Here is a 103,637-nt window from a genome sequence, read left to right on the forward strand (position 1 = left end):
AGCACCTTATATTTTATGGGATATCGTGCCAGATCGAGATGATGTTGAAATTTTCCCTTACATGGCAGGTGGTGGTTGTTCCTTGCCAGGTAGCGGTAAAACATTGATGCCTGGAGAAGGCTATGAAGGAGTAGCAAAGTTTGTCTTAGATTTGATGACATCCTACGGATTAAATGCGTGTCCACCATTGTTAATTGGTGTCGGTGTGGCTACGTCTATTGATACAGCGGCGTTACTTTCAAAAAAAGCGTTAATGAGACCCGTGAGTTCCGTGGCACCTAATGAACGAGCAGCAAAAATGGAACAATTGCTAGAAGATGGGATTAATTCCTTGCATATTGGCCCACAAGGTATGGGTGGAGATAAGTGCTTGCTAGGCGTCAATATTGAGCATGGGGCTCGTCATCCATCGGTTATTTCTGTTGCAGTTAATGTGGGATGTTGGAATCACCGCAGAGGCCATATGGTATTTGATAAAGATGGACAATGTACAATTCTATCGCATAGTGGGGTGACATATTAATGGAAAAGAAAGTATTAACAACGCCGATTCAGCGGAAAGATTTAGAAGGTATTAAAGCAGGGGACATCATTTATTTAACAGGTCATATTACGACCTGTCGTGACGTAGCGCATCGTCGGTTGATTGAATTAGGCCGTGAATTGCCTGTGGATGTACGGGATGGCGCCATCTTGCATGCGGGTCCTATCGTCCGAGATCTGGGAGATGACACATTTGAAATGGTCTCTGTAGGACCTACCACAAGTATGCGTATGGAAAAGTTTGAGTACGATTTTGTGAAAGAGACAGGTGTACGCCTTATTGTTGGTAAAGGCGGTATGGGTCCGAATACAGAGCGTGCTTGTAAAGAGTTTGGAGCCTTGCATCTAGTATTTCCTGCGGGTAATGCTGTACTAGCGGCTACAGAAGTGGAAGAAATTGAAAGCGCTAACTGGCGAGAGCTAGGTATGCCAGAAACGCTTTGGACATGTCGTGTGAAAGAGTTTGGTCCTTTAATTGTATCCATTGATACAGAAGGCAATAACTGGTTTGAACAGAAAAAAGTAGAGTATAATGCGAAAAAAGAAGAAGTATTAGAATCTATCTACCAAGAAGTAAAGTTTATTAAATAATGCAAAGCCTATGTAATTTGTTGCGGAGATTACATAGGCATTTTTATTTTGTGAGCATTCATTGCTTCTACGAGTGTCAAATGCTTTCACGGTACACTGAAACACCTAACCTATGATATAATAAAGAGAATGAAAACATACTGTATTACGTTATTGAGGAGGGCCCATGAGACCATTTGTACATCTGCATAGTCATAGTGAATATAGCCTCATTGATGGCATTAGCCGATTGCCACAAATGGTGAGTCGTGCGAAAGAACTCAATATGCCTGCCCTAGCGTTAACGGACCATGGTAATATGTACGGGGCTATTTATTTTTATAAAGAGGCTATAGCACAAGGTATCAAACCCATCTTAGGATGTGAAGTATATGTGACCGAAGGCAGTCGTTTTGACCGCCCTGAAGGTAAGACCTATGAACGATTAAAGCATTTGATTCTCTTAGCAGAAACCATGGAAGGATACGAAAATATTGTAAAAATCGTGTCTAAATCCTCTACAGAAGGGTTTTATCGTAAGCCTCGTGCAGATAGAGAATTATTGGCAACATATAACAAAGGAATTATTGCCTTAAGTGCTTGTATTGCTGGTGAAATTCCACAATTAATATTACAGGACAATATTGAAGGCGCTCATCGTGCTTTGGAATGGTATCTTGAGACCTATGGAAAGGATAACTTTTTCCTAGAAGTTCAAAATCATGGAGATCCTAAGGAATTGCGGGTCCAAGATGTATTGGTAGAGATGGCGGAGCAGTACGGTGTGGGACTGGTATGTTCTAATGACTTTCACTATGTCTATGCAGACGATGCGGAAGCGCATGATATTAAGGTATGTATCGCTACGGGTGCAAGACGGAATGATGTAGACCGTATGAAGTTTTTCAGTAATGAGTTTTACATGAAAAGCGGTGATGAAATGGAAGAACTCTTTGGGTATATTCCAGAAGCTTTGGATAATACCTTAAAGATTGCGGAACGTTGCCATGTAGAGTTCAATTTTGATGCGCACCATTTGCCAAAATTTGATGTACCAGAAGGGGAAACAGCACATTCTTACTTGCGTAAAGTTTGCGAGTCCTATATTCCTCAATTCTACCCAGAGGTAACACCGGTATTACAAGAGCGACTCGATTATGAGTTAGGTGTTATTAGTCGCATGGGCTTTGAAGATTACTTCCTCATCGTTTGGGATTATGTGAAATATGCTCGTGAACATGGGGTACTAGTAGGACCAGGTCGTGGTAGTGCCGCAGGGTCAGTGGTAGCCTACTTATTGGGAATTACAGGTTTAGATCCTATTAAATACGATTTGCTCTTTGAACGGTTCTTGAATCCGGAGCGGGTAAGCATGCCCGATATCGATATCGACTTCTGTTATGAAACTCGTAATAAGGTCATCGAATATGTAACAGAAAAATATGGACAAGAACGAGTAGCGCAAATTATTACCTTTGGTACCGAAGCGGCTCGTGCTGTTATCCGTGACGTAGGTCGTGTGCTAGATATGCCTTTACCAGAGGTGAATCGATTAGCTAAGATGATTCCTAATGAATTGGGTATTACGTTAAAAAAGGCCTTAGAAGTAAAAGAACTCAAAGACTTGTATGATACAGACGAATCTGTAAAAGAATTATTTGATCTTTGCTTGCGTTTAGAAGGGATCGCGAGAAACTCTTCTACCCATGCGGCGGGGGTCGTAATTTCAGCAGCACCATTAGATGAGTATGTGCCGGTACAAAACTCCAATGAAGATGGTTTTGTCACGCAATATGATAAAGACAATATCGAAGAACTAGGCCTATTGAAGATGGACTTTTTGGGACTTCGCACGTTGACAGTGATGGGTGAGGCACTACGCCTCATTAAGGAAAATCATGGTGTTGAACTAGACTTGGATGCCATCCCGTTAGATGACAAGGCTTCTTGTGAAATCTTATGTAAAGGGGAAACAGCAGGGGTCTTCCAGTTAGAATCGGAAGGGATTACAAAATTAGTAATGGATTTGAAGCCAGAACATTTTGAAGATTTAATTCCTTTAGTGGCCCTCTATCGTCCGGGACCGTTGGGATCGGGCATGGTAGAAGATTTCATCAAGCGTCGTCATAAAGAAAAAGAAGTGACCTATTTGCATCCTATATTAGAGCCTATTTTAGAGGATACATTTGGGGTTATCCTATATCAAGAACAAGTTATGCAGATTGCCTCTGCTATGGGTGGATTCTCCTTGGGGCAAGCGGATTTAATGCGCCGTGCCATGGGTAAGAAAAAGGAATCTGTACTGAAAGCACAACGAGATTCCTTTGTGACTGGTTCTGTGAACAATGGTATCGATGAGACATTGGCTAACGAAGTATTTGATCTCTTGCTATATTTCGCAGGGTATGGTTTCAATAAATCCCACTCTGCCGCTTATGCCTATATTGCGTATCAAACGGCGTATCTGAAAGCCCATTATTTCCCAGAGTTTATGGCAGCTACTATGACAAGCTTCATGGGTAATATGGATAAAATGACGAATTACATCAATGTGTGTAAAGCGAAACAAGTGGCTGTATTAGGACCAGATATTAACCATTCAGAGCGTATGTTTACCGTACAAAATGGACAAATTCGTTTTGGTTTAGGTGGTATCAAACATGTAGGTGATAATGCGATCGAAGAATTACTAGCAGAACGTAAGGCAAATGGGCAATTTACATCCATTGTTGATTTCTGCGAACGTATACCATATCGTGTGGTCAATAAGCGTTTATTGGAAAGTTTAATACGCTGTGGAGCGATGGATTCTTTCAAAGAAAATCGAAATCAGCTGTTACAGATTTATGAACAAGCCCAAGGAATTGGTTCTAAAGGGCAAAAAAATAGTGCTTTAGGGGCGGTGAGTCTCTTTGCGGAGGTAGAGGAAATGGAAACCATCCATGTTCCAGACTTGCCAGACTTGCCTAAAGAACTAAAGCTGAAAGATGAAAAGGAATATACAGGCTTTTATATTACGGGCCATCCTTTAGATGCCTATCGTGATGAATTGGAAGGACTGTTTCAATTAGGGCGATTAGCAGAAAATCCAGAGGATTTTGATGGCAAAACTGTTACGATTGGTGGATTGATTACGGAAAAAGTGGATCGATTAACGAAGGCAAAACAGGAAAAAATGTGCACCTTAACCTTGGAAGATTTCACAGGCACCGTACAAGTAGTAGTATTCCCACAAGGGTATCAAAGAAGTCATATGCTATTGCAACGAGATGGTGTGGTAGCCATCGAGGGACGTATTGATGCAGATGAAAAAGGGGTGCAATGCATTGCTAGTTCCGTACAGTTATTGAAAGTAGAATATGATAAAGTACGACAGATTCGTATTCATATTGATACAGCTCATGATACACCGCAAGTGAGCCAACAATTACAAAAGCTGTTGCAAGAATTACAAGGAGATACACCAGTTACTCTATTCTTGCAACGTCAAAAACGCAGTTTAGCGGTGAACCGTAGTTTTTATTTCACCCCATCGAAAGAATCCATTGGGCGTGTGCAAGCCTTACTAGGGGCCAATGCAGTAGAGTTACTATAAGGAGATAGAAATGAATAAAAAGACAAAGATTGTTTGTACCATGGGACCCAGTACAGATAGTTTAGAAATGGTAGAATCCTTATTGCGAGCAGGTATGAACGTAGCACGTTTTAACTTCTCTCATGGTTCTCATGAAGAGCAAGCAAAACGTATGGAGCTCGTTCGCTTAGCCTCTACTAGAACGGGGATTTCAGTGGCATTAATGCTAGATACAAAGGGACCTGAAATTCGCCTTGGCTTATTCAAAGAAGGCAAAGTGTGTCTAGAAGAAGGACAAGCTTTCACGTTGACGACAAGAGATGTGGAAGGAACGAAGGAGATTTGCTCCGTGAATCATGCGGGATTGCCAGAAGATGTGAAAGAGGCAAAACAAATTCTCTTATCTGATGGATTAGTGACATTGCGTATTGATTCTATCGAAGGCACGGAGATTCATACGACTGTTATGAACACGGGTATGATGAGCAATCGCAAACGAGTGGCTGTACCGGGAGTATCCTTATCCTTGCCGCCAGTGTCGGAACAAGATGAAAAAGATTTGGTATTTGGTTGTGAAATGGGTGTGGACTATGTGGCGGCATCTTTCATGCAACGGGCTAGCGATGTAGTGGCAATTCGTCGTATTTTGGAATCCAAAGGGGCAGATATTCGCATCATTTCCAAAATTGAAAATGAAGAAGGGCTTAATAATTTAGATGATATTTTAGAAGTGTCTGATGGATTGATGGTGGCTCGTGGTGACTTGGGGGTAGAGATTCCAGCCGAAGAAGTACCTGTATTGCAAAAAATGATGATTCAAAAATGTAATGCCGCCTCCAAGCCTGTTATTACAGCGACCCAGATGTTAGAGTCCATGGTAACCAATCCAAGACCTACCAGAGCAGAAGCTAGTGACGTTGCAAATGCCATATTAGATGGTACGGATGCGGTCATGTTATCTGGGGAAACTGCAGGTGGGGACTATCCATTGGAAGCGGTGACCACTATGGCTCGTATTGCTAAAGTAACAGAAACATCTGATTTATATGTAAATAGTAATCATACAGTACCGTTAGAAGAAGCGAAAACGACAGATGCTATTTGTTCTGCTACTGTTGAAGTGGGACGTTCTTTGGGAGCTGGTGCTATCATTACTTGCACTGAATCTGGCATTACAGCCATGAGCATTTCCCGTCATCGTCCAAACTGCCAGATCATTGCAGTTACACCTCATGAAAGTGCCTTACGCCGTATGCAATTATACTGGGGTGTAACAGCTATTCAAGGGCCATCTCACTCCAATTCAGATGAAATGGTACACTGCGCTATGAGTGCCGCTTTAGGAGAGGGATTGATTCAATCTGGTGATTTAGTTGTTGTGACAGCTGGTGTGCCATCTGGCTTATCTGGCACAACGAATATGATTCGTGTTCATGTCACTGGTAATGTATTGATTAAAGGTCGCGGAGTTGGTAAACTATCTGTAACAGGACCAATCCATCACGCTGACTCTACAGAGCCTATGGCAGATGGAAGCATTCTAGTAGTTCGTGATTTAGAACCAGAATATATGGAACTAGCAAAACGAGCTGGTGCTATTATTACAGCAGAAGAAGGATACACATCGACAGCAGCGATTGCAGGTATTCAGTTTGGTATTCCTGTTATTTTAGGTGCTCATGATCAATCGCAATTGACAAATGGTCAAGTGGTAACAGTAGATGGCATTCGTGGTAATGTATATGAAGGTATTGCAAACGCAAGATAGGAGGTAATTATGGAGTATCGTATTCCTACACAAGCAGATACGGTGGTAGTAGAAGAAATTGTAAATCGTAAATTACGCAATTCTATGCTTTGGATGGTATGGGGGTTATTGACTACAGCCATCATTGGATTTATGGCGTTGACGAACTCTAGTTGGTTGCGCTTTGCCCATTCCAACTTTAATATCATTTTGTTAGCCGAAGTGGCGGTGGTGTTCTTATTTTCCTTCCGTCAATACACAGCGTCTAACACATTTTTGAAAGCTATGTTTTTCCTCTATTCCATCATGAATGGATTGACCTTAACCGCCATCGCATTACACTATTCCTTTGAGGTGGTAGTGTATGCGTTAACAGGAGCTGTAGCGGTATTTGGTAGTTTTGCCTTTTTAGGGGTAGTGGTAAAAAAAGATTTATCTGGATTAGGCACATTTTTAATGGGTGCAGTGATTGCGCTACTTATTGCTAGTTTGATTATGATGTTCTTCGGTGCTAGCGACTTTGGATTATTAGTATACAGCTATATAGCCGTAGGGATTTTTTCCTTATTTACCATGTATGATGTATATCGCATTAAACGGACCATAATGGAAGTAGCTTATGAAGATGAAAGTGTTCTGGAACGTGTTGAATTGATTGGGGCTTTAGGTTTATATCTAGATTTCATCAATATTTTCATCAATCTACTTCGCGTTTTCGGTCGTCGGTAACGTATCGTTAATTTGTGAGAGCACATTTATAAAAGGGGGGGAGCTATAAGCTCTCCCTTTTAGTATGCAAATCTTTCGATATATGAGATAATATATAATAGAATAACACAAGTAAGGAGGTTGTATATGGAAGCAAAAGAATGGCAAACCTTCGTCACAGTGGTGGAAGAAGGCAATATTACGAAAGCAGCAGAAAAATTATTTCTTTCACAACCTGCATTAAGCTATCGATTAAAGCAAGTAGAAGATATTTTAGGGCGTCCCTTATTAATTCGTGCTAATGATGGCATTGCGTTAACTGCAGAAGGCGAGTTGTATTACGAGTATTGTCGACGTATGATTCGGTCCCGGGAGGAATTGCGACAAAATATTGGAAAGGTGACAGGAAAAATACAAGGTACCTTAAAAATTGCTGCATCCATTAATTTTGCGGACTATGAGTTGCCTCATTTGCTCAATAATTTCACAAAACAATATCCTAAGATTCGTATTGAAGTGAAGACCGGGTATAGCTCCCATGTGAATAAAATGTTTAATTCTGGAGAGGTGATGATTGCCTTTGCCCGTGGGGAATATAGTCATGTGCCGAATGGGGTGCGTCTTTTTGATGAACCCTATTGTTTAGTCTATAAACATCCTGTGGATTACAAGGAATTACGGGATATTCCGATGATTAACTATCGCACGGATGGATCCATTGCGACAGTGGTAGAAAATTGGAAGAAAGAACATAGCGTGGGAGATGTGAGACCAGCCATGGAACTGGACTCTATGGTGACTTGCCGTCACTTCGTGCGAGAAGGATTAGGTTGGGCTATTTTACCATACTTAGGACTTGGTAGTTGTCGTGAACATGGTATTTATGTGGAACCTTTACGGATGAAAGATGATCGTCCATTGGTACGTTCTACCTATTTGTTCCATGATGAAGTAAGTACAAAGCTCATTGCAGTGAAAACTTTTATTGATTATGTAACAGAGTATTACGAAAATCACCAAATCGTTACATTACCGGGATATACAAGCTAAAGGGGGAGGATCAGCACCTCCCCTTTTTTGTATGTCTCAATATTTTGCAATGGGCAGATTGTTCTAACAGCAAATTTGATTAGTTTAGAATACTATTAACGGACTGTTAATGTATATGAAAGTAGCAATTATCACAGATATATATCATGAAAATAGGAACAATTTAGTAGGAATAATATAAAAACCGCATGATACCTATCTTTATAATGTATTCTCTAAATGCATACATGAAGGCGTTTTGTTGATAATAAAAATTTTATAAGCCTTATAAAGGATTTTTATTTTTATCGCCTGAAATGATTGGATATAATGAGAGTGTAGAAAGACCTAGACATTTGCACGTTCTAGTATTCTAGTAAGTGGTGAACCGCCCTTATATACAATTTATTTATATATATTAAGTTTCACGTTTATAGAAAGTAAGAGTGCAAGCAACATAGGCAATGTATTTATATCTTATGTAGTAAGGAGACACAAGATGAACAAAAAAGTAATCAATGCTTTGATTATGTTGTTAATCCCAATCGTGATCTGGTATAGCCCAGCTCCAGAAGGATTAGCAGATGGTGCTTGGAAACTATTTGGTTTCTATTTAGCAGCTATCGTAGGCTTAATTTTGAAGCCATTTCCAGCTCCTGTAGTAGTATTATCCGCTATCGCAGGTTCTGCATTATTTTTAGGTAACACAAAAGCAGTTCTTTCTGGTTATGCAACAACAACAGCATGGTTGGTATTCTCTGCATTTGCTTTATCTGTAGCATTTGTAAAGACTGGCTTAGGTCGTCGTATTGCGTATCATCTAATCAATGCATTTGGCGGTACAGTACTTCGCTTAGGCTATGTAACAGCATTGCTTGACTTTGTTGTATCCCCTGCAACACCATCTAATACAGCTCGTTGTGGTGGTATCGTATTCCCAATTATGAATGCAGTGGCAAAATCCTTAGGTTCTGAACCAGGTGAAACAGCTAATAAAGCTGGTCGTTTCTTAATGGTTAATACCTACATGGTAACAAAAGTTACATCCTTAATGTTCTTAACAGCGATGGCACCTAACGCATTGGCAGGTGACTTCATGGCTAAAATGTTAGGTGTACATTTAGATTGGGGCTTATGGGCTCTAGCTATGATCGTACCAGGCATTGCTATGTTATTAGTAGTTCCATACATCACGTACTTGTTCAATAAACCAACAATGACAACAGTAGACAATAAAAAAATTGCTGCTGAAGGCTTAGCAGAACTAGGACCTATGTCTGGAGCTGAAAAAACATTGGTTGGTATTTTTATCTTCGCTTTATTAGGTTGGGCATTGCCTTCCATTTTGGCAGCATTCGGCATTAAATTTAAAATTGATGCTACAGCTGTGGCAATTGTATCCATGGTAGCTTCCTTCTGCTTGGGCGCTATTAAATGGGATGATATGGTTGCTAATAAAGGTGGCTGGAACACATTGATGTGGTTCGGTGGTATCATCGGTTTATCTGATGCATTAGCTAAAGCTAAATTCTTCGAATGGTTAGCAGATGTAATGCAAACACATCTTCATTTCGGAGACAATGGATTTGTAGCACTTGTTATTATCGGAATTATTTCCGTAGCAATTCGTTACTTATTCGCATCTGGTTCTGCTTATGTAGTAGCAATGCTTCCAGTATTCTTGGCAGTGGGCCCTGCAGCTGGTGTGAACCCTATGGCATTAGCATTAGTATTGTGCGCATCTAACTCCTATGGTGGTGCATTAACACATTACGGTGGAGCGGCAGCACCTATCGTATTCGGCGCAGGCTATAACGACGTAAAAGATTGGTGGATCACTGGCGGTGTAGTAGCAATCGTTTGCTTAGTGCTTACATTCGTAATTGGTTATCCATGGTGGGGTATGTTAGGTATCCTATAATATAAATTGGATCATGTGAGTCAGGATCTACGGGGGTATTTCCTGTGGACCTGGCTTTTCATGATGTTGTTATGCATAGAAAGGATTAACTATGAAACATCTAGTGAAAGCAGCTATGGCTGGCTTTGATGAAAAAAATGATGTATTGGTGACAGTGGAACCAATTGCATCTGGTATCGAAGTAGAATTAAAATCAAAAGTTGAGCGTGCCTACGGTAAGCATATTCGTGCTTTCATCGAAGCCACTGTAAAAGAAGCAGGGTTCGATGGCGTAAAAGTAATTGCTGATGACAAAGCAGCTTGGGATTATACGATTAAAGCCCGTGTATTGGGTGCATTAGAAAGAGGGAGCGAAGCATAATGAGCCAATTAACTGAATTAGCAAAAAAACGTTTATCTCGTTCCATGATGTTCGTACCTGGTAACACGCCTAAAATGATCAACAGTGCTGATATCCACGGTGCAGACTCCATCATGTTTGACATTGAAGACTCCGTAGCAGTCACTGAAAAAGATACAGCTCGTCTATTGACAGCAGAAGCTTTGAAAACTTTAAAATTCAAAGGTGAAACAGTGGTTCGTATCAACCATCCAACACAAACTCCATATGGTTATGCTGACCTTGATGTCATCGTACCAGCAAAACCTGACTTGATTCGTCTTCCAAAAACTGAAGATGTATCTGAAGTAGAAATTGTTGCTAAGAAAATTGAAGAAGTAGAAAAAGCGAACGGTTGGGAAGAAGGTACTATCAACATTATCGTAGCTATCGAATCTGTAAAAGGTCTATATAATGTACGTGAAATCGCACAAGGCCCTCGTGTAGTAGCAATCGCTCTTGGTGCAGAAGACTACCGTGCTGACCTTCGTACAGGCAAACATAAACCAGCACATGAATTGTTATTTGCTCGTCAAACGATCCTTCATGCAGCTCGTGAAGCAGGTATCCGTGTACTTGACACAGTATTCTCCGATGTAAAAGACCCACAAGGTTTCCGTGAAGAAGTAGAATTCATCAAAGCATTAGGTTACGATGGAAAATCTTGTATTCACCCGAGCCAAATCAAAATTATCCATGAAGTGTTCACGCCAGATGAAAAAGAAATTGCGCATTCTGTAAAAGTGTTGAACTCCTATGCAGAAGCACTTCGCAACAATAAAGGCGTTATCGCTGTAGATGGTAAAATGATCGACGGTCCTATCGTAGTACGTGCACAACGCGTGGTAGATAAAGCCCGTGCAGCAGGTATCAAAGTAGAACTTGAGGAAGGAGCAGAAATCGATGTTAAATAAAATTGGTCGCGATATTCCTATGGAATTAGAATGCCTTCAAGGTCGTCGTGTATATGAAGGTCAATTCGCTATGACAGAAACTGGTACACGTGCAGGTAAACCAGTGAAACTTCACACTCCAGGTGAAAATAAATTACTAGGATCCATCGATGAAGCTATTGAAAAAGTAGGTCTGAAAGATGGTATGTCTATTTCCTTCCATCATCATTTACGTAATGGTGACTATGTAATGAAACTTGTGATGGACCGTGTACAAGCCAAAGGAATCAAAGATATTACAATCCTTAACTCTTCCTTAGCTCCTTGCCATGAGTTCTTAATCGATATGATTAAAGATGGCACAGTAACAGCCATCGAAACATCTGGTCTTCGTGATGCATTGGGGAAATTCTTAAGCTTGAACCCAGGCGTATTGAAACGCCCAGTAGTGATTCGTTCTCATGGTGGACGTGCTCGCGCAGTTTGCACTGGAGAAGCTCACATTGACGTAGCTTTCATGGGCGTACCTGCTTGTGATCGTCGTGGTAATGCTACAGGCCGTAAAGGCAAATCTGCTTGTGGTGCGTTAGGTTATGCTATGGTTGACTCTCACTATGCAGATCAAACTGTATTGTTAACAGATAACTTAATTGACAATGTATACCCAATCTCCATCCCTCAAACAGATGTAGATTATATCGTAGAAGTAGAGGCTATCGGTGACCCAGAAGGTATCGCATCTGGTGCTGTGGGAATCACGAAAAACCCTGTACAAATTAAAATTGCGGAAATGGCAGCAGAATTCCTTGATGAAGCTGGTATTATCCAAGAAGGTTTCTCTTTCCAATTGGGCGCTGGTGGAGCTCCATTAGCAGTAGCTAAATTCATCGGTGAAAAATTAGAGAAAAAAGGCGTTGTTGGTGGATTCGGCGTTGGTGGTGCCACAGGCGTACTAGTAAGCATGCTTGAAAAAGGTCACATTAAAGCGATTTATGATACACAGACATTTGACACAACAGCAGCGGCATCCTTGGATACAAATCCAAATCATATTGAAATGAGTGCATCCATGTACGCAGACCCTACAACAGACTGTATGACAAACTACTTAGATGTAGTATTCTTGGGCGCTACAGAAATCGATACAGATTTCAATGTAAACTGTATGACTGACTCCAATGGTATCTTGATGGGTGCATCCGGTGGTCACTCCGATACAGCAGCAGGCGCAAAAGTAACTGTTATCACTTGCCCATTGATTCGTGGTCGCTTACCAATGATTCGTGAACGTGTGGAAACAGTTATCACTCCAGGTGAAAGTATCGACGTGTTGGTAACAGAACGTGGTATTGCAATCAATCCAAATCGCCAAGATTTGATCGAACGATTCAAAGATTCTAACTTACCAATTTATACAATTGAAGAGTTACAACAAATGGCGTACGACATGGTTGGTAAACCAGAAGGTATTGAAGTATCTCAAGATCCTAAAGATGTAGTAGCTATCATCGAATATCGTGATGGTTCCATCATCGACGTAGTACGTAAACCATTGCTATAAACAGCATAAATAAGTATATGAAAAAGACTAGGCTTTCGGGCTTAGTCTTTTTTAGTGTTGCCTATATATGGTATGATGAAAGCATAGAACATATCAGGTTTTAGAGGTATGGTCATTAAGTAATAGGGGTATTGATTATGAAAAAAGAAAGAAAAGAACTCTTAACGTTATGGATTACGTTGTCGCTGCAATTAGGGACCTATGCGGCACAGGGAATTGTAAGTCACGAGGTCATGGTGGACAATAGTCAAGCTGTTCCCGTTATACAGATTGTAAGTCCGAACCATGGTGTATCGCATAATCGGTATGAGTCCTTTTCTACAGATACGGGGGGCTATCTTTAACAACGCCATTACACCTACAGTTAGTACTCAGATTGGTCCTGTAAATGCAAACCCTAACTTACGAGAGTCTGGCAACCTTATTGTCAACGAAGTAGTAGGGACTTCTACATCCCAGTTAGCAGGAACTTTTGAAGTAGTAGGACAGCCAGCAGATGTGGTCATTGCTAATCCTAACGGGATTTCTATCAAAGGGGTTCATTTTATTAACACCCCAAAAGCTACGCTTACTACAGGTGTCCCACACATGGTAGATGGTCGGTTAGAAAACTTTGTTATTGAGAAAGGAAAGATTGATGTAACAGGGGCTATCAATGCACCTACGGAACATAGTGGAGCTAACTCATATACCCCTATTTCAAAGGTAGATTTATTAGCAAGGACGATACGTATCAATGCAGATGTGGTGGCACAAGATGCGATTCGTGCTGTTACAGGGCGTAATACAGTGAACTATGCAGATGGAACTGTCACAGCTAGGGAATCTGGTGAAAGTACATCTACAGGAGTTGCTTTAGATGTAGGGGCTCTTGGTGGCATGTATGGAAATACCATTTCTTTAATCGGTACAGAATCTGGATTAGGTGTTAATATCAGTGGCTCTATCGATGCCATAGCAGGCACCCTACATATTGACACAGCGGGAAATCTCACCATCGAACAAGGTGGTTCACAGCAAGAGCCTACAAGTGTTCACAGTGCCAAAGAAGTAGTGATTCGTAGCCAAGACTTCCATAATCGTGGCACCATAGTGGGCGATGAAAGTGTGACAATACAAAGTGCTACTTTTACCAATGATGGGAACCTACAAGGAAAACAGATTGAGGCAAATGTTACTAATCTACGTGGACAGGGAGTGATTTCCAGTGCTGAGAATATAACTATCCAAGGTACAGACTCTATTGTGTATCAAGGCGGCATACGCTCTCAGTCTGGGGATATCACTGTACGTGGAAAACAGGTAGAAGTAGATCGAAACCATATACAAGTACTATCAAAAGATAAACTGCATATAGAATCGCAAACACCTACGCCTGAAACGCCTGTAGATATTCCAAAACCAACACTAGAGAACCCTTTACATACACCGACTATACAACCTATTCCCCACATACCTAGCAAGGTTGTCGTAGAGGATACACAAGAAGAGTTACCTATTGTTGTAGATGCGAATAGTCCTAAGAATCGTCAACCGATCCTAGATACGACGAGGAATGGCATAGATATCCTACACATTGCCGGTGTTGATGGAAACGGTGTTTCTCACAATGTATATACACAGTTTAATGTGAAAGAGCGAGGTCTTATTCTCAATAATGCTACGAAATACACAAAGACACAATTAGCTGGCTACATAGATAAAAATATGTTCTTAGCTGGGAATGGTGCTAAGACAATCATTAATGAAGTTACCTCTACGAACCCATCTACGTTGAAGGGATATATAGAAGTGGCAGGGAATCCAGCAGATGTGGTCATCGTAAACCCCAATGGTATGACCGTCAACGGATTCGGTGTAATCAATGGCACTCACATGACCTTGCAAGGGAAAAGTTACATAGATATCGTAGGCAAAGGCTATGGGGGACAACAGATAGATAGCACTTTCATCAGCGACCATCTACGTAACCGTCGCAGTGAACTATGGGATCGTCACCTTCGTATTGACACTGATACCTTAGAGAATACAGGGAATATAGCAGCAGAGACTATGCATATATCTGCCAAAACTATGCACAATGTAGGGTTTGTAGAAAGTAAAGATATGCTCCAATTTGATGGAAACGAGCTTGTACAAGATAAGGGCATTATGAAGGCAAGTCAGACTGTCCACGTCTCAGCGTATCATATCCGAAATATCAATTCCTCTGTGTTAGAAACTGGTGGCAGTTTACATATCACGGGAGATACGTTACAAAATGATGCATCCCATGTAGTCAGTCATGGTACGATGCACGTAACTGTGGGCAACTTAGAAAACATAAACACAGGGGCTATCATTGCAGAAGATACCTTGCAGATACAAGGAGATACGTTTGCCAATACGAAAGGCATTCTCTTTGCAAAAAACGATACAGAGATAGATATGAAAGAGAATGTGACGAACACCAGTGGATTGTGGCATGTGCTAGGTAATTTGCGTGCGCAAGGTCGCCACATTCGGAATATTAATAGCAAAGGTTCTTACTTTGGTTCAGATATCTATGTAAAAGGTAATGCCTATGTGCTAGGAAGAGAGAGCTTTGAAAATAGGTCCTCAGATGTCATTGTCAAAGGTGATCTCACTATCAAAGCCCCTAAGATACAAAACTATAAGGATGTGTTTAAGACGGGGTGGACCATTTGAGAAGAAGATAAGTATGAGGGCATACCGCATCTAGACCAGCCTAACTATTATGAGGCAGATAGAAAATACCATAGAACGATTCATACAGGAACCATAGAAGAGGAAACTGCCACATCTAGAATACTTAGCGATGGCACCATTCATATTACAGGGCAAGATGTGCAAAATACATACAGCCAAATTATGGCGAAGGATGGCTTACAGGTTACGGCAGATTCCATTACCAACACAGGATACCAAGGGACAGTTCATTATGATGATATAGGCCGAGATAGACATTATTGGAAGTATAAACAGAAAAAACGCTGGTGGAAACGTAAAAAGTGGGTCTATGGACATACGGATATTCCCTATGAACATCATACAATCTTTGATGCTGAAAGTAGTCCATCCAGTGAACGTATTGCCGTATTAGGCAGTCACGGAACTACGAGCATCCAGTCTAATGCATTTATCAATACAACACTTGAAGCAGATGGAACAGCCTATGCAGTGCGAGATAAAAAGGTTGAAACTGCAGTGGCACCTACAGATGTTTCTAAGTTAGTAACCCCTGTGTTGGAACCATCAAAACAACTCTATATGACGATGAATCCCCTTGCCGTAGCTAAAGTAGAAGAGAACCCTTTATATACAGATAAAAAAGAGTTTTTGTCTAGTGACTATATGGTCACTAGATTACAAGCCGACCCAGAACGAGTGTACAATCGATTACGCAATGGATATACAGATCAAGAAATAGCGAAAGAAGAACTCCGTCAAAGTGGTCATACCCTTACGAAATATACAGGTCATGATCAGTCTTTACTTTCAGGTATACCTAACAGTATCTTGCAACCTGGAGATTTGCGCAAAGATGGTAGTATCGTCTTAGGTAAAGATGTGCAGGTAATAAGCCAAAAGGTAGATAATACGGGCACTATACAAGCTAAGGATTCTTTGTCCATTGTAGGTAACAATGTTCGAAACCTCAACGGGAGTATCAATGGTAATCTAGTTTCTATACGCACAGATATGTTACAAAATACTTCGGGTCGTATACATGGTAAAGATGGTGTTCACATAGAAGGAAAGGATATCCGTAATGAAACGCAGGTAACGACTAATAATTTATTGGGAAGTCAACAAGATACAGCACATGGCACAGCAAGTATCACTAGTGATGGCGGTATCCATATCCAAGGAGATACCATACACTCTGTAGGGGCTACTATACAGGGAAATAGTACGGTCAATCTAGCAGGGAAAGATATACAGGTCTCTGCTCTTGCCTTACAAAATCGCCATATAGCTAGTGGTGTAACCTTAGAGTCCACTAAGTACCTAGGAAGTACCGTACAAGGACATACGGTACAAGTCCAAGGGGGAGAGATCACCTTACAAGGCTCTCGCATGATGGGACACACTGTGGACCTTAGCGGAAACTCTCTAACCCTTGAGAATGTAACGAATAAAACTTTGTCAGATGTAGCTGTGGGTGCTAGAGGTAGTGACTATTTCAACCGTAAGATGGTCATAGATGAACAGAATCTAGGAGCTACCATTGAAGGCGAGACTGGTGTTAAGGTGCGTATGGATAACAATGTATCTATGAAAGGAAGCACTATACATAGTAAAACGGGTCTTGTAGATGTACAAGCAGGTCGAGTATCTATTGCACATGGTACTGAGCGTCATGAAACACTATCTGAGATACATCAAAAAGATAGAGGGTTCTTGTCATCTACTACAAGGGATATCTATGACCATAAACGTACAGATACAGTCGTAGGTTCTACAATTTCCAGTGGTACTGTTAAGGTAGATGGTAAGCAAGACGTACTAGTTAAAGCCAGCCATATAGTGGGTGATGCAGATGTTACGGTTACGAGTGAAGGCAATTTGACTATTACATCAGCACAGGAAGAATCTGGTGCCACTCATCGTGAGGAAGTACGTAAATCGGGTATCTTTGGTAATGGCGGTCTTAGCCTTACCATTGGTACACAAAAACAAAGAGACACCTATGATGCTAAGAGTAGTATAGCCAAAGGCAGCGTGATTGGAAGCCGCTTTGGTTCTGTCACCTTAGGTGCTACGGGCACTACACAAATAGAAGCTAGTGATGTAGCATCGAAAGGGGATATTCAGGTTCAAGGCTCTGGCGTAATAATTCGCAATGGTTATACCACATCGCATACAGGAGAAACACATAGATTTTCTAAAAGTGGGCTTACTCTCTCTTTGTCGAATCGCTTAGTAGATACTACAACCAATGCAGTGGGTACATTGACGCGAGCAAACTCTGTAAAAGACGAGCGATTGAAAGCTCTATTAGCCTACAAAACCTATGACGATGCTAAGACATCTTTAGAAAAATCTAAACTGAAAGACCAAGCCAAGAGTTTACAACTCAATCTATCTTTAGGCGCAGAACGAAGCGAAGCTTCTACGAATGTAGATAGTAAGATAGCAAAAGGATCGACCGTTGTATCCGATGGACATATTCGTATTGCCACAAAGAAGGATGATATCCGCATAGAAGGAAGCGATGTACAAGGCAAGGACATTACCTTAGAGTCGGCAAATAGTATCTATGTGAAGGGCAAAGAAACAACTTCTAAGATGTCACAGAGTATGAAACAGAAGCAAGGATCTCTAGGTATTTCTTATGACCTTTTACAACATCGCTTCTCCGATATATCCGTCAATGCCAGTGGCAGTAAAGGTAGTATAGCCGGTACAGACATAGTCCATGATCCTACAAAGATAATAGCAACTAACACCCTTGGAGTGACTACAACACAGGATGTACACATCAAAGATGGTGTTCTCAAAGGAGATGCTATTGAGGCAAATGTGGGTAGAAATCTAGAGATTCGCTCTGTACAAGATACACATGACTATACAGACCATACTACATCTGGTGGCATGGGACTTAGCCTATCTAAGAAAGGTGCATTCAAATCGTTACAAAGCTCCTTGCAACGGACGGATATAGATAGCAAATACACCTCTGTGATTCACCAATCTGGACTCTATGCAGGAAGTATAGGATTCAACATATCCGTAGGCAATACGACCACATTAGAAGGGGCCCTGTTATCTAGTCAAACAGATAGGAATACATTAAAAACAAAATATCTAGATATGAAGGATATGGAGAATAGGGCGAAATATAGTGTAACAGGGCATACTTATTTGGGTAAGATAAGTAATAGAATTAATATAGGTAATAAAGCCAATAATAAAATAGATTTTCAATATACTGGCATTCACTTGCCCCCTATAAGTGATAGCATTTCCAATAGAACAAAAACATTTATCGCAAAAGGTAGTATTGTAACAGATGGGATCAATGTATCCTTAAAAAATGAAGATAGCAACATAGAGGATAATATATATCCACTACCTCAGATTTTTATAAAGAACAAAGCTATAGAAAAGTCTGAATATATAGGAAATTTATCAAGTAAAATCTTTACCTTAATTGGTGATATTGCTTATAAAAAACAAAAATCCTTGTTGTCAAAAAAGGTAGAGGCTGAAAAGAGTGGAAATAAATCATTAGTAAATAAGCTGGAACGTAATTATCATAAGTGGGGAGATGGAGGTTTATATAAGGTTATTGCTCATGGTATAGCGAGTGGATTTCTCAGCTCATTGGGCGGATATAATATGCTTCAAGGAGGATTTTATGGCTCTATAAATGAGTATAGTAAAAAACTTCCATCAAATGTATTAAAGGGGCTTTATTCTATATCAAATTTTATAGCAGAAAAGTCGAATAATCCTTATTACTCGTTAAAAACTTATGCAGATAAATTTAACTGGTTAACACATGAAGAGCAACAAGCATTTTTGAGGCAACTTATGGAAGCAGAGAGTGAGAAAAGACGTGCTGAAATAATTGGAATGTATTTTGCTATTAGTAATTATAGGGTACAACATGGTATTGGTACAGAAGATGAGAAAGATGAAATAATAGATGGTTCTGTAGCTGATAGTATATATACATGGACAAATCCTGAATATTTTAAAAAAGGTCTCAACTATACATTAGCGAAAATGACTGAGCGTAGCCTAGAAAGTGTGCAGTTTTCTAATGATGTTAGAAGGGACATCGAAGCCGGTATTCTATACTCGTCAAAAAATTCATATTTAAATGATGGCGATATTTATGCTGATAGAAGAAGTCGAGTAGTAACATCATATGATGGTAATAATTACGTCTATATTAATGGAGAGTTTTTATTTACTAATAGAAACGCCGACTATACTTATGATCAATTTGGAGATTTTTTGGCTGATCATGGATGGAATGTTCAAAGAACAGAGTGGGATGGAGAAACGGTCAACTATGTTACTTATAATGGAAGAGCTTTTGCTGCTAATCGTCAAGCTTCAAGTCCTATTTTAGCCAAAACAATAGAAATTCTTGCAGGGTCAGTAAAAGGGTATGATGATGTTGTAGGCTATGGAGTAGGTCATTCTATAGCTAAAAATGTTTTTGAAATTAATCCTATTTCATCGAATAGTACAGAATACTTAGCTGGTAAAGTTATAGGAAATATAGTTGGGGGAGCACAAGGTGGATTTGAAGTAGCTAGTGGTTTTTATAAATCACATGTAGGATCTATTGGTAATTTAAATTATGGACGAGCAGCATTAGGATATAGTGGTGAAGGTATTATTTCTACTACACACGGGTTACTTTCATTAAAGAAATTTTCTGGAGAGATAAATCATAATCTTAATACATTATTTATAAAGCGGAGTACGAATAGTAAAAATGATGGAATAGACTCATTACAACCTAGTGATTCAAGAGCTCAAGAGTTTGAAAAAGCGATTTCTAAAATGCCAGTAGAAGAAAGAATAGGAACAGTACTTGCTAAGTTAAAAGGAATTGCTTCAGATTATGGATGGGAAAAAGTAGGAAGGTCATTAGATGGTAGAATAGTATATAAAGATAATAATGGGTTTTATTATACAATAGATACAATGCACGGCAGATTTGAAAAGTTTGATAGAAATATGAAACATATTGATGAGGTAAATATCGATTTAATTCCACAAAACAAGCAAAAGAAAAATCGGGTTTTAAGAATTCGATGAGGTATTATAATGAAAAATAAAGATTCCTTTAATCAATGTATTATAAGAAAGAAAGAAATAATAAATCAAGTAGAAAATTACAAGTCGTTTGATTTTTTATATTCAGACTGTAAACTTAAAAATTATATAGTAAATAGTTTTGGTCCAGAACTACTTATACGATATGGGCGCCCAAAATTAACTCTTAATGATTGTGATACATTTGTGACAACTATGAAGGTTAAGGTTTATCCTAAGTCCCCATGTTATGAAATTTATTATGAATATGAGGTGATTTTAAGTAATCGTGAAAAGTATGGTATATTTTTTAATAGCCTTAGTTTATATGCAATAACTATGAAGGATGTTTTTTATGATTATTTAAAGGAAAGACAATATATTGAAGAATTATTGAAATTAAATGGCTATAGTAACATTTCTACTGTTGATATACATCAAAGGATTCCTTTAGTGCCCATGGATGAATCAAGGTCAGGTGAGGAATTTTTAGGATGCCAACACTATTTGGGATATATATTGTGTTACGGTGAGGAACTTGGTGATTCTAGCGGTAAAATTGAAAAGGATATTGATCAATCTTTAACTAATATTGCAGAAGAAATCATACATTTAGTAAATCACAGTAAATTTATAGACGAGGAGTATGTTGTGGATGACTGTATTCCTAGATATATGCATTCTCAAGCAATTGAAGAGTTAGATTCCCTATGTAAAAAATATGGAGGGAGTAGACTACCAGATAAAGAACAAAGTTATGTATGGCATATAGGTACCTATTGTACTAATGAAGGAGATATTCAAGTTGTTTCAGCAACATATATATATGTATCGTTGTATATAAAAACGTTTTATATACAGGTACAACAAACAATAACTGTTAGGGACAATGAATTTAATATAATAACTATTAAAAGGAATGTTTTTGGTGACGATGCAGAGGTGTTATTTGATTTCACTACAAAGCTGTATTATGAAGCTATAGATATATTGGAACGTCTAGGATATGATAGACAACAAGAAATAAATTATAAGGTATATATAGACGTAGTTGGAGAAGAAATGAAAAAAGAGATAGAGCTAGGGGAATTGCTATTTGGTCTCCAACGCAGTGAATATTCTTGTGTTGATACAATAATCAAGTCTAAAGGATAGATATTGATTAGAAGATACTAATTTTACTATTTTTGTTACTGTATAATTAAATGAAAACGTTATAAATCAGGGAAAAGAAACTTTAATTCAACTCCTGAAGAATCTGGTGCCACTCATCGTGAGGAAGTACGTAAATCGGGTATCTTTGGTAATGGCGGTCTTAGCCTTACCATTGGTACACAAAAACAAAGAGACACCTATGATGCTAAGAGTAGTATAGCCAAAGGCAGCGTGATTGGAAGCCGCTTTGGTTCTGTCACCTTAGGTGCTACAGGATCCACACAAGTAGAAGCTAGTGATGTAACATCTAAAGGGGATATTCAGGTCCAAGGGTCTGGCGTGACAATCCGTAATGGGTATACCACATCCCATACAGAAGAAACACATAGATTTTCTAAAAGTGGGCTTACTCTCTCATTGTCGAATCGCTTAGTAGATACCACAACCAATGCAGTGGGTACATTGACGCGAGCAAACTCTGTAAAAGACGAACGATTGAAAGCTCTATTAGCCTACAAAACCTATGACGATGCTAAGACATCTTTAGAAAAATCTAAACTGAAAGATCAAGTCAAGAGTTTACACCTCAATCTATCTTTAGGCACAGAACGAAGCGAAGCTTCTACGAATGTAGATAGTAAGATAGCAAAAGCATCGACGGTTGTGTCAGAGGGGCATGTTCGTGTTACCACTAAGAAGGACGATCTTCGCATAGAAGAAAGTGATGTACAAGGCAAGGACATTACCTTAGATTCTGCGAACAGTATCTATGTGAAGGGCAAAGAAACGACTTCTGAGATGACACAGAGTATGAAACAGAAACAAGGCTCCTTAGGTATTTCCTATGATGTATTACAACACCGATTCTCCGATATATCCGTCAATGCCAGTGGTAGTAAAGGTAGTATAGCAGGCACAGATATAGTTCATGCTCCTACGAAGATAACTGCATCGAATACCCTTGGAGTAAGTACAAAACAGGATTTGAATATTAAAGACGGTGTTTTCAAAGGAGAGGCTATCCAAGCAAATATTGGTGGAAATTTAGAGATTCACTCTGTACAAGATACACATGATTATACAGACCATACTACATCTGGTGGCATGGGGCTTAGCCTATCTAAAAAGGGAGCATTTAAATCGTTACAAAGCTCCTTGCAACGGACGGATATAGATAGCAAATACACCTCTGTGATCCACCAGTCTGGACTTTATGCAGGAAGTACAGGATTCAACATATCCGTAGGCAATACGACCACATTAGAAGGAGCCCTCTTAGCTAGTCGTACAGATACGAATACATTAAAAACAAAATACCTAGTGATGAAAGATATGAAGAATAGGGCGAAATATACCTATGGGTCTAAGGGAGTATCGTATCTATCTGACGTACAATACAGGAAGTCTTTGGAGCACATGAGAGATAGAAAAAATGCTATACTCACAGATAAAAACCTTAGCATTCCAGCTAAGATACAACACTTACAACAGTTGAATCAAGATAAGGAGTATACAAGCCACCTCAAGTATGTTAATAGCTTGTATAATCAAGTAGGCCTATTACCCAATATGTTGCCAGGTGAAAGAAAAGAAGTACACAGTGTGACTAGATCTGCTATTGCACCTGGAACGATTGATGTAGAGAATCCTAGGGTGGATGTAAGTCAAATTAATAGAGATATTAATCACAGCCTTCAAGCATTAGATACTATTTTCAACAAGCAAGACATACAAGAACGACAAGAACTAACTAAATTATTTAACAAATATGCCAATGAAGCGATTCATCATATCTCTGATATGGCAGGTTGGAAGGAAGGCTCATCAGAAAAAGTGGCATTACATGCTATAGTAGGCAATATAAGTGCTAATATAGTGAATGGTAATACACGTGTAGGCACTGCAGCAGGTGGACTATCTGAACTCCTAGCACCAGCTATATTAGAAGCATCTAATGGCGATCCAGCAAAAGCACAATGGCTAGCATATGCCTTGGGATATGCAACAGATAAACTCCTTGGAGGAACGGGAGAGCTAGGTGGGAGTATTAGTCATTATGGAGTTAAGTGGAATTTATTACTAAATGAACATGCAAAGACCATACGACAAGAAAGATATAATGCGTTTATTGAAAAATTTAAAGTTCAATATAGAGAAATGGAAGATGAAGGTAATCCTTATGATGAAGAGACTATTAACCAAGCAGAAAATGACTTGTGGCGTATCCTCTATTGGAATAAAAAGGCGAAAAAATTACCACAAGCAACCGAACTGTTGGGGTTATTTATAGAACCAGAAAATAATCAAGATATTATAGAAAAATCTGAAGAGATTTTACCAGGCTTTCCCTTATATGTTTTAAATGAGAACTCTAAAGTACATCAATATCTTGCAAATAACGATGAACTGAATAAAGAAATAATTTCTAAGACCATATTAAATACTTATATGTATGACTTACCACAATTAACACATGAAGGGACTATTTCTTATTATTGGAAAGGAGTCGATGAAGCTTTAGCGTATGGAACAGCAAGCTATATAGCGACATATCAAATTGAGGGAGACCTGGTTTATGCAAAAATTACTATTATAGATAATTGGGATCATGATAAAAATGAATCTAAAGTTGAATTTTTGGAAGATGCATATATTTTACAACAGTCAAAAAGGAAAAAAATATTTGCCTATAAGACAACGTATGATGTGGCATTTAAAATGGATGAACTTATGTCTATTGGGTGATGAAGAATGAGAAAAGTGTATGTATGGTTTTTAATAATTATGTCTTTAATGGGTACATTTTATCTATATATCAATATTCATCGGTATATGACTACAAAAACTTTTTTTCGATATGAAATAACCTATCTTTATGAATTGAGAGATTACTTTAATAATCTAACTATAGAAAATGATATGTATACGTATATTGTAAAAGGTGATAATTTATATACTTATGGATTATCAGGATATACAAAAATAAAATTGGGATTAGATATACATATTATTAAAATCTTAAATGGTGAATATGAAAAAAATTATATTACTGATGTAGAAGGAAGAGGCTCATTTTATTCGAGTATTGAGGAATTAAGATATGGGTATTTAGATGATATTACTCTTTTAACAAATTTTGAAGATATAGATGATGAAGATATAAATACCTTTTATTTGTTGTATAAAAGAAGACCAGATATTGAAGTCTTTTTATCTTCTATAGAAAAATCTCGTTTTTCCTATAAAGATGGAAAAAAGGTAGCACAAGGTCTCCGAGAACTAAACAATTCCTTAATTAAAGAATATATGAAGAGGAATGAGAAATAAACAATACTTCTAAATAATAGTTAAAACCTAGATGTTATGCAGAAATCTATGAGTATCCTTTAAACAATCTACTACTGAAACGCTAAGTCCTACTACAAACACAACAAAATTAGCTGATAGTTCAGATATTTATCGGAATGGTGAGCAATATAAACCGGGAGTGAAAACAAGACAATTAAAAGAAAACATTGTATATGAGAGTAAAGGGTATTATTACCAAACCGATGAATTAGGACGTATAAAAGCAGCCCAAGGAGACTTACGCTTAGAAGCTGGTAAGAGAAATAACCGAGATTAATTAAAAGCAGGCGGTGATGATCGATTACCAGGTGACGAAGGGGGGCATCTGATAGCTAAAATCTTTGGAGGCTCAGGAGAATTAGATAATCTAGTTGCTATGGAAAAGATTGTAAATAGAAGCGATTATAGAATAATGGAAAATCAATGGAAGAATGCGTTACAAGAGGGGAAGGAGGTAAAGGTAACGATAGATATAGTATATGATGGAGTGAATAAACGACCAACGGGATTTGATGTTATATATAAAGTAGATGACAATCCTGAGGTTATTCAGTTTCTTCCTAATGGAGGATGAATATATGTTTGTAAAAGAAATGAAAGATGAAGTAGCAATTAAGTTGACTGACTTACTAAAAGCTAGATTAAATATTTTGTTACAAGATAATTGGGAAAGTTTAGTTTTTTTTGGACAGTGCTGGAGGTCAAGTTTAGCACCAAGATACATAATTACTTTTGAGGATGGAACATATATCATGGAGGGAGAGCTATTTTGTTTTTCCTCTGAACGTATTGGAGATAGGTCATTTTTTAATATGTTAGTGGATAATTTTCTCAAAGTATATAAGTTTAAGAATAAGGATAATGTGCACACTCTTAATATACTGAATATTGAGATTGGAAAAAATGGAGATTCTAGATATACATATAGCGAAGATTTGTATGGTAACTATGAATATCCACATACACCGTATATTTTATGGTCATATGTAGAGGTAGGAAATACAAAGGGATTTATAAGGGAGGAGGAAATAGAAGCAGAAAAGTATATTGATAAGTGCAGTTTACAACCTAAAAGAATATTACAGCGTAGAACAAAAACTCTTAAAATACCTGATTTGCTAGAGAACTTGCTCTATAAACAAATTATGTATATCAATAGGTATTTGCCTAGTAAAACTAAAAAGCTATACTTTCATTTAGATAGGCTGCATGAAAATTGGAAACTTAGTCTTTACATTAATACTATAGATAATAACTGGACACGAATTAGAAATATACAATCTAATGATAAGATGTGTACATATCAAGAGTTAATTATCTCATTAAAGGGAAGTATTGATGAAATTGATGAGTTGCATCGTATTTGCAGCAAAATGTATACATCTATTGACTACATTTTCGATGTTTCCACCGGTGAACTCTCTTATGTATATGACAATGTCACAGAAGATAATTTTACTGATGAGCTAGCTTTAGTAGAAGCTTGGGAAAAAAGATATTTCTCCCCAGATGGAGAACCTCTGCACACGCATGCAGTAGCATCTCATGAGGGGTGTATCACAGGGACTATGCACATAGATATGTCTCAGTTTATGGAAGAGGAGGAAGAAGAAATGGTTAGTGTAGATCCAGCTATAGAATTTACCGGGGAAGATATTCACGATTTGATTCCACAATATCTTCAAAATAGTTACGATATTTTGTATTCTATCTTGCCAGGTACATATCAGCGGGTATACCTATATGTAGAAAATGATGGAACTGTATGTCGTCAACTAGGGTATATCATTGTCGATGGTGAATACCTTACTTTTGAAGAGATGGTAGATCGGAAGGTGGGTTCTAAGGCGACTTATGATGCTACAATGGAACAACTAGCACTGTGGTCGCATTATATGCGAAATGCATTTATTGCTTGTCATCTTGAACCGTGGACGGTGTTCTCCTATATGATAGATGAAGAACGAAATATTTCTACTAACTTTGGTTACGATGTATTAGCAGAGCAAACCTATGACAATGAACTCTTTGACCTATGGTCTTATGAAAAATTAGGCATTAAGAGTCCTAACTTGCCTGAAGACAAGATAGCAACTATTGTACCAGAAAATGAATATGCAAAATTTTAATAAGAAGGTGTATAGAATTGTACAGGGGAGAATATTTGATTGAACATATTTAGAAAGGTATTACCATGAGAAAAGTCATCTTAGCACTCGCACTTTTGCCTATGGGTGTTGTCAATTATAGTACCTATGCCAATACTATAGATGAGCAAAGTAAACTGCTAGAACAGATGGAGCGTTCTATATCTCATGTGGAACAAAAGGAAACACCAGCTTTCACAGTTCTTACAGAGGGGGTAGTACCTCAAAAGATAGATCAACTATCAAATGATGAACCAGAATTTTTAATTCATCATATTGAACTTTCACAGGTTCCAGCAGAGTTTAGTTTTCTGCAAACTATGGTGGCTAAGAAAGAACATCAATTGTATGGAGTAAGATCAATTAACGCTGTGTTGGATGAACTGAACACAGCCTTACTAGATAGAGGGTATGTCACCTCTAGGGTCTATATGGAGCCTCAAAATATAGGGAATGGTACACTTCGCTTATCCTTGCTGGTAGGAACTGTGGAAGAAATACAATTTAAGGGTGTGGCAGGTAATTATACAAACGCATTAGCCTTTCATAAGGGGCATATCTTAAATATGCGGAAGATAGAACAAACTGTAGATAATTTAAATACAGTGCCCCATCAGAAGGCTAAGGTACAGTTACAACCGGGAAGTAATTTAGGTACATCTATAGTGGTATTTCAGATAGAAAATAAGTCTAAAGTAGAGGTCACCACAGGATTCGATAATTTCGGTAATGAAGGAACAGGGCGCTTTCAAGGAAATGTATCCATCACAGTAGGTAGACCATTAGATCGTAGTGATACTTTGTACTATAGCTTAACTAGATCTAGACACTCAGATAGTATCAATGTAAGCACATCAAATTATGTATCATACCAAATACCTATTGGAAATGATAGCATTACCCTTAGCCATTCCAATTCAGACTATCAACAACGGGTTGCCTATGCCATTAAACCATTTATTTCTAGCGGTAACTTTACTAGTGATGAATTACGATGGAAACATGTATTGCACAGAAACAGTCAACAGATTACAGAATTAGTGCAAGGTCTTACACATAAGACAAGGCATTCTTTTATCAATGGTAGTGAAATTGATGTGCAGCGGAGAAATACCACATCTTGGTCTATAGGAATACATCAAAAACGATATGGCAAGAATGAGAGTTTAGATTGGTTGGTGCAATATGAAAGAGGTGTTCCTTGGTGGGCTAGTCCTGGACCTACCGATTATTTAGGAGAAGCTACCACACAATATCATATATATACGGGGAAAGTGAACTATCAGCGTACATTGACGCTTTGGAATCGGAAAGCTACCTATACAATGGAAGCAAAAGGACAGTATACGAATAGTAAGCTGTACAGTAGTGAGTTCTTTAATATCGGTGGATGGCATAATATACGTGGCTTTACCGGAGATAGAAACCTAGCTGCAGAGCAAGGATTTTATGTACGGAACACCTTAGATGTATCATTAAATCAGAATCATACACTGTACTTAGGTTTAGATTATGGTAAAGTGTACGGCAAATCTACAGAAGATATATTGGGTACAAAGCTATGGGGCGGAGCTGTTGGTATGAAAGGACATTATGGAAGTGCTAATTACAATATATTCTTGTCCACACCATTACAAGTACCAAACGGTTTTACAGTACCACACCGAGTCCTAGGGATACAGATGAGTGTGGCATTGTAAAGAACTAGAATATGGGTTGGATGCTATTTTGACAGTGTGACATATCTTTGAGATGTATTGATTAGCCTTTGTGAATGAAGAGAATATTCTATTGCTAAATAAAATAATAGAGGAACGTTGAGTGTTAGATATCAACGTTCCTCTATTTAGTCTATATTATTTTTTATATAGGTAATAAATGTATGAACAGCTCTACGTTGTAGTGCATTTGCTTGATAATAAAGCTTTGTTTCTCGCAATAGAGGTGTACCATCTTCCCATAGTAATGGTTCAAAGGTAAATTCATCAGAGAACCTGCCCAATCCCGTTTCTGGGAGGACAGACCATCCTAAATTTTTTCTGATGAATTGTCGACATGTAGCCATGGTATCAACTTTTATACTATCGTTGGGAGGGACTTGGTAATGCTGTTTCCACCATTTATCGATGATAGTATATAAATCATGGGCGGTTGCATATCGTATAAATGGCAAAGTCAGGATATCTTCTCTGGGCATAGGTTTAGAAGGTAAAGATGTATTGGTTACTAAACCGATGCGATCTATGTGAATTAATAATGATTCACCGTCAATGGATTGAGGACCGCGAATAATAGCAACCTCTACCTCATTAGACTGAAATAATTGAGCAATTTTAGAACTAATGCCAGTATAAACTTCTAACTTTACCTTTGGATAGGCTCGGGTAAACCCTGATAAAATATCAGGTAACATATAATTGGCATAGATGCTCGAGACACCAAGCCGTAATATCCCTGTTATTTCATCACTATAATTGGATAGAGTGTTTTCAAATTCACGTTTTCTATGTAGCATATCTAAGGCATAGTGATAATATAATTCCCCTGTTTCTGTTAAGGTAACACCACGAGATGTACGTATAAATAAAGGTTTATTGAACTGTTTTTCTAGTTGCTGTAGACGATACGATAACGCAGGCTGAGAGATATATAAACGATTGGCTGCCTTCGTCATATTTCCTTCTTCTGCAATAGCAATGAAAAAATGCCAATCTTTTTCCATAGTTTCCATGGTAGCCCTCCTTTTATAAAAATATTTTATCATATAAGATAAATGTAATCTATTTTATTTATTTCCCTACAACATATATACTTAAACTATAAGGGCCTTCAAGTAAGGTAAAATCGTAGTTAGGCATAAGTAGGAGGACTAAGATGGCAGGAAAAAGTTTAATCTATAAAATATTAGAAACTCATTTAGTAGAGGGAACACTGGTTGCAGGTGAAGATATTGCAATCAGCATTGACCAAACTTTAACACAAGATGCCACAGGGACTATGGCATATTTAGAATTTGAATCTTTAGGGTTAGATAGAGTAAAGACCCTATCTGTATCCTATGTAGATCATAATACATTACAAGATGGATTTGAAAATGCAGATGATCATAAATATTTACAAGATGTAGCAAGTAAATATGGTATTTATTATTCGAAAGCAGGTAATGGGATTTGCCATCAAGTACATTTAGAACGATTCGCTAGGCCAGGTCAAACCTTAGTAGGTGCAGATAGTCATACTCCAACTGCTGGAGGTTTAGGGATGTTTGCTGTCGGTGTTGGGGGTATGGATGTGGCAGCATCTATGGCAGGAAAGCCAATCCATTTAACTTGTCCTAAAGTTACTAATATAAAATTAAATGGGCGTTTACAACCTTGGTGTGCAGCAAAAGATATCGTGCTAAAAGTATTAAGTATTTTAACCACTAAAGGAAATGTTGGAACAGCCATCGAGTATACAGGTGAAGGTGTGGCATCTTTAACAGTACCAGAGAGAGCAACCATCACGAATATGGGTGCAGAAATGGGAATTACTACATCGATTTTCCCAAGTGATGCAAAAACAAAAGAGTTTTTACGCGCTCAAGGTCGTGAAGATGTATGGGTAGAATTACAGACAGATGAAGATGCACAGTATGATGAAGTCATTGAAATTGATCTAAATGCCTTAGTGCCTATGATTGCCTGTCCACATTCTCCAGATAATGTAAAAACAGTAGCAGAATTAAAAGATGTTGTAGTAGACCAAGTATTAGTAGGAAGCTGTACTAATTCTAGCTATCGAGATTTAATGATGGTAGCAGCAATGTTAAAAGGACGTAAAATTCATCCAGATGTGAGTTTTGGGGTAGCTCCTGGATCCAAGCAAGCATTAGCAATGATTACAAAAAATGGAGCCTTAGCAGATATACTTGCTTCTGGAGCACGTTTGTTTGAAAGTGCCTGTGGATTCTGTGTAGGTTGCGGACAAGCGCCACGAACAAAGTCCATTTCTTTGCGTACGAATAACCGTAACTATGAGGGTCGTAGTGGTACCAAAGATGCCTTAGTGCATTTAGTTTCAGTAGAAACAGCGGTAGCCTCTGCTTTAACAGGAACGATTACGGATCCTCGTGAAATAGGCTTAGAAGTACCAACAATTGAGCTTCCTGAGGTGTATGAAATTGATGATTCCTTGATTGTTGCACCAAAATGCGATGTAAACCAATCTATTTTACGAGGTCCTAATATTGGAGAGCCTCCTAGCAATATTGCGTTACCAGAAACAATTTCTGCTAAAGTGACGATTAAAGTAGAAGATAAAATTACAACAGATCATATTATGCCAGCTGGACCATATTTGAAATTTAGATCCAATGTACCTAAATATAGTCAATATGTATTCAGCCCTGTAAAACCAGATTTTGCTGAGCAATGCAAAGAAAATGTTGAGCACGGATACTATAATGTGATTGTAGCTCGTGAAAGTTATGGACAAGGATCTTCTCGTGAACATGCCGCACTTTGCCCAATGTATTTAGGAGTAAAAGCAGTGATTGCAAAATCTATTGAACGGATTCATATGGATAATCTTGTTAACTTTGGTATTTTGCCTTTATTATTTGAAAATGAGGCAGATTATGAGAGTATTCAAGAAGGTGATGAATTATTCTATCATTGTGATGATGCTTCCTTTGCAGCTGGTGTATTTACCGTAGAGAATAAAACAAAATCTACTATGTATAGATTAAGAACACCATTAAATGAACGACAATTAGAAATTGTTCGAGCGGGAGGTAAATTGAACTTCTTGCGTAATGGTGGACAATAATTAGTAATAATCGTTAATAGATGCAGTAGGAGATGGCACAGTGCAGACTGTGTCATCCTCTATATTCGAGGTGTATGATGAAAGATTATATGAAATTACCCGTATTATACATGCGTGGCGGAACTAGTAAAGGAGCTTATTTATATGCTCCAGACTTGCCAACAGATCCAACAGAACGAGATGCAATGATTCTATCCCTCTATGGGAGTCCAGATGTACGTCAAATTGATGGGATTGGAGGAGCAGACCCTTTAACGAGTAAACTGGCTATTGTGGGACCTGCTTCGGTGGAAGGATGCGATGTAGATTATACATTTGCTTACGTAGGTATCGATACGGCAGTTGTCGATTATGAAGGTAATTGTGGTAATATTTCATCTGGAGTTGGTATTTTTGCTATGTTACGTGGTTTGGTAGAACCAGTAGAGCCAATCACTGTAGTTCGCATACATAATACGAATACCCATAAAATCATAGAAGCGCATATACCTGTACAAGATGGATTACCAGTGGTAACAGGAGATTTTGCCATCGATGGAGTTCCTGGTACAGGGGCACAAATTATGCTTTACTTTCAATCTCCTAGTGGGTCTAAAACGGGGAAATTACTGCCAACGGGGAATGTGCGAGATACCATCACTTTGGAAGTGGGTAATGTGCATACAGCGAAGAACAATCATAGGATAGACGTAAGTTTTGTGGACTCTGCCACACCGGGTGTATTTGTGAAAGCAGAAGATTTAGGGTATACAGGGACAGAAATGCCAAGTGACATCGAAGCAGATGCAGAGGGCCTATTAGATATATTAGAGGATATTCGTAGGACTGCCGCTGTCAGAATGGGATTAGCGACATCAAAAGAAAGTGCTAGTCCAGCCATTCCAAAGATATGTATGGTGGGTACTGCTTCTACGTATACCGATATACAGGGCCGCGTGATTGAGGGTGCATCGATAGATATAGTAGCACGTACTAAAGCATTACAAGTGATTCATAAGGCCTATGCAGTCACTGGAGGTATTGCTACCGCAACAGCAGCACTTATTCCAGGGACGATTGTCAATGATGTAGTCAGTGAAGCAGCTAAGCGTACAAAAACAGTAACATTAGGGCATCCAAGTGGGACTTTCACATTTAATATTGATATAGATACAGAGAGTTTATGTGTTACCAAAGCAGGGGTAGCAAGAACTGCTCGCCCTATTATGGACGGTATTTCCTATGTTAAGGTAGGTACATACTAATAGAATATAGTAGAAACGTTATTGTAACAGATATAACCTGATATATGGAGGAAAGCCCATCTATAGTATGGACTTTCCTCTAATTTTATTTTTGTAGTATGGCGGGAATCAAAAAAACATCTATTTTTGTGAATAGATGTATGTACACCTTGTAATGAAGGATAAATTATTTTATTATATAGCTATATATACTCTGTATTTTTAAGGAGAGGTGTTACTTATGAAACAACCATTAATCGGTATCTCAGGTTCTCATATGATTGACCAAGGCGGTCCATTTCCAGGATATAAACGATCCTATGTGAATGATGATTATGTGCAGTCTGTATTGGAAGCAGGTGGCATTCCTGTGATTATTCCATTCCAAGAAGATGAAGCAACATTGAAAGCATTGGTAGAACGATTAGATGGTCTCATTCTTTCTGGTGGTCATGACATTGCCCCACAATTCTATGGGGAAGAACCAGAGCGTGGATTAGGTGCTATTTGGCCAGAACGTGATATCTTTGATATGCGTTTATTAGCTTTCGCAAAAGAATGCAAGCTTCCTATCATGGGGATTTGCCGTGGACATCAAATTATCAATGTAGCGCATAAAGGTTCCTTATATCAAGACTTACCTGCCTTTGCTACAATCAAGCATTCCCAAAATCAAACAGCAGGATTACCTACTCATTCCATGGTGATTGAGAAAGACTCCAAACTATTTGCTATGGTAGGTGCAGAAGAAGTGATGGTTAATTCCCATCATCACCAAATCGTGAAAGAAGTAGGAGAAGGCTTGCGTGTAGTAGGCCGTGCTAAAGATACTGTAGTAGAAGCTATGGAAGGCACAGACTACCCATACCTACGTACGTACCAATTCCATCCGGAAATGATGCGTCATACAGAGTTGAATGCAGCGATTTTCAAAGACTTTGTAGAGGCAGCTAAGAAAGAGGCCTAATATGGAACAAAAAGATAATAAATTTGGCTTTTGGAGTATCGTTCTCCTCGGTATTAACGCTATTGTAGGAACAGGGATTTTCTTATTGCCGAATAAAGCATATGCTCTTATGGGACCAGCGAGTTTAGGGGTGCTGTTATTTGATGCATTCCTTGCCATTTGTATCGCCTTATGCTTTGCTGAAGTAGCGGGATTCTTCACTCGTAATGGAGGACCCTATTTATACGCAAAACATTCTTTAGGTGACTTTTGGGGATTTGAAGTAGGCGTTCTTAAATGGATTGTAGTGCTCATTGCTTGGGCAGTTATGGCAGTAGGATTTGCGACAGCCTTGGGGGCAGCTATTCCGGCGCTATCTGGGGATTTTATGAAAGATGTCATCGCCACGATCATCATCGTCTTATTAACGGTGATTAATATTATTGGCGTTAATATGACTAAAATTCTGAATAACTTGATTACCGTATCTAAATTGGTGCCTTTATTTGCGTTCATTGTCATCGGGTTGTTTGCCATTAATGGTATAAACTTTACACCGTTTGTACCAGATTTCGTGGAACTTTCAGATGGAGGCGTATCGGGAGCATTCGCAGCCACTGCGATATTGCTATTCTTTGCCTATACTGGATTTGAAGCCATTGCGGTAGCCGCAGAAGATATGGAAAATCCTAAAAAGAATTTGCCTCGTGCCATCATTACGGTCATGATCATCGTATCTGTGCTATATATGTTGGTATTGGCAGTATGTATCGGTATTATGGGTGATAGCCTTGCTAATGATAAAGCACCATTGCAAACGGCATTTGGTCAAATTATGGGACCATGGGGCATGTACTTCGTGCTAGCCGGTACGTTGTTATCTATGGGTGGTATTAACATTGCTCAGTCCTTCCTAGGACCTCGTATTGCAACGTCTCTGGCAGAAGATGGTATGTTACCAAGTATCCTAGCCAAACGTACTAGTTGGGGCACGCCAGTTGTAGCATGTATTGTGACAGGTGTATTCAGCTTATTACTAGCATGGAGCGGTAGCTTTGTTCAATTGGCAGCCATCAGCGCCGTATCTCGGTTTACGCAGTATTTACCAACTTGTATTTCTGTCATTATTTTCCGTAAAAAATGGGCTCATAAAGAGCGTCCGTATAAAATTCCGGGAGGTATTATTATTCCTGTGATTGCCATCATTACATCTCTTTGGATGTTGGCACAGGCAAAACCAAATCAATTGATTTGGGGCCTTGGTGGTTGTATTATTATCTTGCCACTGTATTTCTTATATCTAAATAAGAAAAAACGAGGCTTAATCAAAGAAACAGAAGAATTATAATTGGATATGAAAAAAGGGTCCTTCGGGACCCTTTTGTATTACTATATTATTCTCCACCAGAATGGGCTTTATAGAATTCTAAAAACTGTTGTGCCACCATGGACAAAGGTTGTCCTTTGATGGTGATAAACGCTTTATAGAATGTATTTGTTAGCTCTGAAAGTCTAATGCGTGTCATATCTGGATGGGATACGGTTTCCTGTCCGTCCATTGGGATAATCGCTATAGTACGCCCAGATTGAGCCCATTCAATAGCGGAGCTCTTCGTAGTCGTTACAGAAATGACATTAAGAGAAGAGAAGTCGTTGTGGTGAGCTTGCATGAGCATACGTACAGAACCACCAGATAAGCTGAGTGGACATTTGGAAATATCTTTCCAAGAAATACTTTCCAAGTCACGGTCTGTCCAAAATAAATCTTTTCGGAACAGCGCATATAAGTCCTCCGTTTGCGTATAGAGAACATCAAATTTGTTGGTATCTACCATTTGCTCATTGCATAGACCAATTTCAGCGCTACCATTTAATAAGGATTCCGTTACATCTGTCATTAATCCTTCATAAATTTCATAACGCACTACAGGGTATTGGCGGGAAAAGAAATGCAAATATTGCTGAATTAAGGCGGTAGACCTTGAGGCAGAGGAGGCGATACGAAGAGTGCCTTCTACCTCAGAACTAAGACGTTTTACATCAGCGTAGGTAGACTCCTCAATGGAACACAATTGTTGTGCTTTTTCATAAAAGATACGACCTGCTTCAGTGAGGTGAAAGCTAGCTCCACGCTGGCCACGCTTGATAACTAATAGGGGGGTACCAAATTCTGCTTCTAAGTACTTGAGTTGCTTACTTAAAGCTGGTTGTGTAATATGCAGTATCTCTGCTGCTTGCGTCATATTCCCCGTTTGTACTAAGATGATAAAATTATAATAGTAAGATGTATCCATGGTATCCTCCTAAACATACGTAGTCAGATGTCATGTTAGTTCGTTTCTATTCATGGGCGCACATCATCGTACAATAGATCTCTTATTGTTAACCTTTACTATTCTATTGTACTATAAATTTTATAATTCGTCTCCTATATTTGTTAACTAATGCTGTTAATTATGGTTTAGTTTATGATTATAACTCATGGATATAAACCTATATAAAAAGTAGGAATATTGACGTACTATATTGAGAATGATATAATTGGGTCATATTGTTGCCTGTACAGTGCAGGAAATCAAGAAGTAATTGGACTATAGTTAGGTCTGGAAAGGAAGGGGAATTTGTATGGATATGCCATTTTTTACACAATTTCTCATGATTAGCGATCCTATGACGATAGGTATACTCGTGCTATTCGTTATCGCATTAGGATATGTGTATTTTCTTCAGAAAAGAAATATTCATTTCGGTACACTTGTAATGGTTGCTACTGGAGTAGGTGCTGTACTAGGGGTTGCGGTGCAACTGATTGCAGGATTCCCTAACAATCCGATGGATGTGGTATTCATCAAGGAAAGCACGAAGTGGTTCTCTCTTATCGGGGGAGGATTCATTGATTTAATTCGTATGCTCGTTATTCCTGTGGTATTTATTTCCATTGTTCATGTTATCTTACATATGGATACGAATGCGAACTTAAAGCGTCTTGTATCCTCCACAGGTGTGGTAGCCTTAGTCATGGTTGGTATTGCTGCTATCGTAGGCTTAGTGCTAGGTACTGTAACAGGATTAGGAGAAGGTACTTTAGCGGTGGCTGGTGATTCTAAAATGCGTGAAGTAAAACCAGTAGTAGACACATTGCGCGCCTTGATTCCTTCCAATCCTGTGAATGCTATGGCGCAAACGAATGTCATTGCTATCGTAGTATTCGGTGTTATCATCGGCGGTATTGCTAGACTGGTAAAACAACATGGTGCTAGTGATTTAGAAGTGATGACAAAACTATTTGATGAAGCCTATACCGTGATTTTCTGGGTAGCTGATTTCATCATCGGTTTGATGCCATATGGTGTTGTTGCATTGTTGGCTACTACATTAGCGCAAAAAGGCTTTGGCGCTATTGCTGATATGGCCTTGTTTATCATCTTGATCTATGTAGGCGTAGTGATTATGTTACTTGTACAAGCCGTATTATTAACAGTATTCGGTGTGAGCCCTATTATGTACTTCCGTAAAGCAAAAGAGGCATTAATCTTAGCTTTCACATCTCGTTCTAGTATGGGTGTGTTACCATTGACGGTAGAAACATTGACTAAAAAATTAGGTGTTAATCCTGCCACTGCGAATACAGTAGCAAGCTTTGGTACTACAGCAGGTATGCAAGGCTGTGCAGGTATCTTCCCAGCGTTATGTATCATCTATATTGCTCGAGTATCTGGTGTACCATTAGACTTTACAATGTATGTAATGAGCGTTATCGTGATTGCATTAGGCTCCTTAGGGATTGCAGGGGTTCCGGGTACAGCAACTATGGCAGCATCCGTATCCTTATCTGGTACTGGTATGGGAGCATTCTTCGGATCCATTTCTCCAATCTTAGCAGTAGATCCTATCGTTGATATGGGACGTACCATGTTAAACGTAAGTGGTTCTATGACGAATGCTATCGTAGTAGATCGTTTACAAGGTACCTTCGACCAAGAAGCATTTAACGACACAAAAACAATTCGATAAGGTATAAGTAATGTATTAGATGCATCATGTATCTATGATGAAAGTATTAAAAGATATACGGCTGCAACCTACAGATATAGCGTAGGTTGCAGCTTTTTTCTATCATAGAGTTGAAGAAAATAGGCTATTCCTTGAGTGTGCCATGACAGATGTAAAATAAGGACCTCTATCGGGCAATAGAGGTCCTTATTTGTGTGGGGTATATGTTGATATAGGGAAGGGAATATAAAAGAATATAGGTAAGGGTAGTATAAGGGTGTTTAAGGGTATATATAGGAAACCTTACCAGCGATCAACGCCAAGGTGTTTTTCCATGCGGCGCATCATACGTGCGAAGGCATCATCTTCCTCTTTTTTCTGGGATTTTGTCTCTTCTGCTACAGGAATGATATTATCAGACGTGATAATCACTGTATCTCCGAAGGAATGGTATGTATGACCACCTACACGTTTTGTTTGGGAGTAGCTTTCATCATAGGAGTAAGGCTCAACACGGTCTTTGTGGAAAAAATCATCCTTATTATATTCGCGTACACCAGCATTGTAAGTGTCGATAGCAGCACGTTTTTTAGTGATCAACATTTGAATCACTGCATCTGTATCAGCTAGATAATTTTCTAAGTCTGTTGTATAGGCTTTCATATCTTCCGTGGATGCCATTTTAAAAGACATAGGTCTATGATCACTTTGGAAACTAGGGTAGTTAATGGATGAAGCAAAAGCGGAAGAACCGATAGTTATGGCTAGTGTCGTTAATAGTAATGTACGTTTCATAAGTGTCTCCTTCTTAGTATCTAGTTTATAAACGTTAATTAGGTACACCCTATTAGTAGGTTACCATAGAGTGTATTATATGCTGTTTCAAGGCTTTCATAGAGGGAAACTATGAATTAAGCATATAATTAGAAGTATAAGAGTTAAAACTAATGTAGTGTACCCTGTTATCTGTATCTAAAGTATATCCTACGAATATGAAGAGAAGATGATGAATACTACAAGATAGTTATATCGGCTAGGTAGATGGTAGCCATAAGCTTGTATAGGTTAATATGCAAAAAAAGCGACTGTTTTCACAGTCGCTTTAGTATACTTATACTAGCTCTAACCCACTTGGGATAACGTATATGTAATTTGACCCACTTGGGTAGATATCATTACTACTTAGTATATTGTGTATATCAGGCACTTGCCTTTAGAACTACTTAGTTCTTATATAGATTGGTTCGTATCACTTGATACAATGTTATAGTACTTATCTAAGAAACCACTCGGTTTACTGATTAGATAAGAGTTTCTCCGTGTTGAGAGAAGAATGCTTGTGGATGAGCACATACTGGGCAAAGTTTTGGAGCTTCTTCGCCGATGTGGATGTAACCACAGTTAGCACAGATCCAAGCAACTGGTTGTTCACGTTTGAACACTTTACCACCTTCAACAGCAGTTACAAGGTCAAGGTAACGTTCTTCGTGACGAGCTTCGATAACACCAACTTGTTCGAATAAGTAAGCGATTTTAGCAAAACCTTCTTCTTTTGCAACTTTAGCAAATTCTGGGTACATTACAGTGTGTTCGTAGTGTTCGCCAGCGGCAGCGTCTTTTAAGTTGATCGCTACGTCAGCGTTTACATCGCCACCGTGTAATAATTTGAACCATACTTTAGCATGAGCGGATTCGTTGATTGCTGTTTCTTCGAAGTAATCAGCGATTTTGTTCATACCAGCTTTGCGAGCTGCACTTGCATAGTATGTATATTTACGGTTAGCTTGAGATTCACCAGCGAATGCTGCTTGAAGATTTTTTTCTGTTTGAGTACCTTTTAATTCTGGCATTTTCTTTCCTCCATGTACTTTACATAGCTGTAATAAAATAAATACTTATTTGTATAGTGGGCTTGTTCACTTGAGCAAGTCCCTATTGATTTCGTTACTTAACGAATAATCATTGTTGATTACATTATAGACTATGAAAATGAGAAATGCAAGTCTTTTTTTAGAAAATTTTAAAAATTTTTTATAAATGATAAGCTCTCTCAATCGGCTTTGCTGTCGCATTTGTAGCGTGTTAATTCCCCTGTTAAATAGGGGGATTACACAAATTAGAAATTGAGAATAGAACTCAAAAGATAAAAATGTAATGATAATACATAGAAATACCTCTATTTATAGGCTTTGGGCGATATAGTGATATGGTAGGTATTTTTGAGGTCTTATCAAATGATACTCGTCATCAATGTTCATAGTTTGTAAGTATTGCATAGGGAGAAACTTTCAGCAATACCCATAAGGTCCTATAGAGAAATATAAAGTTAGATGATATACTATAGACATAATCATGGAAATAGGAGGTGCCTATGGGATTTGTAAAATACCAAGTAGGTGATGTGGTACAAATGAAGAAACCCCATCCTTGTGGTAGTCAGAATTGGGAGATTAAACGAACTGGCGTTGATTTCGTAACAGTCTGTGAAGGCTGTGGGCATCAAGTGATGATACCACGACCTAAGTTTGAAAAGAATGTAAAAAAGATAGTATCCAGAAAAGAAGCAACAGAAGAATAAGAAGTGATTCGTACATCATGATAGTTTTCTAGGAGAGGGATATCTATGGTTGATTTAACGAAATATGCAGCCAAGGGCGGTTGCGCCTGTAAGATTGGGCCGCACATCTTAGCGGATGTGTTACAGCATATGAAGATGCCCACACATCCAGCTGTATTGACCGATGCATCTGGTATGGAAGATGCGGGGGTGTATCAAATTAATGAAAGTCAAGCCATTGTACAGACGGTGGATTTTTTTACACCTCCAGTGGCAGATCCGAGATTCTTTGGTCGAGTAGCGGCTTGTAATAGTTTGAGTGATGTGTATGCGATGGGTGGCACGCCTATATCAGCATTGAATATTGTAGGCTTTCCTGTGCCTTTAGTGAAAGAAGGTGTCCTTCGTGAGGTCTTAGAAGGTGCCAATGAGGTCTTACTGGAGACGGGAGTAGCTCTTCTTGGTGGTCACAGTATCGAAAATGAAGTGCCTATTTTTGGAATGGCTGTGACCGGTCTCATTAATCCACGTCATATTTGGACGAATGGAGATGCTCAAGTGGGTGATGTCTTAATTCTATCTAAACCGATTGGAACGGGCATTATGAACACGGCTGCAAAAGGTGGCGTATTCCCTGAAGGTGTGCAGGAAGCTGTCTACAGTATGGGAACGATTAATAAAGGAGCTCGAGATGTGGCGGCGCAGTTTATCATTCACGGTTGTACGGATATTACGGGATTCAGCTTGATTGGTCATGTATCTGAAATGGCAAAAGCTAGTGGAACATCTGCGGAACTCTATGCGGAGCAAATTCCTCTCTTTACGGATGTATTAGAGGCTGCTAGTATGGGCTTAGTCCCAGCATCTACGTATGGGAATCGTAAAGCATTAGGTGATCAAGCTGAGTTTGCTGACCATTTAGATCCAGTATGGAGCGATATTTGTTTTGATCCGCAAACATCAGGTGGTTTATTATTTGCTTGTTCTGAAAGTGAAGGAAAGCAGTTACTTTCAGAGTTACAAGCAAAGGGTTTACAGGCCGCGCAGATCGGCCGTGTCATTCAGGAAGGAAGGAAACAAGTCTATGTCAAATAAAGAAGTAACGATAGATATGCGAGGCCAAGTATGTCCAGCGCCTGTGATTGAAGCAAAAAAAGCGATGGATTCTGATGCGAATCTGTATGTAAAAGTCATTGTCGACAATGATGTGAGCCGTGACAATGTGGTGAAACTAGGGGAATACCGTGGCTATGAAAACCATGTATTAGAACAAGAGGGAAATTACATCGTTGTATTGATTCCCCCTACAGCTGTGAAAGCGGAAGTGACTGCGGTTAGTGCTGTAAATATTCAAACTTCGAATGATTTAGAGGACCTGGATTTGGAAGATATTTTTGAAAATGAATTTGCTGCACCCCTAGGAAAGGTTGTAACGAATACAACGATTGCCGGTGGAGAGGCCCCATTTTATATGACAAATGGTACAGGTAGCTTGGAGCGTAGTATTGCAGCTTATGAAAAAACAAAAGCAGAAAAAGCAACAATGGGTGCGCCGATTAGTCAAGATACAGTTCCCCCTGAATTGATGGGAACCGCGGTACCGTCTGTGCCAACTTCTTCTATGGGTGGCAAAGTGCTATTGTTGACAAAAGATTATTTGGGTGAAGGCAGTGAAGAGTTAGGTCGTAATTTGATGAAAACATTCATCTATGTATTGACAGAAACAGATGTGAAACCTAAAGCCATCTATTGCATTAATAGCGCTGTAAAAATGCTGGTAGAAGGGTCGGAACATATTGAAAACTTCAAAGCCTTAGAAGCAGCAGGGGTGACTGTGAGTGGCTGTGGCATTTGTTTAGACTTTTACGAGGTGAAAGACAAAGTGCAAGTAGGCACTATTACGAATCTGTATGCTATTACTGAAAGTATGATGCAAGAGCCCTTTGTTACATTGTAATTAGATGCGTGGTAACATTGGTAGATAGAACTGGAAAGATTGAATGAGGTAGACGCACATGAACGTTTTTGCAGTAGATAGTAAGAAACCTGATACAGCTACAGATAAGGTACCACAAAAAGTACTCGTTCTATTTAGCTCTTACTATTTTGCAGATAAAGCAGATAAAATGTTAGGGCAATATAAAGTGCCTCATCAGTTAATGCCAGTTCCACCAGAGCTATCTAGCGCTTGTGGGCTCTCTATTGGTGTGCAAGAAGAAAACATAGAAGAAGTATTGCGCATCTTTGAGGTAGAAAAAATAACCCCTTCTCATATGTATTATTATGAAAAGGGAAAAGAACCGATAGAATATGTACGTACACCTTGCTAATATAGGTTATAGTAATTAGTTATGGGTTTATTAAAATAGTATAAGCAATATAAAAGCTAGGCATACGGAGAAATGTGTGCCTAGTTTTTTATGCGTAGTTTGTATGTAAACATGTTTATAAGCTTGTATTATTGTTAGGTATATATTGTAAATGAGTTTTGAAGTGAAAAAATTAAAAGAGGCATATACAGTGATATTTTAAGTAAAAGTACACTGTATATGCCTGTATTGTTAGTAGGTTATTATACGTTGAAGCGGAAATGTGTTACATCGCCGTCTTTCATGATATAGTCTTTGCCTTCTAGGCGAACAAGACCTTTTTCTTTGGCTGCATTTTGGCTGCCGCAAGCTTCTAAATCGTCAAAGGATACGATCTCTGCACGAATGAAACCTTTTTCGATGTCAGAGTGGATTTTACCAGCTGCTTGAGGGGCTTTTGTGCCTTCCACGATAGTCCACGCACGAGCTTCCATTTCGCCAGCTGTAAAGTAGTTAATTAAGCCCAATAAGGAGTAACTAGCTTTGATTAATTTTGTTAAGCCGCTTTCTTCTAAACCGAGGTCAGCTAGGAAAGCTGTTGCTTCTTCGTCGGATAATTCAGCAATTTCAGATTCAATGCGAGCAGATACGACAACTACGCCAGAACCTTCTTTAGCAGCATAGTCTTCTACTTGTTTTACAAATTCGTTGCCAGAGTAGTCGGACACTTCATCTTCCCCCACGTTGGCTACGTATAAAGATTTTTTAGCTGTTAATAGTGTTAGGTCTTTTAAGATTTCTAGCTCATCGTCTGTTAAGCCTTGGGCACGAACAGGGATGGCATCGCCTAAAGCAGCAGATACTTTTTCTAAAATAGGCGCTTCCATGCGAGCATCTTTGTCACCAGATTTTGCTAACTTAGCAATACGTTGTAAGCGTTTATCTACGCTTTCAAGGTCAGCTAAACAAAGTTCAGTGTTGATGATTTCAATATCGCGAACAGGATCTACAGAACCAGCCACATGTGTGATGTTAGGGTCATCGAAACAACGAATCACTTGTGCGATGGCATCGACTTGGCGAATGTGGCTTAAGAATTTGTTTCCTAAACCTTCTCCTTTGGATGCACCAGCCACGAGGCCTGCAATATCTACGAAACGCATGGCAGCAGGTAAGATGCGTTTAGAACCGAACATCTCAGCCAACACCGCTAAACGAGCGTCGGGTACGTCTACGACGCCTACATTTGGTTCGATGGTACAGAAAGGGTAGTTTGCCGCTTCTGCGCCAGCCTTTGTAATAGCATTAAACAATGTACTTTTTCCGACGTTTGGAAGGCCTACAATGCCTACTTCTAAATTTGTGCTCATTGGTAACTCCTTTAGTGCTTGCGATACATTATCAAAATAGTATAAACGGTATGTATAATTTGTGATATACTATAAATAAGAGAGCTTCCAACGTGAGTTGGGCTCATCTCTTCCTACTCTGGGAGGAGGTGATACTATGACACCATTTGAAATCGCATCTCTATTGATACAGTTTGGAATGTTAGTTGTAGCAATTTTGACTTACCGTAAAAGTAAGTAAAATGCCTAACGATATAAGGTTTCGCGTACCTTAACACGTTAGGCATTTCGATTTTTGATACGTTTCGAGATGAGCCTAACGCCTAGTACACGTTGTGGGCTCTCTTTTTTACAGTCATAGTATACCATAATTGCATACTAACTGCCAATAGATTTATACAAAAATAGAGGAACGTTGATAGTATTTGACCAACGTTCCTCTATTTTATTTTGGTTAATGTATTACAGCCTCGTGTATCTCATGAACGAAGATACTATTATCAAACGCATATCTTATAGATAATGTGCACGTAATTCTTCAGCAGATTTTGGAGATAACCAAGCTGGTGCGATATCGAATACTGTGAAAGCACCGCGACCACCATGTGCTGCTAAGCGATGTACGCCACGAGCGAAGGCTACTAATACAGCACCAGTAAATTCAGGGTTAGAATCTAATTGTAAACCGAATTCGTAGATGTGTTTTGTACCTGTTGTAGTTTCGCCGCTGCGGATCACAAGACCGCCATGTGGGATGCCTTTGTGGTTAGCATCCAATTCTTCTTGGGATATGAATGTTACAGTTGTCTCATAGCCAACGAAGTAGTTAGGCATTGTTTTAATTTCATTTTCAATGCGAGCTGCGTCAGCGCCTTCTTCCAATACCACATAGCATTCACGAAGGTGAGAAGAAGTAGCTGTCACTTCTGGTGTTTCACCATTGCGGATAGCGGAGATGATTTCTTGTTTAGGCACAGTGTATTGACGAGCATCTGCTACGCCTTCGATGCGACGGATAGCATCGGAATGACCTTGGGATACGCCACGGCCCCAGAATGTGTAGGAATCGCCTTGTGGTAAAATACTTTCAGCGTACACACGTTGCAAGGAGAACATGCCAGGGTCCCAACCACAAGAGATTAATGCTGCTGTGCCAGCTTCTTGGGCTACTTTGCGCACGTTTTCGAAATGTTCAGGGATGCGAGCATGTGTGTCAAAGCTGTCGATCACATTGAAATGAGCTGCAATAGCTGGAGTTTGATCGATTAGGTCTGTAGCACTACCGCCGCATAATACCATTACATCGATTTTGCCTTTGAAAGATTCTACTTCTTCCATTGTGTAGCTAGGAACGCCACTAACAGTTTGCAAACCAGAACGGCGAGAGAATACACCTACCAATTCCATATCTGGTTGCAATGCTACAGCCGCTTCTACACCGCGGCCAAGGTTACCGTATCCAACGATACCAATACGAATGTTGCTCATGTTACTTCCTTTCGTGAAAGTTGATACTTTCATTAATATTAATGCTATACGAACTGTAATGTAAGATTACAGTATATGATGACATAAAATAGGGGGACTATGCTCACTATTTTTCGCATGTATCATTATAGCGGAAAATTCCCATAGAGAAAAGGGGAATATTAAAATTGTAGTGTTTTAATGCGATCCACAGCACGAATTGTGTTTTCTCGGCTGCCAAATGCAGTGAGGCGTAGATAGCCTTCCCCTTCCGGACCAAAACCGGAACCAGGTGTGCTGACGATGTGGACTTTTTCTAACAAGGTATCAAATAAGTCCCAGCTAGTCATGTCTTTTGGTGCTTGAATCCAAATGTATGGAGCATCAACACCACCAAATACAGTTAGACCAATGGCTTCTAAGCCTTCACGGATAATGCGAGCATTTTCCATGTAGTAAGCGATGTGTTCTTTAATTTGTGCACGACCTTCTGGTGTGTAAACAGCAGCAGCACCACGTTGGATGATGTAAGGAACTCCGTTGAATTTTGTCGTTTGACGACGATTCCACATTGGATTCAGAGGAACACGTTTACCTTCGGCGTTTTTAGCAGTGACTTCATGAGGAACGACTGTATAGGCGCAACGAGTACCAGTGAAACCAGCTGTTTTAGAGAAAGAACGGAATTCGATGGCCACTTCACGAGCGCCTTCGATTTCATAAATAGAACGAACTGTATCTGTGGATGTGATGAAAGCTTCATAAGCAGAGTCGAACATCAAGATTGCTTCGTTATCTTTGCACCATTGTACCCATTCTGCTAAGCGGGCACGGCTTAATACGGTGCCAGTTGGGTTGTTAGGGCAGCAAAGGTAGACGATATCTACACGTTCTTTAGGGAATGCAGGAGAAAAGTTGTTCTCTGCATTTGTTGGTAGGTATACTACTTTTTCGTAAATGCCATCGATAGCTTTGCCAGTACGACCGCCCATGACGTTGGAATCTAGATATACTGGATATACAGGATCAGTAATAGCGATGATGTTGTCTTCGGAGAAAATTTCTTGAATGTTACCCACATCAGATTTTGCTCCGTCAGACACGAAGATTTCATCCGGTTGGATTGTAATACCTAATGGTGCATAATCGCCTTCCGCGATGGCATTGCGCAAGAAATCGTAGCCTTGCTCAGGACCGTAGCCACGGAAAGTGTCAGCAGAACCCATTTCATCTACTGCTGCATGCATAGCTTCAATGACAGCTGGTACGAGGGGACGTGTCACATCACCAATGCCAAGGCGAATGATGTCTGCTTCAGGGTGACTTTCTTTGAAAGCTTCTACTTTACGAGCGATATTAGCGAATAAATAAGAACCTTGTAGGTTTTCATAATTTGGATTTACAGTAGCCATAGGAGCTCCTTCTTTTACAAAATAATAAAGATACATGTATATAAAGACATCGAAGCGGTATGTATATTTCAGCATAATAGATATGTGTATATGCCGTGAGTTGGTTATGCAGACACGCAAGACGAGGAACATTTATATATAGATGTAATAATAATTAATGAATATAAAAGGGGGTTGAATAGATCCCTTAAATTATATTTCTATATTCTATAGTATTTATAAAGATATGTCAAAAGCAAAATGGCGGTATAGTGTGCAGTTATACTAGTCAATTTACCTATCGAGGTTTCGGTTGGTGCTATATGTTTTGTGCCAATGGTTGTGTCTAATTACCTGTGTATGTCGTTATCACATAAGAACGAGGCTGTTCATGGAACGCCTCGTCATTTAAAAGGTTTAGTTTTAATTAATGACTTTAGAATGACATGTTCAGTACATTGCGCTGGACTTTACGTAATCGATACATATAGCAGAGAGCAGCCGAAGACGTGCTTGATAATAATCCAATCCAAACGGAGTAAGGCCCGAAGTCTGTGAATAGGTAGCAAAGGTATGCAACGGGTACGGTCACGCCCCAATAGGTGCCGATGGTAATAATAGAAACGCTAGTTACATCACGATAGGCTCGGAGAACCCCTTGTAAAGGTGTGCCTACAGCATCGATAATTGTGAAAAATACGGCGTAAGAAATGAAACTTTCAATAAGTGGAATCATGTGATCTTCCTTGGTATATAGGCTGGCTAAGAAGTCGATATGAGTGAAAGAATAGGTTCCAATGCAAAGTGCTATGAAAGCTGCTACACCACGAGTAATCCATGTGTAAGTAATAGCATTTTGATATCGTTTAGCTCCTAACTCATAGGCGATGACAATGGTGGATGCCATACTTAAACTCAATGGGAAAGAAAATGTTAATCCAAGGAAACTAGACGCTGCTTGATGGGCCGCTATGATTTCTGTGCCGAACTTAGTCATAGCAATCCCAGCAGCACTAAAAATGCTGATTTCTGCAAAGATAGACAAGCCAATAGGAATCCCTAGAGCTAATTGATCTCGAATGAGTATCCAACTAGGACCAGTGAAAGAAGACCAAAATTGATACTGTTTGAAGTGTTTATGGAATGTAATGAGCCCGAGAAAACATAGCATCATATACCAATAGGCGATGGCCGTTGAAATACCGGCACCAAAGCCCCCAAAAGCGGGGATGGGGCCATAACCTTGTATGAATAGTACATTGAAAATAGACTGAAATAACACACTACTGCCAATGATGTATAAAGAGTAGCGAGTATTTCCGTGAGCATCGACGATATATCTGAATCCAGACATGATCATCATAGCTGGAAAGGCGACGCACATGGCGTTCATATATTGGATGCAAACAGATTTTGCCGCCGGTTCTAATCCCAATAGATCTAACAAAGGAGATAAACCAAGTAGGGTGGCAAGTATAAGGACTGTTGCAAATGCAAGCCCTAAATAGATATTTTGCCACATAGTAGCAGCTACCGATTCAGTTTTTTTAGCCCCCAAGGCATGAGAAATAATCGGGGTCACACCAAGGAGAATTCCTGACAGACCAAAAAAAGCGGCGACCCATAAGTTGTACCCCACACCAATAGCTGCTAAATCTATAGTACTGTATTGCCCCGTTAATGTGACTGCTATAAAACTACCAACAATGATAGAAAATTGTGTAGCAATGACGGGGGCAGCTACAAGTAGGAAATGTTTAATCATAGAAACTAAAGACATACTACCTCCCAAACTTACTTATTTTTACAATCTTAATAACATTTAATTTTATCACTAAATATGATACAAGTCTATGGCTTCTAGAGGGGTATTATCTCTTAAAAAGACATGGTGTATAATGGTAACAATTCAGTTATATCAATGGATATGACATAGTATATTGCGAGAAAAACTACTAAAGTATATAATTTTTGCATATATGGGAGACTGCTCTTGCGTGGGTGGTCTCCTTATTTGTTATGGACGCTAAAAAAAAGAACCTGCCCGCCGGCAGGTTCTTTTTAGGATGATGATGTACGCCCATACAAAATCATGACAACTATATCAACACTTTGAGTGCTAATACCATAATGGTAGGTTCACTTGGCCATGATAAGGCGATTATCAATATGTGACGTATCCCATACAACGCATATTGTAATAAAAAAATCCTTTTTCTTGTGTTTGGAGTATCAGAAAAAGGCCTTTGATTCTCCTCCCTATCTCTCGTAGGTCAAGTGGTGAATGATGAATAGGCAGTTCTCCTGACTCAGCTTCAACGCGCCTCCAGCCTTCCCAGTTTCCCAGTGACATAATTGGATTTGCTCTGCTTTACAGTGGCGGGACCGTGCCAGACTTTAACTGGCTTCTCTATTATGCTTTCGCACCTATTCCCGAATGTTTGATTGTATGTGTGTATTGTACCGCTTTGTTTTTTTACTGTCAAGAACAAGATGAATAAGTATGACTATTTTGTAATTAGAGAGGCATAATTGTGACTTTTATTACTAATTGTCATGATTGAGATTGAAGCCCTCCTTTTCTTGCTAAATAGATAGCATTAATTTATAATGAATGAAGATAATACAATATATTGTGTAATATAAAGGATGATGAGATGAAATATACAAGTACGCGCAGTCATGAAACGGTGAGCGAAACTTTTGCGTTGCTCCATGGATTGGCAAGTGATGGCGGTTTATATGTGCCGGCAGAGTTTCCTGAACAATGTTTATCCTATCGCGATGTGGCAGATAAAAGCTATGAAGAAATTGCACTGGTTGTGTTGAGTAAGTTATTTACTACTTTTACAGAAGCAGAATTAGAAACGATGATTCGCAGTGCTTACAATACGGTGAACTTTGATACACCAGATATGGCGCCTATGCATTCCTTGTTAGAGCGAGTGTCTGTGTTGGAGTTGTTCCACGGTCGCACCCAAGCTTTTAAAGATATGGCGTTGTCTTTATTCCCTTATTTGTTGGTAGCAGCGAAAGAAGCGGAACAAGAAACGAAAGAAGTGTTAATCCTGACAGCCACTTCTGGTGACACTGGAAAGGCAGCCTTAGAAGGGTTTAAAGATGTGCCGGGAACGCACATTCAAGTGTTTTTTCCTACAGACGGCGTTAGCCCAATGCAACAAGAGCAAATGCAAAAGCAAGAAGGGGCCAATGTAAATGTAACGGCCATCGAGGGAAACTTCGATGATGCGCAACAATTCTTGAAACGTCTCTTTGTGGATGCTGATGTGGCAAAGGAAGTGGCAGACAAAGGGGTGAAGTTCTCCTCTGCAAATTCCATCAATATCGGTCGTTTAGCACCACAAGTGGTATACTATGTAGCAACCTATGCTGAGTTGGTGAACACTGGGGCTATCCACGAAGATGAAGCGTTCAATGTGGTGGTGCCAACAGGTAACTTTGGCAATATTTTGGCGGCTTACTATGCAAAACGCATGGGTATTCCAGTGGGTAAATTGATTTGTGCATCCAACCAAAACAATGTGCTGGCAGATTTCTTCAGTACTGGTACGTATGATATGAATCGCCCATTCTACACGACCATATCCCCGTCCATGGACATTTTAGAAAGCTCTAATTTTGAACGTTTTATCTATTATGTGAGTGGTGAAAATGCAGAATTGACAGCACAGCGGATGAAAGCGTTGAAAGCAGAGGGTAAATTCTCTGTAACTGCGGAAGAACTACAAGCGGTGCAAAAAGAATTTGCTGGTGCTTATGTAGACGATGAGATGACAAAAGCTGTTATTGAGCAAGTATACAATTCCTATGGATATGTGATGGATCCACACACAGCAGTAGCGATGGGTGCTTACATGAAAGAATTGGAAGACCATCCAGAAGATGGTCATCGTCACACAGTGATTGCCTCCACGGCACATCCGTTCAAATTCCCAACACCAATTTGTGAAGCGCTGGATATCAAAGTAGGGGCGACTCCTTATGAAAGCTTGGACAATATTTCGGCTGTCACAGGCGTGGGTTGTCCAAAACAATTGGCGGAGTTGCAACATAAACCATTGCGTTTTACTAAGGTAATTCCGAAAGAATCTATGAAAGAAGAAATTCTATCCTTTGTGGATACTTTCAGACAGTAGGTGACCTATGGTACAAGCATTTTTCTTTTCCCTCATGTCATCCTTTGCTTTCAGTATCATGAACCTATTTGTGAAACTTTTAGGTGATGGTATGCCAGCGGCAGAGGTGACATTTTTCAGAGGATTGATAGGAACAATTGCCGTACTCATAGTGATGCGACAAAAAAGAATTTCCTTTTCCACAGAACATCGAGGGTTATTAACCTTGCGAGGTATCTTTGGTGGACTAGGAAATTTGAGTAATTTTATTGCCTTGGTCTATATGTCCATGGCAGATGCGTCTATTTTATTTCAGCTATCTGGCATATTTGTGCTGATTTTCAGTAACATTGTATTGAAAGAAAAATTACCCAATGGATCCGCTAAATGGCTGGGGTTGATCTTCTTAGCCGTTGTGTATATGATTCAACCTTGGAATTTATCGGGATTGCATTGGTATTCTTTTATTGCCATTGCAGGAGCAGCCTTATCGGCGGCGGCTTATACGACAATACGGACTATCAGTTTAAAAGGTGGTCATAGTTCCTATGAAATTATGTTTTATTTTTTAGTCACCACCATGCTAGTAGGCGGTATCGTAATGATACCAGATTTTGTGTGGCCTAATGCAACACAATCCCTGTATTTAGGAATTATTGGAGCCATTTCTGTAGTGGCGCAGTTCTTCCTAACAGGTGCATTTGTGGCAACCAATGCGGTGGTAGCACAATTTATGCAATATGTAGGGGTATTCTTTAACTCCTTCTGGGGATTTATCGTCTTCGGAGAAAACCTAGCTTTGGCGACCGTCATAGCAGGTATTGTTATGTTTAGTTCATCAGTGATGTTGGCTCGTTTGAAAGAAGAACAAGCTCACACACGGTAGTCAATCAAGAAAGAGGTATGACGATGAGTGAAAAATTATATCAATTTGGTCTAGTTGGTTTGGCTGTTATGGGGCAAAACTTGGCCCGCAACATTGCCCGTCATGGATTTAGCATTGCAGTGTACAACCGTACACCACAAAAAACAGACGATTTTGTAGCCAACTATAGCCATGAAGGAACAATCGGAGGAGCACATACTCCAGAAGAGTTTGTAGCGATGTTAGAAAAACCTCGTAAAATCATGTTCTTAGTAAAAGCAGGTCAACCTGTAGATGACATGATCGAATCCTTCTTGCCATATTTAGACCAAGGCGATACCTTAATTGATGGTGGTAATTCCCATTACCCAGATACGATCCGTCGTACGAAATATTTAGAATCCAAAGGGTTCCGTTTTTTAGGTGTTGGTGTATCTGGCGGTGAAGAAGGTGCCTTGAATGGTCCAAGCTTGATGCCAGGCGGTAATGAAGCATCTTACAATGAATTAGCGCCAATCTTTACATCCATTGCAGCCCAAGTGGCAGATGGTCCTTGCTGTACATATGTAGGCGATGACGGTGCAGGCCATTATGTAAAAATGGTGCACAATGGTATCGAATACGGCGATATGCAATTAATCTCCGAAGCCTACTTCATGATGAAAGAATTACTTCGCATGAGCGATGATGAAATCGGCGATGTATTTGCAAAATGGAATACAGGACTATTAGATTCCTATCTTATTGAAATCACAGCTAAAATCATGAAAGTAAAAGATACGGATGGAACTCCATTAGTAGAAAAAATCTTGGACAAAGCTGGTCAAAAAGGTACTGGTAAATGGACTAGCCAAGAAGGTTTAGACCTTGGCGTGCCAATTCCAACTATCGCAGAAGCTGTATTTGCTCGTGCTATGTCTGCGTACAAATCTGAACGTGTGTTGGCAGAACCAGTATTAGCAGGTCCAACAGAAGTCTTTGAAGGTGATAAAGAAGCATTAGTAGATTCTATTCATTCTGCCTTATATGCGTCTAAAATCTGTTCCTATGCTCAAGGCTTTGCATTGATTAAAGCAGCAGCAAAAGAATATAACTGGAATATTAACTTCGGTGATATGGCATTATTGTGGCGCGGTGGTTGCATTATCCGTGCTGCTTTCTTAGAAGATATTAAAAAAGCGTTCACTAATAATCCAGATTTGAATAACTTGATGTTGGATCCATTCTTCGCAGAAGCATTGCAAACACACCAAGCAAAATGGCGTGAAGCGATCATTGCTGCGAAACGTTACGGTATCCCAACACCTGCTTTCAGTGCATCCTTAGATTACTTCGACTCTTATCGCCGTGGCGTATTGCCAGCGAACCTAATCCAAGGACAACGTGACTTCTTCGGCGCTCATACATACGAACGTACAGACAAAGAAGGCACATTCCATACAGAGTGGGCGGAAGCGTAGGAAATATATAGCAAACATCCCTAGGTGGAGGTCTAGGGATGTTGACTTTTACAGTACAATGATTTACTATATACATAAGAAGAGCAATTGATGTCTAACAGCGTCAAGCTCATCTCGGCTAACAAGATGAGGCCTAACGTGCAGAGTACTAGGAATACTCTACATATACGTTAGGCCTTTAAACTTATATATTACTTGATCAATGTAATGATCATGACAATACATGTGATTAAAAGTACCACTAAGGTACATGAAGTTAATGCGATCATTAAAGCTTCAAATACAGTCATGGCACTCACCTCCTTTCGAGGGGGATTTAACAAGTAAATCCGAAGTCTACTAAGAGATGAGCCAAACGCATATCGCCCCTAGGGGCAACATCAATTGCTCTACGTTTAGTATAGCACTTTACAACTGGATAATACATAGCGAAACGACTACTTCTTACAGGTAACTGTGAGGGGTAGTCTTTTTTGCATTGTGATAAATTAAATTTTATAGACAATGACAAAATATGTCTTTTTAATAGTGTATATTCTTTATGAACATTGTATTATAACTAGTCAATATTAGGCGGTTTTTGGGTGAAATTAGCCTATAAAAAATGTTTGAAAAAATGAGATAATTGTACATGATAAAAGGAAAAGAGGTAATAGGGTGGATATCAAGAAAGACATCATATTTAGGCAAATTGGAGCTAAGGTTGCCTATTATAGATCGCTTCGTAATCTGACACAAATTCAATTAGCAAATTTAGTAAATATAAGTGAAAGTACATTAAGTCGATTAGAGCGTGGAAAATATAATTCAAACATATCTGTATCTATCTTATTAGATATTTCGAAGGCACTTAAAATAGAAGTGGCGGAACTGTTAACATTCTCAGACCAAGAGAAAAAGCTGTGGTATGAGTAGTTATAAAAAATTCTATTACAAAATTAGGGAGGAATGGATTAAATGAAGAGAAAAATGCTATTTTTATGTGCGATTAGCATTGCAACAGTAACAACAATAGCAAATGCTAGCACGACAGTGAATCAACAAGCGGCAGCAGGGAATATTTTGACAAGTATTATATCTGCATCAGTGAAACAAAATAATACTAATACCTGGCTATCTAGAACTAGTGTGAATGTTGGCTTTCAAAAAAATTGGAAACCATTATATTCCGTAGAGATGATTCACCCATTGACAGAGTATACAAATCATAAAAATAATCTACTGTTTTTACAAACTCGTCTTTCTAATACTGCAGATATTGGTACTACAAGTAATGTAGGTCTTGGTTATCGACATTTAACAAATGGTGGCAGAACAATGTATGGTGTAAATACATTTTACGACTATGGATTCAAAGAGCATCATAAAAGAATTAGTCTAGGTCTTGAAGCGTTACATGGGCAAAGTGAATTACGAGCTAATCTATATAAAGGTCTTTCTGGTGAAAAAGAGGTTGATACTACCGCGCATATATTTGAAAAAGTAGTTAACGGCTATGATGTTGAATATGCTACGACTTTTAAGAATGCAGCTTATACACGTGTATATGCTAATGTTTACAATTGGGACTATAAACACGATGTAGACAAGAGAGGCGTAAAATTAGGAGCTGAAGTCCAATTAACTCCTAGGGTAGCTATTGATATTGGATATAATAAGGCTGAACATAGTTCTGGAGAGCCATATGGGCAAATTATGTACAGATTAGATAATAGTAAAGTTGCATTATGGGATGGAAGCCATAGCAGAGAAAATGAAATAACAGTTCGTAATAAAATGTTAGAGAAAGTAAGACGTAATAACAACATCGTAGTAGAACGATATAGTAAAAATGAAAAAAATGAAAAAGAAGTTAAATCTAAGACAATTAACTACTCTATTCGAATTAATTAAAAGGGGCGTAGACAAATGTTAAAAAAAATACTATTTATTACTGCGGGGATAGCATTATTTAGTAGTACTATAGTCTCTCAAGCTGCATCCATCACAAATGAGACTACGGGTGTTTCTGGAATGATCAATTCTATCGGACTACACAATACTAACGATACAATAGGATGGGTAAACATTCCTGTCAACAAAAGTTTTGAGGAAATTGGTTCCTCCGTAGATGGTGTCATTAATGCAGAAGATTTGCCTGAAGGGCATTATGATTATATTAGATATGGTCATGGACCCATAAAAGTAAAAGGGAAAATTGATGTATTTGATAGTCGTGGTGATATAGCAATACCAGGAACATATTATTCTACGAGTACTCCACTTAAGTTTAAACAGGGAGATTATGGAACTAAAGAAGATTGGTTTATAATTCCAGTTGGAAAACTTACTAGTGATTGGGGATCAGAGAGTTTAGCAATTGCTAATATAAAAAAAGAAGGTGTAGGTAGTTATTTATCAGATAACCCTGATGAACAATATGATATGAGTCCTATTAACTTAATTATTAGCAAAGACCAAGATGGAAATAAGTACTCTAATATGTCTTCTATTCAAGCGACATTTGATACCAATTATTTGTGGGCAGGAAAAGGATATTTGAAAGCCAGAGCTGATGATTATATTTTGGGTGATTTTAAAAAAATTGGATATAGAAACTATCGCTTAGATTATGGTTCAGGAGATTCTTATGTTTGGGAAATGAAAAACTATGGGACAACAACAGAACATTATTTTTTATATCCTAATTTCCTAGATATGCCAGAAATTCATTTAAATAAGTAATACATTAATATAGAGATGTAAAATGTAACCATATATACATAGTATGATTCAATAAGAAATGTAAACCATGCTATAAAATACCCCTAGGAATACTCCTGGGGGTTATTATATTTGAAGATTTTAATTGGAGATAAAATTAAAATAAAGAAATGACAAAATATGTCATTCAGATGAGATATACTTTCTTATAGATAGAGTTTTTACACTGTGATAAGTCTAATACATAAAAATGATATATTTCTAAAAATGTGAATTTGTAAATTTAAGTAGAAATATTTCTCATATTACCTTGTCAAGGCAATACTCAAAGTATACAATAAAGGTAACTGTTTTATCATGGTGAATTCACGTATTACACATAAGGAGAGACAGATGATTAACAAACAAAAAAATGATGAACGTATTGAACTTCTGAGACAGATTGGAGATAAGTATCAATTATCAGATATTGGGACCAATGTGGATGATTTTAAGAAGATTAATGCAGAATATCACGCTCACATTTTAATGGTTGGGGGATTTAGTGCAGGTAAGTCTGCATTATTAAACAAATATATTGGAAAGTCTATTCTGAATGAAAGCCAATCACCAGAGACAGCATTTGCATCAGAGTTAAAGTTCTCTGAAAGTGAACGTATATTAGCAGTTTTAAATGATGGAAATATAGAAGAAGTTGCAGATGCTAATAGTCTATCTAGTGAATCTGAAAAAATTTCTAACTTGGTGTATTACGTAGATAGTGAAAATATTAAACTGCATGCTGACTATACAATGGTAGATACACCGGGCTTTGACTCTGGCTTAGAACGTCATAACCAAGCGTTGATGCAATATATTGGTAAGGGGACTGCCTATATTTTAGTAGTTGATTGCGAAAGAGGAACAGTTTCTGAAAGTGCTTTAAACTTTTTGAATGAAGTCATTAACTATAGCACAGACATAGCTGTTGTTATTACTAAGTGTGATAAAAAAATACCGAGTGAAGTTGAGAAAATTCGCGAGTATATTTCTAACTTATTGTTAGCAAATACAGGTATGGAATTACCGGTGATAACTACATCAATTTTTGATGAAGACGTAGTAGAAAAATTAAATAAATTGGTAGTAGGATTTGATGCTCAGTATTTATATGATAAAAATATTACCTCCCAAGTAGATTACATAAAAGAATTACTAATAAAATCTCTTACAGTCATTCAATCTAGCGCATCTTGTGATACTAAAACAATAGAAGAAGAAATTGCAAAAAGAGAAGAAGCAAAGAATGTATTATTGAAAAATATTGAAGAAAAACGAAGGAAAATTCGTTCGGATGTTAGAAATACAATGAAAAGTACAATCATTGCTGATGTATCCTCAACTTTGGAAAGTCAAGTTAATGCCTTGGCAAGAGTAGCCTTGACAAGTCCAGATATGTTACAACAACGGCTCGTGGAGATTGTAAGGCCTATACTAATACGACATATTGAAGAATATACTGAGATATCTACTGCATCATTTGTAAAAGGGTTAAATGTATCTTCTTTAGAGAACCTAGGAGAAGATATTAATATAGGAGAAACACTTACAAATATTTATGAAAAAATAAAAGATATGACAGATCGTAAGATGATTAAGATGCCTAACCTAGGAAAAGCAGGGAATTTAGCTGAGGTAGGAAGTAAAACCGGCCTAGGAAGTACACTATATCGTAGCGTTACATCAGCGTTAGCCATTACTACTAGTGCAATAGCGCCAATATTTGAGTTATTGATTGTATTTTTACCAGATATTATTAATCTCCTTAAAGGTTTATTTTCTGAATCAAAAGAAGATAAGGCAGCCAATGCAATTCGTAAAGATGTAATACCACAGGTTGTTTCTAAGTTAAATAATGAGTTAGATACACCATTACAAGAGATGGAATCTCAAATGATTGAAGGCGTAGTGGCAACAATTCAAGAATTAATTGATACAGAAAATAAAGCATTAGAAGTGGCAAAAATGCAATTAACTGATGAACTAGAAAAACATAGTCATTTCTTAAACGGCATTCAAGAAGATATTGATTTTGTGAAAGGGGTATAACAATGACTACAAAATACGAAGATATTTCTGTAAGTATCGTAGAAGGATTGGGTCAATTCCAAGACTGTTATTCAACCGATTTATATTTAGAGTTTAAAGAGCGTTTAGAAGGGCTTAAAGGAAAAGTAGAACAATCGTTACAAGAAGGAAGAGCTTTAAAAATTGGCATTGTCGGAGAAGTAAAGGCGGGGAAATCTTCTTTCTTGAATGCCTTATTATTTAGAGGACATAGTGTATTGCCACAAGCAAGTACGCCAATGACAGCAGCCCTGACCAAAATTTCCTATGGTGAAACTCCTAGTGCAAAAATTGAGTTCTATAATGAAAAAGATTGGGAGAATATAGAAGCATTAGCAGGTGAATATGATAAGTTAGTGGATGAGCAATATAATAATTATTTGCAAAAACAAGAAAAAAATCGTAACTCTTTGAAACCACCAGTTATTAAAACTAAGGAAGAACTGTTATCAACATTTCAAGTTCCAGATAATTTAAAAGGCTGCAAAGAATTGGTAACAATGTTTCATACATCTCAGGAGAATTTACATAACTATTTAGGTACCCAAAAAGAAGTATCCATTGATGATGTGAAAATGGGATTAGATAACTATATTGGTGCTAATGGCAGCTTCACTCCTATTGTGAAACATGTAGAGTTGAAAATTAATGAAGAAATTTTACAAGATTTTGAAATTGTAGATACTCCAGGTCTTAATGACCCAATTGTTAGTCGCTGTATGGTAACTAAAAAATTCTTAAGCGAATGCGATGTGGTATTCTTACTCAGCTATACAGGACAATTTTTAACCCAGGAAGATATTGGGTTTATGTGTAAAACACTACCTAGTGAGGGTGTTAAAGAAATTATTATTGTTGGTAGCAAATTTGACTCTGGACTATTAGATGATAATAAATCTAAAGATTTACGAACAGCTTTAGCAGCTAGTAAATATCGATATGACGAGCAAGCTAGAGAAAATATTAAGCGTATGATTGCTGTGAGTCCTAATAAAGAACGATTATATAAAATTCAAGAGTCTTTGCCACCTAAATATGTATCATCTTACCTATATGGCGCGGCGTTAGCAAAAAAATCCGGAAAACCATACTCTTTAGAACAAGAGCATATGATAAAACGATTTAAAACACAGTTTTCAGATTTTGTGGATGATGCTGGTTTTTTAGCAAGCTTGTCGGGGATTTCAGATATTCATAAAAAACATTTGATTCCATTAAAAGAAGAAAAGAAACGCATTATCGACGAGAAAAATGAAAATTTATTAAATGATAATAAGCTTAAGTTGCTATCTTTATTAGGGGATATTACAGAACAAGCTAGATCCAATAAAGAAAGTTTGGCTCATTCAGATAAACAACAATTAGAGAAAAAATTGGACACTGTTCAAAAAGGCTTGAACTCTGTTAGAAGAGATGTAAAAAGTGTTATTGAAGGCATTGCCATTGATATAGAAAAAGAGTTGTTGCGCTTAAAAAATGAAATGGAAGCAGAAGTTTCTAATCATACTGATATTTTAGTATCTTCCTCTACAGAAACAAATCTTAGAAGTTATAAAGAGGGCTGGTGGATATTTAAGAAAACTAAGTATTATACAGAAACGATTACTAATCATGAGGCGGATGTTAGTGATGTGGTTGATAATATTAGACAGTATATTGTTGAATCCAAAAGAATTGCGAATTTGTGTTTAGATAAATCTGTGGATAGTCATGTAATAGAGCAAAAATTAAAAGCAATTATTCTTGCTGGTTTTGATATGAGTGATACTTCTTTTGATGAGAAGGAAATACTAGTGCCTTTAAGCTTATTAGTGAAAAAAATTAAGGTATCCAATATTAATATTGATACGGATAGTTATGTTGAAGAAGTAGCGGGTCAATTTCCGTATGGTGCAAAAAATAGTGAAATTCATCGACTAAAAATTGCACAAACTAAGGTGCTTGGCAGTGTTTGTAATAAATTACAAGCAGAAATTGATGAAAGTTTACGAAAAATTAAAGTAGAATTAGCATATCAGGCGGATACCTTTGTTGATACCTTAAATGAGAAACTAATGCAAAACATTGAAAATATTAAACATCAAATTCAAAATAAAGCAGAGTCCTTGTTGCGTTATGAAACATTATTAAATCAATTAGGGGACTATAAATTGCAAGTTAAAGAAATGGAGATGTAATATGGATCTATTTGATGAGTTTGAGGATATAGATAGTCAGGAGAGCTTTTTAGATTTTGACTATGTGCCAGATCCTGAAAATAAGTATTTATCTAGTGAAACTGAGGCATTGCAATTCATTGCACAGTTTATTCCTTTAAAAGATACAAAGAGCGACAGTTATTATCAGGAAAAACAACTGAAAAAGATGTTGGAACTACAGTTTTTAAATATGTTTCAAAAAATTGAACTATCTAATAAAGCACAGTTGCAACAACAATTGGAAATGTTAAGCGATAAATTGTTGGAACAGAAAAAATACAATATGTTAAAGGGTAAAGTAGTGATTGGATTAGGTGGTAAATTTAGTGCAGGTAAATCTAAGTTTATTAACTCCTTATTGAAAGCAGGCGAAGAACTTTTGCCAGAAGATCAAAATCCCACTACATCGATCCCTACATATATTGTACAAGGAAAAATGGATGAGATTAATGCGTACACCAATAGTGGTGATAAAGTCACATTAGATTTTGAAGCATTACAGGCATTGACTCATAAATTTTATCGAAAGTTTGGTATTGGCTTTTCTAGCTTTATTCATAGTTTAGTGATTTCTGAAGATGATATGCCATATTCGGGAATGGCATTTTTAGACACACCAGGATATAACAAGCCAGATGCTGTAGATGAGGTACAATTACAAAAAAGTGATAGTGACCAAAATAAAGCCTATGAACAGTTACGAAAAGTAGATTATTTAATTTGGTTGATGGATATTGAAAATGGTGTGATTCAGCAAAACGATATAGAATTTATTGAAAGTTTGAACCTGAAAAATCCTATTCTCATCGTTATCAATAAAGCAGATAAAAAAATTGATAGGGATATTGAGAAAATAGTAAACTTGGTCAATAAAACTGCTGAAGATGCCGGCATTAATGTATTTGGTGTAGCAGCATATTCATCTAGAGAAAATAAAGAGTGGGGCAACACCGATGTAATTCATCGCTTTTTAGAGTTAGCATCTAAAACCAAAGTAAAAAGTGGTGATGTTATGGGAGAAGTGCATGGCATTAAAACTAAAATCCTAGAAGAACTCAAAGTAGGCGAAGCTAGCTGGATTCGAAGTCGAAATCATTTAAGTAATACTATTGCGAATTCTGAGTCTATTTTGGATATTAAGACGTTAGTAGATTTATATGGTGATGCCTTAGAAGGTATCAGGTTAGTTAAGCGAAGTTTATATCAATTTAATGGGTATATGAAAAAATTAGAAAATAAGTTAGAAGAGTATTATGAGGGTTGACAATGGAAGAGGATAATAAAAAGTCAATATTTCCCATTATTACAAAATTAATGGATGAAAATGTAGATGAAGTTTCAGAGTTGGAGTCAAGCTATCAATCTTTAGCCAATGAAATTTTGAAAGACTTGCCAAAGACTCTTGATGATGGAGCATATATTGATAATGCAACAGTGATTAGAAGGATGTCTACTAATTTAGAGATGAATGAAGTATTAGTAAAAATTCCTAGGTTGATTGGTAAGCATTTGATTTCTATGTATAGTAAAGGAACTAAGTTAAAAAAGGCTTTGTCTACTGTTATAGATAATGCAAAGTTTTTAGACCTTAATAATAACCTCCCGCACTTAGTTCTTCCAACCATTGGTGGAGAGTCACATAAATTATATGCATTAACATATTGTGATAAATTAATAGAACTAAGCCTTGATGAATTCCGTTTAATTAATACACAATTATACAAAGTGGGTGTGGAAGGCAGGTCTCTGATTAAGGCATTCATTTCATATCACACAATGAAATATGAACACGAAGCGTATTTATTAATGCCTACATATGTTGAAGAATCTAATGCATTCTATGAGATTTTACAAGATAAAATTGATGAACATGTAATTATTCCACATAAAGAACTGAATTTATATCAAGTAAGAAAATTTCAAAATCAAAAAGATATTTACTTCTTAGGAAGTGAAGAGGCTTTTAATGAACTGAAAGGTAATAATAAATTCCCTGAAGTGATATTTTCAGATGCAGAAGATGCATTACATAGTTTATTAGAAAGTTGGAATCAGTTTACTTTAAATACTATGTTAAGTGCAGAAGTGGAAAGAATACTATTGGACGTTCGCTTATTTTATGCGCGTCGAAGTGGAGAGTTACAGAAGAAATTAGAACGTTTTAATAAAGATATTGTCAGTGTTTCAGATGAAGACCTAAAAGAAGAGATTCAGGGGTATCGCAATAAGTTACGAGATTACGTATCTACCCTTCAAGTAAAATCTAATGACTTTGATAAGGCGTACAATACGATTATTAAAAATGTAGATGACTTTGAAAAAAGCTTGTTTAATATATTCGATTATGCTGATGGAGTGGTAAACTTCAATACCTCTAATTATACACAAGTACTTTTACGAGTATTTTTTAAACATATAGTAGGTAATTTTTTAGTAGAAGCTCATAATGATATTCAAAAACTGCGAAAAGTAGGATACGCACATCTTGAGGCCTGCGAGATAGTAGTAAAATATAAAGAAGGACACTCCCTAACTGTTGATGAAATGGAATATGTTAAGTCCTTGCCTAGCGATAGTTATCAAATTGCTAAAATGCAACTGACATTGTCAAGCAAGGTGAATTTCAGTCAAAAACAAATTCAGAAAATCGTTCCTTATCTAGAACCAATAGAAACGGGAAAAGAGAATTATTATTTGGGATTATATTTGCTAGAGCAAGATCAATACAAAGCAGGAGCTAATAAGTTATTGGAAGCAATGGAATTGGACTATAACTGGGCAGGAAAACGGCTGATGGATTTATATCATATGGATTCAAATCTGATAGACTTAGAAACTTTGGCAATGTATTTGATTCCGGAAGCCAGCTATTTATTAGCAAGAGAAGTTGAAGATACTAAGGCAAGAAAAGCTGATGTATATTATAAAATTGCAGCTTCTAAAGAATATCAAGAAGCTGTAGAGCATTTAGCGGATAAGTTATATGAGGAGTATATTAGACTACCATATCAAGAATGCAAGGATTCTGAGGTGCAAAATTCAATTTATAATGTGATAAATTTATACTTATACTTAATGAAAAAACGTGGAGACAAAAAGTATCAATTACAAATCGGATTATTGTATCATAAAGTACAAGATTATGGTAGAGCATATGAGCTATTGTCAGGGCTATCCAATGAAGAGGCAATATATACATGTGCTAAAATGCTAGAGTATGGCAATGGTGTTTCTAAAAACCTATCAGGGGCTAAAAATTTATATGCAAAAATTTCTAATTATAAGGATGCACATAGTCGATGGACGACAATAGATAATGCTGAAAAAGAAAAGGCAAGAAAAACTACTTATAGTGAATCTAGATCCTATGAACGAAGTTATAGTAGTTCCAGATCTAGTAGTAGTGGTTGTTTCGTTATTACAGCAACTTGTGCAGCTCTAGAGAAGGATAGAAGTTGGACTGATTTAAGTAAATTGCTTAAGTTTAGAAATGCCTTTGTTCGGATGGAAGGTGCAGAATCAGTAGCTGAATATTATCGTTTAGGTCCAATGATTGTTGATAGTATTAATTCAGAAGAACAACCGAAAGAAATGTATCAAAATCTTTGGAATACATATATTGAACCGAGCCTAACAAGTTTCTTTGAAGGGAAACTAGAGGATGTAAAACGCATCTATGTAAATATGTGCAAAATGCTTTGTGAAAAATATGATATTCCAGTAGAAGATCACATTTTGCGAAAATATGAAGCTGGGAAATATAAAAAATCTCAAGATTAAGATGCTGGATTAAAGCGAAAGTTTGGAAAGTAAAAGAGCCTTAATTGATAATTCATATATGCTAGCATATATTGTACAATTTAGGCTCTTTTCTAAAATGTTTTGTTGGATAAATGGAGTATGAATATGAACTGGATGGATACTATAGAAAATAACAATAGCGTGGAACCGATTGAGTTTAATGTTGTTAAAGTTGACCATAATATAAGTCTTGCAGAGGCAATTCAGTTATCTGTGGAGAAAAGTGGCTATGAAGTTGAATTTATTGAAACATTCTATGGAATAGAAATGGATATTAAAATTCCATTTTTAGTTGGAACTGAAGATGATATGATTAATGTAAATATCACAAGAGATGATTATACTATAACTATAGATATAGACATTAGAAGGCCTAATACAATAGAGGAAAAGCTAGATATTCTTGAGTATGTAAATGACAATAATGGCTTTATATCATTTTCTTGGAATAATGAAGAAGAGTTGAGTTTAATTTCTATCTGGATGAGTAGAGAAAGACTGGATGCTGTGGATATGCTACTAGAGCACAGATTGATAAATATTGAGATGGGGAATGCTTATGTAAATGATGATAAAGAGTTAATACAAGAAAAGTTGGCACAAAGAGGAGAACTTGAAGTTTACCGAGATGAAGACCTAGAATTTAATTTATCCGGAGAATGGAATGCTACTCATGGATTTGAGTATAGATATATATTAAGAGATATAAATGAGTTAATTAATGCGATACAAGAGGAAAGAGAAAATATACTTCGGTTTACATAAGATAAAATACAAATTGTCCTTAAATTACAAGCAGAAATTGAACACTTTGCTATAAATAGTTTAACATATTACTTAATAGCGTAGGTGATAGTATAAGGGTAATAATCTATAAATAGAAGTGTTATATTTCAGGTGATATAGAAGTGTCGTAGAATATAGAGTTTAATTTAACAGGAGGGTGGAATGCATCTCAAGAATCAGAAGTAGCGTATATGTTGGGTTACATAAATACATTAATTAGGCGTGTACAAAAAGAATGAGAAAGCTTGCTGAACTTTGTGAAAAATAGATAAACTTGATGATTCTAATAGTTATAAAATTTTGTGTAGTTAGGAGAAAATTATGAACTGGATGGATGATGGAGAAAATAATAATAGCTCGAAACCAATTGAGCTTAAACTGATTAATGTTGATTATAATATAAGCCTAGCAGATGCTATTAAGTTATCTGCGGAAAAAAGTGGTTATGAAGCTGAAATTAGAAAAATAGACCATGGAACTATTGTGGATATTAAAATTCCTTTTTTGTTTACTCAGGAAGAAGATATAATTGTGGTATTTATATATAAGGGAATCTACCTTGTAAGGACAGGTACACTTGTTAGAAAGCCTAATACGTTAGAGGAAAAATTAGCTATTCTCGAATATCTTAGTGACAATAATGGTTTTGTATCATTTTCTTGGGTGAATAGAGATAGAGGGGGCTCTATTCTTCTTGAGAGACGTGGCTGGCGGCTAGATAAGGTTGACAAGAGTCTAGCGTGGGGGAATATAAATATTGAATTTGGTAATGCCCAAGTAGATGGTAATGAAGAGTTAGTTGAAGAAAAGTCCGCATTAAGAGAAAGACTTTCTGTTTATATGGATGAAAATTTAGAGTTTAATATGTCGGGCAAGTGGAATGCTAGTTATGGCTATGAGTATGTATATATATTAGAAGATATAAATCTTTTACTTAGAACAGTACAAGAGGAAAGCGAAAATTTACTCCGGTTCACATAAGATTAAAAGCTCTTATTTTTTAACATGAAGGAATATTCCTTGTAGTTCTTCACTTTTGAATGATATAATTTACTTAATAAACATGATATATAAGTATATACAAGGGAGGTATTCTTATGAGCAATGTAACGTTAACGTATTATGGTCATGCGACGTTTGCTTTAAGCAATGGAGATGTGACATTGGTTTGTGATCCGTTCTTTACAGGCAATACTTGGGATGTGGCAAAGGCGGAAGATATAGAATGCGAATACATTTTTGTATCTCATGGTCATGATGATCATTATGGAGATACCGATGTGATTGCTAAGAAAAATGATGCTCTTGTGATCTCTACGGCTGAGGTGGCAGGTAAAGCGGCGGCAACAGGTGCTCGGACTCACGCGATGCACTTAGGTGGAAAGTTCAATTTCCCATTTGGATCCATTCGTTTGACACCAGCCTTTCATGGTTCAGGAGTGCCAGGCGGACATGCAGCAGGTGTGATCATTGAGTTTTTTGGTAAACGTGTATACTTTGCTGGTGATACTGCATTGTTCAGCGATATGAAATTAATCAGTCGCCATGGTGAAATTGACTATGCTTTACTGCCAATTGGTGATAACTTTACGATGGGTGTGGAAGATGCGGTGACAGCAGCATCTTGGATTCAAGCCAATACAACGATTCCAATTCATTATAAAACGTGGCCTGTGATAGATAAAGAGCCAGCAACCTTTGTGGCGTTGTTAGAAGCAAAACATAAACAAGCTGGACTTGTGGTAGATCCAGGTCAAACCATCGAACTTTAATTACATATCGCTAAGCTTATATTCATTTGGTAAGATAAAAGTATCTTTCCGTGATGAAGTGAAAAAGAAAAGAGCTATCCTTAAAACATTTTGGACTGGTTCTTTTCTTTTTGCATTATTTTCTAATAAATGTACTGCTTGTAAATAGATTATATGTGGAAGTTTTATAAATATTTTAAATCCTTTGTATTGCCGACATATGTTTTGCTATCCATTTACCCATTACGAGTGATTCAAATATCGCTATCTTTCACTGTATAGATTACTGACGTCTCTCCCTTCTCTATGGTATAATAATCTTCACATGGAGGTATCTATGAAATTAACACATTTTGATGAAGGCGGTAATGCGCATATGGTGGATGTGTCCCAAAAGGATCACACAGAGCGCGTGGCTGTAGCAGAAGGGTTTATTACGCTCAGTGAGGAAGCTTTTAGTATTGTGGCTAGCGGGAATGTCAAAAAAGGTGATGTGTTAGCAGTGGCACAATTAGCAGCCATCATGGGAGCGAAACAAACGTCTAACCTTATTCCGTTATGCCATCCATTGGCGTTGACGAAGGTGAGTGTAGACTGTTCCTTGGTAGAAGAGAAACAAGCTGTGTGCATTCGTAGCACAGTGAAAACTACGGGCCCTACAGGGGTGGAAATGGAAGCGTTAACAGCGGTCCAAGTGGGGCTATTAACTGTTTATGATATGGTAAAAGCCGTCGACAAAACTATGACCATTGGTCCTGTGTATCTTGTGGAAAAACAAGGTGGTAAAAGCGGACATTTTAAGCGATAAGATAGTAGGTGAATCATGGAAATTGTATTAGTAGAACCGGAAATTCCTGGTAATACAGGCAATATTGCACGCCTTTGTGCAGCCAATCATATGACACTACATTTGGTGGAACCTTTGGGGTTTTCCATTGAAGATAAATATTTAAAACGAGCAGGTCTTGATTATTGGCATCTAGTAGATGTAAAAATACATAAGTCCTTGGATGAAGTGTATGAACAATATAAAGATCGGCGTTTTTGGTATGCTACGACAAAGGCCGCCCATACCCACGCAGAAGTGCAATATGAAATTGGAGATATGCTCGTGTTTGGTAAAGAAACAAAAGGTTTGCCAGAAGAAATTGTGGCGGCTAATCCAGACACATGCATTCGCATTCCGATGATTGATGAAGCGCGGTCTTTGAATTTATCGAATGCGGTGGCAATCATTGCCTATGAAGCTATGCGCCAACTGGATTTCCCGGATTTGCAGGCCGTTGGACCAGGTGTATCTATCGAGGTGTGACCTCTTGATAGTAGGTGTTGCTCTATAGAAATAGTGTATATAGTCAGTCTAATCATATGGTGTAGTCTATATAGTGAAATATCATAGACTTTCACAGAATGAGCAAAGATTAGATAATATAGACTGTATAGCATACACAATATATGAAAGTATATAAGAATGAAATCCTAATAGGATGGAGGAGGAATTATGAATTACGATTTAGCCTATGAATTACAAAAAGCAATGCGTGACAGCGAAGAACATAAAGAGATGATGGCAGCCCAAGAGGCAATTAAAGACGACCAAGCAGCAAAAGGCATGGTAGAAGAATTTATGTCTTTACAAATGCAATTGGAATATGCAAAAATTGCAGATGCTCCTGAAGCGGAAGAGTTATTGAAAAAATTAGAAGGTTTATTGCCAATGGTACAAGCTAATTCTGGTGCAAATGCGTACTTAACAGCTCATGCACGTTGGACGCAAGTGGCAAACGATATTTATCGTATTATCAGCGAACCAATCACTGAAGGTATGAAAATTTTAGAAAAGGCACAGTAATATGAACGCTGTATGGGAAGCATTGCAACAGGTGGTTCCATCGGATCGTATCCAAAGAAATGCCTTGTTAGCGTCTTTCACGACCTTTCAAATAGGAGGACCTGCGGATTTACTTGTATTACCTCACTCTGTGCAGGAATTGCAAGATTGTATGCATGTATTGAGTGAGCATGGTATTGAACCTTTTGTGCTAGGTCTAGGCTCTAATGTATTGATTCAAGATGGAGGCATGCGTGGCGTTGTGCTTTGCTTGAAAGAATTACAAGAGGAACAACACCGTAATGGTACTACGATTATCATGAGTGCAGGGTATACGTTGAAAGAAGTATCTGAATATGCCCAACGTGAAAGTTTGAGCGGATTGGAATTTGCTATCGGTATTCCTGGTAGTTTAGGTGGAGCTGTATTCATGAATGCAGGTGCCTATGATGGCGAAATGGATCAAGTAGTAACTGGCGTAGATGCAGTCGATATGCAAGGGAACTTGCAGCACTATAGCCGAGAAGAGTTACAGTTTGCCTATCGTCATAGCCGCTTCCACGAGAACCATGAAATTATTGTTCGTGTGACTATGGAATTACAGGAAGGAAACCCTGAGGATATCCAAAGTCGCATGGATGAATTGACAGAAAAACGAGAGTCTAAACAACCCTTAGAACATGCTAGCGCAGGGTCTACCTTCAAGCGCCCACCGGGATATTATGCAGGAACTTTGATTGACCAAACAGGTTTGAAAGGTTTATCCGTAGGACCTGCAGAGGTGTCTATGAAGCACGCTGGATTTGTGGTCAATCGTGGAGGTGCTACAGCCAATGATGTGTTGGGTGTAATTCATGAAGTACAAAAGCGGATTCATGCAGTTCATGGGGTACAGTTAGAACCAGAAGTGCGTATTTTAGGAGAAGCTCAAGAGCGAACTAGTTCTGTAGTCACTGTTGTAAGAGCTAAAGAAGCAGATATTCCAGCGTTGTCTAAATTATGTGCTGACACATTTAGAGAAACTTTCAGTCACGACAATACGGAAGAGGAGTTACAAGCCTTCTTCGATGAGGCCTATAACTATGATGTATTGAAACGTGAGTTGGCCCATGATGAGAGCGAAACATACCTAGCTTATGTAGATGATGTGTTGGCAGGATATTTGAAAGTAAACTGGGGCGACGCACAAACAGATCGTAAATTAGAGAATGCCTTTGAAGTACAGCGCCTATATGTGCTCAAGGAGTACCATGGACAAGGCGTGGGTAAAGCCTTGTTTGAAAAAGCCTTGCGCATCGCTGAGTCTGGTAATTTTTCTTGGGCATGGTTAGGCGTTTGGGAGAAAAATTATAAAGCACAACGTTTTTATACACAGTATGGGTTTGAAAAATTTGGAGAACACCAATTTGTGGTGACTCCAGAGAAGGTTGATATCGATTGGTTGTTGAAGAAATCTTTAGGATAATCCTTGACATATCCATTGTATTTTGAGTATAATATTTCGGTAAGCAATTTGTACGGACTTCCACTAGCCCCGGAAGGTGGCAATTGCTTCTGTTAATACATTCTTGTTATTAGGAGGAAAGCAGCATGAAAACTACATTTATGGCCAATGCGAACAATATTGAACGCAAATGGTATGTTGTTGACGCTGAAGGTAAAACTTTAGGACGTCTTGCTGCCGAAGTTGCTAAAGTTCTTCGGGGCAAACATAAACCAACTTTTACACCACATGCAGACACTGGTGACCACGTTATCGTTGTGAACGCAGAAAAAGTTCGTGTAACAGGTAAAAAATTATTACAAAAAGAATATTTCCGTCATTCTGGTTATCCAGGCGGATCCCGTTTCACTACACTTGCTATGATGTTGGAAAAACATCCTGAGCGCGTAATCGAAATGGCAGTTAAAGGTATGCTTCCAAAAAATAAATTGGGTGCACAACAATACCGTAAATTGAATGTATACGCTGGCGCAGAGCATCCACATGCTGCTCAAAAACCAGAAGTTTTGGAATTAGATATCCGTTAATACCGGGAGGAGGAACATATAATGGCAGTAGCACAATACTACGGCACTGGTCGTAGAAAATCTTCCGTTGCTAGAGTTCGTCTGGTACCGGGTACAGGTAAAATCACTGTAAACAAACGCGAATTAAATGAATATTTCGGTCGTCAAACTCTTGAGTTGATTGTTAAACAACCATTGGTATTAACAAATACTTTAGAACAATACGACGTTGTGGCAACTGTAGCTGGTGGCGGCCCATCCGGTCAAGCTGGTGCAATTCGTCACGGTGTGTCCCGTGCATTATTAGAAGTTGATGGCGAACTTCGTCAAGGTCTTAAAAAGGCTGGCTTCTTGACTCGTGACCCACGTATGAAAGAACGTAAAAAATACGGTCTTAAAAAAGCTCGTAAAGCATCTCAATTCTCCAAACGTTAATTTGGCGATTACAGAACCCAGTACCCTTATGGTGCTGGGTTTTTTGTTACCTCTGGAGGATCTGTGTTAATAGTGAAAGGGATGATACTACATGGATAAACTAATAAGACTATTGGGAGTGGTAGCTGTGGCACTGATCATATGGTATTTGCCACATACGCCAGAAATTTCTGATCAAGGGTGGCATTTATTAGCTATCTTTACAGCCACTATTGTGGGCTTTATACTACGACCGTATCCCACTGGGGTAATGGCATTTATGGGATCTGCGGCGGCAGTAGCTACTAGTTCGATTAAGATGAATGAAGCGTTATTAGGCTATGCAGAGCCTAATGTATGGCTTATCGTGTCGGCTATCTTCTTTTCTAGAGGAATCATTAACTCTGGATTAGGGCGACGCATTGCGTATACCTTAATTCATTGGTTCGGTACGAGTACGTTACGTTTGGCCTATGCGCTAGCGATGACTGATTTAATAATTTCTCCAGCTACCCCATCGAATACAGCTCGTGGAGGTGGTATTATCTATCCTATCGTGCAAAATATTTCCATGGCTTTTGACTCGAGACCAGGAGAAACGGCACGTCGCATGGGAGCCTACCTAATGACTACGGCTCACACAGTAAATGCCTGTACAGTGACTGTATTCTTGACCGCTTGTAGTGGTAACTTGTTGATTACATCTTTAGGAGCAAAATTATTTGGCTACACTGTGACATGGTGGGAGTGGTTTTTAGCAGGAGCTTTGCCTGGTTTGCTCAGTATGGTTATCATGCCTTGGTTTATTTATAAGATTTACCCACCTGAAATCAAAGAAACACCAGAAGCTCCAGCTATGGCTCGTGAAGAGTTAGATAAACTAGGTCCGATCACGACGATGGAAAAAAAGGTAGCAGCTATCTTTGTGGGGGCAATTCTACTCTGGTCTACTACGACAATTACGGGTTTACATGCGACGGTCATTGCGGTTATGGCAGTATTGGCCTGTGTCATTAGCGAATGTCTTACATGGGATGATATTTTGAAAGAAACCACAGGTTGGGATATTTTAATCTGGATGGGTACTCTAGTAGGTATGGCTGGATTGCTTGGTAAATTAGGCGTTGTAGCTGTCTTTGCAAAATTCGTCAGCACTATGTTAGGTGGTATGTCTTGGGAGTGGGCGGCATTGATTATTTCGTTAGTCTTTGTATACTCGCAGTATTTCTTCGCCAGTGGTACCGCTCGTATTACCGCATTATTTTCTGCCTTTGCGTCTATCTTAATTGCCTTGGGAGCACCAATTCCTTATGCGATTTTAATGTTTGGCTTGATGAATAGCCCCGGCTGTACGTTGACACATTATAGCTCTGGGGTAACACCAATCTTCTTTGGCAGTCACTACGTGCCACAAGTAACGTGGTGGAAAGTAGGATTTTATATTTCCGTATTGAATTATATCTTCCATTTCTTCTTTGGTAACCTAAGCATGAAGTTGTTTGGAATCATCTAAGATGGTGTAGATAGAGAAATACTTCCTGTGTAGTCATCGCAGTGCATGAGTAGATGATTTCTCTGTAATGATGATAGTATATGACTCCATAGAGGTAATGGTAGTATATAACTCTATAGGAATAATGGATGTATATCCTTTATAATTAGAACTAGAATAGGTTTTATAGAAGGTTGTGCTGAAATGCCATAGGTGCATTTCAGTACAATCTTTTTTTGCGCTGTTTTAAATGTGGTGGCTCATATATGCGTGGTTCTGACGTTTGTGATAGAGATTTTAAGAAATGAAAATAATAATTAAGAAATATAGAAGTATCATTATAAATTCTACTTTCATCATAAGTGATAATAATAAAAATAAATTATTATATTTTTAATAATGATACTTATTGAAAATGCTTGGACTTTCATGTATAATAATGATAATGATAATGAAAGAAAAATCCATCCAAGAGGTACGCATGAAAAAATATAAACAAAAAGGCAAACGTTGGGAAATTGCCGAACATCAAGAAGAAGTAGAATCTCAATTGACCTCTGGATTAGCAGTGCATCCTATTGTTTCTCATTTATTGGCAAATCGTGGGATTACCACTGTAGAAGAAGGTCGAACATTCTTATATAGCACAATGGATGATTTATTAGATCCTTTTATGTTAAAAGGTATGGCACAGGCTGTGGAAGAAATCGAAAGCGTCTTAGCCATGAATGGGTCCATTGTCATTTACGGAGATTATGATGTGGATGGTATTACTGCTACATCACTAATGTACCGATTTTTTTCGCGCTTAGGAGCGAATGTAACCTATTATATTCCAGAGCGACAAAGTGAAGGCTATGGTCTCAACTTAGAAGCTTTGGAATATTTGATTGCTCAAAAAACAGATTTAATTATTTCTGTAGATTGTGGTATTAGTTCCTATGATATTGTAGAAGCTGTGAGAGATCGCGTGTCTATGATTATTACGGACCATCATACATCACCACCGCAAATACCAAGAGCTACAGCGGTGGTAAACCATAAACAACCAGGGTGTCCCTATGCAGATAAAAATTTATCTGGTGTAGGTGTGGCTTTCAAAGTATGCCAAGCGTTGTGGAAACGTTGTACTGGTGAAGAATATCGAGAAGATTTAGATATTGTAGCCTTGGGTACGGTAGCTGATGTGGTTCCCTTAGTGGGAGAAAATCGGATCATCGTCCGTGAAGGTTTGCGTAAAATGACAGAGTCCCCCAATGTAGGGATTCAAGCTTTAGTGCAAGTTGCAGGCTTAGAAGGTAAAATGTTATCTGCAGGTCATATTGGGTTTACCTTAGCACCACGATTAAATGCAGCAGGTCGTGTGACACATGCGACGCGTGCTGTAGAATTGCTGATTACCACAGAGCCAGCTGAGGCCATGGATATTGCAGAAGAGTTGCAAGAAACAAATGCGGAGCGACAACAGATTGAACGGGCTATTTTTGAAGAAGCCTATCAATCGGTATTAGCACAAGGAAGTTTGGCGGATCAATGTATTGTGGTGGCGGGCGAAGGCTGGCATCCTGGCGTTATCGGTATCGTTGCGTCCCGTTTAGTAGAAGCCTTTTATAAACCGACCATGGTGATTAGCATCCATGATGGCATAGGCAAGGGCTCTTGTCGGAGTATTGATCATTGTAATATGTATGATATGTTAACCTATGCAGGAGATACATTAATTCAGTTTGGTGGTCATGCACAGGCGGCAGGATTTAGTGTACAAGCAGAACAGATTGATGCTTTGCGTGAAAAAGCTAGTGAATTTTGCCGTAAGCAGTTAACAGAAGAAGATTATATTCCCATTGTTACCATTGATGGCGCTATGCATAGCGATGATATTAGTATTGACCTGATTGATCAAATTGCTACCTTGGAGCCTTATGGTATGGGCAATAGTACGCCTGTTTTTGCCCTTCCTAAGATTCGTGTACAGAATCTCTACCCTATGGGCTTTCAAAAAAATCATTGTAAGATTATTCTACAAGGTCAACAGGGCCCTATTGATGCGGTGGCTTGGCAAGGGGAACATTATATGCAAGAAATCTTTGCTGATGACCCTGTAAAAGTAGCCTTTTCCTTGCAGAAAAATGAATGGCAAGGTGTGGTGACGCCACAGCTTATTGTGCAAGACTTGGAGCCGCTTTCACAGCAACGAGAACGATTAGAAGTAGATAGTTTGCGTAAATTGTATACGGTGGTGAAACAAATTTTCCGATCTCCCACAGCACCGAAATATATTGTAGAACGGGAAACCTTGGAAAGCCGACCTCAAGAGATGACTTCTCGAGAAGCTATTCTTGCCCTTGAAGTGTTTAAGGAATTAGGCATTTTGAAAGAAGAAGTATTAGAAGATGGACGTCATGTATATCGCTGGGTGAATGTGCAACAAAAGTTGGAACTTCACACATCCTTGACGTTTATGACATATAGTCAGGAGGGAGCATAATGGTAAGTACTATAAATACCCCTCAGGAGCATACATTTAATAAAGAACGAGAATATGGACAATTTATGGACCGTGTTCGGTCCTATTTACCAGAAGAAGACTGGCCAGTCATAGAGCGTGCGTTTGCACTGGCAGATAAAGCCCATGCGCCACAAAAACGGGCTTCTGGAGAACCGTATATCTTACACCCATTAGGGGTTGCCACTATATTGAGCGAACTACAAATTGATCGATCCACCCTGGTATCTGCTTTATTACATGATGTGGTGGAAGATACGGAGATAAGCTTAGAAGAAATAGAAGAACAATTTGGACCAGAAGTGGCGTTCTTGGTGGATGGGGTTACAAAACTGAATCAATTTCAGTACCAAACGAAAGAAGAACAGCAAATTGAAAATTATCGGAAGATGATTTTAGCCATGGCAAAAGATGTGCGTGTAGTGGTCATCAAATTAGGGGACCGCTTGCACAATATGCGTACCTTAAAGCATATGCGGCCTGATAAACAACAGCGCATTGCCCAAGAAACATTAGAAATTTTTGCGCCATTAGCACATCGCTTAGGTATTTTTAATATTAAATGGGAACTAGAGGACTTATCGTTCCGTTATTTAGAACCAGAAAAATATTATGACCTAGTACAACAGATGAGTGAAAAACGACAAGCTCGTGAGGATATCGTAAATGATACGATGAATACTTTGAAAGATGCTTTGGAACATGCTCATATTAAAGCAGATGTAAAAGGTCGTCCCAAACACTTTTATAGTATTTATAAGAAGATGAAAAAGGACAATCGTGATTTATCGCAAATTTACGATTTGTATGCAGTGCGTGTCATCGTAGATACAATTCCAGATTGCTATGCTGTGTTAGGTACAGTACATAGTTTGTGGAAACCGTTGCCGTATCGATTTAAAGATTATATTGCGATGCCGAAGTCGAATATGTATCAATCCTTGCACACCACCGTCATAGGCACAAAAGGTCAGCCTGTAGAGATTCAAATTCGTACCTGGGATATGCATCGTGTGTCTGAATATGGTGTAGCCGCTCATTGGCGCTATAAAGAGGGTAATAAAGGCAAGGCAGAAGCTGATTTTGATGCAAAGGTAGGCTGGATTCGTCAAGTTCTTGAGTGGCAGGATGCCAGTGATCCAAAAGAATTGTTGAATGCATTAAAACTAGATGTTTTTACAGGAGAAGTATTCGTCTTTACTCCAAAAGGTGACGTTATGAAGTTGCCGAAAGGCACAGTGCCACTGGATTTTGCTTATCGTGTTCATACCGATGTGGGGAATAAATGCGTAGGAGCCAAAATTAATGGTAAGATTGTTCCTTTGGATTATGAATTACAAAATGGGGACATCGTTGAAATCGTCACTTCTAAAAATGGCAAACCACGGTTAGACTGGTTGAATATTGTGGGCTCTACAGAAAGTAAGACAAAGATTCGAAACTGGTTCAAGCGAGAAAATAAAGAAGAAAATATCGTCAAAGGTAAAGAACTATTAGAAAAAGAAGCGAAACGCTTAGGCTATGATTGGAAAGACTTAACAAAAAATGGTCGCTTAGAAAAGATTGGAAAATCTTTGAATGCTGGCGGCGAAGCTGAGCTATACTCTGCCGTTGGATTTGGTGGACTTTCAGTGAATACAGTATTGCTCAGATTAGTGGACATTCATAAGCAGGAAGTCGCTAAGGAAGAGCAGCGAAAAGATACGATGGCTGTCATCGACCGTCTTAAAGTACATCAAGGAAAATCTAAGAAAAGTAGCAGTGGTGTTCTCGTAAAAGGTGAAGCTGGTGTGATGGTTCGTATGGCTCGTTGTTGTAACCCTGTACCAGGAGACGATATTATTGGTTATATTACAAGAGGCCGAGGCGTTTCTGTACATCGTGCAGATTGTACCAATATTGGTCATACCTCAGATGATTTGAATCGTATGATTGAGGTTGACTGGGAAGGAGCTACACTGGATCAATTCCAAGTAAGTGTGTCCGTGCATGCCTATGATCGCAGTGGTTTGTTGATGGAAGTGATGGCAGTCTTGTCAGAAATGAAAATTAACATTTCCAATATTAATGCGAAAACTGACGAGGCAAAAGATGTAACTATTCATTTAATGTTAGATATTAAAGATTTGTCACAACTCGATTATGTGATGACGAAGTTGCGTCGAGTGAAAGATGTATATTCAGTCCATCGAGGAGGGAAAGCATGAGAGCTGTTGTACAACGTGTGAGTTCTTCTTCGGTTACCGTAGATGGGTCTGTTATTGGTAGTACGAAGCAAGGACTTCTAGTGCTAGTAGGTGTAACAGATACGGATACAACAGAGGATATACAATATATCTGCGATAAGGTCAGTCACTTACGCATCTTTGAAGATGAACAGGATAAGATGAACCTATCCGTATTAGACGTAGGTGGTGAGGTGTGCGTAGTGTCGCAATTTACCCTCTATGGAGATGCGCGCAAGGGTCGTCGACCGAACTTTATGAAAGCAGCACCACCAGAGATGGCAGAGTGCTTATATCTGGAGCTAGTAGAGGCTTTCAAAGGAAGAGGCTTAATAGTGAGTACAGGTCAATTTCAAGCACATATGCAAGTGGAATTGGTCAATGATGGACCTGTGACGATTCTATTAGATAGTAGTAAAGAGTTTTAATGGAGTTAACAAATGAAACTATATTATATGCCCTTAGGAGCGTATGGAACAAATTGTTACATTGCGCATAATGAAGCAGATAATACGTGCCTTGTAACGGATCCAGGTGGCGAAGGAGAGAAGTTAAAAGAAATTCTAGATAGTCACAAATTCAAAGTGCAAGGTATTTTATTAACGCATGGGCACAGCGATCATATTGGGGCGGTAAAAACCTTGGTGGATGCGTATCATGTGCCAGTGTATATTCACGAAGGTGATGCGGAGTATCTGACGAATCCAGAGGTGAATTTAAGCGCCCATTCTGGTCGTTATATAACGGCAGAAGTGGACGATGTTCGCTATGTGAAAGAGGGCGATACGATTTCCTTAGGGGATACTACTTTTACTGTGATCGAAACGCCAGGTCATACACCAGGTGGTGTGTGCTATTATACAGAGGGAACCTTGTTAGCCGGTGATACCTTATTCCAAGGGTCAGTGGGTAGAACAGATTTTCCCAATGGTGATTTTGAACAGTTGAGTAAAGGGATTAAAGAAAAACTTTATACGTTACCAGATGACACAAAGGTGTATCCAGGTCATGGCGGACAAACTACCATTGGTGACGAAAAGCAATCTAATCCATTTGTACGGTAGGTGATAGGATGGGAAATAAATCCATACAGTATTGGTTACGTTGTATTTTACTGATTTTAGCTAGTATTGGCTTGTTAATCGCCTTACCAGTGGTTATTCCTTTGATTATTGCGGTCATATTAACATTGCTATTATGGCCATTAGTCAATATGACGCAAACGTATGCAAGACGGTATTGGAAACAATGTCCACGATGGATTGCTATCATTCCATCATTTATCGTGGTAGCATTGATTTCTACATTGTTGGTGCGATATGTAATGGTACCAGTAATCGGCGAATTAACTAAATTATTAATCAATTTACCATATGTATTAGATCAATTTGTAGCAGTGGTGAAAGGATTACAAGGTATTGATGGGGAAAGTATTATACCTCATCAATTTGAGGGAATTATCAACACTACCTTGATAAAAATTGGTAATTATGGTGTAGACTTGGCACAACGTGGTGTACTAGCCATCGTGTCCTTTGCTAGTACCTTATTACAATTATTATTGGTACCGATTTTAACATTCTACTTATTGAAAGATGGACGCACCATCAAACGAGCTGTGTTAGATATTTTTTCTAGCCCTACATCAGCTCATCTAGAAGAAGTGGTGAATGACATTCTTCGCACGTTAGGTGGATATTTACGAGGACAATTATTGTTAGCAAGCAATATGTTTTGTCTTACCTTCATCGTGTGTTATATGTACGATTTACCATATCCCCTTGTGTTGGCGGTGCTCGCAGGTATTGCGGAATGGATTCCAATTATTGGACCCTTTATTAGTGCGGCTCCAGCCATTATTTTAGCTGCTGTTATCAGCGGCCCTCTAGCGGTGAAAGTGGCCATTACCTATGGTGTATTGCAAGTGCTAGATGGACAAATCATCATGCCCAAGATTATGGGGCATGTCATTAATCTTCCCCCATTAGTGATTATTACTGCTATTTTTGTAGGTGGTTATTTCTTTGGTATGATCGGCATGATGACAGCCGTACCATTGACAGCTATCGCGCAAATTATAGCGAAACGCTTATGGTATTTTAATAGATATTATGTATTACAGAAAGAGGAACATCATGGATAAAGCAACAGAAGTACAAGCAACAATGGAAAAATTGAAAGAACGTATTAAAGATAAAAAATACAAATTGACAACACAACGTCAAATTATTTTGCAAACTTTCATTGAAGCAGAAGAAAAACATTTAAGTGCAGAAGACGTATATATTTTGGTGAAAAAGAATAATCCAGATATTGGTTTAGCTACGATTTATCGTACATTGGATTTATTTACTGAGTTAGACTTAGTGAAACGTTTGGATTTTGGTGATGGTCGTAATCGTTATGAGTTGAATAGCGATGAACTAGCTCATTTTCACCATCATTTAATCTGCGTGAAATGTGGTTGTGTGAAAGAATTTGAAGATGATATGTTGGAAACATTAGAGTCTATTATTGCTAAAAAATTAAACTTCCACACAACTGATCATCAATTAAAAGTATATGGTTTCTGCAGCGATTGTCATGAAGAGGCAAAGGCTTTAGAAGCTGAAAAAGAACATGCATAATACATACTGGTATGACGGGCCTCAAGAGTTAGGGTCCGTCATAGCACACCAGTGCGGAGCAGTGGGACTATTTTCATCGAAAGAAAATCCAGACTTTATCATCCATGTATCGTATAGTGGAATAGTGGCATCTCTACTATGTGAACAAGAGCCAAGATCAGCTATGCAAAGTGACGCTATTGTGAGGGACCGAGACGATTCTAAATCACCAGGTACTGAAGGAATCTTAGACTATGTTGATAAGTGTATGATAGTCAAGATGTTCTGCCATACGACGATACAGCATGAATTGTTAGAGACTAGTATACAGGGACCATCAGAATTATACCCAGAGTATGTCCATATATGGTCTCTTTCAGGAAAAGATACTGTAGATGGGCGAAAAGTGATAGGCAGAGAAGTCTTATCAGAGCTTAGGCGTATATTGGGTGTGAGGACTAGTTTATGGGGCACCTTAGTAGGCGTACGTCCTACTAAGTTGACCCATAAATTATGGGATTCTTTAGGTGATATAGACCGAGTTCGGCAAGAGCTGGAAAGCACTCATAGCATTAGCCATGTGAAGTGGAAATTATTAGAGCAAGTGGCAGTGTTGGAACGCCCGTATGTGGCACATGTACAACAATCTCCTAAGGCGATCAGTTTGTATAGTGGCATACCTTTCTGTGAAACTCATTGTACCTATTGCTCCTTCCCCTATGGACTCATACAGAACTATGGAAAGGTACAGGACTTTGTAGATGTCTATCATCGTGATATAGAACATATGAAAAGACTTGTTAAAACACATGGTTTAGAGGTACAATCGTTATACATGGGTGGAGGAACTCCCACTAGTTTAGAAGATGGAGATTTTCACCATATTGTGCATGCATTGGGAACTGTGATTCCAAAGGGCCGTGAGTTTACTGTAGAAGCAGGCCGTCCTGACTCATTGAATGCTAACAAGGTTCAATCTATTGTAGATGCTGGTGTGACTAGGATTAGCTTGAATCCTCAAACGATGCAGGATGAGTTGTTACGTATCATTGGCAGAGGTCATAGCGTAGCAGAGTTTCTAGCCATGTATGACTATGTGGCAAGACATACAGATTGCTCTATTAATATGGATTTTATTGCAGGATTACCACGTCAAACAGTAAAAAATATGGAAGAGAATGTGCAATACATTGAGCAGTTACGTCCTCATAATGTAACGATTCATACGTTAGCATTGAAAAAGGGGAGCCCATTATATGGGAGTTGCTTTGCCAATGAAATTCCTTCTGAAGATGTGGTGCAAACCATGTTAGATGAAACTCATGAAGCTTTGCTGCAACTAGGCTATATACCGTATTATATGTATCGTCAACAATACATGGTGGGGCAAATGGAGAACATTGGCTACACCTTACCAAATTATGAAAGTATCTATAATATACAAATGATAGAAGAACGTCAGTCCATACTTTCCATAGGACCTGGTAGTGTGTCTAAATGGATAGGTGGCAGTGATTTTAGGCAACAAAAACAATACATGCCGAAAGATGTAGATACGTATATTCAAGATATACAACGACTATTAGAGAAACGTACTTTACTAAGTAATGAACATTGGAGGGACAGCTAGTGGCTATTCAAAAACCAAGAGGAACACAGGATTTATTGCCAAGTGTTCTTGGAAATTGGTACTATATTGAAAATACCATTCGTCGATTATGTAAGACCTATGGATTTGAAGAAATTCGTACGCCTATGTTTGAAGAAACGGGCTTATTTTTACGCGGTATTGGGGAAACTACAGATATCGTGCAAAAAGAAATGTATTCCTTTCCTACAGGGGATAAAAAAGATCAATCTTATACATTGCGTCCAGAAGGAACTGCGTCTGCGGTTCGTGCCTATTTGGAAAATAAAATTTATGGTCAAGAATCGATTACAAAATGGTTCTATATTGGACCTATGTTCCGCCACGACAAGCCACAAGCAGGTCGGTATCGTCAATTCCACCAATTTGGGGTAGAATTGTTGGGTACACAAGCACCAAGTGCTGATGCAGAATGTATTTCCCTAGTATTGCAATTATTGCGCGATTTAGGTCTAAAAGATTTGAATGTAGAAGTAAACTCTGTAGGCTGTCCAACTTGTCGCCCTGCGTATAGAGAGAAATTAATTGCTTTCTTTGAACCAAAAAAAGAAGAACTATGTGAACTGTGTCAAAGTCGCTTATACAAGAATCCATTGCGTATCCTGGATTGCAAAGAAGAAAAATGCCAACAATTGGCAGTAGGTGTTCCGGAGTTAAGTGAAAACTTATGTGAAGAGTGTCAAGATCATTTCCATCACGTGAAAGAATACTTAACAGCCGCTGGCGAGAAATTCAGCTTAAATCCACGCTTGGTTCGTGGCTTAGATTATTACACGAAAACTGCTTTCGAAGTACAATATACTCCATTGGGGTCTCAAAGTGCAGTTGCTGGTGGTGGACGTTATGATGGTCTTGTAGAAGAACTAGATGGTCCACATACACCTGCGGTAGGCTTTGCAATGGGCATGGAGCGCTTGTTGTTGGCATTGGAAAAACAAGGTTTATTACCAGAGCCAACACAAGAAGATTCCGTCTTCGTAGTAGCATTAGGAGAAATGGCACAAAAAGAGGCTTTCAGAATTACGAATACTTTGCGCAATGCCTATGTGAAGGCAGAAATGGAAGGTTCTGGTAAATCTATGAAGAGCCAAATGAAGTATGCTAACAAAATTAACGCAAAATATGTTATTATAATTGGTGATAATGAATTAGCTGAAGGTAAGGTTATCTTAAAATATATGGATACATCTGAACAAGAAACGGTGTCCTTAGCTGAGATTACAAACCGTATAACTGAGTTAGTGAAAGGAAATTAGAATGGAAACTATGAAAGGTTTACACCGTACGCATCATTGTGGGACTATCGGTGCAGAACAAGTAGGAACAGAAGTGGTTCTTTGCGGTTGGGTAGAGCGCCGTCGTGACCATGGTGGATTGATTTTTATTGATTTACGTGACCGCTCTGGGGTTGTGCAAATCGTGGCATCTCCTGATCACAATATGGAGTCCTTCCATAAAGCAGAAGATGTACGTAATGAATATGTATTGTGCGTACGCGGTACAATTACAGAACGTGATGCAGCAGCTGTGAATCCTAACTTACCAACTGGTAAATATGAAATGTACTGTGAAGAATTGCGTGTATTGAATGCAGCGAAAACCCCTCCATTCTATATTCAAGACAATATCGATGTAGATGAAAATATTCGTTTAAAATATCGCTATTTAGATCTTCGTCGTCCAGAAATGCAAGCAAACTTAATTTTGCGTCATAAAGTGACAAAAGCGATGCGCGATTTCTTTGATAACAATGGTTTCTTGGAAATTGAAACACCAATGTTGACAAAAAGTACACCAGAAGGAGCTCGTGACTACTTAGTTCCATCTCGTGTAAATCCTGGTACATTCTATGCATTGCCACAATCTCCACAAATTTTCAAACAAATTTTGATGGTTGCTGGCTATGAAAGATATTTCCAAATTGCTCGTTGTTTCCGTGATGAAGATTTACGTGCAGACCGTCAACCTGAATTTACACAATTGGACATCGAAATGAGCTTCATGAACCAAGAGCAAATCTTGAACATGCAAGAGCAAATGATTGCCCATGTATTTAAAGCGGCACAAGATGTGGAAATTCCATTACCAATGCCTCGCATGACTTGGGATGATGCGATGAATCAATATGGTTCTGATAAACCGGATATCCGTTTTGATATGAAGTTTACAGATGTAACTGACTGTGTGCAAGATACAGAGTTCAAAGTATTCCGCTCCGTTATCGATAATGGCGGTCAAGTAAAAGGTATCGTTGTAAAAGGTTATGCAGGTATTCCACGTCGTGAATTAGATGATTTGACAAACTTCGTAGGCATCTATGGTGCCAAAGGTTTGGCTTGGGCTTGTTTCAATGAAGATGGCACGATCAAATCTCAAATCATGAAATTCTTAGGTGAAGATACTGTTCGTAATATTGGTGCAAAAATGAACGCAGAGCCAGGTGACTTGGTATTGATGATTGCGGACAAACCAGCTGTAGTTGCGAAAGCTCTTGGTGAATTACGCCTTGAAATGGGTAAACGCCGTGGTTTAATCGATGAAAATAAATTGGCATTCTTGTGGGTAACTGACTTCCCTATGTTTGAATACGACGAAGAAGATAAACGCTTTGTGGCAATGCATCATCCGTTCACATCTCCACGTGAAGAAGATATGGATTTGTTAGCTACTGATCCAGGTGCTGTGAAAGCCATCGCTTACGACATGGTATTGAATGGTGTGGAAATCGGTGGTGGTTCCATCCGTATTTACCAATCTGATGTACAAGAAAAAGTATTCAATGCGATCGGCTTAAGCACAGAAGAAAGTCGTTCTAAATTCGGCTTTATGTTAGATGCTTTCGAATACGGTGCCCCTCCACATGGTGGATGTGCGTTCGGATTAGATCGTCTTGTTATGTTGATGGCGAAACGTCAATCCATTCGTGACGTGATTGCATTCCCTAAAACACAAAGTGCGTCCGACTTGATGAGCCAAGCTCCATCTGAAGTAGCGCCAAAACAATTGCGTGAATTACACATCAAAACAGATGTAACAAAAGAAAGGCTAGTATAACTGAATTTGTCCAATAGAAAATTGTTATACTTGTAAGGTGAGGAACGGTGTATTTCTTCTTGAAATGCCTGTTCCTTTCTGCTATACTATGGGTAAAGAAATTCCTGCTATGTGCGTGTTATATCGCAGTTTTGAGCCAACATTTTAACTTAGGGATTCTCACTCTTGTAAGGGCACTCTGCCTCTACGAGGACTGTAATCTTACAAGGAGGAAACCCACCTGCCCTTGCAGGATCAAAACACGGTATGGATACGGCATAGTGGGGTCTTTATAACCGCCTTATGGTGGTTTATTTTTTTTGTATTAATAAGAACATATAGACTATATAACTAGATGTATGTATAATAAAGTGCAGAAAGTATTTGTCGTAGAATGAGGATTCTATAAGTTTGTGGCTCAGCTGAGTGTGCAAACGATACAGGAATTGTTTATTAAGAGTACCAATAAGGAAGTCTAGGCATCAACTAGGTATAAGTATATATGTTTGTACTAGTGCATGCAGGGTGGCAGTTGTCAATATATGATGGTAGATATAGGGAGGTGTTGTGATGAATTTGTTTGAGAATATGGAACCAGTGGATCCATTTGAACCCTTAGCAGTGCGTATGCGACCACGTTCATTGGACCATTTCTTTGGACAAGAACAAGTGGTAGGGCCAGGTACATTTCTTCGTTCCATGATTGAAGAAGATAAGGTACCCTCCTTATTGCTATATGGACCATCGGGGACAGGTAAGACTACGTTAGCAAAAATTATTTCGGAACTGACAAGTAGCCGTTTTGTCATGCTTAATGCGACCAATGTGGGAATTGGTGAACTTCGTAGTACTATCGAAGAAGCGATACGGATTCGTAATTCCTTGCAACAACGTACAATTTTATTCTTAGATGAAATTCATCGCTTCAATAAAAGTCAGCAAGATGTATTGTTACCTTCTGTAGAAAGTGGTCAAATTATTTTAATTGGTGCTACCACAGAGAATCCTTTCTTTGAAGTGAATCGACCTCTTTTATCTCGATTGCGTTTGCTTACCTTAGAGCGATTAGATGCTACGGCATTAGTGGCTATCTTACGTCGTGCTTTAACAGATGAGGAGTATGGTCTAGGTAAGAAAGCATTAATGGTGACAGATGATCTGTTAGAGGATATTGGCCGCTTTGTAGATGGAGATGCCCGTATGGCTCTGAATATTCTAGAGCAAGTGGGAGCAATGGTTCGATCTGGTGGAGAAATCACCATAGAAACTGTAGAAAAAGTACTAGGTCGACGAGTGTATCGATATGATAAGAAAGGGAATAATCACTATGATGTAATTTCTGCTTTCATTAAAAGTATGCGTGGCTCTGATCCAGATGCGGTGCTATATTATTTAGCTCGTATGATTGAGGCAGGAGAGGATCCTGTATTTATTGCTAGACGCATCGTTATTTGTGCGGCAGAAGATGTAGGACTAGCAGATCCACAAGCCTTGGTAGTGGCAAATGCAGCGGCCCAAGCATCCCATATGGTGGGCCTACCAGAGGCGCGCATTATATTATCAGAGGCTGCTGTATATGTAGCTTTAGCACCTAAGAGCAATAGTGCCTACCTAGGAATTGATGCAGCTATCCATGCGGTGCGCCATAAGGAGCAAGGTGAGGTGCCGAAACATTTACGAGATGCTCATTATGGAGGTGCTAAACAATTAGGACATGGAGTTGGCTATCGCTATGCACAGGACTATCCGAATGGCTATGTGGTGCAACAATATTTGCCGGATGCGTTGGTGGATGAGCAATTTTATAACCCTTTGGAACGTGGTCGTGAACGTGAACTTGTGAAAGTCTGGGAAGACCGTAAACGATGAGGATTACCACAGGGAGAACAGTATTGTTTTTGAGGATATTCGATATACTTTCATAGGTGGAAATGGTATAATAAAGTACTAAGGTATATGATAGAAACGGAATTTTGGAGTTAGAAATGGCAGAGGAAAAGAAAGGTAGGTCCTCACGAGGAGGGCAAAAGGTACAATCGAAACGATCTACTCCCCTAAAGGAAAGTAAAACAGGTGCAACGAAACAGGCCAAGGCACAGACGAAAGGTGTTCGGAGTGAAATTAAAGGCCTAGTTCTTATGGGCTTTGCCATACTGGCTCTTATCGGCATGGCTGGAGTGGAAACTGGCATATGGGGCAGTATTATTAGTGGTATTTTTTCCTATGGGTTTGGCCTAGGCGGTTGGGTGGTAGCCCTATGGGTTCTGTATAATGGTTGGTGCTGGCTATATAAAGGATCTTTAGCAGCGATTACGAGAAAAGGGTTGCTATATACAGGAGTGTTATTGGTTGTATTAGTACAACTGGTACTGTGGAAAGTAAATAATGGTGATGAACTAAGTACCACAACACTAACAGAGAATGGTGGTGTAGTTGGTGGTTTACTAGGGTCTCTGTTTAGAAATTTAGTAGGAGATGTGGGCGGTATTTTATTATCTGCAATTATAGGTATTGCCTGTGTACTAGGAATTACTAAACTGTCACTACGTGAAGGATTGCATAAAGCGAAAGACAAGGCTAGTGTAGGACTTGAAATAGCACAAGAAAAAGCTACAGAAACAGCTAGTGCTATTCGTGAGCAAGTGCATGAATGGCAAGAGGAGTGGCGAGAAGAACGTCGTAAGGCCTATGATCGTGAAAAGGATACGAGGTACCCTAAAACAGAAGCCTCATCTGATGAAATAGAAGTGGAACCCAATACAGTTGCAGAAATTCAGGGCAAGATGGACTATACAACGACGGTAGAAGTATCGGAACCTAGTGTAGTCGATGTAGAGTCTATGGAACCATCAGACTCAATGATAGATACAGCAGAATTAGAAGCCATGGAGCCTAGTAAAGATGTGACTATTATGCAGCCTCCTATGGAAGACTATGAGGATGAAGAAGCGTATATTCCGGAGCCTCATATCCGTGAAGATGAAGTAGTGACGAGTGCTTCCGAAGTAGAATCAGTAGAGGCACCTCCGATGGTAGATAGTGCAGAAGCAGCTACAGAGGATACATCAGGAGAGATATATACTACAGATGTAGATGAAGAGCCCCATGTTACAGAGGTATTTACCGAGTTGGAACCTATAACTCCACCATCATTTTTGCAAACTACTAATTATGTAGGGTCCTTGGTAGAAGTACCAACCATTGAAACTACGAAAGAAGATACTGCAGCAGTAGCTGTGAACACGGATGGTGTGGCGCGTCCTAGGACGATAGAAAAGCCTTATCAATATCCTCCGTTGACGATGCTTTCACAGGGAAAATCTAATCCTGTAACCAGTGAAGAAGTGGCTCATAATGCAGTCTTGCTAGAAGAAACATTAGATAATTTTGGTATTACAGCAAAAGTGGTGAATGCTACCCAAGGTCCAACGGTAACACGGTATGAATTAGAACCTGCGAAAGGGACAAAAGTAAGCCGAATTATGGGTTTACAAGATGATTTAAAAATGAGCTTGGCAGCCGTTGATATTCGTATGGAAGCACCTATACCAGGAAAGTCTGCAGTAGGCATTGAAATTCCTAATAAAAATGTGTCTTCTGTTCATTTACGAGATGTATTGGACTGTGAAGAGTTCCAACAAGCGAGTGGTGGTATTCCGGTAGGCCTTGGTAAAGATATTGCAGATATGCCGGTTATTACGGACTTGGCTAAAATGCCACATCTATTGGTGGCAGGTTCTACGGGGTCTGGTAAATCTGTTTGTGTCAATACATTGATCTCTAGCATCTTGTTTAGTCGTAAGCCAGATGAAGTGAAATTGATTTTGGTAGACCCTAAAATGGTAGAGTTATCTGTGTATAACGGTATTCCACACTTGATGTTGCCAGTGGTAACAGATATGAATAAAGCGGCTGCTGTATTACGGTGGGCAGTTCGTGAAATGGATGCCCGCTATATGACATTAGCCACAGCAGGCGTGCGTAACGTGGCTAGCTATAATAAGCAAAATCCAACCAAATCGATGCCTCTCATTTTAATTATTATCGATGAGTTAGCTGATTTGATGATGACCAATCCAGATGTGGAAGAATCCATTGATCGATTAGCCGCAAAAGCACGTGCCGCAGGAATTCATATGGTATTGGCAACACAACGTCCATCGGTGGATGTGATTACAGGCAAAATTAAAGCTAATGTGCCGAGTCGTATTGCTTTCACAGTGGCTACTCAAATTGATTCTCGCACCATTTTGGACCAAGCAGGAGCAGAACGTCTATTAGGTCGTGGCGATATGTTATTTAATCCTATAGGAGCGAATAAACCAATTCGTATTCAAGGGGCCTTCATTTCTGATGAAGAGGTGGAAGAATTGATTGCTTTTGTCAAAGGACAGGGTCAGCCAGAATATGATGAAGTGATGATGGCAGAAACAGATAAAGGTGCTGAAAGTTCTGATGCCGTCAGCAGTGATGAGGAACAAGATGAATTGTTGGAGCGAGCTGTACAAATTGTACTAGAACAACGTAGTGCGTCAGCCTCTATTTTGCAACGTAGATTACGAGTTGGTTTTTCTAGAGCCGGTCGTTTAATCGATACTATGCAAGATATGAAAATTATTGGACCTCCTACGAATAGTAGTAAAGGTCGCGATATTTTAATGGGAGAAGATCAAATTAGAGAACTATATTTCCCAAATTTTACAGTAGATTAGAGTAGTGTGCCATTTGCGTTATGTAGATGGCACCTATACGTATAGGAGGTTCTATGGCATCGATTGGCGAAGAACTTAGACGTGAGCGTCAACGACGCGGTTTAACATTAGAACAAATTGAAGATGTATTACATATAAAAGTAGCCTACCTACATGCCTTGGAGCATGATGAGTTTAGTCGTATTCCAGGTAGTGTGTACACCAAAGGGTTCATCAAAAACTATAGTGAACTACTGGGCTTAGATAGTCGTCGATTGGTGGATACTTTTAAAAATAGAATGGGTGAATCCTTGACGATTCCCAAACGCAGAATGGTATCAAAAGAACAAGAGAAGGCTGATGCCTTTCGAGAACAGGAATTGATTGAGGCGCCGAAACAACGGTTAACCTATGAAAGTCGTAAGGCAAAACGACAAAAAACGATGATGATAGAACGATTTGTAGTAGGTGGTATTTTGCTGCTGATTATTCTGTTTTTAGGTTGGCTATTTTTTGTGTAATACAGTATAAGGAATACAATGAAAGAACAATATTTAATTACTACAAAAGCAGAAATGGACGAACGAGGGTGGGCTGAACTTGATTTTGTCATTATCAGCGGAGATGCCTATGTGGATCATCCTTCCTTCGCACCTACTGTAATTGGTAGATTATTAGAGTCCTATGGATATCGAGTCGGTATCATTGCTCAGCCAGACTGGAATGATGTGAATGCCTTTAAGGTATTAGGAAAGCCTCGATTGGCGTCCCTAGTGACAGCAGGCAACTTAGATAGTATGCTCAATAAATTTACAGCAGCCAAGAAACATCGCCGTGATGATGGGTATTCTCCAGGTGGCGAATCTGGGCGGCGCCCAGATCGAGCTACGGTGGTGTATGCGAATCGTATGCGAGAGGCTTTTAAAGGGGTTCCTGTTGTTATTGGCGGCATTGAAGCCAGTTTGCGACGATTTGCCCATTATGATTATTGGTCCGATACGGTGCGCCGCTCTATTTTGATGGATAGTAAGGCAGATGTCCTTATCTATGGTATGGGAGAAAAGCAAATCCGTGAAATCGCCGAAGCCTTAGATAAAGACCAATTGCAAAAACGATTACCTGCCATCAAAGGGATTTGTTATGTTGCCAATACAGTGCCGGAGAATGCTATTGAATGCCCATCGTATGAAGCTATATCAGCAGACAAAGAAGTCTTTGCTAAAGCCTTTAAAATGCAATTTGATGAGCAAGATCCATACTATGGGAAAACAGTGGTGCAAGGGCATGGTAATCGGTATATAGTGCAGAATAGCCCAGCCTTACCATTAACACAGGAAGAAATGGACCATGTCTATAGTTTACCTTATATGAGAAAATGGCATCCTATGTATGATGCGGCTGGCGGAGTACCTGCCTTAGCAGAAGTACAGTTTAGTATTACTAGCCATCGTGGTTGTTTTGGTAGTTGTTCTTTCTGTGCGATTACAAGCCATCAAGGGCGAATTATTCAAAATCGTAGTCATCAGTCGATTTTAGATGAGGCTCGCCGCATGACTACCATGGATGGGTTTAAAGGGTATATTCACGATGTAGGAGGCCCTACGGCAAACTTCCGTCATGTTGCTTGCGATAAACAGTTAAAAGTAGGTGCCTGTAAGGGGAAAACATGTGCTGCGCCCAAAGCATGTCCTCAGTTAAATACGAATCATGATGACTATGTGAGCATTTTGCGAAAAGTACGTAATGTAAAAGGCGTAAAAAAAGTGTTCGTTCGCTCTGGGTTACGGTATGACTATGTATTGGACGATCATAACAAAGACTTCGTTCGAGAATTGTGCGAACATCACGTAAGTGGTCAATTAAAAGTTGCCCCTGAACATGTATCCGAGCATGTAACAACCATCATGGGGAAAGCCAATAAAAGTTACTTCTTAAAATTTAAATCTTGGTTTGATGAGGCGAATCGCAAATTAGGTAAACAACAATTTTTGGTGCCTTATTTTATGAGTTCTCATCCAGGTTGTACATTAGAAGATGCTATTGAATTGGCAGAGTTTTTGCGAGATCAAAATATGACTCCAGAACAGGTGCAAGATTTTATTCCTACCCCAGGTAGCTTATCGACTGCCATGTATTACACAGGAATCAATCCCCTTACAGGTGAGCCTGTGTATGTGGCTAAAAAAGGCAGAGATAAAGCTATGCAACGAGCCTTGATGCAATATAAACGAGAAGATAATTACGAATTAGTAAAAGAAGCCTTAATCAAAGCAAATCGCAGAGATTTAATCGGTTTTGGACCATTATGCTTAATTCCTCCGCGATGTATAAAACGGAATGCACCAAAATCTGATAGTACTAGAACTTCAGCTAAGGGTGGAGTGAAAGCGACAAATAGAGGAAAAGGGCCTGTGCAAGGGGAACGACGTACAAATAGTGGTTCTAAAATTGGTATAGGAAATCGAAAAAATAAAGGCATGAAAAAAAGGAATTTTGGTTAGGTATCTCTAATAGGTAAAGGAGGTGAATCTATGAAACGGTTACGATTGCTTATGGTGTATGTACTTGTAGTAGTAGGTATGTTTAGTGTAGGCTTGTGGCTTAATGATATGAAACAAGATCAAGTGGATCAACGTGTGATTTCTACAAGAGCAGAAATTACTATCTATACAGATGGGGACCCTGAAGTCATGACGGCTATAGGACAGTCCTACGAAAGAGAGGCACAAGTAAGAGTACATGTTATTCCCATACCGCAGAACCAAATGGGTACACGGTTAGCTTTACCAGAAGCAGAGCAACAAGGGGATCTTGTGATTTCTACAAAATCCAATCTCAGTGAAGGTGTTGAGCATGGAGCCTTTCGTAGATTGCCAATCACTTTAACGTATTCGGTAGATACAGTATTCCACGGTCCGGATGAGCAATGGGTAGGGATATGGTATGATCCTTATGTCTTAGCCTTACACGATACCTTCTATAGCAGTCAGGGGAAATATGTTAACACTTGGTTTTCCTTAGCTTATACGGGCCCATGGCGTATAGCGGTCACTGATTTTGTAGCCGATGCATCGGCCACTACTTTATTGAATAGTTTTGGTGCTATCTATGGACTAGATGGTGCTATCTCCTATTTTGATAGTTTGCGGCCACGTATTGTGCAGTATGCAAAAGCCTTGCCATCTTCAGTGCGCATGGCTGCTATTGGAGATGTACAGGTCAGTGTAGGACATTATTCGGATGCCAAATTATATGAGATTCATAAATATCCTTTGACGATTTTATATCCTAGGGAAGGTACTCCTTATGATTTGATGGGCGTAGGGATTCTAAAAGGATCCAGTAATGTTGGTGAAAGTGAAGCGTTTGTAAGTTGGCTACTTTCAGAACGGGTACAAGCTGTATTGAAAGAGGGGGATAGGTATTATTTGCCAACCAGAGAAACGGTGGAATCTCATAAAGACCGACAGGGCAATCATCTCGTGTTATGGAATGCAGAGATTGTGAAAGAAGAGCAAGATAAGATATTACAAGAATGGATACGACAAGTGCGTTTTAGAAAGGATACACCATGAGTAAGTTGTTAGGTTACATTAGTTTAGGTTGCGCCAAGAATTTGGTGGATACAGAGGTGATGCTAGGAGCGTTACAAGATAATGGCTATGAAATTACAGAAGAGTTAGAAAAAGCAGAAATTATTATTATCAACACATGCACATTTATCGAGAAAGCAAAAGAAGAATCGATCAATACTATATTAGAGGCTGGTCAATATAAACAATATGGGGACTGTAAAGGTCTTATCGTAGCGGGCTGTTTAAGTCAGCAATATCAAGAAGAATTGTTTACTGAAATTCCAGAGATTGATGCCCTCATTGGAACAGGATCTTGGAATCGTATCATGGAAGCTGTGGAGGCCATTCAACAAGGTCAACGTATTTGTATCATGGATAGTATGACAAATATGTATGATGAAGGCATGCCACGTATGATGACGACACCGGACTACAGTGCCTATGTAAAAATTTCTGAAGGATGTAATAATGGATGTACGTTCTGTATCATTCCGAAAGTACGTGGGGCCTATCGCAGTCGATCTATGGAGTCTATTGAACGAGAAGTACAACAGCTTGCAGAAGCAGGTGTGAAAGAAGTAGTATTAATTGCTCAAGATACAACGTATTATGGAGCTGATTTGAACAATGGTACGCCGTTACTTTCAGAGTTGTTGAAACGATTGGCGAAGATTGAAGGCATCGAATGGATTCGTATGTTGTACTTGTATCCAAAACATTTCTCTGATGAATTGCTAGAAACCATCATGACAGAACCAAAGGTGTGCAAGTATATCGATATGCCCCTACAGCATATTAACAATACTGTGTTACAACGTATGAACCGTAAGGATACGCGGGAAAATATTGTAGCCTTGTTACATAAAATCCGCAATCGCAGCGAGCATATTACATTGCGCACATCCCTTATTGTTGGGTTCCCTGGAGAAACAGAAGAACAATTCCAAGAGTTGGCAGATTTTGTCAAAGATATTCGATTTGACCACATGGGTGTATTTACGTACTCTCAAGAGGATGGTACACCAGCAGGTATGATGGAAGACCAAATTCCTGAAGAAGTAAAAGAAGAGCGGTACCATACATTAATGGCGATTCAAGCACAAGTTTCAGAGGAACATAATCGTGACTTAGAGGGAACGATTCATCAAGGCCTAATTGAAGCCATCGATGAAGTAGAGCCGGGAAAATTTTTGGCTCGTGGGCGTTTGCAAATGCAGGCTCCAGATGTAGATGGTAACATGTATGTAGAAGATGTAACAGGACTTTCTGATGGCGATATTGTGACTGTAAAAGTATCACAAGGTTTCGCTTATGACGTGGTAGTAGAAACTGTATAGGATGGTGATAGCATGATCGTAGAATTAATCTCTACAGGATCAGAATTATTACTAGGACATATTGTCAATACAAATGTAAAATGGCTCAGCGAAGAACTGAACAATCGTGGCTATTCTGTGGCATATCAAACGACAGTGGGGGATAATCCTGAGCGTATGAAAGAGGTATTTCAACGAGCAGGGGAGCGAGCAAATATTGTGATTAGCTCTGGTGGCTTAGGAGCTACCCAAGGAGACATAACTCGAAAATCCTTGGCAGATGCGCTAGGATTACCTTTGGTATTTCACGAAGAAGCAGGTTGTGAGGTAGATTCTTTTTATGAGAAACAAGGTAGGGTGAAACCTTACACATCTGACCGAGATCGGTATTTGCCAGAAGGGGCAAAGATACTACATAATCCAGTAGGTGTGGCACCAGCAGTGGTAGTGGAACAGGATGATACGGTATATGTATTGTTACCAGGTCCTCCATCAGAATTACAAGGAACTTTTATAGAAAGTGTGAGTCCTTTTTTAGAGCAACGTTTTGGACAGCAAGGAATGATTTATTCTGAACGGTATGCTGTGTATGGATATCGTGAAATGCAACTAGAGACTTTATTGCAAGACTTGATTCAGAATCAGCAGAACCCAACCATAGCACTATTGATCAAACCAGGATATATTGAAATTCGTTTAACTGCAAAAGGCGAATCAAAAGAAGACTGTCAGGAAAAGCTAGGACCATGGAGGTCTATCCTATTAGAACGCTTGGAAGGTATCCGTAGTTTAGATACATCGGTGTTGGAAGACTTTCACAAGGTGGCTCTAACAACAGGCGTTACCATAGGAACTGCTGAATCTTGTACAGGTGGCCTAGTAGGAAAAATATTGACTGACTTAGGTGGTAGCAGTGGATATTATCAGGGTGGTGTGATTTCCTATGCAAATGCGGTGAAAGAACAAGTATTAGGTGTATCATCAGAGACATTGGCAACATATGGTGCTGTCAGTGAAGAAACGGCTAAGGAAATGGTTGAAGGTGTATTTCGTGTATTACGTACAGATTATGCCATTGCGACCACAGGGATAGCAGGTCCCGGTGGTGGCAGTCAAGAAAAACCAGTAGGTCTTGTGTATATCGGCATTGGTACACCACGAGGTATTACTGTACATAAAGAGATATTTATAGGGGATCGTGACAGTATCCGTAAGAGTGTAGCGGAACGAGCGATTCAATATGTATATAAAGAATTAATAGAAAGGTAGAACAATGGCAAAGGATAAAGCAAAAGAAGCAGCAATTGATATGAAAAGCGGATCTCAAGAAGATCGTATGAGAGCCTTAGAAGGGGCTTTAAAACAAATTGAAAAAGATTTTGGTCAAGGTGCGATCATGCGCATGGGCGAAGCGGCTGATAAAATGAACATTGAAGTCATTTCTACAGGCGTATTGGCCTTGGATTTGGCCGTCGGTGTAGGTGGATTCCCACGGGGCCGTATTATTGAAATTTATGGACCAGAATCTTCTGGTAAGACTACGGTGGCTTTACATGCAGCAGCAGAAGCACAACGCAATGGTGGTGTCGTTGCTTTCATCGATGCAGAACATGCGTTGGATCCAGTGTATGCGAAAAAATTAGGCGTAGATATCAATAGTTTGTTGATTTCCCAACCAGATAATGGTGAACAAGGTTTGGAGATTACAGAGGCTTTGGTACGATCTGGTGCAGTAGACTTAATTGTTGTGGACTCCGTGGCGGCCTTAACACCTAAAGTAGAGATTGATGGTGAAATGACAGATGCTCACGTTGGGGTACATGCGCGTTTGATGAGTAAAGCATTACGTAAATTAACAAGCTCCATCAGTAAAACTAGAACGGTTATTATCTTTATTAACCAATTGCGTGAAAAAGTGGGCGTTATGTTTGGTAACCCAGAAACAACTACAGGTGGCCGTGCTTTAAAATTCTACTCTACGATTCGTTTAGATGTACGCAAAGGGGAAGCGTTGACTTCTGCTAAAGAACATGTCGGTAACCGTACAAAAGTAAAAGTTGTGAAAAATAAAGTAGCTCCTCCATTCAAAGTGGCAGAGTTTGATTTGATGTTCGGTGAAGGCGTTTCCTATGAAGGTACATTGATTGACATCGGTGCGAATATTGAAGTCATCAAAAAATCTGGTGCTTGGTATTCCTATAATGGGGAACGTATGGGTCAAGGTAAAGAAGCAGCCAAAGTATTCTTGAAAGAAAACACTCAAATTGCTCAAGAAATTGACTCTATCATTCGTGATACATTAGCAGCAGAACCATTGAATGTACTTGGTCATGATGAAGAAGTGGATGAAGTAGCAACTACTGAAACTGTGGATATGGAATAATGGCATTTCGTACATCGAAAGAGCAGGAGTGGACTTTTGCATCGGTCATGGAACAAGCTTTGCGGCTATTAGGACCACGGTCCTTAAGTACGCTAGAGCTGAGACGAAAACTGTCTCAACGTTCTGTGCCTAGTGAACTGATTCACGATGTAGAAAAAAAACTTCTATCCTTATCGTACTTAGACGATGAAGAATTGTCGGTTGAAGCGTTGCGTGCCTATATGGAGGCAGAAAAGTATAGTATCTATTATATTCGTGAAAAAATGCGGGAACGAGGTCTTGCTGTATCTTATGTATTAGATGACTATGATGAATGGTCGGTAGCGGTAAAACTATTAGATCAACGATTTCACATATCCGATGAGCAGCGGTTAGCAGCCATCGAAGAGGGCGAAGAAGATAAGTTTAGTAAGAAAAAAATAATTTATTTTCTAAAGAATCGTGGATTCGCAGTGAGTACAATTCAATCTATTTGTTATGAATGGGGCCCCTACTTAGAGTAGGGGCTTTGTCTTGACATTCCACGGTGTATGAACTAAAATTAAAATAGCCTTAATAATAAGCAAAATAAAATTTGAAAGCAAAATGGGCGAGAAACCGGGGAAGCGGATGTATCGACTTCTCCTTTTTTTATGCAAGTGGGAGGTGAACACGATTTTAGAATACAGCATTATTGCCGTAGTCATGGTATTAATTGGTCTTGGAGTAGGCTATTTATTGCGCCGCAATATTGCAGAAGGTAAGCTAAACAAAGCGGAAACAGAAGCTGCACGTATTGTTGCTGATGGCGAGCGCTTAGCGGAGTCTAAGAAAAAAGAAGCGTTACTGGAAGCAAAAGAAGAAATTCATAAATTGCGTGCTGATGTGGATAAAGAAAATCGTGACAGACGTAATGAATTACAACGTCTTGAACGACGGATTTTACAAAAAGAAGAGCAATTAGACAAAAAACTAGACAGTATTGAACGCAAAGAAGAGTCCTTGCATCACAAGGAACGCAATCTAGAAAAAGCGGAAGAAAAAATCGAAGTATTACATCAACAACAAATGGAAGAGTTAGAACGCATTTCTAGCTTAACATTCGATGAAGCAAAACAAATTTTACTGACAAAAGTAGAACAAGAAATTCGTCATGATACTGCTGTGATGCTTAAAGATCTTGAGCAACAAGCAAAAGAAGAGGCGGAAAAGAATGCCAGAGAAATTATCTCTATGGCCATTCAACGATGTGCGGCTGACCATGTGGCAGAATCTACAGTGTCTGTTGTAACATTGCCAAATGATGAGATGAAAGGCCGTATTATCGGTCGTGAAGGCCGTAATATTCGTGCGTTAGAAACGTTGACGGGTATCGACTTAATTATTGATGATACACCAGAAGCAGTTATTTTATCCGGATTTGATCCAATTCGCCGTGAAGTAGCACGAATTGCCTTGGAAAAACTCATTGTAGATGGACGTATCCATCCAGCTCGTATCGAGGAAATGGTTGAAAAAGCACGCCGTGAGGTGGAAAATACCGTTAAAGAAGCGGGTGAGCAAGCTACTTTTGAAGCAGATGTACATGGCTTACATCCAGAAGTAATTCGTACTTTAGGTAGACTAAAATATCGTACTAGTTATGGACAGAATGTGTTAAAACACTCTGTGGAAGTATCTCATTTAGCAGGTATGATGGCAGCGGAATTAGGTTGCGATGTAGTACTGGCTAAACGAGGCGGTTTATTACATGATTTGGGTAAAGCCTTAACACATGAAATTGAAGGATCTCACGTGGAAATTGGCGTAGATCTTGCTAAAAAATATCATGAAAGTGCATTAGTACAAAACTGTATTGGTGCGCATCATGGTGATGAAGAGTTTAAATCTGTAGAAGCTGTATTGGTAGCGGCAGCAGATGCTATTTCTGCAGCACGACCAGGAGCTAGACGCGAAACATTAGAAAATTATTTAAAACGATTATCTAAGTTGGAAGAAATCGCTGAATCTTTTGAAGGTGTTGAAAAATGCTTTGCGATCCAAGCAGGTCGAGAGATTCGCGTTATGGTAAAACCAGATAAAGTGGATGATGTGGAAGCGAACTTGTTGGTGCGTGACATCATTAAACGAATCGAAAATGAATTAGAATATCCAGGACAAATTAAAGTTGTGGTTATTCGTGAAACACGAGTCGTAGATTACGCGAAAAAATAGTCTACATAAGTGGTTGGAGCAGCCTTTGGCTGCTCTAACTTCTTTTTTTTCACACTATATATGAATTGCATATATAATGTGAAGAAAAAGAAAGTATTTCCAAGTAGGAGTTTTTTTGTTTATGTAGAATAGTATAGATAGAGAACGTATACATAGACGCTATATTTTGATGCATACACGGTAGTACATAGCTTAGGAGAGGGACATGAGCAAGTTTTTCAATGATGACATAATTGAACAAGTCAAAAATGCCAATGATATTGTATCTGTCATTTCTGAGCATATTCCACTGAAGAAGAAAGGGAAAAACTATTGGGGTTGTTGTCCATTTCATAATGAAAAGACGCCTTCCTTTAGTGTGACCCCTGAAAAGGGCTTTTTTTATTGCTTTGGTTGTCGAGAATCGGGGAATGTCATCAGTTTCTTGATGAAGTATGATAACTTAACATTTCCTGAGGCCATTGAACGGTTGGCCAATCGTGCCAACATTGCTTTGCCAGAACGAACTGTATCGTCAGCTGAGAGGAAACGCATGGCTCGGCTAGAAGCTATGTATGAGGTGAATGAACTAGCTACGAATTTCTTTCATAATTGTTTGGTGAAAACAGAATTGGGAAAAGAGGGGCTAGACTACTTATTAAAACGTGGACTATCCATGGAGACCATTACAAAGTTTCGATTAGGGTTTGCTCCTGATGGATGGGATAAGCTATATAGTGCTTTTACGGGTCGAGGGGTGGACCCTAATGTATTGCTAGAATTAGGCTTGTGCCGTAAAAATGAGCAAGGCAAGATATACGATTATTTTAGAAAGCGTGTGATGTTTCCCATCATGGATGGAAAGGGGCGTGTGTTGGGCTTCGGTGGTCGTGTTCTTGACGATAGTAACCCGAAATATTTGAACTCCCCGGAAACGGAAATATTTAATAAAGGACATTTATTGTTTGCCTTTTATCAATCCTACCGTAGCATTCGTGAAAAGAAACAGGCTGTTCTTGTAGAGGGGTATATGGACGTACTGAGCTGTCATAATGCAGGTATTACGAATGTAGTGGCATCGTTGGGTACGGCCTATACGAAAGACCACGGTCGACTATTGATGCGTCAGGCAGAAGAAGTTGTTCTTGCCTATGATATGGATGGGGCAGGTCGTACGGCAGCTAAGCGTGCTATTGAGTTGTTGCAAAATACGGAATTTTCTGTTAAGGTAGTATCTATGCCTGATGGAAAGGATCCAGATGATTTTATCAAGAATCATGGTCCTCAAGCGTGGCAAGACTTGGTGGATACATCGCCAAGAGATTTTGAGTTTTTATTAAATGAAAGCTTGAGCAGCCACGATACGAATTCAGTAGAAGGAAAGAGGGCTGTCTTGGCAGATATATTCCCCTTCATTGCGGGTCATGAAAGCCAAGTGCGTCGTGATGAATATTTAAAAGCCTTGGCACTACCATTATGGTTAGATGTGAGCACCATTATTACTTACTTTAGACAGTTTCTTCGACAAGGAAATATAGAATTAAAACAGCAGGCCATGAATGTGCCCAAGGAGACTTTCACAGATGAAGAAGAATTGCTGTACTGGGTAGGTAAGGATAATGATATATATAGCCTGGTAAGCCAATATATAGGGGTGGAAGATTTTACCCACCCAATGTATAGTACTTATTATGAAAAGATAGGCGAGTTGGTAGCCCAAGGGGAAAATTTGTCAGATATCCTATTAGAGGAATCCTTAGATGCGGAATCTTGGCATATGTTTGGCAAATGGTCGGTTTTGATTGGCCGAGAAATGGATGAGGAATTGTTGCACAGTTTAATTCGAAGCGTGCGATTAAAATCCCTTCGCAATCAATATAAGGAGCATAGTCGCTTAGCAGATCAATTGAGTCGGGCTAATGATCCTAGGTTTATAGAAGAATTACGAATGTGTCAGGATTTACAGGAATTAATTAGACAGTGGTCTTGATGTAGTGAAAGGAAGAGCACAGTGGCAAAGAAGAAGAAACAATCGCAAGTGCAAGAGATTATAGCGGTTTTATTAGAAGAAGCAAAACGAGATGGTGTCATTACGTCAAAACAAATTTCTGATGCACTTTCAGATCAAGTAGAGGTAACGGCAGAACAGTTAGATAGTATGTATGCAGTGTTCAATAACTTGAACATTGAAGTCATTCCAGATGATGGGCATGAGTCAGCAACTGAGTTGACCTTACATGATGATGAACTGTTGCATAAAGATCTTGAAGTGGAAGTTGATGTAGATGTAGATGTAGATGTGGAGCATTTAAGTAGTGACATCGATATCACTGAGGAAGATGACGATGAGGAAAAAGAGATTAATCTTGACTTATCCATTCCTGAAGGGATGAATATCGATGATCCAGTACGCATGTACTTAAAAGAAATTGGTCGTGTTCCATTGCTATCTGGTGATGAAGAAATTATTTTGGCGCAACAAATTGAGGCAGGCAATGCAGAAGGTGCTACCTATAAAGAAGTGCGCTTAGGAAATAGTGCAAAGCAAAAATTGATCGATGCTAACTTGCGTCTGGTGGTTAGTATTGCGAAACGCTATGTGGGCCGTGGTATGTTGTTCTTGGACTTGATTCAAGAAGGTAACTTAGGCCTTATCAAAGCGGTTGATAAATTCGACTACACAAAAGGATATAAATTCTCTACGTATGCTACATGGTGGATTCGTCAAGCTATTACGAGAGCTATTGCTGACCAAGCTAGAACCATACGTATTCCTGTACATATGGTAGAAACGATTAATAAGTTAGTGCGTATTCAACGTCAATTATTACAAGATTTAGGTCGCGAACCAAGTCCAGAAGAAATTGCAGCTGGTATGGGTATTACCGTAGAACGGGTGCGTGAAATTCAAAAAATTTCTCAAGAGCCAGTTTCTTTGGAAACACCGATTGGGGAAGAAGAAGATTCCCATTTAGGCGACTTCTTAGAAGATAAGGATGCAGTGGCGCCAGATGATGCGGCTAGCTTTATCTTACTACGTGAGCAAATTGTAGAAGTATTTAGTTGTTTAACAGACCGTGAGCAACAAGTGCTAGAATTACGCTTTGGTTTGAAAGATGGCAAACCACGTACATTGGAAGAAGTCGGTCAATTCTTTAATGTAACACGGGAACGGATTCGTCAAATTGAAGGGAAAGCCTTAACGAAGTTGCGTAATCGTGGTAAACGAGATAAAATTAAAGACTTCTTATAATACTGAATACTGTATATCAATAGGTATTACCAAGGGTAAGGTTCTGTCACAAGGTCTTAAGTAGGATATATGTTATATCCTCTATAGATAACAGAATGTTAACAGAGGAAAGTTGATGCTTTGTTTCAACTTTCCTCTGTTTTATGAGTAGTTATTACATGGGATTCCTTTTCTAGAGTGAGACAGGTATACTTATAAATAGGAATTTTATAAAAGATACTTGCTATTTAATATTTATGTGGTATAATTTATGTATAAATAATCATAAGTAGTGAATATATTATGGGAGGTAATTATGATTAGCATGAAAAAAATAGGTCTTATCCTATGTACGGCTGTTCTTAGTGTAGGTTTACTAGCTGGTTGTGGTAGCGATAAAAAAGAAGCGCAACTAACACAAACAGCAGGGGTGTTGAAAGTTGGTTCTGAAACCACATTCCCTCCATTTGAATTTGCAGAAGAAAATACGAATAAATACATTGGTTTTGATGTGGATTTAAGTGAAGAAGTAGCAAAACGTTTAGGTTTAAAATTAGAGTTTGTTAGCATGGGGTTCGATGCGTTAATTCCAGCCACACAATCTGGTAATATTGACATGATCGCAGCGGGTATCAATGCTACACCAGAACGTGAAAAAGCATTGGCATTCTCTGAGCCATACTTTAAAGAAGGTGGTTTTATCACTATCGTTCGTAAAGATAATACAGATATCAAAAAAATGGATGACCTTGCTAATAAACGTGTAGGTGTTCAAATTGGTACAGTTCCTGTGGAAATGGCGAAAGCAATCCCTGGTACAGATGTAAAAGAAATGGATTCTAATAGCAATATCTTCATGGCTTTGCAAGCCGGCACAATTGATGGTGCTATCATCGACCAAGCGGTGGCTATGTACTACTTGAAACAAGGTGCAGATAAAGATCTTAAATTAGTTGGAGAAGGCACTGATGCACCTCCATTCGTATTAGGATTCAATAAATCTAACACAGCATTACGTGATAAAGTTAATGAAGCTTTGAAAGCAATGCGTGAAGATGGAACGTATGATAAAATTTACTCCAAATGGTTCGCAAAATAGTTCTGCTATGTAGCCTGTAGCGAGAATTTACTAGCAAAGGGAAGACCGCAACATATTCCTTCTCAAACTGATACAGTGGTTAGGTTTGTTCAGGAACATGTTGCGGTCTTTTTGTGTTTGGGCTCTATAATAAATGTTGGGGCTACTCATATAAGAGTAGTCACCAACATTTTTTTGTTGCAATAAAATAGACATAT

At 38.8% G+C, this 103,637-nt stretch carries 80 protein-coding genes, 1 other RNA gene, 2 pseudogenes and 1 riboswitch (1 of these 84 only partly in view); of the genes and pseudogenes, 74 read left to right on the top strand and 9 right to left on the bottom strand.

Features of this window, described 5'->3' with window-relative positions:
* From ttdA to EO121_RS02815, 20 genes and pseudogenes are all read left to right on the top strand, one after another.
* Positions 1–523, top strand: the 3' portion of a protein-coding gene (ttdA, locus tag EO121_RS02725) for a L(+)-tartrate dehydratase subunit alpha (RefSeq protein ID WP_127165825.1). Its footprint begins 377 nt before the window's first position; 523 of the gene's 900 nt are visible here — the last part of the coding sequence; its start codon lies off the left edge, out of view; its stop codon occupies positions 521–523.
* Complete coding sequence (ttdB, locus tag EO121_RS02730) at positions 523–1,134, top strand: L(+)-tartrate dehydratase subunit beta (RefSeq protein ID WP_009352944.1); 612 nt, start codon at positions 523–525, stop codon at positions 1,132–1,134. The genes ttdA and ttdB overlap by 1 nt, the downstream gene beginning before the upstream one ends.
* A gap of 166 nt (positions 1,135–1,300) precedes the next feature.
* The gene (locus EO121_RS02735; protein WP_127165827.1) at positions 1,301–4,708 is read left to right on the top strand and encodes a DNA polymerase III subunit alpha; all 3,408 of its coding nucleotides are present in this window, start codon (positions 1,301–1,303) and stop codon (positions 4,706–4,708) included.
* A 10-nt stretch (positions 4,709–4,718) separates the two neighbouring features.
* A complete protein-coding gene (gene pyk, locus EO121_RS02740; protein WP_127165829.1) occupies positions 4,719–6,455 on the top strand; it encodes a pyruvate kinase in 1,737 nt (578 codons plus the stop codon).
* A gap of 9 nt (positions 6,456–6,464) precedes the next feature.
* Positions 6,465–7,163 carry a Bax inhibitor-1/YccA family protein gene (locus EO121_RS02745; protein WP_127165831.1) on the top strand — a complete coding sequence of 233 codons (699 nt, stop codon included), beginning with the start codon at positions 6,465–6,467 and terminating at the stop codon, positions 7,161–7,163.
* Positions 7,164–7,289: 126 nt separating this feature from the next.
* Positions 7,290–8,192 carry a LysR family transcriptional regulator gene (locus EO121_RS02750; protein WP_127165833.1) on the top strand — a complete coding sequence of 301 codons (903 nt, stop codon included), beginning with the start codon at positions 7,290–7,292 and terminating at the stop codon, positions 8,190–8,192.
* A 478-nt stretch (positions 8,193–8,670) separates the two neighbouring features.
* The gene (locus EO121_RS02755) at positions 8,671–10,092 is read left to right on the top strand and encodes an anion permease (protein WP_127165834.1); all 1,422 of its coding nucleotides are present in this window, start codon (positions 8,671–8,673) and stop codon (positions 10,090–10,092) included.
* A 91-nt stretch (positions 10,093–10,183) separates the two neighbouring features.
* Positions 10,184–10,453 carry a citrate lyase acyl carrier protein gene (citD, locus tag EO121_RS02760; RefSeq protein WP_127165836.1) on the top strand — a complete coding sequence of 90 codons (270 nt, stop codon included), beginning with the start codon at positions 10,184–10,186 and terminating at the stop codon, positions 10,451–10,453.
* Positions 10,453–11,385 carry a CoA ester lyase gene (locus EO121_RS02765; RefSeq protein WP_009352816.1) on the top strand — a complete coding sequence of 311 codons (933 nt, stop codon included), beginning with the start codon at positions 10,453–10,455 and terminating at the stop codon, positions 11,383–11,385. Before citD ends, EO121_RS02765 begins: the two co-directional genes overlap by 1 nt.
* Entirely contained in the window at positions 11,375–12,925 is a 1,551-nt protein-coding gene (citF, locus tag EO121_RS02770; RefSeq protein ID WP_127160314.1) for a citrate lyase subunit alpha, read from the top strand. Before EO121_RS02765 ends, citF begins: the two co-directional genes overlap by 11 nt.
* Positions 12,926–13,062: 137 nt before the next feature.
* Positions 13,063–13,269: a hypothetical protein gene (locus EO121_RS02775; protein ID WP_127165838.1), complete on the top strand. Its 207-nt coding sequence runs from the start codon at positions 13,063–13,065 to the stop codon at positions 13,267–13,269.
* On the top strand, positions 13,232–15,613 hold the full coding sequence (locus EO121_RS02780) for a filamentous hemagglutinin N-terminal domain-containing protein (RefSeq protein WP_164725836.1): 2,382 nt from the start codon (positions 13,232–13,234) through the stop codon (positions 15,611–15,613). The genes EO121_RS02775 and EO121_RS02780 overlap by 38 nt, the downstream gene beginning before the upstream one ends.
* A gap of 183 nt (positions 15,614–15,796) precedes the next feature.
* Entirely contained in the window at positions 15,797–20,710 is a 4,914-nt protein-coding gene (locus EO121_RS02785; RefSeq protein ID WP_164725837.1) for a hemagglutinin repeat-containing protein, read from the top strand.
* 9 nt (positions 20,711–20,719) lie between these two features.
* Positions 20,720–21,862, top strand: a complete 1,143-nt coding sequence (locus EO121_RS02790) for a hypothetical protein (RefSeq protein WP_127165844.1) — start codon at positions 20,720–20,722, stop codon at positions 21,860–21,862.
* A 231-nt stretch (positions 21,863–22,093) separates the two neighbouring features.
* The gene (locus EO121_RS02795) at positions 22,094–24,607 is read left to right on the top strand and encodes a hemagglutinin repeat-containing protein (RefSeq protein WP_164725838.1); all 2,514 of its coding nucleotides are present in this window, start codon (positions 22,094–22,096) and stop codon (positions 24,605–24,607) included.
* 6 nt (positions 24,608–24,613) lie between these two features.
* Positions 24,614–25,189, top strand: coding sequence for a hypothetical protein (locus EO121_RS02800; protein WP_127165848.1), 576 nt, complete (start codon positions 24,614–24,616; stop codon positions 25,187–25,189).
* Between the two features lie 160 nt (positions 25,190–25,349).
* Positions 25,350–25,487, top strand: a complete 138-nt coding sequence (locus EO121_RS08615) for a hypothetical protein (RefSeq protein WP_164725839.1) — start codon at positions 25,350–25,352, stop codon at positions 25,485–25,487.
* Between the two features lie 30 nt (positions 25,488–25,517).
* Positions 25,518–25,784: pseudogene (locus EO121_RS02805) on the top strand (DNA/RNA non-specific endonuclease); the annotation flags it as partial.
* Positions 25,785–25,803: 19 nt separating this feature from the next.
* Entirely contained in the window at positions 25,804–27,339 is a 1,536-nt protein-coding gene (locus EO121_RS02810) for an immunity protein YezG family protein (RefSeq protein ID WP_164725840.1), read from the top strand.
* A 65-nt stretch (positions 27,340–27,404) separates the two neighbouring features.
* Positions 27,405–29,057: a ShlB/FhaC/HecB family hemolysin secretion/activation protein gene (locus EO121_RS02815; protein ID WP_127165852.1), complete on the top strand. Its 1,653-nt coding sequence runs from the start codon at positions 27,405–27,407 to the stop codon at positions 29,055–29,057.
* A 146-nt stretch (positions 29,058–29,203) separates the two neighbouring features.
* On the opposite strand, the gene EO121_RS02820 is transcribed toward EO121_RS02815, so the two are convergent.
* Positions 29,204–30,088 carry a LysR family transcriptional regulator gene (locus tag EO121_RS02820; protein ID WP_164725841.1) on the bottom strand — a complete coding sequence of 295 codons (885 nt, stop codon included), beginning with the start codon at positions 30,086–30,088 and terminating at the stop codon, positions 29,204–29,206.
* A 143-nt stretch (positions 30,089–30,231) separates the two neighbouring features.
* Here EO121_RS02820 and EO121_RS02825 point away from each other — a divergent pair, with 143 nt between their 5' ends.
* The 4 genes from EO121_RS02825 (at position 30,232) to EO121_RS02840 (ending at position 35,683) form a co-directional block, all read left to right on the top strand.
* On the top strand, positions 30,232–32,166 hold the full coding sequence (locus tag EO121_RS02825; protein ID WP_127165856.1) for an aconitate hydratase: 1,935 nt from the start codon (positions 30,232–30,234) through the stop codon (positions 32,164–32,166).
* Positions 32,167–32,240: 74 nt separating this feature from the next.
* Positions 32,241–33,410 (top strand): 2-methylaconitate cis-trans isomerase PrpF family protein, encoded by a 1,170-nt coding sequence (locus EO121_RS02830; protein WP_240629380.1) that lies wholly within the window; start codon positions 32,241–32,243, stop codon positions 33,408–33,410.
* Between the two features lie 220 nt (positions 33,411–33,630).
* A complete protein-coding gene (locus EO121_RS02835) occupies positions 33,631–34,356 on the top strand; it encodes a gamma-glutamyl-gamma-aminobutyrate hydrolase family protein (RefSeq protein ID WP_127165860.1) in 726 nt (241 codons plus the stop codon).
* A gap of 1 nt (position 34,357) precedes the next feature.
* Positions 34,358–35,683: an APC family permease gene (locus EO121_RS02840; RefSeq protein WP_127165862.1), complete on the top strand. Its 1,326-nt coding sequence runs from the start codon at positions 34,358–34,360 to the stop codon at positions 35,681–35,683.
* Positions 35,684–35,729: 46 nt separating this feature from the next.
* Here EO121_RS02840 and EO121_RS02845 read toward each other — a convergent pair whose 3' ends face one another.
* Complete coding sequence (locus EO121_RS02845; protein ID WP_127160323.1) at positions 35,730–36,629, bottom strand: LysR family transcriptional regulator; 900 nt, start codon at positions 36,627–36,629, stop codon at positions 35,730–35,732.
* 331 nt (positions 36,630–36,960) lie between these two features.
* On the opposite strand from EO121_RS02845, the gene EO121_RS02850 reads away from it, so the two are divergent.
* Positions 36,961–38,349 (top strand): cation:dicarboxylate symporter family transporter, encoded by a 1,389-nt coding sequence (locus EO121_RS02850; RefSeq protein ID WP_127160324.1) that lies wholly within the window; start codon positions 36,961–36,963, stop codon positions 38,347–38,349.
* A gap of 282 nt (positions 38,350–38,631) precedes the next feature.
* On the opposite strand, the gene EO121_RS02855 is transcribed toward EO121_RS02850, so the two are convergent.
* Positions 38,632–39,123 carry a hypothetical protein gene (locus tag EO121_RS02855; RefSeq protein WP_127165866.1) on the bottom strand — a complete coding sequence of 164 codons (492 nt, stop codon included), beginning with the start codon at positions 39,121–39,123 and terminating at the stop codon, positions 38,632–38,634.
* Between the two features lie 506 nt (positions 39,124–39,629).
* The gene (gene rbr / locus EO121_RS02860) at positions 39,630–40,178 is read right to left on the bottom strand and encodes a rubrerythrin (protein ID WP_009352954.1); all 549 of its coding nucleotides are present in this window, start codon (positions 40,176–40,178) and stop codon (positions 39,630–39,632) included.
* Between the two features lie 521 nt (positions 40,179–40,699).
* Here rbr and EO121_RS02865 point away from each other — a divergent pair.
* From EO121_RS02865 to EO121_RS02885, 4 genes are read left to right on the top strand one after another with little or no spacing between them, the layout of a single operon-like run.
* Positions 40,700–40,906 carry a DUF951 domain-containing protein gene (locus EO121_RS02865; RefSeq protein ID WP_127067949.1) on the top strand — a complete coding sequence of 69 codons (207 nt, stop codon included), beginning with the start codon at positions 40,700–40,702 and terminating at the stop codon, positions 40,904–40,906.
* A 45-nt stretch (positions 40,907–40,951) separates the two neighbouring features.
* Complete coding sequence (selD, locus tag EO121_RS02870) at positions 40,952–41,980, top strand: selenide, water dikinase SelD (protein ID WP_127165868.1); 1,029 nt, start codon at positions 40,952–40,954, stop codon at positions 41,978–41,980.
* Complete coding sequence (gene yedF, locus EO121_RS08750) at positions 41,970–42,842, top strand: sulfurtransferase-like selenium metabolism protein YedF (RefSeq protein WP_240629381.1); 873 nt, start codon at positions 41,970–41,972, stop codon at positions 42,840–42,842. Before selD ends, yedF begins: the two co-directional genes overlap by 11 nt.
* 58 nt (positions 42,843–42,900) lie before the next feature.
* A complete protein-coding gene (locus EO121_RS02885; protein WP_127165870.1) occupies positions 42,901–43,215 on the top strand; it encodes a DUF3343 domain-containing protein in 315 nt (104 codons plus the stop codon).
* 242 nt (positions 43,216–43,457) lie between these two features.
* On the opposite strand, the gene ychF is transcribed toward EO121_RS02885, so the two are convergent.
* Positions 43,458–44,564 carry a redox-regulated ATPase YchF gene (gene ychF / locus EO121_RS02890; RefSeq protein ID WP_009352804.1) on the bottom strand — a complete coding sequence of 369 codons (1,107 nt, stop codon included), beginning with the start codon at positions 44,562–44,564 and terminating at the stop codon, positions 43,458–43,460.
* A 136-nt stretch (positions 44,565–44,700) separates the two neighbouring features.
* On the opposite strand from ychF, the gene EO121_RS08855 reads away from it, so the two are divergent.
* Positions 44,701–44,784: a putative holin-like toxin gene (locus EO121_RS08855; protein WP_370447201.1), complete on the top strand. Its 84-nt coding sequence runs from the start codon at positions 44,701–44,703 to the stop codon at positions 44,782–44,784.
* Positions 44,785–45,056: 272 nt separating this feature from the next.
* Here the strand turns inward: EO121_RS08855 and EO121_RS02895 are convergent, their stop codons facing one another.
* From EO121_RS02895 to EO121_RS02905, 3 genes are all read right to left on the bottom strand, one after another.
* Positions 45,057–46,031, bottom strand: a complete 975-nt coding sequence (locus EO121_RS02895; RefSeq protein ID WP_127008996.1) for a diaminopimelate dehydrogenase — start codon at positions 46,029–46,031, stop codon at positions 45,057–45,059.
* 161 nt (positions 46,032–46,192) lie between these two features.
* On the bottom strand, positions 46,193–47,422 hold the full coding sequence (locus tag EO121_RS02900) for an LL-diaminopimelate aminotransferase (RefSeq protein WP_127165872.1): 1,230 nt from the start codon (positions 47,420–47,422) through the stop codon (positions 46,193–46,195).
* A gap of 415 nt (positions 47,423–47,837) precedes the next feature.
* Positions 47,838–49,181 (bottom strand): MATE family efflux transporter, encoded by a 1,344-nt coding sequence (locus EO121_RS02905; RefSeq protein WP_127165874.1) that lies wholly within the window; start codon positions 49,179–49,181, stop codon positions 47,838–47,840.
* Between the two features lie 496 nt (positions 49,182–49,677).
* Positions 49,678–49,847: riboswitch (cobalamin riboswitch) on the bottom strand.
* Between the two features lie 211 nt (positions 49,848–50,058).
* Between EO121_RS02905 and thrC the strand changes: the two genes are divergently transcribed.
* From thrC to gnd, 3 genes are read left to right on the top strand one after another with little or no spacing between them, the layout of a single operon-like run.
* Positions 50,059–51,558, top strand: a complete 1,500-nt coding sequence (gene thrC / locus EO121_RS02910; protein ID WP_127165876.1) for a threonine synthase — start codon at positions 50,059–50,061, stop codon at positions 51,556–51,558.
* Between the two features lie 7 nt (positions 51,559–51,565).
* Positions 51,566–52,423 carry a DMT family transporter gene (locus EO121_RS02915; protein WP_127165879.1) on the top strand — a complete coding sequence of 286 codons (858 nt, stop codon included), beginning with the start codon at positions 51,566–51,568 and terminating at the stop codon, positions 52,421–52,423.
* Positions 52,424–52,446: 23 nt separating this feature from the next.
* The gene (gnd, locus tag EO121_RS02920; protein ID WP_127165881.1) at positions 52,447–53,862 is read left to right on the top strand and encodes a decarboxylating NADP(+)-dependent phosphogluconate dehydrogenase; all 1,416 of its coding nucleotides are present in this window, start codon (positions 52,447–52,449) and stop codon (positions 53,860–53,862) included.
* 191 nt (positions 53,863–54,053) lie between these two features.
* Here the strand turns inward: gnd and EO121_RS08755 are convergent, their stop codons facing one another.
* Positions 54,054–54,152 (bottom strand): putative holin-like toxin, encoded by a 99-nt coding sequence (locus EO121_RS08755; protein ID WP_240626942.1) that lies wholly within the window; start codon positions 54,150–54,152, stop codon positions 54,054–54,056.
* A gap of 367 nt (positions 54,153–54,519) precedes the next feature.
* Here EO121_RS08755 and EO121_RS02925 point away from each other — a divergent pair, with 367 nt between their 5' ends.
* The 41 genes and pseudogenes from EO121_RS02925 (at position 54,520) to EO121_RS03120 (ending at position 103,440) form a co-directional block, all read left to right on the top strand.
* On the top strand, positions 54,520–54,777 hold the full coding sequence (locus tag EO121_RS02925; RefSeq protein WP_127165883.1) for a helix-turn-helix domain-containing protein: 258 nt from the start codon (positions 54,520–54,522) through the stop codon (positions 54,775–54,777).
* Positions 54,778–54,819: 42 nt separating this feature from the next.
* Positions 54,820–55,755, top strand: coding sequence for an inverse autotransporter beta domain-containing protein (locus EO121_RS02930; protein WP_127165885.1), 936 nt, complete (start codon positions 54,820–54,822; stop codon positions 55,753–55,755).
* A 15-nt stretch (positions 55,756–55,770) separates the two neighbouring features.
* Complete coding sequence (locus EO121_RS02935; RefSeq protein WP_127165887.1) at positions 55,771–56,586, top strand: hypothetical protein; 816 nt, start codon at positions 55,771–55,773, stop codon at positions 56,584–56,586.
* A gap of 372 nt (positions 56,587–56,958) precedes the next feature.
* Positions 56,959–58,653 carry a dynamin family protein gene (locus tag EO121_RS02940; RefSeq protein ID WP_164725842.1) on the top strand — a complete coding sequence of 565 codons (1,695 nt, stop codon included), beginning with the start codon at positions 56,959–56,961 and terminating at the stop codon, positions 58,651–58,653.
* A gap of 2 nt (positions 58,654–58,655) precedes the next feature.
* Positions 58,656–60,848, top strand: coding sequence for a dynamin family protein (locus EO121_RS02945; RefSeq protein ID WP_127165891.1), 2,193 nt, complete (start codon positions 58,656–58,658; stop codon positions 60,846–60,848).
* 1 nt (position 60,849) lies between these two features.
* Positions 60,850–62,133, top strand: coding sequence for a dynamin family protein (locus tag EO121_RS02950; protein WP_127165892.1), 1,284 nt, complete (start codon positions 60,850–60,852; stop codon positions 62,131–62,133).
* A 2-nt stretch (positions 62,134–62,135) separates the two neighbouring features.
* A complete protein-coding gene (locus EO121_RS02955; protein WP_127165894.1) occupies positions 62,136–64,649 on the top strand; it encodes a hypothetical protein in 2,514 nt (837 codons plus the stop codon).
* Between the two features lie 126 nt (positions 64,650–64,775).
* The gene (locus EO121_RS02960) at positions 64,776–65,435 is read left to right on the top strand and encodes a hypothetical protein (RefSeq protein WP_127165896.1); all 660 of its coding nucleotides are present in this window, start codon (positions 64,776–64,778) and stop codon (positions 65,433–65,435) included.
* 342 nt (positions 65,436–65,777) lie between these two features.
* A complete protein-coding gene (locus EO121_RS02965) occupies positions 65,778–66,437 on the top strand; it encodes a hypothetical protein (RefSeq protein WP_127165898.1) in 660 nt (219 codons plus the stop codon).
* Between the two features lie 116 nt (positions 66,438–66,553).
* Positions 66,554–67,228, top strand: a complete 675-nt coding sequence (locus EO121_RS02970) for a metal-dependent hydrolase (protein ID WP_127165900.1) — start codon at positions 66,554–66,556, stop codon at positions 67,226–67,228.
* A 316-nt stretch (positions 67,229–67,544) separates the two neighbouring features.
* Positions 67,545–68,015 carry a cyclic pyranopterin monophosphate synthase MoaC gene (moaC, locus tag EO121_RS02975; protein ID WP_127165902.1) on the top strand — a complete coding sequence of 157 codons (471 nt, stop codon included), beginning with the start codon at positions 67,545–67,547 and terminating at the stop codon, positions 68,013–68,015.
* A 15-nt stretch (positions 68,016–68,030) separates the two neighbouring features.
* Complete coding sequence (gene trmL, locus EO121_RS02980; RefSeq protein WP_009352837.1) at positions 68,031–68,519, top strand: tRNA (uridine(34)/cytosine(34)/5-carboxymethylaminomethyluridine(34)-2'-O)-methyltransferase TrmL; 489 nt, start codon at positions 68,031–68,033, stop codon at positions 68,517–68,519.
* A gap of 189 nt (positions 68,520–68,708) precedes the next feature.
* A complete protein-coding gene (locus tag EO121_RS02985; protein WP_127147812.1) occupies positions 68,709–69,059 on the top strand; it encodes a YlbF family regulator in 351 nt (116 codons plus the stop codon).
* Between the two features lies 1 nt (position 69,060).
* A pseudogene (gene murB / locus EO121_RS08760) lies at positions 69,061–69,963 on the top strand (UDP-N-acetylmuramate dehydrogenase); the annotation flags it as partial.
* A complete protein-coding gene (locus tag EO121_RS08765; RefSeq protein ID WP_240629384.1) occupies positions 69,946–70,503 on the top strand; it encodes a GNAT family N-acetyltransferase in 558 nt (185 codons plus the stop codon). The pseudogene murB and the gene EO121_RS08765, both read left to right, overlap by 18 nt.
* Positions 70,504–70,628: 125 nt before the next feature.
* Positions 70,629–71,069: a 50S ribosomal protein L13 gene (rplM, locus tag EO121_RS02995; protein ID WP_009352918.1), complete on the top strand. Its 441-nt coding sequence runs from the start codon at positions 70,629–70,631 to the stop codon at positions 71,067–71,069.
* Positions 71,070–71,090: 21 nt separating this feature from the next.
* Positions 71,091–71,483, top strand: coding sequence for a 30S ribosomal protein S9 (gene rpsI, locus EO121_RS03000; RefSeq protein WP_009352806.1), 393 nt, complete (start codon positions 71,091–71,093; stop codon positions 71,481–71,483).
* A gap of 91 nt (positions 71,484–71,574) precedes the next feature.
* Positions 71,575–72,975 (top strand): DASS family sodium-coupled anion symporter, encoded by a 1,401-nt coding sequence (locus EO121_RS03005; RefSeq protein ID WP_127165904.1) that lies wholly within the window; start codon positions 71,575–71,577, stop codon positions 72,973–72,975.
* Between the two features lie 460 nt (positions 72,976–73,435).
* The gene (gene recJ / locus EO121_RS03010) at positions 73,436–75,442 is read left to right on the top strand and encodes a single-stranded-DNA-specific exonuclease RecJ (RefSeq protein ID WP_127165906.1); all 2,007 of its coding nucleotides are present in this window, start codon (positions 73,436–73,438) and stop codon (positions 75,440–75,442) included.
* Between the two features lie 65 nt (positions 75,443–75,507).
* Positions 75,508–77,667, top strand: coding sequence for a bifunctional (p)ppGpp synthetase/guanosine-3',5'-bis(diphosphate) 3'-pyrophosphohydrolase (locus tag EO121_RS03015; protein WP_370447202.1), 2,160 nt, complete (start codon positions 75,508–75,510; stop codon positions 77,665–77,667).
* The gene (gene dtd, locus EO121_RS03020) at positions 77,664–78,113 is read left to right on the top strand and encodes a D-aminoacyl-tRNA deacylase (protein ID WP_127165909.1); all 450 of its coding nucleotides are present in this window, start codon (positions 77,664–77,666) and stop codon (positions 78,111–78,113) included. The genes EO121_RS03015 and dtd overlap by 4 nt, the downstream gene beginning before the upstream one ends.
* 12 nt (positions 78,114–78,125) lie before the next feature.
* Positions 78,126–78,749: an MBL fold metallo-hydrolase gene (locus EO121_RS03025; protein ID WP_127165911.1), complete on the top strand. Its 624-nt coding sequence runs from the start codon at positions 78,126–78,128 to the stop codon at positions 78,747–78,749.
* Between the two features lie 8 nt (positions 78,750–78,757).
* Entirely contained in the window at positions 78,758–79,828 is a 1,071-nt protein-coding gene (locus tag EO121_RS03030; protein WP_127165913.1) for an AI-2E family transporter, read from the top strand.
* Positions 79,821–80,312, top strand: coding sequence for a Fur family transcriptional regulator (locus EO121_RS03035; RefSeq protein ID WP_127165915.1), 492 nt, complete (start codon positions 79,821–79,823; stop codon positions 80,310–80,312). Before EO121_RS03030 ends, EO121_RS03035 begins: the two co-directional genes overlap by 8 nt.
* The gene (gene hemZ / locus EO121_RS03040) at positions 80,305–81,921 is read left to right on the top strand and encodes a coproporphyrinogen dehydrogenase HemZ (RefSeq protein WP_127165917.1); all 1,617 of its coding nucleotides are present in this window, start codon (positions 80,305–80,307) and stop codon (positions 81,919–81,921) included. Before EO121_RS03035 ends, hemZ begins: the two co-directional genes overlap by 8 nt.
* Positions 81,921–83,195 (top strand): histidine--tRNA ligase, encoded by a 1,275-nt coding sequence (hisS, locus tag EO121_RS03045; protein ID WP_127165919.1) that lies wholly within the window; start codon positions 81,921–81,923, stop codon positions 83,193–83,195. Before hemZ ends, hisS begins: the two co-directional genes overlap by 1 nt.
* Before the next feature lies 1 nt (position 83,196).
* Positions 83,197–84,993, top strand: a complete 1,797-nt coding sequence (aspS, locus tag EO121_RS03050) for an aspartate--tRNA ligase (RefSeq protein WP_127165921.1) — start codon at positions 83,197–83,199, stop codon at positions 84,991–84,993.
* 98 nt (positions 84,994–85,091) lie between these two features.
* Positions 85,092–85,264, top strand: a non-coding RNA gene (gene ssrS, locus EO121_RS03055) — 6S RNA.
* Between the two features lie 278 nt (positions 85,265–85,542).
* Positions 85,543–86,841, top strand: coding sequence for a replication-associated recombination protein A (locus EO121_RS03060; RefSeq protein WP_127165923.1), 1,299 nt, complete (start codon positions 85,543–85,545; stop codon positions 86,839–86,841).
* A gap of 116 nt (positions 86,842–86,957) precedes the next feature.
* A complete protein-coding gene (locus EO121_RS03065; RefSeq protein WP_127165925.1) occupies positions 86,958–89,684 on the top strand; it encodes a DNA translocase FtsK in 2,727 nt (908 codons plus the stop codon).
* A 53-nt stretch (positions 89,685–89,737) separates the two neighbouring features.
* Positions 89,738–90,184: a helix-turn-helix transcriptional regulator gene (locus EO121_RS03070; RefSeq protein ID WP_062400958.1), complete on the top strand. Its 447-nt coding sequence runs from the start codon at positions 89,738–89,740 to the stop codon at positions 90,182–90,184.
* An 18-nt stretch (positions 90,185–90,202) separates the two neighbouring features.
* Positions 90,203–92,164 carry a YgiQ family radical SAM protein gene (locus tag EO121_RS03075; RefSeq protein WP_127165927.1) on the top strand — a complete coding sequence of 654 codons (1,962 nt, stop codon included), beginning with the start codon at positions 90,203–90,205 and terminating at the stop codon, positions 92,162–92,164.
* Positions 92,165–92,194: 30 nt separating this feature from the next.
* Positions 92,195–93,238, top strand: coding sequence for an ABC transporter substrate-binding protein (locus tag EO121_RS03080; protein WP_127165929.1), 1,044 nt, complete (start codon positions 92,195–92,197; stop codon positions 93,236–93,238).
* Complete coding sequence (gene rimO, locus EO121_RS03085; protein ID WP_127165931.1) at positions 93,235–94,575, top strand: 30S ribosomal protein S12 methylthiotransferase RimO; 1,341 nt, start codon at positions 93,235–93,237, stop codon at positions 94,573–94,575. The genes EO121_RS03080 and rimO overlap by 4 nt, the downstream gene beginning before the upstream one ends.
* A gap of 12 nt (positions 94,576–94,587) precedes the next feature.
* Entirely contained in the window at positions 94,588–95,823 is a 1,236-nt protein-coding gene (locus EO121_RS03090; RefSeq protein WP_127165933.1) for a competence/damage-inducible protein A, read from the top strand.
* Between the two features lie 4 nt (positions 95,824–95,827).
* A complete protein-coding gene (recA, locus tag EO121_RS03095) occupies positions 95,828–96,937 on the top strand; it encodes a recombinase RecA (protein ID WP_370447199.1) in 1,110 nt (369 codons plus the stop codon).
* Positions 96,937–97,440 (top strand): regulatory protein RecX, encoded by a 504-nt coding sequence (locus tag EO121_RS03100; protein WP_127165935.1) that lies wholly within the window; start codon positions 96,937–96,939, stop codon positions 97,438–97,440. Before recA ends, EO121_RS03100 begins: the two co-directional genes overlap by 1 nt.
* Before the next feature lie 106 nt (positions 97,441–97,546).
* A complete protein-coding gene (rny, locus tag EO121_RS03105) occupies positions 97,547–99,130 on the top strand; it encodes a ribonuclease Y (protein WP_370447203.1) in 1,584 nt (527 codons plus the stop codon).
* Positions 99,131–99,335: 205 nt separating this feature from the next.
* On the top strand, positions 99,336–101,099 hold the full coding sequence (gene dnaG / locus EO121_RS03110; protein ID WP_127165937.1) for a DNA primase: 1,764 nt from the start codon (positions 99,336–99,338) through the stop codon (positions 101,097–101,099).
* A gap of 21 nt (positions 101,100–101,120) precedes the next feature.
* On the top strand, positions 101,121–102,362 hold the full coding sequence (rpoD, locus tag EO121_RS03115) for an RNA polymerase sigma factor RpoD (protein ID WP_127165939.1): 1,242 nt from the start codon (positions 101,121–101,123) through the stop codon (positions 102,360–102,362).
* A gap of 295 nt (positions 102,363–102,657) precedes the next feature.
* Positions 102,658–103,440: a basic amino acid ABC transporter substrate-binding protein gene (locus EO121_RS03120; RefSeq protein WP_127160360.1), complete on the top strand. Its 783-nt coding sequence runs from the start codon at positions 102,658–102,660 to the stop codon at positions 103,438–103,440.
* Positions 103,441–103,637: the final 197 nt, after the last annotated feature.

This window comes from Veillonella sp. CHU732 (genome assembly GCF_003992085.1).
Classification (GTDB): domain Bacteria; phylum Bacillota; class Negativicutes; order Veillonellales; family Veillonellaceae; genus F0422.

Bases quoted from the DNA above. Each gene is read 5' to 3' on its own strand.
- ttdB (WP_009352944.1), top strand. From the start codon at position 523: ATGGAAAAGAAAGTATTAACAACGCCGATTCAGCGGAAAGATTTAGAA.
- EO121_RS02735 (WP_127165827.1), top strand. From the start codon at position 1,301: ATGAGACCATTTGTACATCTGCATAGTCATAGTGAATATAGCCTCATT.
- pyk (WP_127165829.1), top strand. From the start codon at position 4,719: ATGAATAAAAAGACAAAGATTGTTTGTACCATGGGACCCAGTACAGAT.
- EO121_RS02745 (WP_127165831.1), top strand. From the start codon at position 6,465: ATGGAGTATCGTATTCCTACACAAGCAGATACGGTGGTAGTAGAAGAA.
- EO121_RS02750 (WP_127165833.1), top strand. From the start codon at position 7,290: ATGGAAGCAAAAGAATGGCAAACCTTCGTCACAGTGGTGGAAGAAGGC.
- EO121_RS02755 (WP_127165834.1), top strand. From the start codon at position 8,671: ATGAACAAAAAAGTAATCAATGCTTTGATTATGTTGTTAATCCCAATC.
- citD (WP_127165836.1), top strand. From the start codon at position 10,184: ATGAAACATCTAGTGAAAGCAGCTATGGCTGGCTTTGATGAAAAAAAT.
- EO121_RS02765 (WP_009352816.1), top strand. From the start codon at position 10,453: ATGAGCCAATTAACTGAATTAGCAAAAAAACGTTTATCTCGTTCCATG.
- citF (WP_127160314.1), top strand. From the start codon at position 11,375: ATGTTAAATAAAATTGGTCGCGATATTCCTATGGAATTAGAATGCCTT.
- EO121_RS02775 (WP_127165838.1), top strand. From the start codon at position 13,063: ATGAAAAAAGAAAGAAAAGAACTCTTAACGTTATGGATTACGTTGTCG.
- EO121_RS02780 (WP_164725836.1), top strand. From the start codon at position 13,232: ATGAGTCCTTTTCTACAGATACGGGGGGCTATCTTTAACAACGCCATT.
- EO121_RS02785 (WP_164725837.1), top strand. From the start codon at position 15,797: ATGGCGAAGGATGGCTTACAGGTTACGGCAGATTCCATTACCAACACA.
- EO121_RS02790 (WP_127165844.1), top strand. From the start codon at position 20,720: ATGAAAAATAAAGATTCCTTTAATCAATGTATTATAAGAAAGAAAGAA.
- EO121_RS02800 (WP_127165848.1), top strand. From the start codon at position 24,614: ATGAGAAAAGTGTATGTATGGTTTTTAATAATTATGTCTTTAATGGGT.
- EO121_RS02810 (WP_164725840.1), top strand. From the start codon at position 25,804: ATGAAAGATGAAGTAGCAATTAAGTTGACTGACTTACTAAAAGCTAGA.
- EO121_RS02815 (WP_127165852.1), top strand. From the start codon at position 27,405: ATGAGAAAAGTCATCTTAGCACTCGCACTTTTGCCTATGGGTGTTGTC.
- EO121_RS02820 (WP_164725841.1), bottom strand. From the start codon at position 30,088: ATGGAAACTATGGAAAAAGATTGGCATTTTTTCATTGCTATTGCAGAA.
- EO121_RS02825 (WP_127165856.1), top strand. From the start codon at position 30,232: ATGGCAGGAAAAAGTTTAATCTATAAAATATTAGAAACTCATTTAGTA.
- EO121_RS02830 (WP_240629380.1), top strand. From the start codon at position 32,241: ATGATGAAAGATTATATGAAATTACCCGTATTATACATGCGTGGCGGA.
- EO121_RS02835 (WP_127165860.1), top strand. From the start codon at position 33,631: ATGAAACAACCATTAATCGGTATCTCAGGTTCTCATATGATTGACCAA.
- EO121_RS02840 (WP_127165862.1), top strand. From the start codon at position 34,358: ATGGAACAAAAAGATAATAAATTTGGCTTTTGGAGTATCGTTCTCCTC.
- EO121_RS02845 (WP_127160323.1), bottom strand. From the start codon at position 36,629: ATGGATACATCTTACTATTATAATTTTATCATCTTAGTACAAACGGGG.
- EO121_RS02850 (WP_127160324.1), top strand. From the start codon at position 36,961: ATGGATATGCCATTTTTTACACAATTTCTCATGATTAGCGATCCTATG.
- EO121_RS02855 (WP_127165866.1), bottom strand. From the start codon at position 39,123: ATGAAACGTACATTACTATTAACGACACTAGCCATAACTATCGGTTCT.
- rbr (WP_009352954.1), bottom strand. From the start codon at position 40,178: ATGCCAGAATTAAAAGGTACTCAAACAGAAAAAAATCTTCAAGCAGCA.
- EO121_RS02865 (WP_127067949.1), top strand. From the start codon at position 40,700: ATGGGATTTGTAAAATACCAAGTAGGTGATGTGGTACAAATGAAGAAA.
- selD (WP_127165868.1), top strand. From the start codon at position 40,952: ATGGTTGATTTAACGAAATATGCAGCCAAGGGCGGTTGCGCCTGTAAG.
- yedF (WP_240629381.1), top strand. From the start codon at position 41,970: ATGTCAAATAAAGAAGTAACGATAGATATGCGAGGCCAAGTATGTCCA.
- EO121_RS02885 (WP_127165870.1), top strand. From the start codon at position 42,901: ATGAACGTTTTTGCAGTAGATAGTAAGAAACCTGATACAGCTACAGAT.
- ychF (WP_009352804.1), bottom strand. From the start codon at position 44,564: ATGAGCACAAATTTAGAAGTAGGCATTGTAGGCCTTCCAAACGTCGGA.
- EO121_RS08855 (WP_370447201.1), top strand. From the start codon at position 44,701: ATGACACCATTTGAAATCGCATCTCTATTGATACAGTTTGGAATGTTA.
- EO121_RS02895 (WP_127008996.1), bottom strand. From the start codon at position 46,031: ATGAGCAACATTCGTATTGGTATCGTTGGATACGGTAACCTTGGCCGC.
- EO121_RS02900 (WP_127165872.1), bottom strand. From the start codon at position 47,422: ATGGCTACTGTAAATCCAAATTATGAAAACCTACAAGGTTCTTATTTA.
- EO121_RS02905 (WP_127165874.1), bottom strand. From the start codon at position 49,181: ATGTCTTTAGTTTCTATGATTAAACATTTCCTACTTGTAGCTGCCCCC.
- thrC (WP_127165876.1), top strand. From the start codon at position 50,059: ATGAAATATACAAGTACGCGCAGTCATGAAACGGTGAGCGAAACTTTT.
- EO121_RS02915 (WP_127165879.1), top strand. From the start codon at position 51,566: ATGGTACAAGCATTTTTCTTTTCCCTCATGTCATCCTTTGCTTTCAGT.
- gnd (WP_127165881.1), top strand. From the start codon at position 52,447: ATGAGTGAAAAATTATATCAATTTGGTCTAGTTGGTTTGGCTGTTATG.
- EO121_RS08755 (WP_240626942.1), bottom strand. From the start codon at position 54,152: ATGACTGTATTTGAAGCTTTAATGATCGCATTAACTTCATGTACCTTA.
- EO121_RS02930 (WP_127165885.1), top strand. From the start codon at position 54,820: ATGAAGAGAAAAATGCTATTTTTATGTGCGATTAGCATTGCAACAGTA.
- EO121_RS02935 (WP_127165887.1), top strand. From the start codon at position 55,771: ATGTTAAAAAAAATACTATTTATTACTGCGGGGATAGCATTATTTAGT.
- EO121_RS02940 (WP_164725842.1), top strand. From the start codon at position 56,959: ATGATTAACAAACAAAAAAATGATGAACGTATTGAACTTCTGAGACAG.
- EO121_RS02945 (WP_127165891.1), top strand. From the start codon at position 58,656: ATGACTACAAAATACGAAGATATTTCTGTAAGTATCGTAGAAGGATTG.
- EO121_RS02950 (WP_127165892.1), top strand. From the start codon at position 60,850: ATGGATCTATTTGATGAGTTTGAGGATATAGATAGTCAGGAGAGCTTT.
- EO121_RS02955 (WP_127165894.1), top strand. From the start codon at position 62,136: ATGGAAGAGGATAATAAAAAGTCAATATTTCCCATTATTACAAAATTA.
- EO121_RS02960 (WP_127165896.1), top strand. From the start codon at position 64,776: ATGAACTGGATGGATACTATAGAAAATAACAATAGCGTGGAACCGATT.
- EO121_RS02965 (WP_127165898.1), top strand. From the start codon at position 65,778: ATGAACTGGATGGATGATGGAGAAAATAATAATAGCTCGAAACCAATT.
- EO121_RS02970 (WP_127165900.1), top strand. From the start codon at position 66,554: ATGAGCAATGTAACGTTAACGTATTATGGTCATGCGACGTTTGCTTTA.
- moaC (WP_127165902.1), top strand. From the start codon at position 67,545: ATGAAATTAACACATTTTGATGAAGGCGGTAATGCGCATATGGTGGAT.
- trmL (WP_009352837.1), top strand. From the start codon at position 68,031: ATGGAAATTGTATTAGTAGAACCGGAAATTCCTGGTAATACAGGCAAT.
- EO121_RS02985 (WP_127147812.1), top strand. From the start codon at position 68,709: ATGAATTACGATTTAGCCTATGAATTACAAAAAGCAATGCGTGACAGC.
- rplM (WP_009352918.1), top strand. From the start codon at position 70,629: ATGAAAACTACATTTATGGCCAATGCGAACAATATTGAACGCAAATGG.
- rpsI (WP_009352806.1), top strand. From the start codon at position 71,091: ATGGCAGTAGCACAATACTACGGCACTGGTCGTAGAAAATCTTCCGTT.
- EO121_RS03005 (WP_127165904.1), top strand. From the start codon at position 71,575: ATGGATAAACTAATAAGACTATTGGGAGTGGTAGCTGTGGCACTGATC.
- recJ (WP_127165906.1), top strand. From the start codon at position 73,436: ATGAAAAAATATAAACAAAAAGGCAAACGTTGGGAAATTGCCGAACAT.
- EO121_RS03015 (WP_370447202.1), top strand. From the start codon at position 75,508: ATGGACCGTGTTCGGTCCTATTTACCAGAAGAAGACTGGCCAGTCATA.
- dtd (WP_127165909.1), top strand. From the start codon at position 77,664: ATGAGAGCTGTTGTACAACGTGTGAGTTCTTCTTCGGTTACCGTAGAT.
- EO121_RS03025 (WP_127165911.1), top strand. From the start codon at position 78,126: ATGAAACTATATTATATGCCCTTAGGAGCGTATGGAACAAATTGTTAC.
- EO121_RS03030 (WP_127165913.1), top strand. From the start codon at position 78,758: ATGGGAAATAAATCCATACAGTATTGGTTACGTTGTATTTTACTGATT.
- EO121_RS03035 (WP_127165915.1), top strand. From the start codon at position 79,821: ATGGATAAAGCAACAGAAGTACAAGCAACAATGGAAAAATTGAAAGAA.
- hemZ (WP_127165917.1), top strand. From the start codon at position 80,305: ATGCATAATACATACTGGTATGACGGGCCTCAAGAGTTAGGGTCCGTC.
- aspS (WP_127165921.1), top strand. From the start codon at position 83,197: ATGGAAACTATGAAAGGTTTACACCGTACGCATCATTGTGGGACTATC.
- EO121_RS03060 (WP_127165923.1), top strand. From the start codon at position 85,543: ATGAATTTGTTTGAGAATATGGAACCAGTGGATCCATTTGAACCCTTA.
- EO121_RS03065 (WP_127165925.1), top strand. From the start codon at position 86,958: ATGGCAGAGGAAAAGAAAGGTAGGTCCTCACGAGGAGGGCAAAAGGTA.
- EO121_RS03070 (WP_062400958.1), top strand. From the start codon at position 89,738: ATGGCATCGATTGGCGAAGAACTTAGACGTGAGCGTCAACGACGCGGT.
- EO121_RS03075 (WP_127165927.1), top strand. From the start codon at position 90,203: ATGAAAGAACAATATTTAATTACTACAAAAGCAGAAATGGACGAACGA.
- EO121_RS03080 (WP_127165929.1), top strand. From the start codon at position 92,195: ATGAAACGGTTACGATTGCTTATGGTGTATGTACTTGTAGTAGTAGGT.
- rimO (WP_127165931.1), top strand. From the start codon at position 93,235: ATGAGTAAGTTGTTAGGTTACATTAGTTTAGGTTGCGCCAAGAATTTG.
- EO121_RS03090 (WP_127165933.1), top strand. From the start codon at position 94,588: ATGATCGTAGAATTAATCTCTACAGGATCAGAATTATTACTAGGACAT.
- recA (WP_370447199.1), top strand. From the start codon at position 95,828: ATGGCAAAGGATAAAGCAAAAGAAGCAGCAATTGATATGAAAAGCGGA.
- EO121_RS03100 (WP_127165935.1), top strand. From the start codon at position 96,937: ATGGCATTTCGTACATCGAAAGAGCAGGAGTGGACTTTTGCATCGGTC.
- rny (WP_370447203.1), top strand. From the start codon at position 97,547: ATGTATCGACTTCTCCTTTTTTTATGCAAGTGGGAGGTGAACACGATT.
- dnaG (WP_127165937.1), top strand. From the start codon at position 99,336: ATGAGCAAGTTTTTCAATGATGACATAATTGAACAAGTCAAAAATGCC.
- EO121_RS03120 (WP_127160360.1), top strand. From the start codon at position 102,658: ATGATTAGCATGAAAAAAATAGGTCTTATCCTATGTACGGCTGTTCTT.